The sequence below is a fragment of the Lutispora saccharofermentans genome (assembly GCF_024363565.1).
In the GTDB taxonomy this organism is placed as follows: domain Bacteria; phylum Bacillota; class Clostridia; order Lutisporales; family Lutisporaceae; genus Lutispora; species Lutispora saccharofermentans.
Window position 1 is genome coordinate 1 of the sequence record NZ_JAJEKE010000009.1, and the last position, 115,343, is coordinate 115,343.

The 115,343-nt window shown below is 45.5% G+C and carries 110 protein-coding genes, 2 pseudogenes and 1 riboswitch; of the genes and pseudogenes, 35 read left to right on the forward strand and 77 right to left on the reverse strand.

Features of this window, described 5'->3' with window-relative positions; genetic code table 11:
- Nucleotides 1-18: 18 nt before the first annotated feature.
- The 3 genes from LJD61_RS10980 to ribH are packed head-to-tail and all read left to right on the forward strand — an operon-like array spanning nt 19 to nt 2,360.
- A complete protein-coding gene (locus tag LJD61_RS10980) occupies nt 19-657 on the forward strand; it encodes a riboflavin synthase (protein WP_255227730.1) in 639 nt (212 codons plus the stop codon).
- Nucleotides 658-668: 11 nt separating this feature from the next.
- Nucleotides 669-1,868 (forward strand): bifunctional 3,4-dihydroxy-2-butanone-4-phosphate synthase/GTP cyclohydrolase II, encoded by a 1,200-nt coding sequence (locus tag LJD61_RS10985; RefSeq protein ID WP_255227588.1) that lies wholly within the window; start codon nt 669-671, stop codon nt 1,866-1,868.
- 24 nt (nt 1,869-1,892) lie between these two features.
- Entirely contained in the window at nt 1,893-2,360 is a 468-nt protein-coding gene (gene ribH / locus LJD61_RS10990; RefSeq protein WP_255227589.1) for a 6,7-dimethyl-8-ribityllumazine synthase, read from the forward strand.
- A gap of 679 nt (nt 2,361-3,039) precedes the next feature.
- On the opposite strand, the gene LJD61_RS10995 is transcribed toward ribH, so the two are convergent.
- Genes LJD61_RS10995 through LJD61_RS11010 form a run of 4 tightly spaced genes read right to left on the reverse strand, consistent with a single transcriptional unit; the run spans nt 3,040 to nt 7,702 of the window.
- A complete protein-coding gene (locus LJD61_RS10995) occupies nt 3,040-4,563 on the reverse strand; it encodes a caspase family protein (protein WP_255227590.1) in 1,524 nt (507 codons plus the stop codon).
- 44 nt (nt 4,564-4,607) lie between these two features.
- Nucleotides 4,608-5,084, reverse strand: coding sequence for a hypothetical protein (locus LJD61_RS11000; protein WP_408615281.1), 477 nt, complete (start codon nt 5,082-5,084; stop codon nt 4,608-4,610).
- Nucleotides 5,085-5,096: 12 nt separating this feature from the next.
- Nucleotides 5,097-6,329 (reverse strand): hypothetical protein, encoded by a 1,233-nt coding sequence (locus LJD61_RS11005; RefSeq protein WP_255227592.1) that lies wholly within the window; start codon nt 6,327-6,329, stop codon nt 5,097-5,099.
- Between the two features lie 53 nt (nt 6,330-6,382).
- Nucleotides 6,383-7,702, reverse strand: coding sequence for a phospholipase D-like domain-containing protein (locus tag LJD61_RS11010; RefSeq protein WP_255227593.1), 1,320 nt, complete (start codon nt 7,700-7,702; stop codon nt 6,383-6,385).
- A 322-nt stretch (nt 7,703-8,024) separates the two neighbouring features.
- Here LJD61_RS11010 and LJD61_RS20770 point away from each other — a divergent pair, with 322 nt between their 5' ends.
- The 8 genes from LJD61_RS20770 to LJD61_RS11050 all read left to right on the forward strand — a co-directional run bounded on the left by LJD61_RS20770 (nt 8,025) and on the right by LJD61_RS11050 (nt 20,144).
- A complete protein-coding gene (locus LJD61_RS20770; RefSeq protein WP_303740744.1) occupies nt 8,025-8,198 on the forward strand; it encodes a helix-turn-helix domain-containing protein in 174 nt (57 codons plus the stop codon).
- Nucleotides 8,199-8,251: 53 nt separating this feature from the next.
- Nucleotides 8,252-10,240 (forward strand): Druantia anti-phage system protein DruA, encoded by a 1,989-nt coding sequence (locus LJD61_RS11020; RefSeq protein ID WP_255227595.1) that lies wholly within the window; start codon nt 8,252-8,254, stop codon nt 10,238-10,240.
- A gap of 4 nt (nt 10,241-10,244) precedes the next feature.
- Complete coding sequence (locus tag LJD61_RS11025; protein WP_255227596.1) at nt 10,245-11,810, forward strand: adenylate kinase family protein; 1,566 nt, start codon at nt 10,245-10,247, stop codon at nt 11,808-11,810.
- Nucleotides 11,810-13,291, forward strand: coding sequence for a hypothetical protein (locus tag LJD61_RS11030; RefSeq protein ID WP_255227597.1), 1,482 nt, complete (start codon nt 11,810-11,812; stop codon nt 13,289-13,291). Before LJD61_RS11025 ends, LJD61_RS11030 begins: the two co-directional genes overlap by 1 nt.
- 94 nt (nt 13,292-13,385) lie before the next feature.
- Nucleotides 13,386-17,888, forward strand: a complete 4,503-nt coding sequence (locus LJD61_RS11035) for an FtsK/SpoIIIE domain-containing protein (protein WP_255227598.1) — start codon at nt 13,386-13,388, stop codon at nt 17,886-17,888.
- A 14-nt stretch (nt 17,889-17,902) separates the two neighbouring features.
- On the forward strand, nt 17,903-18,583 hold the full coding sequence (locus LJD61_RS11040) for a DNA/RNA nuclease SfsA (RefSeq protein WP_255227599.1): 681 nt from the start codon (nt 17,903-17,905) through the stop codon (nt 18,581-18,583).
- A gap of 134 nt (nt 18,584-18,717) precedes the next feature.
- On the forward strand, nt 18,718-19,755 hold the full coding sequence (locus LJD61_RS11045; protein WP_255227600.1) for a hypothetical protein: 1,038 nt from the start codon (nt 18,718-18,720) through the stop codon (nt 19,753-19,755).
- A gap of 2 nt (nt 19,756-19,757) precedes the next feature.
- Nucleotides 19,758-20,144 (forward strand): YunG family protein, encoded by a 387-nt coding sequence (locus tag LJD61_RS11050; protein ID WP_255227601.1) that lies wholly within the window; start codon nt 19,758-19,760, stop codon nt 20,142-20,144.
- Nucleotides 20,145-20,311: 167 nt separating this feature from the next.
- On the opposite strand, the gene LJD61_RS11055 is transcribed toward LJD61_RS11050, so the two are convergent.
- The 8 genes from LJD61_RS11055 to LJD61_RS11090 form a co-directional block, all read right to left on the reverse strand.
- Nucleotides 20,312-20,779, reverse strand: a complete 468-nt coding sequence (locus LJD61_RS11055; protein WP_255227602.1) for a hypothetical protein — start codon at nt 20,777-20,779, stop codon at nt 20,312-20,314.
- Between the two features lie 63 nt (nt 20,780-20,842).
- Nucleotides 20,843-21,331: a DUF4314 domain-containing protein gene (locus LJD61_RS11060; RefSeq protein ID WP_255227603.1), complete on the reverse strand. Its 489-nt coding sequence runs from the start codon at nt 21,329-21,331 to the stop codon at nt 20,843-20,845.
- A 70-nt stretch (nt 21,332-21,401) separates the two neighbouring features.
- Nucleotides 21,402-23,051, reverse strand: a complete 1,650-nt coding sequence (locus tag LJD61_RS11065) for a recombinase family protein (RefSeq protein ID WP_255227604.1) — start codon at nt 23,049-23,051, stop codon at nt 21,402-21,404.
- A gap of 22 nt (nt 23,052-23,073) precedes the next feature.
- The gene (locus LJD61_RS11070) at nt 23,074-23,973 is read right to left on the reverse strand and encodes a recombinase family protein (RefSeq protein ID WP_255227605.1); all 900 of its coding nucleotides are present in this window, start codon (nt 23,971-23,973) and stop codon (nt 23,074-23,076) included.
- On the reverse strand, nt 23,942-25,573 hold the full coding sequence (locus tag LJD61_RS11075; RefSeq protein ID WP_255227606.1) for a recombinase family protein: 1,632 nt from the start codon (nt 25,571-25,573) through the stop codon (nt 23,942-23,944). Before LJD61_RS11075 ends, LJD61_RS11070 begins: the two co-directional genes overlap by 32 nt.
- Nucleotides 25,574-25,653: 80 nt before the next feature.
- Complete coding sequence (locus tag LJD61_RS11080) at nt 25,654-25,815, reverse strand: SHOCT domain-containing protein (protein ID WP_006520235.1); 162 nt, start codon at nt 25,813-25,815, stop codon at nt 25,654-25,656.
- Nucleotides 25,816-25,828: 13 nt separating this feature from the next.
- Nucleotides 25,829-26,533 carry a recombinase family protein gene (locus LJD61_RS11085; protein ID WP_255227607.1) on the reverse strand — a complete coding sequence of 235 codons (705 nt, stop codon included), beginning with the start codon at nt 26,531-26,533 and terminating at the stop codon, nt 25,829-25,831.
- A gap of 562 nt (nt 26,534-27,095) precedes the next feature.
- Nucleotides 27,096-27,506, reverse strand: a complete 411-nt coding sequence (locus tag LJD61_RS11090) for a sigma factor-like helix-turn-helix DNA-binding protein (protein ID WP_255227608.1) — start codon at nt 27,504-27,506, stop codon at nt 27,096-27,098.
- Nucleotides 27,507-27,993: 487 nt separating this feature from the next.
- Nucleotides 27,994-28,080, reverse strand: a riboswitch (cyclic di-GMP riboswitch).
- Nucleotides 28,081-28,603: 523 nt separating this feature from the next.
- Between LJD61_RS11090 and LJD61_RS11095 the strand changes: the two genes are divergently transcribed.
- Nucleotides 28,604-29,455 carry a GNAT family N-acetyltransferase gene (locus tag LJD61_RS11095; protein ID WP_255227609.1) on the forward strand — a complete coding sequence of 284 codons (852 nt, stop codon included), beginning with the start codon at nt 28,604-28,606 and terminating at the stop codon, nt 29,453-29,455.
- A complete protein-coding gene (locus tag LJD61_RS11100) occupies nt 29,448-31,562 on the forward strand; it encodes a HelD family protein (RefSeq protein WP_255227610.1) in 2,115 nt (704 codons plus the stop codon). The genes LJD61_RS11095 and LJD61_RS11100 overlap by 8 nt, the downstream gene beginning before the upstream one ends.
- A gap of 580 nt (nt 31,563-32,142) precedes the next feature.
- Here LJD61_RS11100 and LJD61_RS11105 read toward each other — a convergent pair.
- From LJD61_RS11105 to LJD61_RS11125, 5 genes are all read right to left on the reverse strand, one after another.
- Nucleotides 32,143-33,234: an EFR1 family ferrodoxin gene (locus tag LJD61_RS11105; RefSeq protein ID WP_255227611.1), complete on the reverse strand. Its 1,092-nt coding sequence runs from the start codon at nt 33,232-33,234 to the stop codon at nt 32,143-32,145.
- 233 nt (nt 33,235-33,467) lie between these two features.
- A complete protein-coding gene (locus LJD61_RS11110) occupies nt 33,468-34,307 on the reverse strand; it encodes a class I SAM-dependent methyltransferase (RefSeq protein WP_255227612.1) in 840 nt (279 codons plus the stop codon).
- Between the two features lie 62 nt (nt 34,308-34,369).
- Nucleotides 34,370-35,011, reverse strand: coding sequence for a hypothetical protein (locus LJD61_RS11115; protein ID WP_255227613.1), 642 nt, complete (start codon nt 35,009-35,011; stop codon nt 34,370-34,372).
- 119 nt (nt 35,012-35,130) lie between these two features.
- Nucleotides 35,131-36,363, reverse strand: a complete 1,233-nt coding sequence (locus tag LJD61_RS11120; RefSeq protein WP_255227614.1) for an MFS transporter — start codon at nt 36,361-36,363, stop codon at nt 35,131-35,133.
- Nucleotides 36,344-36,601 (reverse strand): hypothetical protein, encoded by a 258-nt coding sequence (locus LJD61_RS11125; protein WP_255227615.1) that lies wholly within the window; start codon nt 36,599-36,601, stop codon nt 36,344-36,346. Before LJD61_RS11125 ends, LJD61_RS11120 begins: the two co-directional genes overlap by 20 nt.
- 435 nt (nt 36,602-37,036) lie before the next feature.
- Here LJD61_RS11125 and LJD61_RS11130 point away from each other — a divergent pair, with 435 nt between their 5' ends.
- Nucleotides 37,037-37,360: a helix-turn-helix transcriptional regulator gene (locus LJD61_RS11130; protein ID WP_255227616.1), complete on the forward strand. Its 324-nt coding sequence runs from the start codon at nt 37,037-37,039 to the stop codon at nt 37,358-37,360.
- 176 nt (nt 37,361-37,536) lie between these two features.
- On the opposite strand, the gene LJD61_RS11135 is transcribed toward LJD61_RS11130, so the two are convergent.
- From LJD61_RS11135 to LJD61_RS11390, 52 genes and pseudogenes are all read right to left on the reverse strand, one after another.
- Nucleotides 37,537-37,803 (reverse strand): helix-turn-helix domain-containing protein, encoded by a 267-nt coding sequence (locus LJD61_RS11135; RefSeq protein ID WP_255227617.1) that lies wholly within the window; start codon nt 37,801-37,803, stop codon nt 37,537-37,539.
- An 11-nt stretch (nt 37,804-37,814) separates the two neighbouring features.
- Nucleotides 37,815-39,629, reverse strand: a complete 1,815-nt coding sequence (locus LJD61_RS11140) for a VirD4-like conjugal transfer protein, CD1115 family (protein ID WP_255227618.1) — start codon at nt 39,627-39,629, stop codon at nt 37,815-37,817.
- Nucleotides 39,630-39,642: 13 nt separating this feature from the next.
- Nucleotides 39,643-41,073: a DUF3991 domain-containing protein gene (locus LJD61_RS11145; RefSeq protein WP_255227619.1), complete on the reverse strand. Its 1,431-nt coding sequence runs from the start codon at nt 41,071-41,073 to the stop codon at nt 39,643-39,645.
- 163 nt (nt 41,074-41,236) lie between these two features.
- Nucleotides 41,237-43,831: a MobP3 family relaxase gene (gene mobP3, locus LJD61_RS11150; RefSeq protein WP_255227620.1), complete on the reverse strand. Its 2,595-nt coding sequence runs from the start codon at nt 43,829-43,831 to the stop codon at nt 41,237-41,239.
- Between the two features lie 2 nt (nt 43,832-43,833).
- Nucleotides 43,834-44,241: a hypothetical protein gene (locus LJD61_RS11155; RefSeq protein ID WP_255227621.1), complete on the reverse strand. Its 408-nt coding sequence runs from the start codon at nt 44,239-44,241 to the stop codon at nt 43,834-43,836.
- 420 nt (nt 44,242-44,661) lie between these two features.
- The gene (locus tag LJD61_RS11160; protein ID WP_255227622.1) at nt 44,662-44,916 is read right to left on the reverse strand and encodes a DUF6103 family protein; all 255 of its coding nucleotides are present in this window, start codon (nt 44,914-44,916) and stop codon (nt 44,662-44,664) included.
- Between the two features lie 15 nt (nt 44,917-44,931).
- Nucleotides 44,932-45,303 carry a DUF3846 domain-containing protein gene (locus LJD61_RS11165; protein ID WP_255227623.1) on the reverse strand — a complete coding sequence of 124 codons (372 nt, stop codon included), beginning with the start codon at nt 45,301-45,303 and terminating at the stop codon, nt 44,932-44,934.
- A gap of 154 nt (nt 45,304-45,457) precedes the next feature.
- Complete coding sequence (locus tag LJD61_RS11170; protein ID WP_255227624.1) at nt 45,458-45,751, reverse strand: plasmid segregation centromere-binding protein ParR; 294 nt, start codon at nt 45,749-45,751, stop codon at nt 45,458-45,460.
- Nucleotides 45,752-45,755: 4 nt separating this feature from the next.
- A complete protein-coding gene (locus LJD61_RS11175) occupies nt 45,756-46,637 on the reverse strand; it encodes a ParM/StbA family protein (protein WP_255227625.1) in 882 nt (293 codons plus the stop codon).
- Between the two features lie 28 nt (nt 46,638-46,665).
- Complete coding sequence (locus LJD61_RS11180; protein ID WP_255227626.1) at nt 46,666-47,025, reverse strand: DUF6103 family protein; 360 nt, start codon at nt 47,023-47,025, stop codon at nt 46,666-46,668.
- Nucleotides 47,026-47,039: 14 nt separating this feature from the next.
- Nucleotides 47,040-47,624 carry a DUF6329 domain-containing protein gene (locus tag LJD61_RS11185; protein WP_255227627.1) on the reverse strand — a complete coding sequence of 195 codons (585 nt, stop codon included), beginning with the start codon at nt 47,622-47,624 and terminating at the stop codon, nt 47,040-47,042.
- Between the two features lie 5 nt (nt 47,625-47,629).
- On the reverse strand, nt 47,630-48,775 hold the full coding sequence (locus LJD61_RS11190; RefSeq protein WP_255227628.1) for a hypothetical protein: 1,146 nt from the start codon (nt 48,773-48,775) through the stop codon (nt 47,630-47,632).
- 6 nt (nt 48,776-48,781) lie between these two features.
- Nucleotides 48,782-49,285 (reverse strand): gamma-glutamylcyclotransferase family protein, encoded by a 504-nt coding sequence (locus LJD61_RS11195; protein ID WP_255227629.1) that lies wholly within the window; start codon nt 49,283-49,285, stop codon nt 48,782-48,784.
- 19 nt (nt 49,286-49,304) lie between these two features.
- Complete coding sequence (locus tag LJD61_RS11200; RefSeq protein WP_255227630.1) at nt 49,305-50,354, reverse strand: amidoligase family protein; 1,050 nt, start codon at nt 50,352-50,354, stop codon at nt 49,305-49,307.
- Nucleotides 50,355-50,372: 18 nt separating this feature from the next.
- Nucleotides 50,373-52,202 (reverse strand): VirB4 family type IV secretion system protein, encoded by a 1,830-nt coding sequence (locus LJD61_RS11205; RefSeq protein WP_255227631.1) that lies wholly within the window; start codon nt 52,200-52,202, stop codon nt 50,373-50,375.
- A 24-nt stretch (nt 52,203-52,226) separates the two neighbouring features.
- Entirely contained in the window at nt 52,227-52,817 is a 591-nt protein-coding gene (locus LJD61_RS11210) for a hypothetical protein (RefSeq protein WP_255227632.1), read from the reverse strand.
- A complete protein-coding gene (locus LJD61_RS11215) occupies nt 52,814-53,080 on the reverse strand; it encodes a hypothetical protein (RefSeq protein ID WP_255227633.1) in 267 nt (88 codons plus the stop codon). The genes LJD61_RS11210 and LJD61_RS11215 overlap by 4 nt, the downstream gene beginning before the upstream one ends.
- The gene (locus tag LJD61_RS11220) at nt 53,056-54,894 is read right to left on the reverse strand and encodes a DNA cytosine methyltransferase (RefSeq protein ID WP_255227634.1); all 1,839 of its coding nucleotides are present in this window, start codon (nt 54,892-54,894) and stop codon (nt 53,056-53,058) included. The genes LJD61_RS11215 and LJD61_RS11220 overlap by 25 nt, the downstream gene beginning before the upstream one ends.
- Nucleotides 54,891-55,295 carry a DUF7768 domain-containing protein gene (locus tag LJD61_RS11225; protein ID WP_255227635.1) on the reverse strand — a complete coding sequence of 135 codons (405 nt, stop codon included), beginning with the start codon at nt 55,293-55,295 and terminating at the stop codon, nt 54,891-54,893. The genes LJD61_RS11220 and LJD61_RS11225 overlap by 4 nt, the downstream gene beginning before the upstream one ends.
- Nucleotides 55,292-56,188 carry a conjugal transfer protein TrbL family protein gene (locus LJD61_RS11230; RefSeq protein WP_255227636.1) on the reverse strand — a complete coding sequence of 299 codons (897 nt, stop codon included), beginning with the start codon at nt 56,186-56,188 and terminating at the stop codon, nt 55,292-55,294. The genes LJD61_RS11225 and LJD61_RS11230 overlap by 4 nt, the downstream gene beginning before the upstream one ends.
- A gap of 69 nt (nt 56,189-56,257) precedes the next feature.
- Nucleotides 56,258-56,710 (reverse strand): hypothetical protein, encoded by a 453-nt coding sequence (locus tag LJD61_RS11235; protein WP_255227637.1) that lies wholly within the window; start codon nt 56,708-56,710, stop codon nt 56,258-56,260.
- Nucleotides 56,711-56,723: 13 nt separating this feature from the next.
- Nucleotides 56,724-57,062, reverse strand: a complete 339-nt coding sequence (locus tag LJD61_RS11240; RefSeq protein WP_255227638.1) for a DUF3852 domain-containing protein — start codon at nt 57,060-57,062, stop codon at nt 56,724-56,726.
- A gap of 87 nt (nt 57,063-57,149) precedes the next feature.
- Nucleotides 57,150-58,841 (reverse strand): hypothetical protein, encoded by a 1,692-nt coding sequence (locus LJD61_RS11245; protein ID WP_255227639.1) that lies wholly within the window; start codon nt 58,839-58,841, stop codon nt 57,150-57,152.
- Nucleotides 58,842-58,907: 66 nt separating this feature from the next.
- Nucleotides 58,908-59,462, reverse strand: a complete 555-nt coding sequence (locus LJD61_RS11250; protein ID WP_255227640.1) for a DUF6550 family protein — start codon at nt 59,460-59,462, stop codon at nt 58,908-58,910.
- Between the two features lie 95 nt (nt 59,463-59,557).
- A complete protein-coding gene (locus tag LJD61_RS11255) occupies nt 59,558-60,109 on the reverse strand; it encodes a hypothetical protein (protein ID WP_255227641.1) in 552 nt (183 codons plus the stop codon).
- Nucleotides 60,106-60,501: a DUF4320 family protein gene (locus LJD61_RS11260; protein WP_227020628.1), complete on the reverse strand. Its 396-nt coding sequence runs from the start codon at nt 60,499-60,501 to the stop codon at nt 60,106-60,108. Before LJD61_RS11260 ends, LJD61_RS11255 begins: the two co-directional genes overlap by 4 nt.
- Nucleotides 60,495-60,869: a DUF3848 domain-containing protein gene (locus tag LJD61_RS11265; RefSeq protein ID WP_255227642.1), complete on the reverse strand. Its 375-nt coding sequence runs from the start codon at nt 60,867-60,869 to the stop codon at nt 60,495-60,497. The genes LJD61_RS11260 and LJD61_RS11265 overlap by 7 nt, the downstream gene beginning before the upstream one ends.
- A gap of 19 nt (nt 60,870-60,888) precedes the next feature.
- Entirely contained in the window at nt 60,889-61,758 is an 870-nt protein-coding gene (locus LJD61_RS11270) for a secretion protein F (protein WP_255227643.1), read from the reverse strand.
- An 8-nt stretch (nt 61,759-61,766) separates the two neighbouring features.
- Entirely contained in the window at nt 61,767-62,696 is a 930-nt protein-coding gene (locus tag LJD61_RS11275) for a type II secretion system F family protein (RefSeq protein WP_255227644.1), read from the reverse strand.
- Entirely contained in the window at nt 62,696-64,120 is a 1,425-nt protein-coding gene (locus LJD61_RS11280) for a type II/IV secretion system ATPase subunit (RefSeq protein ID WP_255227645.1), read from the reverse strand. Before LJD61_RS11280 ends, LJD61_RS11275 begins: the two co-directional genes overlap by 1 nt.
- Nucleotides 64,117-64,929: an AAA family ATPase gene (locus LJD61_RS11285; protein ID WP_255227646.1), complete on the reverse strand. Its 813-nt coding sequence runs from the start codon at nt 64,927-64,929 to the stop codon at nt 64,117-64,119. Before LJD61_RS11285 ends, LJD61_RS11280 begins: the two co-directional genes overlap by 4 nt.
- Nucleotide 64,930: 1 nt before the next feature.
- A complete protein-coding gene (gene cpaB / locus LJD61_RS11290; RefSeq protein WP_255227647.1) occupies nt 64,931-65,773 on the reverse strand; it encodes a Flp pilus assembly protein CpaB in 843 nt (280 codons plus the stop codon).
- A 13-nt stretch (nt 65,774-65,786) separates the two neighbouring features.
- A complete protein-coding gene (locus LJD61_RS11295) occupies nt 65,787-66,230 on the reverse strand; it encodes a prepilin peptidase (protein WP_255227648.1) in 444 nt (147 codons plus the stop codon).
- Nucleotides 66,220-66,429, reverse strand: coding sequence for a DUF6133 family protein (locus LJD61_RS11300; protein WP_255227731.1), 210 nt, complete (start codon nt 66,427-66,429; stop codon nt 66,220-66,222). The genes LJD61_RS11295 and LJD61_RS11300 overlap by 11 nt, the downstream gene beginning before the upstream one ends.
- Nucleotides 66,430-66,561: 132 nt before the next feature.
- On the reverse strand, nt 66,562-66,969 hold the full coding sequence (locus LJD61_RS11305) for a SpoVG family protein (protein WP_255227649.1): 408 nt from the start codon (nt 66,967-66,969) through the stop codon (nt 66,562-66,564).
- A 68-nt stretch (nt 66,970-67,037) separates the two neighbouring features.
- The gene (locus LJD61_RS11310) at nt 67,038-67,598 is read right to left on the reverse strand and encodes a YodL domain-containing protein (RefSeq protein ID WP_255227650.1); all 561 of its coding nucleotides are present in this window, start codon (nt 67,596-67,598) and stop codon (nt 67,038-67,040) included.
- Nucleotides 67,599-67,631: 33 nt separating this feature from the next.
- The gene (locus tag LJD61_RS11315; protein ID WP_255227651.1) at nt 67,632-72,230 is read right to left on the reverse strand and encodes an S-layer homology domain-containing protein; all 4,599 of its coding nucleotides are present in this window, start codon (nt 72,228-72,230) and stop codon (nt 67,632-67,634) included.
- A gap of 86 nt (nt 72,231-72,316) precedes the next feature.
- Nucleotides 72,317-72,895, reverse strand: a complete 579-nt coding sequence (locus tag LJD61_RS11320; protein WP_255227652.1) for a hypothetical protein — start codon at nt 72,893-72,895, stop codon at nt 72,317-72,319.
- Nucleotide 72,896: 1 nt separating this feature from the next.
- Nucleotides 72,897-73,184: a division/cell wall cluster transcriptional repressor MraZ gene (locus tag LJD61_RS11325; RefSeq protein ID WP_227020430.1), complete on the reverse strand. Its 288-nt coding sequence runs from the start codon at nt 73,182-73,184 to the stop codon at nt 72,897-72,899.
- A complete protein-coding gene (locus LJD61_RS11330) occupies nt 73,181-73,615 on the reverse strand; it encodes an AbrB/MazE/SpoVT family DNA-binding domain-containing protein (protein ID WP_255227653.1) in 435 nt (144 codons plus the stop codon). The genes LJD61_RS11325 and LJD61_RS11330 overlap by 4 nt, the downstream gene beginning before the upstream one ends.
- A 36-nt stretch (nt 73,616-73,651) precedes the next feature.
- Nucleotides 73,652-74,584: a DNA adenine methylase gene (locus LJD61_RS11335; RefSeq protein WP_255227654.1), complete on the reverse strand. Its 933-nt coding sequence runs from the start codon at nt 74,582-74,584 to the stop codon at nt 73,652-73,654.
- 4 nt (nt 74,585-74,588) lie between these two features.
- On the reverse strand, nt 74,589-74,792 hold the full coding sequence (locus LJD61_RS11340; protein ID WP_255227655.1) for a hypothetical protein: 204 nt from the start codon (nt 74,790-74,792) through the stop codon (nt 74,589-74,591).
- A 143-nt stretch (nt 74,793-74,935) separates the two neighbouring features.
- Nucleotides 74,936-75,262, reverse strand: a complete 327-nt coding sequence (locus LJD61_RS11345) for a hypothetical protein (protein ID WP_255227656.1) — start codon at nt 75,260-75,262, stop codon at nt 74,936-74,938.
- A gap of 1 nt (nt 75,263) precedes the next feature.
- Entirely contained in the window at nt 75,264-75,773 is a 510-nt protein-coding gene (locus LJD61_RS11350) for a hypothetical protein (RefSeq protein ID WP_255227657.1), read from the reverse strand.
- Nucleotides 75,774-75,960: 187 nt separating this feature from the next.
- The gene (locus tag LJD61_RS11355) at nt 75,961-76,461 is read right to left on the reverse strand and encodes a nucleotidyltransferase domain-containing protein (protein ID WP_255227658.1); all 501 of its coding nucleotides are present in this window, start codon (nt 76,459-76,461) and stop codon (nt 75,961-75,963) included.
- 89 nt (nt 76,462-76,550) lie between these two features.
- Complete coding sequence (locus tag LJD61_RS11360) at nt 76,551-76,847, reverse strand: hypothetical protein (protein ID WP_255227659.1); 297 nt, start codon at nt 76,845-76,847, stop codon at nt 76,551-76,553.
- 120 nt (nt 76,848-76,967) lie between these two features.
- Nucleotides 76,968-77,036 (reverse strand): annotated as a pseudogene (locus LJD61_RS20775) (type II toxin-antitoxin system RelE/ParE family toxin); the annotation flags it as partial.
- Nucleotides 77,034-77,422, reverse strand: a pseudogene (locus LJD61_RS11370) (GNAT family N-acetyltransferase); the annotation flags it as partial. The pseudogenes LJD61_RS11370 and LJD61_RS20775, both read right to left, overlap by 3 nt.
- 467 nt (nt 77,423-77,889) lie before the next feature.
- Nucleotides 77,890-78,744 carry an AraC family transcriptional regulator gene (locus LJD61_RS11375; protein ID WP_255227660.1) on the reverse strand — a complete coding sequence of 285 codons (855 nt, stop codon included), beginning with the start codon at nt 78,742-78,744 and terminating at the stop codon, nt 77,890-77,892.
- Nucleotides 78,745-78,925: 181 nt separating this feature from the next.
- Nucleotides 78,926-79,627, reverse strand: coding sequence for a (Fe-S)-binding protein (locus LJD61_RS11380; protein WP_255227661.1), 702 nt, complete (start codon nt 79,625-79,627; stop codon nt 78,926-78,928).
- Nucleotides 79,628-80,104 (reverse strand): methylated-DNA--[protein]-cysteine S-methyltransferase, encoded by a 477-nt coding sequence (locus LJD61_RS11385; RefSeq protein ID WP_255227662.1) that lies wholly within the window; start codon nt 80,102-80,104, stop codon nt 79,628-79,630.
- On the reverse strand, nt 80,101-80,649 hold the full coding sequence (locus LJD61_RS11390) for a bifunctional transcriptional activator/DNA repair enzyme AdaA (protein WP_255227663.1): 549 nt from the start codon (nt 80,647-80,649) through the stop codon (nt 80,101-80,103). Before LJD61_RS11390 ends, LJD61_RS11385 begins: the two co-directional genes overlap by 4 nt.
- A gap of 362 nt (nt 80,650-81,011) precedes the next feature.
- Between LJD61_RS11390 and LJD61_RS11395 the strand changes: the two genes are divergently transcribed.
- From LJD61_RS11395 to LJD61_RS11425, 7 genes are all read left to right on the forward strand, one after another.
- Nucleotides 81,012-81,968, forward strand: coding sequence for a GTP pyrophosphokinase (locus LJD61_RS11395; protein WP_255227664.1), 957 nt, complete (start codon nt 81,012-81,014; stop codon nt 81,966-81,968).
- A gap of 1 nt (nt 81,969) precedes the next feature.
- Nucleotides 81,970-83,211, forward strand: coding sequence for a glycosyltransferase family 4 protein (locus LJD61_RS11400; RefSeq protein WP_255227665.1), 1,242 nt, complete (start codon nt 81,970-81,972; stop codon nt 83,209-83,211).
- 383 nt (nt 83,212-83,594) lie between these two features.
- The gene (locus LJD61_RS11405; RefSeq protein WP_255227666.1) at nt 83,595-84,239 is read left to right on the forward strand and encodes a PHP-associated domain-containing protein; all 645 of its coding nucleotides are present in this window, start codon (nt 83,595-83,597) and stop codon (nt 84,237-84,239) included.
- A gap of 192 nt (nt 84,240-84,431) precedes the next feature.
- On the forward strand, nt 84,432-85,682 hold the full coding sequence (locus LJD61_RS11410) for a BaiN/RdsA family NAD(P)/FAD-dependent oxidoreductase (RefSeq protein ID WP_255227667.1): 1,251 nt from the start codon (nt 84,432-84,434) through the stop codon (nt 85,680-85,682).
- A gap of 49 nt (nt 85,683-85,731) precedes the next feature.
- Nucleotides 85,732-86,334 (forward strand): TetR/AcrR family transcriptional regulator, encoded by a 603-nt coding sequence (locus LJD61_RS11415; RefSeq protein WP_255227668.1) that lies wholly within the window; start codon nt 85,732-85,734, stop codon nt 86,332-86,334.
- A gap of 162 nt (nt 86,335-86,496) precedes the next feature.
- Nucleotides 86,497-87,699 (forward strand): efflux RND transporter periplasmic adaptor subunit, encoded by a 1,203-nt coding sequence (locus tag LJD61_RS11420; protein WP_255227669.1) that lies wholly within the window; start codon nt 86,497-86,499, stop codon nt 87,697-87,699.
- Between the two features lie 17 nt (nt 87,700-87,716).
- Complete coding sequence (locus LJD61_RS11425; protein WP_255227670.1) at nt 87,717-90,737, forward strand: efflux RND transporter permease subunit; 3,021 nt, start codon at nt 87,717-87,719, stop codon at nt 90,735-90,737.
- A gap of 11 nt (nt 90,738-90,748) precedes the next feature.
- Here LJD61_RS11425 and LJD61_RS11430 read toward each other — a convergent pair whose 3' ends face one another.
- From LJD61_RS11430 to LJD61_RS20325, 5 genes are all read right to left on the reverse strand, one after another.
- A complete protein-coding gene (locus tag LJD61_RS11430; protein ID WP_255227671.1) occupies nt 90,749-91,846 on the reverse strand; it encodes a GerAB/ArcD/ProY family transporter in 1,098 nt (365 codons plus the stop codon).
- 17 nt (nt 91,847-91,863) lie between these two features.
- Complete coding sequence (locus LJD61_RS11435) at nt 91,864-92,064, reverse strand: hypothetical protein (protein ID WP_255227672.1); 201 nt, start codon at nt 92,062-92,064, stop codon at nt 91,864-91,866.
- Nucleotides 92,061-93,263: a Ger(x)C family spore germination protein gene (locus LJD61_RS11440; protein WP_255227673.1), complete on the reverse strand. Its 1,203-nt coding sequence runs from the start codon at nt 93,261-93,263 to the stop codon at nt 92,061-92,063. Before LJD61_RS11440 ends, LJD61_RS11435 begins: the two co-directional genes overlap by 4 nt.
- Before the next feature lie 14 nt (nt 93,264-93,277).
- The gene (locus tag LJD61_RS11445) at nt 93,278-94,744 is read right to left on the reverse strand and encodes a spore germination protein (RefSeq protein WP_255227674.1); all 1,467 of its coding nucleotides are present in this window, start codon (nt 94,742-94,744) and stop codon (nt 93,278-93,280) included.
- A gap of 134 nt (nt 94,745-94,878) precedes the next feature.
- Complete coding sequence (locus LJD61_RS20325; RefSeq protein WP_303740742.1) at nt 94,879-95,673, reverse strand: methyl-accepting chemotaxis protein; 795 nt, start codon at nt 95,671-95,673, stop codon at nt 94,879-94,881.
- A gap of 230 nt (nt 95,674-95,903) precedes the next feature.
- On the opposite strand from LJD61_RS20325, the gene LJD61_RS11455 reads away from it, so the two are divergent.
- From LJD61_RS11455 to LJD61_RS11500, 10 genes are all read left to right on the forward strand, one after another.
- A complete protein-coding gene (locus LJD61_RS11455) occupies nt 95,904-97,850 on the forward strand; it encodes a sensor histidine kinase (protein WP_255227675.1) in 1,947 nt (648 codons plus the stop codon).
- A 126-nt stretch (nt 97,851-97,976) separates the two neighbouring features.
- Nucleotides 97,977-98,351 (forward strand): GntR family transcriptional regulator, encoded by a 375-nt coding sequence (locus LJD61_RS11460; RefSeq protein ID WP_255227676.1) that lies wholly within the window; start codon nt 97,977-97,979, stop codon nt 98,349-98,351.
- Nucleotides 98,348-99,253: an ABC transporter ATP-binding protein gene (locus tag LJD61_RS11465; protein WP_255227677.1), complete on the forward strand. Its 906-nt coding sequence runs from the start codon at nt 98,348-98,350 to the stop codon at nt 99,251-99,253. The genes LJD61_RS11460 and LJD61_RS11465 overlap by 4 nt, the downstream gene beginning before the upstream one ends.
- Nucleotides 99,240-99,944, forward strand: a complete 705-nt coding sequence (locus LJD61_RS11470; RefSeq protein ID WP_255227678.1) for a hypothetical protein — start codon at nt 99,240-99,242, stop codon at nt 99,942-99,944. The genes LJD61_RS11465 and LJD61_RS11470 overlap by 14 nt, the downstream gene beginning before the upstream one ends.
- A gap of 439 nt (nt 99,945-100,383) precedes the next feature.
- Nucleotides 100,384-101,331, forward strand: a complete 948-nt coding sequence (locus tag LJD61_RS11475; protein ID WP_255227679.1) for an ABC transporter ATP-binding protein — start codon at nt 100,384-100,386, stop codon at nt 101,329-101,331.
- Complete coding sequence (locus tag LJD61_RS11480; protein ID WP_255227680.1) at nt 101,328-102,443, forward strand: ABC transporter permease; 1,116 nt, start codon at nt 101,328-101,330, stop codon at nt 102,441-102,443. The genes LJD61_RS11475 and LJD61_RS11480 overlap by 4 nt, the downstream gene beginning before the upstream one ends.
- A complete protein-coding gene (locus LJD61_RS11485; RefSeq protein ID WP_255227681.1) occupies nt 102,440-103,543 on the forward strand; it encodes an ABC transporter permease in 1,104 nt (367 codons plus the stop codon). Before LJD61_RS11480 ends, LJD61_RS11485 begins: the two co-directional genes overlap by 4 nt.
- 161 nt (nt 103,544-103,704) lie before the next feature.
- Nucleotides 103,705-104,802, forward strand: coding sequence for a sensor histidine kinase (locus tag LJD61_RS11490; protein WP_255227682.1), 1,098 nt, complete (start codon nt 103,705-103,707; stop codon nt 104,800-104,802).
- Nucleotides 104,780-105,415 (forward strand): response regulator transcription factor, encoded by a 636-nt coding sequence (locus tag LJD61_RS11495; RefSeq protein WP_255227683.1) that lies wholly within the window; start codon nt 104,780-104,782, stop codon nt 105,413-105,415. Before LJD61_RS11490 ends, LJD61_RS11495 begins: the two co-directional genes overlap by 23 nt.
- Nucleotides 105,416-106,597 (forward strand): cation diffusion facilitator family transporter, encoded by a 1,182-nt coding sequence (locus tag LJD61_RS11500; protein WP_255227684.1) that lies wholly within the window; start codon nt 105,416-105,418, stop codon nt 106,595-106,597.
- A 29-nt stretch (nt 106,598-106,626) separates the two neighbouring features.
- On the opposite strand, the gene LJD61_RS11505 is transcribed toward LJD61_RS11500, so the two are convergent.
- The 3 genes from LJD61_RS11505 to LJD61_RS11515 all read right to left on the reverse strand — a co-directional run bounded on the left by LJD61_RS11505 (nt 106,627) and on the right by LJD61_RS11515 (nt 112,518).
- Nucleotides 106,627-108,825: an ABC transporter substrate-binding protein gene (locus tag LJD61_RS11505; protein ID WP_255227685.1), complete on the reverse strand. Its 2,199-nt coding sequence runs from the start codon at nt 108,823-108,825 to the stop codon at nt 106,627-106,629.
- 162 nt (nt 108,826-108,987) lie between these two features.
- On the reverse strand, nt 108,988-110,754 hold the full coding sequence (locus LJD61_RS11510; protein ID WP_255227686.1) for an ABC transporter ATP-binding protein: 1,767 nt from the start codon (nt 110,752-110,754) through the stop codon (nt 108,988-108,990).
- A gap of 12 nt (nt 110,755-110,766) precedes the next feature.
- Nucleotides 110,767-112,518: an ABC transporter ATP-binding protein gene (locus tag LJD61_RS11515; RefSeq protein ID WP_255227687.1), complete on the reverse strand. Its 1,752-nt coding sequence runs from the start codon at nt 112,516-112,518 to the stop codon at nt 110,767-110,769.
- Nucleotides 112,519-112,735: 217 nt separating this feature from the next.
- Between LJD61_RS11515 and LJD61_RS11520 the strand changes: the two genes are divergently transcribed.
- The 4 genes from LJD61_RS11520 (at nt 112,736) to LJD61_RS11535 (ending at nt 115,327) form a co-directional block, all read left to right on the forward strand.
- Nucleotides 112,736-113,443 carry a DUF975 family protein gene (locus tag LJD61_RS11520; RefSeq protein WP_255227688.1) on the forward strand — a complete coding sequence of 236 codons (708 nt, stop codon included), beginning with the start codon at nt 112,736-112,738 and terminating at the stop codon, nt 113,441-113,443.
- A 66-nt stretch (nt 113,444-113,509) separates the two neighbouring features.
- On the forward strand, nt 113,510-113,998 hold the full coding sequence (locus LJD61_RS11525) for a prolyl-tRNA synthetase associated domain-containing protein (protein ID WP_255227689.1): 489 nt from the start codon (nt 113,510-113,512) through the stop codon (nt 113,996-113,998).
- A 202-nt stretch (nt 113,999-114,200) separates the two neighbouring features.
- Nucleotides 114,201-115,022 carry a GNAT family N-acetyltransferase gene (locus LJD61_RS11530; protein WP_255227690.1) on the forward strand — a complete coding sequence of 274 codons (822 nt, stop codon included), beginning with the start codon at nt 114,201-114,203 and terminating at the stop codon, nt 115,020-115,022.
- Between the two features lie 26 nt (nt 115,023-115,048).
- Nucleotides 115,049-115,327, forward strand: a complete 279-nt coding sequence (locus LJD61_RS11535; RefSeq protein ID WP_255227691.1) for a hypothetical protein — start codon at nt 115,049-115,051, stop codon at nt 115,325-115,327.
- Nucleotides 115,328-115,343 lie beyond the last annotated feature (16 nt).

The following is a 115,343-nucleotide window of genomic DNA, read 5'->3' on the forward strand; positions in this document are numbered from 1 at the left end:
AGAAAGCGAGGTGATTGGATGTTCACAGGAATCATAGAGGAAATCGGCAGAATACAAAGCATTCGCAAGGGCGCGGAATCCGTTGCTATCTCTGTGCAGGCAAAGAATATTATGCAGGATATCCGCATTGGCGACAGTATCGCAGTCAACGGCATCTGCCTAACAGTTACATCCTTTTCTCAAAGCAGCTTTACAGCCGATGTGATGCACGAAACTCTGAACCGTTCTGCTCTTGGAGGTTTGCGAATAGGAAGCCCGGTAAATCTGGAACGTGCCATGCCTGCCAATGGCAGATTCGGCGGGCATATTGTCTCTGGTCATATAGATGGCACCGGGACGGTTACCTCAATTCGGAAAGACGATAACGCCATTTGGTACACCATAAAAACTACCCGGGAAATCTTGAGGTATATCATTGAAAAAGGCTCAATTGCACTTGATGGAATCAGCCTGACGGTGGCAGAAGTTCATAAGGATGGCTTTAGTGTTTCCATCATACCACATACAGCGGTAATGACAATTCTATCAAGCAAAAACGTTGACGATAAGGTCAATTTGGAAAACGACTGTATCGGCAAATATGTGGAGCGACTAATAGGAATACAGCCGTCAAAAACAAATATTACATCCGACTTTCTTGCGAAATACGGATTTTAGGAGGAATCAATATGTTTCAATTCAATACCATTGAAGAGGCTCTAAAAGAACTGCAGCAAGGGAAAATCATCTTGGTTACAGACGATGAAAACCGGGAAAACGAAGGTGATTTTATTTGTGCCGCCCAGTTCGCCACTACTGAAAACGTGAATTTTATGGCGGTACATGGAAAAGGGCTTATTTGCATGCCTATGAGTGAAGAACTTTGTAAAAAGCTGAAGTTCCCTCAGATGGTCAGTGACAACAAGGATAACCACGAAACGGCGTTTACAGTTTCTGTTGATCATGTGGATACTTCCACCGGCATTTCGGCTGCAGAGCGCAGTATCACTGCTATGAAATGCGTGGAGGATAATTCGGAACCGGAGGATTTCCGACGTCCCGGTCATATGTTCCCACTATTGGCAAGGAAAAACGGCGTACTGGAACGAAACGGACATACCGAAGCCACAGTAGATCTGATGCGGTTGGCCGGTTTGAAGAAATGCGGTCTGTGCTGTGAGATCATGCGTGAGGACGGAACCATGATGCGTACACCGGAGTTGATGGAACTGGCGAAAAAATGGGAGTTAAAAATAATTACAATCAAGGCCTTACAGGAATACCGAAAGAGAAATGACAAGCTTGTTGAGCAGATTACCTCTACCGCTCTTCCCACAAAATACGGTGACTTTAAAGTTTACGGATACATCAGCAAGCTCAACGGTGAGCATCATGTGGCGTTAGTCAAGGGAGAGATTGGCAATGGTCAAAACCTTCTATGCCGTGTCCACTCAGAGTGCCTTACCGGCGATGCTTTCGGTTCCATGCGCTGTGACTGCGGCCAACAGTTTGCGATGGCAATGACGCAAATAGAGAAGGAAGGCCGCGGCATTCTGCTTTATATGCGTCAGGAAGGGCGTGGTATTGGACTCATAAATAAACTACGTGCCTATGCACTCCAGGATCAGGGTATGGATACTTTGGAAGCCAATCTCGCTCTCGGTTTTGAGGGGGATATGCGAGAATATTTCATCGGCGCGCAGATTCTCCGCGACCTTGGAGCAAAGACATTACGTCTGCTTACCAACAACCCCGACAAAGTCTATCAGCTTTCCGGTTTTGGTATGGAGATTTTAGAACGCATTCCCATTCAGATGAATGCTACCCCACATGACCTGTTCTACCTGAAAACTAAACAGGTGAAAATGGGTCACATTTTGAACTATTAATATATAAACAGAGGAGTGTTAAGAATGAGAACATTTGAAGGAAAACTCGTATCTAAAGACATTAAAATCGGCATCGTTGCCGCACGTTTCAATGAATTTATAACAAGCAAGCTGCTGAGCGGTGCGTTGGATGGACTAAAACGCCATGATGTCAGTGATGACAATATCGACGTCGCATGGGTTCCCGGAGCATTTGAGATCCCGCTGATTGCATCCAAAATGGCGAAAAGCGGCGAATACGATGCGGTGATCTGCCTTGGTGCGGTTATCCGTGGCAGTACAACGCACTACGACTATGTTTGCAGTGAGGTATCCAAAGGCATTGCATACGTATCTCTCAACAGCGATATTCCCGTCATGTTTGGTGTACTGACTACGGAAAATATCGAACAAGCCATTGAACGTGCAGGTACCAAAGCAGGCAACAAGGGCTTTGACTGTGCCACCGGAGCAATTGAAATGGTCAACCTGATTGGTGAAATCGAAGTATAGCATGATGAATCTAGTTTTCGATTTTGACGGTACTTTACACGAAAGCATCCATATCTACGCACCTGCATTCCGCCTCTCTTATGAGCGCCTTATAAAAAAAGGGCTTTGCACCGCGCAGGGAATGGACAAATACTGAAATCAGCCGCTGGTTAGGATTTTATTCCAGGGGTATGTAGGCAAGGTTTATGCCTGAACTTCCTCAGCTGGAAAAAGATTTATACGGCGGGATAATGGGTGCGAAGATGGTGCGTTTAATCCACGCGGGAAAGGCAAAGGGGTACAAGCTAATCTTTCTCAGCAACTGTAAGCATAGCTATATGCAGGCACAGCGTGAATATTGGGGGTTGGATAAATATTTTTCAGCGTTTTATTGTACAGAAGATTTCGGCTTCGCACCCAAATGGAAGATTGTTAACACTATTCGTCATCATTATTACGCACTCCACGTGCCTTGAGGATACAAAAAAGATGTCGTACTAATCTGGTATCCCCTTGGCGGGGATGCATATTTCTAAAACAGTCGCCTGAATAAGCCATTTTTTTAGTCGATTTGGTGCCTGCTTTTGCTAACAATTCTAGCAAATTGTAAGCAATAAAACCTTCAAAAAGCATGTTAATCTCTTGAAGGCTTTATTCGATACAATTATCTTATCTAAATCTCTTTTATACATAGTATTGTTTATATCATAATTTTCTTAAGTGTTTCTAAATCATCATAATATCTACTTACCGTCATATTCATACATGCAATTCTATTATCAGGCGTCTTGGTTGACAAATATCTCTTGTTATAAAACAAGGTAAAATCATGTATTGTGGCAGATAAATTAGAGCAACACTGACTCCACTCTTGAAGCTCAATTGGAGGAATAGCGAGATCAGTTTCTTCAAAATAATACTTATCAATTGAAGGAATTATCGTTCCCAAATCATCCATAAGGGTTTCTTCTGACTTGGTTCCATTTAGGAACTCATTATATAGTCCAATCACTTTTTCAGCTAGTGTAATAAGGTGAGACATTATCGACTTTGTCTTTTCAATTAATATATCCTTATCCCCAATATTTTCTTCTGTGAAAATTTTTAAGTTCTCATAATACGAATGAATATTGAAATGAATATCATTTATAATGATACTGTTATTATCTATCCTATACCACCACTTTTTATCTTGATGTTCATCCACCCATGTTGTATGACAAAGGTAATTGCTATTTACGATATCAGATTCATCACGTCCGAAATAGCAAAACACTAGATTCGCGCTTTTCCCTTGCCAGCGCTTTTGTGAAATATCATTCTTATAAACATCAGCTTTTTTTACTTTGTTAACAATTTCATGATTTGCAATAGAGATTTCTTCAAAGGAAAATGGGCTTTTCAATATTACTTTAACGGCATATCGTTTTAGAGAGCCTGTGTGCAGAGGCTCGACCGCATAAATTATGTAATCTTCAGTTTCTTCATATATTCTCGCAGTAAGGTATGGGTGGTACTCCTGTACTTCAAAGAATATAGTCCCACCCATATTTGCTCTAAAAATTGGAGTTTGTTGTTTATGAGGGTTCTTTTTATTCCAGATATCTAGATAAAGAAATAACAGCTTACTTATATCATATAGAGATTTCTTCCCTTGCCTGATTATATGAACATCATTTAAAGCCTCGCATAAAAAACTTGTGAATAAGCTAATAGGCTTATCCGGATGCCCAAATGATAGCTGTGTAGCATTACTTGAAGCCAACACTGCGTACCCTCTTCCCGCAAATTCTTCAACAGCTTCATCGATATTGAAAGTAGCAGTCTGGTCAATAGTGAAGTTGCCGGACATGCAACAATCCAAAATTACAATTTTGTTTTTAGCAGGTGCTTTTTCGAGGTTCTCGATAATATCCTTTGTTTTAATGGCCGCATCACTAAGAAAGAGATGATGACCATCAGGTAAAGAACCACCATGACCAGAGAAATAAAAAATCACGGTATCGCCGGTTCCGGTACTTAAAATCAGATTGTTAAGGGCACATAGAAATTCAGCCCCTGTTACAATCCCAGTTTCACCGCAAGTATTAACATTTGACTTATCAGTCTTCAGCCCTGACACTAATGAATCGCGGACAACATGAATATCATTTTTACAAAACGGTAGGTTCTGTTGTTTTATTGAAGTATAATCACTCACTCCTATAACCAATGCCTTTAACAATAGTGTCAACCTCCTTGACAAGATTTACTGTTTCAAATATCCCTTCAATTATAAAACCTTGAGAAATCATTTGCACGATATTGCTCATATTGCGGTTTTGCATATTCTTTAGGTTCACCTGTTATAGGATCTTTTTTCTTTCCATTAAACCATATACTACGCTTCCCGGCATTTTTGCCAGTCTTGTTTGTTACACATTCTTTTAAAAATTCTTCCGAAGACATAATCCACATTATCTCTAGGCGTTCTGAATAGAAAATGAAAAAATAATTAGCCCTATATTCATGAGTCATTGCGGCGAATAATGCCGCATCGCCCTCTATAACATCCTTTGATCTTGCTTTAATCTGAACCTCAATAAAGCTTCCGTCCTGTTTTCTGATAATAACATCAATCCCATCATCATCGACCAACGGGACATAACAATCTATGCCTTCCTTTAACATTAAGCCTATTATGTAATACTCCATCCTTTTACCGAATCCCGCACTATGCCTGAATGAAATTGCCAAACAATTCACCACCTAAATATTCTAATCGCTCTCATCTTCTATTAGCTCAAATATATGTTTACTTTTACCTAAAAGCTCGTCATCCTTTTCTGTAAGAGGATCAAGCCAATCCGCCTTATCACGAGCCCATTTCAGCCATTTAGAGAGCATCACTCTTTTTTCCGCATAGGAAACGTCGTTTATTTGTCTTTCCATACAGTCAACAAATCTTCTTATTTTTTCGGCCTTATCCCAATCTGAAGCAGCCTGTTCTAGAAGCTTTATCTCTTCTAATTCGCCCTTCCTCATTTGTTCAAGACGCCGTTGTCTTTCTCGTTCATCCCGCTCTCTTTTTTCTTCTCGTTCCTTCAGCTCGTCTATAGATAAATGCTTATTTGCGACAACAAACATATCATAAATAATTTTACCCACTTGGGTTTCCAAAGGTCCGTTATCATTATCTTTATAATTCATACTGCACTGGCCACTATTTGTAAACCAGCTCTTCGCAGACATGGATAGCACCAAGTATGTCTGGGCTTCAGAGTTACTTTGAGAACCGCGTTTTTTTCTTAATTCTTCTTTTACCTCGAAATAAAAGGAGGAACGCATTATAACGAAATAGGCTTTGTCCTTGCCTGCTTCTATGCTAACACGAGTATATCCTTCCATCTCTTCAAGCGTACTTATAATTGCATCCAGAATTCTGTACACTCTGTTTAAGTTAGATTCGGAAACATTTATTGGAAGGATGGGATTGTTTTCTCTGTATTTGCTTTTTACATTAGCATAGTAGGTTGAATTGAAATTGGCCTGTTTTAGTGCCTTATCCCTCTTTTTTCTATAAATAACTTCTTCCTTATGCTCAGTAATTAAGTGATGAGGGCTTCTAAGCTGGCCTTTTACCTGAACTTGAGAGCATATATCCTTTATAAGTTTTTTTGTCTCATCTTTGAGTAAACATAGTTCTTCATCAGCCATTAACTCTGCATCAGTTAATTGTTCAATGCCTGTCCTATACTTTATAGCATAATTACGGACATGCTTCTTAAGTTCGCCTGTTACTTTTGGCAAAGCGGGCTTTGGCACTTTTTGCCCTGCTTTAACTCTCGCCCAATAACCACTAGGTGGCAGCGGAATTCCGAGCCTTTTGCAATGCTTACGTAGCCCGTTATCGGACATTCCATACCTTTTCGCAACAGTAATTACAGGCTCAGACCATATCTCATTATATAATTCTTCTCTTTCATCTGCAGTTATATATTTAAAATCCACAAAACCACCTTCAGCATAAGTGTAATCAATATATTTCAAGTAATCGAGTGACGTTAAATAGCCGGCCTCCATACCATTGTGTTATATAAGGGCAGAAGGATTTTCATTACCCTCAGTATCTCGGCGCAGATGGTATCCTTCTTCTTAAGGATTTCATCATCAGGCTCATAAAATTTCCTTAGATACGATTCTCGACCGTCCTGGTCATTCTTTTTGAAATAATCACAAAATGTTTCAGGATTCTCATTATCAATATCAAAAGTGAACCCGCTATCCTGTGCGCTGTCCCAGATAACCCATTCCATTCCCTGGCCTTGAAGCTTCCGCAACTTCGACTCTATTTTAGGTTTTAGTTTTGTCAAATGCTCATGAAGATAGGCCCGGTCAATGGCATCATGTCTTACCGCTAAAAAGAGGTTAATATCGATGCCGTCAGATCCGATGCTATATTGCAAACATCCGTGTTTTTGAAACCCGTAAATATCGTCGTCTTTTTCTTTCCCCATATTTAGGACATCTACTTCGGGCGGTGTTTTGCCATAACGTACACCAAGCCAGCCGACAGAGTACTGGTTTATCGGGTGAGGCACTATCAGAGAGGTTATATTCTCTTTCCGCTTGTGATGAGCGATTCCTAATGGTTTAATGCTCGGATATATCTGCTGATGTATGCTGAGCATTTTTGTCTGTACTCTTTTACGTTTATCTGCAATAGCAGAACCTGCCTCTTTTTGGTTTCGTGGAAAAAACGTTTCATAATTCTCATAATTAAAATAATAATCATCAAGATCATAATCATCCGGCGAGAACGGATCATCCTTATGAGTAAAGCCCGTCAGCTTAGCCGACAGCTTTCTCTGGACTTTATGAAGCTCCTCTATTTCGCCTTGAATATCTTTATAATATTTAATAACTTCAGTATTCACTGTTTGGGCAATGCGTTCGCAAGTATCGAAAAAGGAAGTGACAGATTTAATATCATCAGACGACGGAGTGCCGATAAAATCGAACTCTATGTTGTCGGCCATTCCTCCCTCTGTAAAATTGGATGAGCCATATATCAATTTGTCAGGTTTCCCGCGGAAAAGATATACCTTGGCATGAAAGTTATGATCAAAGAGAATTTTCGTATTGCAGAGTTCAGATAATTGCTCAAGAATTTTGTATGGCTTATCTGATGAGAACTGCGCTGAAAGATATACGGTAATGCTTTCCTTTTTCAACGAGTATGTATCCTTGATCTGCCGGAGTATTCTGACACCGTCCGTAGATAAAAATGCTGAAGCTATTATCACATTAGACACTGATTTACACGACAGGAGCTCGCTTTCCAGTGTTGTACCAGCTTCAGTTTTATGTTTCCAGTAATACACTATATCTCACCTCAATATATAAGATCATTCACCTTAAACTATAGAAACAAGCCCTTCGGCTTGTTTCTTCTTCGTTGGGTGCTTAAGCCCTACAGTCTTTTCACCGAAACTAATAATCTGAGAATCTATACGAAGCATACCATAATTTTCAATTTACGACAATGCTTTAATTAAAAACACCTTGGCAGAAGTGCCAATAGATTACGAGAAATCATAATTTTAATGGAGTTTTGCCACTTTCTGTAGTATAATAGATAATAGTAAAATAAACCGTCGTATGCTTGAGGTGAAAATAATGGGAGTCAGCTATAAAAGGCTATGGATGCTAATTATTGAGAAGGATCTAAAAAAAGCACAGGTACGGCAGATGGCTAATGTAAGTGCAAGCACCTTTTCAAAAATGAGTAAAAACGAATATGTAGCTCTAGATGTCTTGGTTCGCTTATGTATTGCCCTTGATTGTGAATTAAGCGACATCGTCGAGATTGTTCGATAATTAATTCTAACATGATATGCAATTTTATTTTTTAATCCTGGAGGTCGCTTTTTATGGCAATAGAGGCAAATGAAATATCAGAAATATTTTCTCCTGCACTGAATGAGGAATACACAAGTAGATTTCAGTGCTTGGTTAAGAAAATCGGAGATGTCTTCCCCAATTATAGGGAATTATTAATAAAGCAAGAGATATCAACTACCGAAAGCTGTACCCCTGAAAATGATTTCGAGGGGTTAAAATACATAGCAGCCCTTAGAGTACTATATGATTTAGCTCAGCAGGGATGGAGCCTTGAGGTGCAAAACAATACAGAGCTTTACTTAACAATGCTTACTGAAAATTCTAACAGCAAGGACTATATCCGGAATCGCTTAAGCACCGAAAGAAAAGCACAATTTAAGGTCGACTCCACGTTACGCTTTATTAACTATATGGAGCGCGTAAAGGTGTATCATAACCGTGAGATATCCATTAAAAACCTAATCGGTAGCAAGGAGGCTCTAATCGAAGCAATTAACAATAACCAGCGTGTTGTCGATCCCTATATTCAGTTGGTTACTCATTCGATTGATGAGCATACAGGCTACCGGGATATAGACATATGGAGATATTTCAGGTATACCTGGTCTATCCCCTATAAGACAATGCCTGGACGAAATCTGTTCTACCTCGTTAGGGACCGCGCACAGGAATTTCATCCAGTCATTGGCATCTTTGCATTAGGAAATGCTGTGTTAAATCTGACGGTACGTGATAATGAAATTGGCTGGACAGTGGATGCCATTCGCTCCACCTTAGAGCGCAAATCTTCTAAGGAAATTAGCACACAGGAGGTAAGTCAAACCAACGGTAAGAAAGTAACCTCTAAGAGGACTCGGTATTTAGAAACCGAAGAGGCGCATATAGCTAGAACTACCGCCTATTCTCAAAAAACCATGGAGGTGCTGCTTGGAAACCTTAAAAATGCGATCAATGATATATATGTAAGGGATCTAGGCTACCATAGGGGCACCAAATATCCCTCAGAGGAGAAAATTAATGAGCTGAAACGCCTATATGAGGAATTACGCGAGCAAGCAATAGATAATAAAAAAACAGCTAAGGTTACCGATTGGGAGGATGAAACAAAGGAGATTCTTTTCAAAAAAAAGCGTACCTTCGAACTGGCAAAGCTGCTTGACGCAATGCGTTGGTTCAATCATTTTAAGTGCGACAGCTATACAAAATGGCTTGACAGCATGGTGAAAAATGAACAAGGTAGAAAAGCCATTAATGTCGCTCTTGTTGCAAATAGAAAGACGAAAATCGGCTCGAATATGATGGAAATCATCGTATGTGGAGCAATACCGCCCTACAATGAATTGCTTGGTGGCAAGCTAGTAAGCATTTTGGCCTGTAGCCCTGTTGTAATCCGTGATTATACTGAAAAATATAAAAATCAGGTTAGTGAAATTGCTTCGCGCATGAAGGGCAAAAGGGTAATACGCGACAGTCGGCTCGCCTTTTTAGGCACAACCAGCCTTTATTCTATCGGAAGCAGTCAATATAACCGAATCAAGGTTCCGATAAATGACGAGTTTACTCTCCAGTTTAAGAAGATGGGAATTACCGAGGGCTATGGGACCGTATATTTCTCTAAGGAAACCACCGATGCAATGATGCGTATTTTGGAGCTACAGGATGGTGGACGCAGAATAAATAATGTTTTTGGCGAGGGGACAAGTCCCCGCTTTCGCTTAATAAGCAGAGGTCTAAGCACATTAGGAATTAAGGCTGACGCTTTTCTTAAGCACTATTCTCCAAGGGTCGTATACTCTATAGAGTTGGCAACTAACACGAATGAATTTCTCCTTGGTTATACAGATGAGCTTAATTATTCCTTTGACATCACCAGTAATGAGGATGTTAATAAAAAGACACAAGGCTTGATCGAATATTGGTATGAGCGATGGATGAGTAAAAGGCTTCACACTGTTGATATTATTCAACGTCTACAGGCCTTTACTCCCGAAAGCATCATGCTGAACTATACGAGGTGAGGTTATGAACAGCTTACAGTTTATTAAAAAGCTCTATAATGGGAAGAATTGCTATTCAGACTCCCTAACAGAGGATGAAATAGCCCTACTACATATTCCCTCCGGCGTTGAGCGAATTGTTGAGGAAATGGTGGATACCAATCGCATCATCTTCCTCACTGGTAACCCAGGGGACGGTAAAACATATATTATTCGTGCCTTAGAAGCAAAGCTAGTACAAAAGGATGTTTATATCGAAAAGGATATGAACAGTGTTACAGATGATAAAATAAGCGATGTCATCAACAAAATCGTTGAATGCTACCATCACAACAAAAGCTGTATAATTGCTGCAAATGAATTTCCCTTCTTTAAGCTTATAAGAGCCTCAAAAGCACTTGCTCCTGAACTGCATAATGAGCTTATAAATGTGAAGAAAAACATTATTGTTTACGGCTATTCAACCCTCCAATTGCGTCGGATTTGTATTATAGACCTTAACGAAAGAAATCTGCTTGATAAGGATCGTAGCGTGATTCCTCCAATTGTAGGCAAGTTTGTAGAGCTTTTAAAGGACAGCACCGGAGTTAATTCTGTGCTTGACTATAATGTTGAAGCACTACAGAGCAAACTCGTAATCGATCAGCTAATGCGACTTTTTAACCTTGTTGCAATGAGCGGTGAGCATTTTGCCATTCGAGATATTCTTGGCACGCTTGCCTATGCCATAACTGCTTGTACAGTGGATGACGAGGATATTAATGGCTATTACTATGATGCATTGTTTTCTGGGGACAATGAGCTAATGTCCTTCATAGCTCAGTTTGATCCGATTCTGCTTTCTAAGCCAAGCTTGGATGAGCAGCTATGGAACGGTGAAAAAACAGATGGCTGGCTTATGGGTGCTCCTAATAAATGGCCAAGGGAGCTTACTGATGAAAGCGTTGAGGAGGCAACCGAGCTATTTAAATCAATAAAGCGTAAATTTTATTTTGAAAACATATTTGCAAAAGAGTTAAGCGAGCTTCAGCCTGTTGATTATACTGACTGTGAGCGCATTTTTGTAAGCTTGGGTAGCTCAAGCAATAAAAGAGGAATCCTCAATATGCTTATCAATTCAATGAATCGCTTGTTTCTGTCAACTGACGAGGAAAAGGAGCGACTACGAATTTGGACCTCTCACAGCTTTGATCTTAGCCGCGAAGCTGGTGCTGCTGTTTCAACAAAATATATTGACGCTGCTGACCTTGATCTTGTATATCCTGAACCCATCTCCTGGCTGAAGGAGATGGAATTTACACCAGATCACCTTGTTATGAAGCTAAAAAGGGACAATAACTCGCCTAGGCTCGAAATTGACGTTACGCTATTGCGTGGGCTTATAAGCATTAAAAATGGATATCCTGCCAGCCTGCTTTCGGGGCAATATGAGCAAGCTATCTCTCAATTTACTCAGGCCTTAGCCGCAACCTCCGCTGCTAGAGATTATGGCGATGGAGAGCTATTGATAGCCAATCGACGAGAGGGCTCAAGGAAAAAGATCTACATTGAGGATAATAAGTATAGTTTTCATGACGGGGGTGATTTTTAATGGCACATGAAGTAGATTTTTTAGATGGATACGGCGATGAAATATGTACTGCTCTTGGCTTTAATCCAACCTCTAATTCAACAAAGCCCCTTTCAATTGCAAACGCCTTATTTCGTTCCTGCTTGGGTACAGTCTGCGATATTAAGGATATACATGAATGGATTACAAGCGAACGCAGAAACAACCAGCGTATAATATCCTCTGCTGAAATACGTGATAAATATCGGGACATCCTTGTGCACGGTACTAATGAATCGGTAGACGATATTAAGGAGGCTCGGTTTGTCCTTGAGCAAATTTTCAATCCTGATTCAACGGTTTACCCAAGCTATCAGAACTCGGTTTTAAATATTTCCTCTCGCTGGCTAATACGCTCCTCCCTTCCAGCCGAAGCAAGGCTTGGTGATTTTATTTTTGAGATCCTTTGCCACCCCATCGAAGGAAAGACCTCCCCAGCAATTGAGCTTATTTGCAATGCTCTTAAGGATGACGACGATGATATATCTCGACTCATAAAACCAATATTAACGAGCTCGTATAAGGAGCGTATATCAGATATCGAGGTCAACCCTAATAGCATTAGCTTAAATAGCAGCAAGCAAGCTATAAGAAGAGGCTTTGATAATCTAGCTGCAAACCTGTGTTATACCGGTCAAGCACGAAATTCATTACTAGTACTTAAGCGAATGGCAAATTTCGCCGTTTTTGCTTCCTATTATTATTTAGTTGATGTAAATAACGCGGAATACCGCGGAAATAGAATTCCGCTTCTGCTTGACTCCTTTTCTGATTTAGATGCCATTGAGCGTGCAAGCGAGCTATGCTACATTGCCTGTAAAAAATCTGTTGAGGCGTATATAGTAAACCTGCTTGAGGATATTATACGTAAGGAGAAGCTTGTGGTGGACACTAAAAGCGCTAATGCATGTAGAGATTTTATTATAGGCATGCCGTTAAAGGCTGCTAAGGAGAAAAAGAATGCTCGTGAAGCTCTAATGCAATACTTCGAAACCTTTTGTGCTGGTGGGGATGACCCCTTAAGAGCCTTATCACGGGCACTTCAATTTGCTATCTATACATTTACATACCCGAATAATACTCCATCTGATTTCTGCCGTGTATTAGGCACGAGAGCAGGGTTGGTAGGACCCGGTGGCGGAGCTAAGTTTAAGCGGCTGCTTATTAATCGCTTTTTGCTTGAAACCCTTGTCCTAAGCACTATAAATCTTGAAGGTATGCCGGATGGTATTGAACTGCGTGAGCTTGGAGAGCTTTTAAGATCGCAATACTACATACTCATTGGCACCGATACTGATAAGGATTATTCCCTATTAGATCAAGCTAAAATTGCACAGGATGCACCAGAGGATTTGCGTGGCGAATTAGCAAGCAATGCTCGGAATATTGCCGATATGCTTATTACCATGGGCTTGGCAAAAAGATATGCCGATGGTGTTACTATAATAGGATGGGGGTTGTAAAATGCAAACGCTTTTAACCAAGGTAATCATAAAAGCAGTTATAGCCAAGGAAAATGCTGACGGCTTTGGCGTATCCATAATAAATCTACCCGAGTTGGATTATAGCCTGCTGGTTCAAGGTATTAAGCAGCGCAAGCGCTTGGAGATATATTTCCTCGGCTTTCAAGGGGAGCAGGTTAAGCATTTACAAAGCAGCCTTCCCAAAGTAAATGGTGTTAACTATTTCTTTACTGTTGAGGAGGCTGAGGACTCAAGAAACAGCGGCTCCGAGGATGTATTTCGAGTGCATATTGTAAAAAACCAGGAGCTAGAAAAAATATCCTCGCTGCGTTGGTATGATACTATAGGAATGGATCTGGTGTATAAAAAAAGCTGTGAGTATGTGAGGAAAACACTTTCTCCTTCAAACGATACCATTACAAATCTGCTTAAGGCCTTAGGACGTCAGGATATTAGAGGTATACTAAATTTTGAACGAGTGCTGTGCTACCTTGAGGCATTGCTTAATACCCCTTCAGAGCAATTGCCGCAGGCTATTTCAGAAAATTTATATATGCTGGGCTTGCTTGCACATAAGAGCTTTGGAATTGGAGCACCGACAATAGATGATTTCCGCTCTAAGATTAAGCGTAATCATGAGTTGACTCGCAGAATCAGTAGCCTTGAGCAAAAGGAGCGTCAGAATATCACAAGCTTCGCTTCTGTTAATCCTGACAATGAGCTAACTAGGCTAATCCTGAACTATTATCGAACAAAGGATATTGAGCTACTAAAGCAAATGGATGTGGACGAGGTTGAAAAATGCTTGAAAAGTGCTGCAACATCGAAAGGCACTACTACAAAGCCAAGCAATAGGGCTACCACAGTAAACGGAACAACTGCTGCTGCACAATTGGTATTTGATAATGAGCTTGAGCAAATAGATGAGCTTATTGAGCGAGTACAGCAGACTGTTGATGAGCGCCCAGATGGCGACCGGGCTGACAAGGTTGAAATATCCATAGGCAATACAAAAATGAAAATTAATGTTGAGCCTGCAACTGAAGCCATTTCACAAACTGTCTCAACAGAAGAGTATTGGGGTGGCATAATTTATGCTGAGGTAAAAAACCCCAAGGATGCTCTTGACGCCTTGAATAAGTACGAGCTTACGCCATTTGATGCCAGCTATATTAACAAACGTATCAGAGAGTATTTAGACAGAGCAAAACGATACATAACTGATTCTGAGGCTGCAGAGGAAATTTCCTCATCCTTTGAGGCCTTCGCCTCAAGCAGACAGAAGCTCCTACCTTATAGCAAGCGTCTACAGGACATCCCTATGCTTCAGGTGATCAACAAATATAAGGACTTTGCAGAATATCTTTCCTCCTACGAGCGTTTGCTAACCTCAATTAAAAATAATTTCGCGGTTCTTTGGAGCGTGGACTCTGTGGGGGCAAAGGATATTGTTAGCACTATTATTTCCCTAGACTTTTTATATGTGCTTGGAACAGAAAGCAGTCATGTGATTCCTACGCCACTCAACCCCCTTTATCTTTGGAAATACATCAAGCTGGCACAGGAGATGCTGGAGACAGGAAGCCTTGAGGAAGGTCAGGACTGCTATCTCTCAGAGGATGATAAAGCCTTTATTATTCGTAAGGCTGAGGACATTCCAGATCCCCTAACGCTTGTCCTTGTACCAAATAGCATAGCTGAAAGCTCTGAGTGCTTACCAATAGCAGGTAGAATTGGCTGCTTACCAGTATATTCGACCAAGCCTCAAATCAATGAAGGTGAAACAGGCATGGAGGCTGTGCAGCAGGGCATTATCCGGTATATGTGTCTTTATCCGCATTCAGGCATGATGCTTCGCATTACCCTTATAAATCCTCCAACTGTAGAGGCCGTTGTCGATATGCTCAAAAGACTTGATAAGGATAAGGAATTTTCAGCCTTTGGCTCGGTCGGTATTGATCTATCTATATATCGAACGAAGGAGGCATCCTCTGATTGGGTGGAGATTCAGGACAAGTCCCTTAATGATGGGATGCTCGGTAAGATAAAGGGTAAAAAAACCGGACGCTTTAATCTCTCGATTGTAAATAAAAAGCTTACTTACCCTGAAATCATTGGCAGACTTAATCGTGAGCAACATCTACTGATTGTATTTGATCCAAATGAGAAGCAAATCGATTTGGCTCGTAATAACAGACAAATTCATATTCATCCCTTATGTGTGCCAAAGGTATATGAATACAACCGTATTCAAGGTAGCGTAAGAATTCGGCCCGCTAATGAAGGCGGGATATTTGCTGATTATGCAGGGATCATGGAAAAGCTTCGTGAGCAGCCCTCGTCCTTCGGGCATAGGAGTGTATTTGTGAATTCTCCTTTACAGGAGGAAACCTATAAGCAGCTACTTAACCTTGCAGACTGGCTTATGATTCTTGACCAGAATCTAAAGAGTTGGGACATATCCCTCAGATCAGCAAGTGAAAAGCTGTTTTATAAGGGCTATGACTGCCGCTCCATAGGGATATATTCAAAAAACAGTGGAAAATTTGTCCTCGGTTATAATCAGCTTATTGCGTCCTTGGGTAACTATATTCCAAATGAGGATGGCGTTAAAAGTGTTATAAAGGCAATAAGAGAGATTAATGATGATGGACTACTTAGCATAGCCTCTCACTCCACTAATAGTATCTTTGATCAAAAGCATGGCAAGGGCAGCCTTGGACTTGCACTTGCCGCAATATATTATAAGCAAAGGCATCCATCATCCCTGTTGGTAGGTCTTGATACCCAGCTTGCACGCGAATGGTTGTCGGATCGTGAGGACGGAAAACTTCCTGATTTGATTGGACTTCGATTTTCTTCTCAGGACACTGCGCCACAGATTGATATTATTGAGGTCAAAACCTATGCAGATTACACGATCTCACAGGGAGCTATCTCTGGACATGCTGTGGAGCAAACCTTAATCCTTGAGGGCTTATTGCGTGAAATGTTTGGACATAGCGAGAAAATCACCACAGTATCGCGAAAGGAAATCCTCCGTGAGCAGGTCTTTGAGTGCCTGTTCCATTCTGAGCTATCCTCTGATGAAAAATATGAGCAAACTCAATGGCTTAATGGTATTTTTGCTGGTGAGTATGCCTTCGGTCTTACAAAAACCATCTGCCATGTCGATTTTGAATGCGCAGAAACCTCTGAGAAGGTATATCCTTGTGAGGATGATGCATCGCCTAATAAAATTAGGCTGCTAAGGCTTGGTAGCTCGGACATACAGGCTTTACTAATTGATGCTGAGGCTACTCGTCTTGAAAACGCCCATGTTACGATATTCTCTGATGTACTGGAGACGCAGGAAGACCAGGCTACTCATGCTGCTCAGGAGATATCTTCTGTTGAACAGCAAAAAAATCAATCTGCTACTACAGAGCCTCTCTCACAAAATGCTGTTGATATCAACTCGAAGCTTAAAGCAAAAGCAAATGACGAACAGACTCCTTCAGTACCTGCAATTAGCCTCGAGATAAAGGAAAAGTGTATTCGCCTGAATATTATCCTCAAGGGATATGGAATTAAGGCTAATCCTGTAGATGAAAGCCTCGTACAGCAGGCAGCACGCTTTACACGCTTCAAAATCGAGTTGAAACCTGGAGAAACTATAAAGAAACTGATGGATAAGAGCCAGGATATTGCACGTGAGCTTGAAGCCTATGGCGAAATTTTTATTGATAATATTAAGGGTACCCGGTTCGTTGGTATGGACGTTCCCTTTGCTGATATGGGAAAGCCCCTAATGCTGATTGAAAACCTGCATAGGCTTGATAATAGTACAGGCTCACTTGATGTCTTAGCAGGACAGACACCGGATGGCTCATATGAGCTTGTTGATTTAGCCAGAGCTCCGCATATGCTTATTGCTGGAACCACAGGTTCTGGCAAAACAGTATTTTTATACTCGATCATTGTTAGCCTTTTACAAAAGCTCGGTCCTGAGGATTTGGAGCTTCTTATTGTAGATCCAAAGCAAACAGATTTTCATTTCTTCGAAGGTATTCCGCATCTTCGTGGGCAAAGGGTTTTAATTGATGCCAATGAAGCCCTGGATGCATTAGAGCTCATTAATAGTGAAGAAAAGGAGCTACGCACTCAACTCATTCGATCAGTCAATAGCCGTGATATTGACTCCTATAACAGTAAGAATCCGGCAAAGCGAATGAAGCGATTGGTTGTTATTATTGATGAGTATGCAGATCTGGTGCAGGCAGCAGAGCTACAGGGTAAGGATGTACGAAAAAGCTTTGAAACCAATCTCTGCATGCTTGCACAGCGTGTCCGTAATTTGGGTATCCATTTAGTCATTGCGACTCAGCAGCCTAGGGCAACAATTGTAACCTCTTCGTTAAAGGCTGTGCTGCCATATCGTTTATCCTTCAGGCTGCCCTCTCATGTGGATTCTCAGACAATTCTTGATCGTGCTGGCGCTGAGGATTTGCTCGGCAAGGGTGATATGCTGCTTATGACTGATAGCGACATTATTAGAATGCAGGGCTTTTTTATTTCAGAGGAGCAGCTATTAAACTTCATCGAGTCCAAAAAATAAGGAGCATAAAACGTGTGATTTCATTGGAAAAGCCCATAGAGGGCATATTTATAAGGGAGCAAAAAAATCGCTTTATCTGCGAGGTTATGGTAGATGATGAGGTAATAGAATGTTATGTCCCATCCTCCTGCCGTCTTGATAATTTTATCGATCTACATGGAAAGCGGGTGCTTCTGCTTCCAACAATGGCACCAAGCGCAAGAACAAGGTATTCCCTGTTTGCCGTTCCATATAAGCGTAATCACATCCTGCTGAACCTTGGAAGGGTCAATAGTGTAATTGAGCGAGATATAAAAAAAAGATGCTTTTCCACACTCGGCAAACGGTCAGCGGTATATCGAGAATATAAAGTCGGCTCTTATAAAAGCGATTTATTTATCGCAAATAGTAGCACTCTTTTGGAGATCAAGAGTGTACTTTCTTTAGAGAAGAGTGCGGTGTTTCCAACCGTTTTTTCTCAACGAACGCTAAATCAGTTTAAGGAGATATCCTCATTGATGGACAGAGGTTATAACGCAGCCCTTGTTATTGCCTCCATAAATCCATATGTTGAAGAAATCCAGATAGATACCTCTTCACCATTTTATGAATCCTTGGCACCCTGTATTGAAAAAGGTATGCAGCTATTTGCTGTATCCTTACATATTTATCAAGGTGAAGCGCGAATTAAACAAAAAATAAAGATAAAAACATGATCTTATAAGAGGGAATCCCCAGATAAAAATCGTTGATATACTCGTAAACATAGGCTATGTTATAATTAATTATGCTTATTACACAGCAGAAAACTACCTAGTTCATTGTAACGCTTAATATAAGGAGATTGGATATGTTAGATAATACAATTACATTGTTTTCTTCTGATAGCAGGCCTCAATATACGAAAGATATTTTTAATGTCTTAGCTCTTCCGCATGGTAGCATGTACCGATTTAGGTATAAAGAAAAGTACATACATTGTGATATAATCGGAGACCTAGACAATAGCAAAATAAAAGGCACAACCGCCTTAATAGCATTTAGGACAAACTTGGGTGTTGCTGAAAATAAGCATTTTTTTATCCCGGTACGCTGGGCTTTGATTGAAAACGTTCAGAAAAGTGCTGATTTTTATTTAATTGATTTTGTTGTTAAGGGTTTTGCTGTGTTCAATAAAGAATTTGATGATAATCGTAATAATTTTGATGACATCAATTCTCTGGCAAAAAAATATTTTACTACAAATGATAAGATTGAAGCCTTCGTTGTAAAGAATACGCCCAATATTGTTATCACATATAATAAATCCAATAAAACAAACGATAATGAAGAGAAAGATCGCTGGCTGAAGGTCATTGAAACTCTCCATATCTATCCGAGGTTTGAAAAATGCTATTTTTTCAAGGCATCGATAATAAGAAACGGACTCGCAAAGATTTTTAAACCTGGTATCATACGAGAGGGTGGCAGAACGAATATCAATATTGAATATAATAACTTTTGTGATATTTCAGATTCTGAAATTAACATTGAGTACGATGAATGCTTATTAATACCATCTGGAGACAAGAAAACTAAAATTGAATGCAGATACGATTCTGCCATGTTTGCATTTCAAGCTAAAGGCGTGTTATCAAAAACCCCCACCCAAATAATACTAAACTGCCGCAGTTCACAAGACATTGAAACTAAGATTAAGATTCCGTTGGAAATAAAAAGGAATTATTTCTTTTTGGTCGCTCGTGTTATTTTATCACTCGCTGGCGCAATATTGATTGGTTTGCCAGGAATTCTACCAGATACGACACCCACAGAAACTACAGTCCCTATGTTTATTGCAGGTTCATTATTAATTGCATTTAACTGGTTAATACCTTACAAGGAGTAGCTATGATATATAGATTTCTTAAATTGCTAAAGGCTATAAAGTCATCTTGGGGAGTTGATACCGCATATAAGGATGATATTCCCAAATGGTCAACCGACAATCCATCAGCTGGTCAGTGTGCTGTTACAGCTTTAATAATTCATGACTATTTCGGCGGAAAAATATATAGTGGCGTTTCCCAAGATGGTGTGGTTCATTACTGGAATAAAATACATGGCATAAAAATTGACTTAACCCGAAGTCAATTTAAAGATACAAAAACATTCTCAAATATTACTAAATGGAAAGCGGATGAATTATTACAAACGGGTAATGTCAGGGAACGTTATGAGATACTCAGGAGTAGAGTAGAGTCGTATTTGCTTGAAAATAGACTAAGAAAACGTTGATATTCTCCTTCAATATAACGAAGGTCGGTCCTTATCTATCTGAATGTTCCAGCCCATATGATGAGAAACTACAAGGTTTTGTGCCTTTAGCTTCTCGTTTTAATCAATATAAGAATATAGCGAAATTGTTACCCTTAAATATATTTTTGTAGTAATATCGGTCTACGCTATTCTAATTCTAAAATCATGCACTTTTGCTCCATGCTTAGCTGCTGGTGACTCCTGCTATAAGCATATATGTTAAAGTGATAATCTCCCGGATAAGGGAAGCATCGGATGTAAAACTGATATTCCGCTGTCTCTGCTATGAAGCCATATGAGGGGCAGTTATCCTCGTTGATTTTTGACTCCGGATGCTGTAGGCAATATGCTCTCATTGCAGCTATATTTTTCAGAAGGCCATCCTTGCGAAGCAAATCCACAACCTCCTGCAGAATATCATTAAATTGCTGTGTTTGTAATTCCTCAACGTGTGAAAACCATGTATGCCAGAACTCCCCTCCATTGCGACCAAAGTCGCCACGCAACCGCCCAATCCATGCATCCTGTGATTTCGTATTGCTGTCAGAATACAAAAGCTTTGCTTCATCGTCTATTATTGGTCGCAAGCTGATATTTTTATCCTTATTCTGCATAGCATCACCCCCCTCGTTAAAAATTTAAGTATAAAACCCTATGACTCATCATCTACTCACCCCTCATTCCATTTTCATGCCGAATTGCTCGTCCACGTCATTTGATTGCTTTGACTGATCTGCCTCAGTGAAATTGACGTATTCACCGATGATATTCAGTGCTTCCTCGTAGCTAACGGAATCTGTGATCCTCTGATACATTTGGTTAGCCTGCTCCCGCATACCTGCCGCTTTTAATGTACGTGAGGCAATCCCCGCCAAATTGAAGATGTTTCCGTTGGCGCCGATGAGCGGAGCATCTGGTTTCTCCGTCCGTGTCTGTATCGGCTCCGGCTGTGAGACAGCTGAGAAGCTATCCTCACCGGGAACAAGAGCAAGGGTTCTGCCATTGTCCCAGGTCATTTGAAGCTGACCGATGTCATCTACAAAATCCACTGTCCCCATCAATCCTGGAAGCATATCCAATTCTCCGGACATTGCAGCTAATCGAATTCGTGTTCCTTTAGGATACATATTCTTAAGCCGTTCAACCTTATTTGGCTCATTTAGCATGTTCCATTCCCTCCTGTGTTTTTTTAATAAAAGAACAGGGATGACCCTTTTTAACCGTCCCTGCCTTGTGTTAATCAAAGTATGAAACCCGCTGATTCATCACGATTCCGGATTTGAATTGGACCTCAATTAGGTCATCCTTGACGGCCTTGATGCTTTGCAGGAGCCTCCTTACCAAGTCATTGTCAAACTCCCCGACCTCGCAGGTAGTTTTCTTTAGGCAGGCATCCATGTCCTCAACTCTTTGCTGAAAATTCGCCGCCATTTTCTGCTCCCGCACCAGCTCCAGCTTTTTCTGCTTCAGATCGTTGATCCGCTCCGCGATCCTATGATACTGCTCGTCAAAATCCTCTGTTATAGAACCCTGCTTAGCGTTTTCCTCTATCAAGGCCAGCATCTCAGCCTGCAGCTTTTCAATCTGTCCGTCATATTCGGTGGGTACATTTTTGGTAGAGTAGTTACCGATAACCCGGATTACATTTTCTCGGAAGGCACCGACAAACTCGCCGCGATTCTCCACAACACTGTTTATAGCAGTCATTATTGCTTCATACAGGACATCCTCTTTAAATGTAGGCGAGTGTTTACAGTTCTTTGTTCCGTTCTTCAGGCGGTTATCACATCGCCACACAGCAGTTTTCTGTCCGTATTTAGACCATATCTGCCTGCGATATGGCTGACCACATTCCTTGCAGACCATAATATCGGTTAAGGCGAATTTGGAGCTGTATTTGCTTTTCTCCTTCTTATCCTTTCTGGCGACTGAGGGTTTATGGAGGCTTGCCCGCCTCGCTTTTTCCTCCTGTACCTGATAATAAAGCTCCTTAGGGATAATGGCTTCATGATCATCCTCTATGTAATATTGGGGGACGATGCCTTTGTTCAGTACCCGCTTTTTGGTAAGGAAATCGATGGTATAGGTTTTCTGCTGGAGGACATCGCCCATGTATTTTTCGTTACTCAGCATTTTATTGATAGTGCCTGGGCACCACTTGTCCAAACCTGTGACAGTGGTGATACCTTCCGACTCTAATATCTTGGTGATCTGCACGATACTGCTTCCTTCGAGGTAAAGCCGGAAAATCCGTCTGACCAGCTCCGCTTCCTCCGGTACAATGACCAGCTCGTTGTTCTTATCCTTGGTGTAGCCTAAAAACTTATTGTGGTTGACCGAGACGATGCCATTCTCAAATCGTCTGACTAAGCCCCACCGGGTATTCTCACTGAGGTTCCGGCTTTCCTCCTGCGCCTGACTGCTCAGGATGGTTATCAAGAGCTCGCCGGTACCATCCAGCGTATTTACTCCCTCTTTCTCGAAAAATACGGCTACGTTCTTTTCTTTGAGCTTGCGGATGTTCTGGAGGCTGTCCACTGTGTTTCTGGCGAAGCGGCTGACCGACTTGGTGATTACCATGTCGATTTTTCCGGCCATGCAGTCCTCGATCATGGCGTTGAAGTCATCGCGCTTTTTGGTGTTAGTTGCGCTTTTGCCGTCATCGGCATAAATTCCGGCGAGCTTCCAGTTGGGATTACTCTTTATTTTTTCGGTATAGTAGGAAACCTGGGCTTCGTAGCTGGTTTCCTGCTGCTCCAGCGTGGTGCTGACGCGGCAGTATGCCGCCACCCGCAGGGCTTTAAACTGAGGCTTTATGCTCCTGTCATACTCCGGTCGGGATGGTATAAGGGATATGCTTTTCTTTTTAGCTGTCGCTGTCTGCATCATGGCTTCTCCTTCCCTTGGTTTAATATCCGGCTTCCATAGTTAATCCATTTATAAATTCAAACACCAGCCGATGCTCAGCGTAGACCGTGATTTGCTTTATCACCGTCAAAAACATTTCCTCATCAAATTCTGCGAGGGGCTGTCTGTCTGAAAACGCCTGCTTCATCTTCCCGGTGTTATATTCCGCGTCATCGATTACTGCCGTTTTGTAAAGGGCTTGCGCCCGCTTAAAAATAAGAGCCGGAAGCTCTTTGGACGAATATCGCCCTTCTGCTTCCAGCTCTTTAATTTTCTGATCCAATTTTTGAAATTCGAGGTTATAGGAGATTGGCTCTTTCGGGAGCCTCCGGTCGAGGATTTGCAGTCGTGCCAGAATCCGGTTGGCTGCCTCAAGGAAGGCTTTTTCGATTTGCTCGTCTGTAAGGAAGGCGCATTTACAGCATACTCGGTTCTTATAAATATACCTCTTACACTTCCAGAAGGTTTTTTCCGCTGCCTTACCGCAATGCTCGATGTATTTGCGGTATACCTCGCCGCATTCCCCACATCGGAGCCTGCCGGTGAATGGGTGCTGATGCTTTGCGCTGTTAGGCTGAATACTTCGCCCCAGCTGTTCACAGCGTTCCTGACGGCGCTTCTGCACCTGCTCAAATACCTCGGCGTCAATCATCCCTGGGTAGAATTCATCTCCAAGGTATTTGACATTCTCCAGTATCTTGCCGATGGAGCCATGATTCCACGAAGCTTTGTTGTTGGCATTCGGGAAGCCTATTTCGGCGAGCTGCTTTGCAAGGGCAAAGGTGGATGAGCCGGACAGGTAATCAGAAAATATCCTTTTCACTACCGCTGCCTTTGCTTCGTCAAATTGTATTTTGCCGTCCACCAGCTTATATCCGATTGGCATATGCCTTTGCATCATCTTTTATTTCCTCCTTCCTGCAGGGTTCGGACAGCTCCAGCAGGTTTATAAGCTGGAAGGTGATTTGTCCGTTTTTCTGTACGATGACCTTGTCTATTGCCTGTAAAAATAAATCCTCACGGTATTCTTCAATGACGTGAGGATTGTTTCTGATTAGCTCTATTAGCTGTTCTGTTCCAGCTATCTCCCGGTCGAAGCCATTATTGTCCAATAGCTGGCTTCGTTTCTTTTTTGCGGCGACAAGCTCTATAGCCAGGGCGTTTTGCCGCTCTATAAAAACTGCATGGTCTATATACCCCTTCGATACCAGTCTGCTGAGTATATGACCCTGCTCTGTCAGCTCCATAATCCGGTTACTGCATTCCCCGATTTCCTGTTCCTGCTGTTCGTCTATCCGAAGCTTTTTGAGCAGCTCCAGAAGGGGAGTGAGGATTTCGGTATAATTACTTACGAGCTTGTTCCACATCAAAGTGAAAGTCCATTGAACGTCATCCTCTCGGACTGCCTTTTGGCTGCATTTGGTGCTGTCGAAAATGTGCTGACGGCAGCACCATTGGATTTTCTCATATGGCTTGCCGATGTAAATTTTCTGCCTCCGGAACAGACTGCCGCATTCACCGCAGAGGATTTTACTACTGAAGGCATACCGGCTTTGGTATTTCTCCAAATCGTCCACCCCCATCTGTTTTCTGCGGTATTCAAAGATTTCTTTTACTGCCTCCGCCTGTTCGTATGAGATAATGGCTTCATGGTTGTCCTCAATCAGATATTGGGGAAGCTGGCCTTTGTTTCTCTGCCTCTTAAAGGGCAGCACTTCTGTGGTTATGGTTTTCTGATGAAGCAGCCTGCCAGTATAAATGGGATTTAGTAGCATTTCCTTTATCACACCGTCATTCCATTTCTCAGCCGAGCGTATCGTGGGGAGTCCTTCCTCTGATAAATCCTTGGCGATGGCATATGTACCTTTGCCGTTCAGGTATTCACGGAAGATGCGGCGAACCACTTCGGCTTCTTCCTCCTGTATGACCAGTTCTCCGGTTTCATCCTTGGTATAGCCGTATGCGGGAGTGCCGAGGATGAAGGTTCCATCCTGAAAGCGCTTTACTGCCGCCCATTTGTTGTTGGTGGAGACGCTTTCCGCTTCTCCCTGTGCCAGAGAGCTTAAGATGGTCAGCATCTGTTCGCTTTTCTCCGACAGGCTGTTGATGCTTTCCTTCTCGAAAAAAACAGCGACGCCAAGCTCCTTTAATCTCCGGATTGCCTGAATGCTGTCTACTGTGTTTCTTGCGAAGCGGGTCACGGATTTCGTGATGATCATATCGATTTTGCCATCTTCGCAGTCCTTCATCATCCGCAGGAAGTCATCTCTTTTTTGGAGCTTCGTCCCGCTTCGGGCTTCGTCGGCATAAATACCTGCGAACTGCCACTCCTCGTGATTTTCAATCAGGCTTTTATAATATGCCAGTTGTACAGAAAAAGAATTCTGCTGTTCACGGGAGTCGGTGCTTACCCGACAGTAGGCGCAAACCCGCTTCTGGGGCTGCAGCTGTTTTGCAATCTGTTGCTTAACAGGATCGATTCTTACTATTTTCTTTGCCATGGTATTTCTCCTTTCTCGTGTATTTGGCCTCCTGTTAGCAACACACAATACCACAGAAAAAATCATATATCCAGGTGTTTTTACGCATATACCTTAGAAAGTTCGGGCGTGAAGGTTTCTCTGTTCAATTCGTCTATTTTCTTGTACTCAGCGGGGGAGATTAGGCCGTTACGGAGCATTATATCCAACAGCTTTAACGCCACCTTGTATTTCACCTCATTGGCTGACTGATCCTTTGACATCGCGCACCCTCCCTTACTGCATGGAAAGGTAAGGGCTTTGCTCCAGCTGAATTTCGCCCTCCAGCGGTGAATAAAGCCCGACGCCCAGCTGTTCCAAGCCTCGGATGAATTCCAGAGTCTTGGCGGTATCCCGTCCTAAACGGTCAAGCTTCTTAACCAGTAAAACATCCATTTTGCCTTCTCCGGCGGCCTTCGTAACCTCGGCGAGACCGGCGCGGTCAAACTCCATACCGCTGCCGAGATCCTCGGAGCACCCAACAACTTCAAAGCCCATTTGCTCGGCATAATCCATAAGCTCCTTTTTCTGTCCTTTTAAGGCTCCGTGGGCATCCTCCGGTGCATCAATACGGCAGTAAACCCAGGCTTTCTTCTGCTCCTGATGATTCCAGAAGGCTTGGGCTTCCTCCATGCTGACAATCGCTATATCATCAGGCTTCTTATCGCCCTTCTGCATGGGTACCAGCTCTTTTGTGATTTCCCGAAGAAGCTTCTGATCATGGCAGCGGTTGATAAATTCGCCAAAGGTATTCAATATCAGCCTATCCATCGTATCCGTCAGGACAATTTTGTCTGCATGCTCCTTTTTCAACATGATAAAGCTGGCGATGTTGGACGGAGACTTCTCAAAGTAGTATTCCTGCCTCTCACCATCAAGCCCGTACACATATCCGACGACGAGATCCTTTTTTAGCAGTTCTGGTAATACTTCCTTTTGCATATCTATTTCCTCCTTGATATTTTTGTTTTAATCTCAGAAGGATACGGCAGGACGGAAAAAGCCCGCCCTGCCGCATAGTTTCCAAGATCAAAAAATGATCTGCTTGTTCTTCATTGCGAATTGACGCTTCTATTCGACACTACTTCCCGAAGCGAAAAGAGCCTTACGGCTCTCAGGGCGACAGCATAAACGGCTTGTGGTCAATAAGCCTCATAGGAATCTTACCTCTCCCAGGATCTCTGCGAGCCGCCCCCATTGCTTGAGTCTGTGGCTGGACGGAAGTAGCATTATCACTGCCCATTTCATTGCGAAACAGTCCACCACAGACTGTTTTATGACCGGGCGTTCCCGCTCGTCACCTTCGATGCCATCGGTTCGACGGATGTCTTACAATCCGCAGGCAGTCTCCGCGCGCCCGTCAATGTCGCTGCCGCTTTTCACACGGCTGGACAGCTCATGTATTTATGCTGTCGGATATGAAATTTTCAAAGAGCAACAGGGGAATAAAAAAATCCCCTCACTTCTTTAAGGAAAAAAGTGAGGGGCTGGACCAAAAAACTTTTTATTTTTCTAAAATTTTTTTGAGCTGACTCAGTATTCGTTTTTTACGATTGTGTATAGTCATGCGCGGAATGCCAGTCTCCGCAGCCAATTGATGCTCGCTTTTTTCGAGGTAAAACAGCGCTATAATCAGCTGGCGTTCAGCTTCGTTTAGCAGAAGCAGGCATTGCCGGAGCCTTTCAAGCATATCCCGCTGAGTAATTTCATCCTCCACAGAATTCTGTCTTGAGGCTATTATGTATTCCAGTGAAATACCTTTTTCCTCAGCTTCCTCCAGAGAGATGGTATTGTTTGAGTAAAGTTCACCCTCATAAATCTCATGCTCCCTGTGCTGGTAATAAGCCTTATAGACTTCTTTGGTCACAGGGATGCGTTTTTTGTTGACTACCAATGTATATTTTTTCTGCTCCATGAGCTTGTCCTCCATTTCGTGAATTTGAAAATCCGGAAATGAAGAACAAACGGAGGAGAGCGGCATCTTAGGGCAATTCTGTGCAACAAAAAAAGAGCGTACTTACAGACACAACTGTCTATTTGTACACTCTTAGTATTTATTTCATTTTTGATATGCTCTGATGGTTCGTGTTGATGACCGTACTGCCCTAATAAACAGTACAGGCTTTTTTTAACCGTTTACCGATTAAAACAACGCATTCAATGATGTCCGCTTCATCACGCCAGGCCGCTGATCGGCAGCGGCCGTTCGTTTCTTACGACATACTGCGAAAGCATAAAAACGCCCTCCAATCCCGCAAGTCGGAGGGTTTCGTTTCTGGTCATTTAGGCATGTAGACAGACCCGCCAAACTCACGTTTTTTTTATTTGGCGGGTGTCGCCTGATGTTGACCTGTCATATGAAAAAACCTGCCGCAAAAGGGCAGGCTTAGCAAGTAATCCTTTACGGCAGCCAGGCTATCGTAATGCGCTCGCATTTTAGACCCTTGGCTTTGCGTCCTTGTCTTTCGGCAAGTTTGCCCTTACTCTCTTATGGATCTTCCTTGCAAAATTATAACAATATATGATTGTATAGATTTAATAAATATTGCTTTTGTTTTATTTTCTTGCTCAAGCGCCGTAAAGCAGGTAAACGGTTATTACTGTGCAGCCTGCAGTCCCCGGCAGCAAAGTATACTGTGAAATCGTCATCAAGCGGGTTACCGCATGTTTCAATTAAATCGCAATTAAAATTAAAAATAGCATCCTTAATTTTGATATAATTAGCTCGGTCATTTTATCGTGCATGTGTAATATAAGGAAATTATTTAGCGGTTCATGGCAATTAATTTTGATGGATGAAGTTCACTTAAACCTATGATTGGCTCCTTATATTCCTGCTTGCCAGGTGTTACATAATCGCCTCACCTATATGTTATTTACTTATTAGAAATTACTTGCAATTTCTATATTATTGAGCAATAAATGTATATACTAACATGCGCAATTTTAATTAAAGGTTAGCAATTTCGTATTGTTATAATCAGAAAACGATTATAACGGAAAGGAGACACTATGAAAAATCTTGAAATAGTGATAGCCGCTATCCAATATATTGAAGCACATTTGACAAGCGAAAAGATCAACCTGGATATTGTTGCCGAGGCAGTACACTATTCGAAATACCACCTCCACCGCATTTTCACCGATACGGTAGGGCTTTCTATACATGACTATACGCAGCGCAGGCAGCTGACTGAAGCTGCGAAACTGCTGGTTTTTTCAGACAAACCCATTATTGATATAGCAATTTTAGCCGGCTACGACAGTCAGCAAGCTTTCAGTAATGTATTCAAGGTTATGTATAAGCAGTCTCCTAACCAATATCGAAGAAATGAGGTGTTTTATCCATTGCATCTTGAATACAACTTCAAGGACCAACACGAATCGCTTGAGAGCACGCGAAAAAGCTCTGTGAGGAAAATCCGCTTTGCCAAAGAAGAGGATATTCCGTTATGGATGGATTTAGTGCTCCTTGTTATTGACGGGTTCCCCTATCTGGAAGAGGATGAGCATTTAACGACTCTAAAACGCTATATCGCAAACAAAGGCGCAATTCTTATGACCGATAATAGCATTTCTATTGGAGGTATGATGATCAACTACGAAACAGGCAGCATCGATTTTTTAGCGGTACATCCGCTTTACAGGAACCAGGGTATTTCTCAAGATCTCTTGAATGTGGCGCTCACCGAGCTGCTGGAGAATAAGGAAATCAGCATAACCACATTCCGAGAGGGCGACAAAGCAGATACAGGATATCGAAAGGCTCTTAAGGAGCTGGGCTTCGCCGAGGCGGAGCTTTTAACAGAATTCGGATATCCGACGCAAAAAATGATTTTACCCAGGGAGGATTCAAATGACTAATGCACAGCAGCTAGACAAGGGCGCATTGCGTACGTCTGTCCGTATAAATGAAAGTAAAAAGCAACCACCAAATGATACTTCAGCTTTTCCCGATGAAATCGCGCATCTTGAGGATACCAGGTTCAAATTGGATGATGCCATAAAGCAGGCGAATGCTTCAGTCGAGCAAATTGACAAAGAATATATGGCTTCCAAGCATTACATGGTGCAGTATCGAGGTGAAATCGATCCACACGAGATGTTCCAAAGTGAGCTTGCATTAAAGCAAATTGACAACCGCGGAGCCTTTGCGGTAAAGATTCGAGATAAACTTTTGAAACTCCTTGATTCACCTTACTTTGCCCGGATTGACTTTCAAGAAGCATCCCAGGAGACACCTGCCGCCTTTTACATTGGCAGGTTTGCTTTCAGCCATGATAACGAGCTTTTGATTTCGGATTGGCGCTCCCCGGTCGCAAGCATGTTTTATGATTGCGAAGTTGGCCCGGCGGGATACGATGCCCCTATTGGAAGAATCAGCGGCAAGCTGACACGTAAGCGGCAATTTAAAATCAAGAATGGCAATATGGAATACGCGCTGGAGAGCTCGGTTAATATCCGGGATGATATTTTGCAGCGCGAATTGAGCCATACTTCTGACGAAAAGATGAAATCCATCATCGCTACCATTCAAAAGGAGCAAAACTTGATCATCCGAAACGAAAAGGCGGGAACCCTTATTATTCAGGGAGTTGCTGGTTCAGGAAAGACATCCATCGCACTGCATCGGATTGCTTACTTACTATACCGCTTCAAAGACAGGTTATCGGCAAAAAACGTAGCAATTCTGTCCCCAAACAAGGTGTTTGGAGATTATATTTCCAACGTACTGCCGGAACTCGGCGAGGAACCTATTTATGAGATGAGCTTTGAAGATATTGCCAGGATACAGCTTGATGGCGTCATCCGTTTTGAGCGGGACAAGGATCCTTTTGAAACAAGCGACCCCAAATGGACAGAACGAGTACGGTTCAAATCCACGCTGGATTTTGTAAAGCTTATGGACGAGTATTTATCCCGGATGCCTGATGCTGTCTTTAATCCATCAGATTACACTTTCGGCAGATTCTCTGCCGAAAGCGAATGGATACAAAGCCGTTTTGCCGCTTACCATAAATATCCGGTTAAACGGCGGCTTCAAATAATCGCGGAGGATATTCATAACCGTTTTGAAACCGATAACTTCATGGATGAACCTTTGCCAAAGCCCAGGGCTATCTTAAAAAGCCTGACCACGATGTTGAAGGTTAAGAATACTCTGGCGCTCTATAAAGACTTTTATAAGCAGATGAATATAACCGATAAATTTGTGATGCCTGCAAAAGAAATCCTCGAATGGTCTGATATATACCCATTTATCTATTTTTACGCCGCTTTTGAGGGCTTGCAGGAGAGCCGGGCTATTCGCCATCTGGTTATCGACGAAATGCAGGACTACACACCGGTTCAATATGCGGTGATAAATATCCTGTTTCAATGTCATAAAACAATTCTCGGTGACTTTGGACAGTTTATTAATCCAAATTATTTGCACACGCTGGGAGACCTGCGTGTGCTATATGAAGGCTCGGAATTTATTGAGCTTAACAAGAGCTACCGCTCAACCTATGAGATTATTACATTCGCCAAACGGATTAAAAATATTGCAGCCCTTGAAGCGGTCGAGCGTCATGGAGATGATCCCAGCCTCATATATTGCAGTAATGAGCAGGAAGAGCTGGCGCAAATAATGGAGAATATGGACTCATTTCAGAATAGCGAGAATGTGACCCTTGGAATAATCCTGAAAACGAACGGCGAAGCTAAAGCCCTTTATGATTCGCTGTCTAAAAACTACGAGGTTCACTTAATTTCACCGGAAAGCTTGAACTTCAAGAACGGCATAACAATTACCTCAGTCCAAATGTCAAAAGGCCTTGAATTTGATGAGGTCATTATTCCTGCGGCTAATGACCGTACTTACTTCAGCGAATACGACCGAAGCCTTCTTTATATTGCTTGCACAAGGGCAATGCACAGATTATCTCTAATATATGCCGGTGAATTGACCCATTTAATTGGTCCATAAGACAGAAAACCAGTTTTTCTACTCTGGTCCCTATATTAAGAGTCCTGAAAAATCAGCCAAAGGCCAAAAACTCAAGCCCGACCCTTTAGGTATCGGGCTAGCCACCTTTTTTCACAAAAGGCAGCAGCTTCTCGCCAAGATATTTGGGGTTAAGCCCGAAAAAGTTACAGGGCCATTCATAGCATAAAAGTGACTGTCAAAAACCCGAGTACACACATCATAATATTGATTGAAACAAATCATATCATACATAAAATTGACTTGGAAATAAAAGTATCTTAGCTATAATATAAAAGATAGGCGGGATGTACTATAAGCGATTTGCATTGTTACAAGAGCAATCCGGCATTTATGAAATTAAGAATATTGTTACTGTTCCTGAATATCAATGGAAAGCCTGTTGAGAATATAATTCTTTCAAGGCATAAAAGACCGCTATAACTGTATCAATTATAATAAGAGCTATCCATTTAAATGCTTCATAAACACGTCCCTCAAAAAATCTTTATAAATTCTAACATGTTAACCGATATTACATTTTTCTACAAGCGTCTAGACTGCAGATTTCATCCGCATGCTCTCACAATTCGTTTTCTGACAGGCTTTTTTTATCCTCCACAATATTTATTAGTGTTGTGTCAGGCTCATGATACCTGCGATAAAAGTGTGTAAAAGTTGTGTATGTAAAAAATTTATTAACTAAAGGAATTTTAATAAGCCAATAAAGAATGAAGTATGCTGCAAAAAATGAAATCAACATGTAAATATAACTAAGCAGTATCAGAAAGAAGAAAAAATAACTTTCAATTGATATTACTTTACTCAATCCATTTAATACATTGGAAGGAACTTGCAGAGTTGCCACAAAATATAAACCTATTGCAAACGAATGACTTGCTTCAACTGCCTTATTAGGACAATAGCCCATACATCTCATACAGCTTTCACATGCAAATGTCCAATAAGGACGTAATTTCTTACTCCCTACCATTCTTATTGCCTGAACTGGACAACTCCTAGCGCAAAAACCACAACCTGTACAATTTCCTGAAGCGAAGAACAATTTCGATAGGAAAAATCGACCTATGACTAAATAACCTAGAGAAACAGGACTTAGTATAAGACCTAGAATCAAAAATATAATTCCCCTGTAGGTTTTTTTCCCTTCAAAAATCCTTTTCATAAAAGAATCTGTCTTAACCTTTGCTCTACCAATAATAAATCTGGAGTTTTCAAGATTTATACCCCAGTGTAAAGACATCCAGTTTGATGGCATGTCAAGACCCATGATTCCACGAACAATGTAACCCTTTAAAAGTAGTATGAGTGCAATAAGATAACCTGCTGTACCTTCGAGACCTGGAAAAGGAATCGATGCAATTATGCTCCCAGCTCTAGTCGCCACTACAAAAGCATGTTTTCCATTTCCATGTGGCAAGTGTAAAACATACCGAATTACCTGCCAAGGCGCTGTAAAGCCATGTGTTGGGAAAACTACCCCGACCAAGTTTTTGGCTTCATCTCCCAACTCTGATTCTTTATAGTATTTTGATATCTGATGTATCTTTGAGGTTATGCCTTTTTTGCTGGCTATTTCCTCCATCCATGTAGCCGCCCGATAAGAATATCCTGTTCCACTCATGAAGTGTATTACCATTGAACTATACTGCATACTTTGCCCCCCAACCAAATAAAGGACCCAGCCATCGTCTTGCGTACCCGGGACTCCCGACGTGTTTGTCCCGCCAGGGCTGGAATACCCCAACAGTTTTCCTATCCGCACCCTCGCGGGGAATCCTCGTGTTATATGACGTTTCCTGCCCGCGAAGCCAGAGCAACATGGACGGCGCACTCTATAATAGACAGATCCTAATCAACTATATAGTTGCAGCGTGAGGGCAGTGTTTAGAAGGAGTACTCCTTAAGCACTTTCTTCTTTTTAGCTTCTATGAACATGACATCATTACTTGTAAACTCGTTTTCAGCTATTAATTTATTATTAATTGATAGTAAAATAAACCCATTATTATTTAATACCTCTTTAATACTATCTTCTGTATAGTAATGATCCCAGGTAATATACTCCCTAGGGCTTTCCCCTTCTTGAATTATTATTGTCCGTGACCCCCAAGCCTTTTGATCTCTAAAATGCTTGACTTCTTCTAATATAAAATGAGGTTTATCACACCAGAACCCACCTTCATCTGAATAATGCCAATTTCTAGTTTCATGCATATTTTCACATAAGCCAGTTTTGAAGACATCGAATATAAAAATACCTTCATCCGATAGCGCACAATTGACTTTTTTGAGAAAAATATACTGTTCTAAAGGTGTTAGTGCACCAAAATCACAATAGATACATAAAACAGCATCGTATCCTATGCCAATATCATCTTTAATATAATCTGCACAATGATAATCTATCTGAAGATTATCTTCTATTGCTTTCTTTCTGGCGTAGGATAATGATCGTTGTGATATATCTATTCCGGTAACTAAATATCCCATTTTTGCTAACAATGAAGCATACAGACCGGGACCACAGCCAAGATCTAAAACTTTTCCTCCTTTAGGAATCTTTTTTATTATCCAATCAATAGTCTTCCCTATTGTTTTAATATTTCTACTTGCAGCATCATTACCAAAGTCAAGGTGAGCATCTAGCATATTATTTGAAATATATTCATCTGTCCAAATAAAGTGACCACTTCTGTGATATAGCTTTAATTCATTAAGAATCAATTAATATCTCTCCTTTCCAACAGTTTGAGCCAGTACTCCACTAATGCATTGTAGATAGGAATCTACAACATTCTCCAGAATAAATTAGTTTCAGCGATAAGAAAACTAAGGATGAATCCTATGGTAACCACCTTAATTATTTGCTTTGGAGACTGGTATAAAATAAAAATCATCGCTATCCAGAGTAACAATTCCAGTTTATATTTAATGTAAAAATACCAAACTCCAAGCCCGAAAGCCGGTCTTGAAACAAGCATAAATATTAAAGATGAAATGGAAATAGCAATTGTTCCTTTTCCTTTTGCATACCAACATATGAAAGCCAAAAATGGCGAAACAACAGTCATGATAACCCAAATCATCATATATGATTTAGGAAAAAAACCAGCTATCCTAATAGTATAAAGATAATAACTACCTACCATGCCTACGAAAAACAAAAAAACATTTATGGCAGACCTAACAGGTGATTTGCTATACACAGATATTAGCACAGCAAGAAAAATCCAAACTCCTATACGGGAAAGAAAATTTCTTAAATCCAACACTTCAAGAAAATGTGGTAATAAATTACTGGCGGTTTCATCAAGCGCCTTGGAAATTACGCCTAATATAACCCCCATTACAAATATTGATGCTGTATATAAAAGTTTTTTTGATAGTGGCAAATTTATTGGTCTCCGGATTTCATTCAAAATTTTCATAAAGTCAATCTCCTAAAATATTATTTTATAATCAAGTCGCATAACCGAATAAACCTGTTTTTTTCATTTATGTGATTCCACTACCTATTCACACACCCACAGACCATTTTGTCTTATCATCAAACATTATTGATAAAGCGGTCGGACCTACCGTCTGCAGTCTTATCCGCTCGTATAAATGCTGCGATTAGGATAAGAGCGATACCAGATCCGATCATAATCCATTGTAACGGGATTGCATCTGCCATCGGTCCGAAAATTATCATTCCGATAGGGAGAAATCCCGAATACATTGATCCCATCAATCCAAAGACACGCCCTTGCATTGAGCTTTCTGCCTTTTCTTGAATCAATGTGGTTATTGATGTCTGTATCAATGTAAGAGCAACGCCGTATAATACCATCATCACAAGGTAGAGGATAAAATTACGGGCTATCCCCATACCGATTGCCATTGCTCCAAAACCGCAAAGGCCAACCATAAGGGTTTTTATACGGCTCTTAAAACCTCCCCAAGTTCCCATTAACATTCCGCCGACAGCCATTCCTGCAAAGCCTACAAGTTCTACGGCCGTCAGATACCAATAAGTATCGCCATAAACACGGCTCACCAATAGTCCTGCCATAAAGCCAGCAGGTACGCATAAAAGTACAAACAAGCCGTAAATGATCAGAAGTTTAGCTAATAACTTATCTGAAAAGGCATAGCCAATTCCGATTTTCATATCTGCAAAAATAGATAGCTTCTCTTTAGGAGCTTCTTGCTTCGGTATCAACACATAGGATAAAATACCTATGCCAAACACAGCAGTCACTATATCGACAAGAAGTGTTGAATGGAGCGTCCCAATGGTTAAAATAGCTCCTGCAGCGGCAGGGGCCGCAAACTGCACAATAGATTGCATCGTTGCATTTATTCCGTTGTAACGTATCAAATGTTCTTCGGGAACAATCTGCGGAATAACCGCATTGACCGAAGGCGTCTGGATGCCTGCTCCTAGTGAACGAATAACCGACATAATAAGCAATGCGCTAAGCATCAACGGCCCAGAGGAAATAAACGGCATAGTGCAAAACATCACGAGTGTAATCGCCGCTATCATTGCATCTGAGAGAATAATCAGTTTTTTTCGGTTGTATCTGTCAGCCCATACACCGCCAACAAATGAAATCAAAAACTGCGGCATATATGAGCAGACAGAAAATGCGGCCACCCAAGCGCCGCTCAAGGTTTCCAGAGTAACATACCAGACGATTGCCATCTGGACGAGTGTTGAGCCAAACAATGTAGTGCATTGACTGATTAGAAAAAGAATTGCCCATTTTTGCCAACTATTCTTTGGCTTTATCATTTTGTGCATCCTCCTTGTGTTTCGAAGGATGCACAAATCGCTTCGTTTGGATAACCGCACATGCTACAAGCAATTCTCTTTCTGCAAAACCATGTCGGTTATATTCGTCACGATAGTCTGTATCTGCTTTATCGCCTGTGTCGGCTGAAAAGCCCTTAATACTGATTGCCATACCCTCGTCCCGCAAAATCAAGGCTTTTGGGGCATGTGAGGCGATGTGCGTTGTCTGACCTTGCATTTTGCTTCCTCCTTTCCGATGTAATATTGTAACACGAAGAGACTTCTATCTTTTCATCATTCTTGCGGAGTTTATCTCTTTCGGAGATGAACTTTTTTACTCCACTCAGAGTGTATTGACGGTCTCTCTTTGCTACTCGTTGCTCTCGGCTTTGTGGTTTCCGTTCAAGTTTATTTTTTTCGAGAAAATGTTCCAGGCAATTTTAACAATAATATTTGTATAAATACTTATAAACCCTTATCTATGCTGACCATTAGCGATAAGAATATTACTCTCAAGTAAATATTAATAGCAAATCCATCCTTAGCTATTTTGGTCTCCAAGTTATTATTCATTTGTTTTATTTGAATTGTATTATTTCGTGTTATCAAACACTGTCAGTACGTTCTCATTTTTATTCCTCCACTGTAATATTTGATTGGAGGTGAACTGACAGTGGATGAATTACTGAAAACATTTGGCCAGAAAATAAAGGTCGCCCGACAGGATGCCGGACTGACACAGGAAGAACTCGCCGAGCAAGTCGGAATCACAACAAGGTACATAATGGCCATTGAAAATGAAAACAAGCAGCCAAGCATGAAGGTGCTCATTAAGATTGTCCGAGCCTTGAAGATATCTTCAGATAAAATCTTTTTCCCAGAAATCCAACACACAAACACCAAAAAAGAACACCTCATCCACATGATTAATCTTTGCGATGAACGTGATTTACAAGTAGCTGAGGCCACGATCAAGGCATTACTAGATACTAAATAAGTAAGAGCCATCTTCACAGAGGATGGTTCTTTATTATAATTCAAAATATTTCTTCTCTGTTGTTAAAGCTCTGTTTTAAAGTGAGATGTTCACCTTCATGGTTCATCCTGAACCCTTCCATAGTCCATAAGCATGGTAGACCTTCCCCTTGGCGGGGAAGGTCCTTTTTAGCTGTTTCAGGAATCCGGTTGCTTGATGTAGTACAGATTACTGCTCTTGCCGCCGTTCTCTCTCCAGCGCTGCTCCTTACGGAGACGGCCGCTTTGTTCAAGATCTGTTATGGCACGTTTGACTGTGCTGCGGGACAGCTTCAGCTCTCTGGCAATGGTACCAATCGCCGGGTAGCATTTGCCATCCTTGTCGGCACGGTCATGCAGGTACATATAGACGGCTCTCGCCCGGTGCGACAGCTCTGAGGTATAAACGGATGTAAAGTAAGCCACAGCTTCACCTCCTACTCAATCCGAACAGGTGCTTTTGCCCTGGACGGCATATCCAGCTCCATAGCCTGCGAATGCAGAAGCCCGCCCGTCGCAGCCGCTTCTGTATCTTCTTCCGGCACATCCACATATGCGGAATGACGGCGTATTATTTCTTCCTCTACCTTTCGCCTGTCAGCATATTTAACCACTCTGGCAGATTGCTCGGCAATATCATAAGGCTTGCCGAAGGTGATCCCCCATTCCGTAAACAGCTTCAAGCGAGTACGCATGGGGTAAGCTCCGGTCTTTGTGACGATAAAATGCCCCTTGGGCATTGACTTTAACTCATCCGGCGTCATCAGCGGTCGCTCAATCATCTGCAGACTCTGCGACGGATCATTTTTCCCCCGGCTGACCGAGCCGCTCATAACAGTCTTGCTTCCCATGGCTTTTGATAAAATTTGCGCTGATTCGCTATTGGGAGCAAAGCCGCCGAACACCGTGTCCTGGCAGTTGTCGATGATGATGGAGGAGCCTTCTCTGCCATAGTTTTTCTCCAGCTGCGCGAAGCTCTGTATGATGGCGACGATGGACACCCGGCGTGAGCGGCTGGCGCTGAACATCATCTCGGCAGACTCTATTTTTGGTATAGTTCCGATTTCATCGAGGAACATCATCACGCGGTTGGGAAGCTTTCCACCATGCTCGTCGGCCACCGATAGAATCTCACGGTAGAGCTGCTGGACGATCAGGCTGATAATGAAATACTTTGTGTTATCTTCCTCCGGCATTACCAGGAATATTGCACTTTTGTTTGTACAAAACTTCTCCGCATCAATTGCCGTGTCAAAGCACAGAATTTGTTCCAGCTCAGAATCCAGAAACGAATTGAGCCTTGACAGCGCCGTAGAAAGAACACTCTGCATGGCTTGCTCCGCAGTATTGAGTGCCGCCCCAGCGAACCACTTGGTCTTGTGCTCATCCGGCAGATGGGCAAGGAGCAACTGAAACAAAGTCCTGCCCTTGACGCCGCTGGGAGCCAGCAGATCCTGAATGAGCTTGAACACGGATACAATGTGCCTCTGGTTCGGTTCACAATATTCCGCTATAAGCAGGATCACGGAGGTCAGCAGACCTTCCGCCGCGTCATAGAAGAAAGCGTTTTGTCCAGCCATAGCAGAATCAAAGCCTCCGGAGGATATGATGGTCTTGGCGGTGATCTTGGCATACTTCTCCGCTCTGGCCTTGTACGCAAGGTTCTCCGGATTTTTCAGGTAAGCGTCCATATAGCGGTTGACCAAATGGAGCAGATTGTTTCCGTCCGAGCGGGTGGGGTTTCTCAGGTCTATGACGGCTACATCATAGCCGTAATGCTCTTTTGCGATACCGGCGTAGTTTCTGTAGAGGTCGCCCTTGGTGTCTGTAGTCACGAAGCTCATACCGCAGGCGCAGGCGTATTCAAGATTGGGATAGAGAAAGTTGGCGGTCTTACCGACGCCAGCCGCTCCGATCATCAGACAGTGGATATCATTATCATCCACCAGCGCGTATCCGTGAGGCGCGGCATCGTCAAACAGCGACGCTTTCCTCCAGCCGACTATGAGTCCCTGCTCCTTCGGCAGCCTTTCTCCCTTGCGCCATTTCTCTGGCTCATACGGCACTTCGGTATATGTCTTTTTTATCTCCTGCTTTGTCGACCAACGGGCCGTACCGTGCTGACCATCGCCTACTGTTCTGCTTTTAATGCCGTTTAAAGTGTAGTAATGCGCTATGAGCGATAACAGCCCGATAACGCCGAACATGGTCAGTCCCGCAGCAATCAGGATGATAATTTGTGATGCATGCAATTAGATTCCCCCTTTACATGGCTATAATAAAATTTGCCTGCTCCTGTGCCGGAAGCATCTTCGGCATTTCCAGCTCGACAAAGAGCAGCGCTTTGACACAGTCCAGCGCAAGGCGCTGATAGGAGGACAGGAGCTTTTCCTTATCCTCCAATGTACGGATGCCCGATGCCTGGAGCTGGTGGCCGATGTCCGAAACATCTTGGCTTATATGTTCTGTCTTAGTCCTGAGCCAGCCTCTATCCTCATGGGGATGGTAGCTTTCCCGCAGCTTTTGGATGAGCTGCTCCATTGTCACAGGCCGTTCCATCTGATGAAGCTGCCTGTGCATGAGAACCAAAGAACCCACCGCCATACACTGCAGGCATTCCCGAACAGCCTCCGCGTTCTCCGTCGCTGACTTGCCGGATGCCAAAAACGGCTCCGCCGTTTCATAACACTCCGACAGGAAGGAATGCAGGTCTTTTTGTGCTGAAAGGACTTTGCACAAATCGTGCAGCACGGCAATAACCGCTGGCAACAGCACTAGCTTGGGATGCTCCTGTGCCGGAATTGGACTGACGCCATTTCTGGCTTTCAAATCCTCGTTCCAGTCCTTATTCTGCGACTGCATTACAGAAATTCCCGCGTAACCCTTGCCCGACAGAATATCCTTCAGGCGGCCAGTGGCTTCGATGCCAGCTTCGTCATGGTCCATGCACAGCACGACATTTTTCAGATGAGAATTCAGCTCCAGCTGACGAAGCATGGCGTGTTCCGAGACACCGTCCAGTGTTACATAGCTGTGCCGCTGCCAGCCGTTCTTGTTCAGCGTGATGAAGGACAGCATATCTACCGGCGCCTCGAACACATGGAGGACGCCGCTCTCTCCAATCCAGTGAAAGCTATATTTCGGATCGCTGCCCTCCACGTTACCTTTATAGGGTTCTCCCTGCGTATAGGTACCGCGCTTATGAGCGTGGCGAGCGACGCCCTTTTCATCCAGCCCCACAAATACTGCGTTGTGGTATTCCTTATCCTCATATACCAGCTTTTCATGAGCGAAATGAGACAACACATCTCTATCAATAAAACGCTGCTTGATAAGGTAAGCAAACACACGGCGCATATCCGGATTGGCCTCAGGCAGTGCGAAGTCCTTTCGGGGAGCAGGAGCACTTTTGGAGGTCTGGTTCCACTCTGCGCCGGACTCGCCGCCTAAGAGGAGTGTCACCGCTTCAGGAAAGCTCAGGTCAAAAAATTGCTGAACGAAATCGATGGCACGACCGCCCTCCTTACGGCTGTGGCGGAACCACTCATTGCCTCGCACAGTCACGCTGTCGAAGCGCTTCCAGCGCCACTCCCGTCCGGAGCGAATGAGCTGCTCACCCTGCCGCTGGAGGAAATCCACCAGGTCGACAGAGTTCGCTCGCTGCTTTTGTTCGTCTGTAAAATGAATATATGCCATACTGCAGATCCTCCTTAGTCAGCGTTTGCGCTTACTGCACCGGCGAAAAAAAGCCACCCGCCGATGAGCGGATGGCTTGAATGACGCCGGTTTTATTTTTTCAGGGATTGGTTCTTTTTTCCGTGGATATTTTAAATGTTGCCTCTGCATGGGAGCCCTCCTTTTAATATGTTGTTTGTCTGAGCTCGTGATCGTCCGGCGCATGCCCCTGGGCGATCTTCTTCTCTCGTATTTTTCTGCGGAGCTTGCTGTCTGTCTGCATGCCGGGACCGCTGGAGAGCCTTTTCTGCTCGTCACGGAATATCCGGCTTAAATGATGCAGAAGCCTCGTTGCCGCCAGAAAGAGGGAAGGATCACGGAAGGAGTCCGGATGATCAAGGAAAAACCGAGCATAAATGTTGCCCTGTTCAGCCGAGAGGGTGAGCCAGCGCACTGCGGCATCACGGTCACGGGGGACATCTCTGCCTATGAGATATAGCTTCCCAAGAGCATACTGCGCGTACTGGTTACCCAACTCTGCGGATTTGGTCAGCCATTTGACAGCCGCCTCCACATCCTTGGGAATATCCTCTCCGAGCAGATAGAGCTTTCCAAGCTGATACATAGCGAACGAATTGTTCTGTTCCGCCGCTTTCGTGAACAGCTCCACTGCTTTTCCGATATCCTTCGCCACATGAGTACCGTCACGATAGAGCTTGCCAAGGGCATACTGTGCCATGCTGCTGCCGCTATCCGCAGCCTTTGTCAGCCATTCCACAGCCTTCTCCATATTCACATGACCGCTGTCCGTGTCGGAATAAATCCTGCCCAACATATACTGAGCATGGACGTTGCCGAGCCGTGCTGCCTTTTCAAGGTATTCGATGGCTGCCGGTATATCCTTTTCCGTGCCTGTTCCGGTATAAAGCATCTGACCGAGGCGGTATTGGAGCTTATCGTCATGGCTTTGTTCCTCCAGACGCTTGAAACCATAATCGGCATTCTTCTCAGTGCCGATACCATCACGGTACATCTTCGCCAGCTCGTAACAGGCATAGGGAACACGCTGGACGGCAGCTTTACCGTAAAGCTGGAACGCCATTTCGTAGTCCTGGCTCACACCCTGCCCTCGGTAGTACAGACCGGCAAGAGAATATTGGGCATACTTGTGATTTCGGGAAGCTGCCATTTCAAACCAGCCTGCCGCTTCTGCATAATCCTGTTCTGTTCCGAGACCGGCCGCATGCATTTTCCCGATGCGGTATTCCACATACCGGCTTTTCCTGTTCGCTTCGATATCCATAAATGCGGAAAAAGCTTTTTCATACCACATAAATGCGATATCCGTATCCATACTGACGCCAAGACCGTCAGCATACATCCTGCCGAGGTCATGCATGGCAAGAGCATTTCCAGCTTCGGCTTCCTCCAAAAACAAACGTAGAGCCTGTATAAAGTCAGGCTCCGTATCGTTGCCGCCATAAAGGAAAGTACGGGCCTCTTTGTAGCGGTCGCTCCATTTGATATGGGGATTTCCGGCATCAGCTTCATCATCCTCCGGAGCCTCATCAATAGCCTCTTGGTATTCATCTGCCGGCAAAGGAGAATCGGATTCCACTGAGGCTTGAAGCTCGTCCGCCGACTCGTCACCCTCGAAGGTGAAATGGTGACCGCCGATGTTCATCGCCTCGGTAATCACCATGTTTTTAATGTGCTTGAATTCCTTTTGCTGTGAAAGCGAAACGGAACCGGGAAGCTTATCCATGTATGTGCTCAGGACTTCATTGCGAAGCTCCTGCCATTTTGCGTAAGCTTCGGCGACACGAGCGTCCTTCGCCAACTCATCGACAATTTTATCCACGGCGGTTTTCAGAGGCGCTTTGAGATAGCCGTATTGCTTTTTGCCGGAGGTATGCTTCAGCCTCTCTGCCAGATATGAGAGCAGAGCCTCCATGGTTTCACTTTCGCATAAGCTTCCGCTCATCCTGCCGATGATTTCTTTTAAGACTTCGCGGCTTTTCTCAGCAAGCTCATTCCTCTGAGTGGTCTGCTCGGAATATATCTGAATCAAATCCTGCTGAAAAATCTCCCTTGCCATACTGCTTCGCATTTTATCAATAGCTGACTTTGTGACATATCCCTCACGAGGATTGATAGAATACACCAGCATGTGACAGTGAGGATGATGCCCCTCGTTATGAAAGGCTGCGTACCAGCGCAGGTTCTCCGGAGCAATCTTCATCTGCTCGGCAAACATATTCCGCTGCTTGCGGATGAGAGCCATCCACGCGGCGGCATTATCATATCCCAGCCGCGCGGCGTCCTTCCGCCGCAGAGAAATGATAGGTGTCCACACATTACCTGCATGCTCAGCAATCTCCGACATCACTCTTGACAGTACCAGCGGAGTACCTGCGTCACTAAACAGTCCGTGATTCCCCAGCTTCTCCGCGCGGGGACGGGTGGCGATGTAATTGACGTAGACTTCTTGATGGGACAACTGATCCAGATTCTGGTCCAGCACCGCACTAATGAATTCTGATGCAGTTTCCATAGTCGGCTGTTTCATGTAATCCTCATATTCGAACAAGTCAACCGAGTCGGGGAACTGCGAGAGGATATCCGTAATGAACTGCTCCTGTTTTTGTGTTGCAGGCAGCATCCGTATGTCCGGTGAGATTTTTTCCACTCCTTCCCTCGTAGCAATGTACTCTACCACGTTTTCCAGATGCACCGCAGAGTTTTTTATATATCGGCATTTGAAAATAATCCTTGGCATGGCTATTCACCCTTTTGGAATTTAGCCACATCCTCAAAGTTCACAGCGCCGATGGATTTTTTCACATCGGAAACGCATTTTCCGCGCAAGCGCCGCAGGGTATTTTCATCCACGTCTGCGGTGGATGCCAGGATATTCATCATCATGGACATCTCTACAGCCAGCTTGAACATCACGCGGGCGATGCGGTTTTCTGTCGTACTGACGATACCGGACATCGCCGAAGTGATAGCGGTCGGTAAAAACATTGCGCCTTTCTCACCCGCAATGTACCCGCTGTAAAGACGGACAGCTTTTTCAATGAATTCGCTCCTGCTTTTGCAGTTGTCCATTTCTAAAAGCGCATCCATACATTCAATCGTGCTGGGGTAAAGCCAGACCGGAATGCGGTCTTTGGTTTCTTCCGTCATATGAAGTCCTCCTTTTCTGAAAATGCTCCGGAACCACCCATCGGGTGTACCCCGGAAAAGCCTTAATTTTTCTGCGTTTAGGTCGATTCATAAGAGTTCCCAACCACCTGAAAGGTGACCAAAACCTATATCAGGTGTACCTTAGTGAACGTCCCCGACCCGCGTTGCGGGGCGGTGTGAGGGGGCAGGAGGTCGCATAGCGACCACCTACCTTTAACCCGCATGGAATTCAACCCCTCGGTTCACCCCTCAAAGCGGCTTTTATGAGGCTCTGTCCGGAGGATGGTTTTTGTCCTCTCAAGCTCCGTAACAAAGCCTCAACAAAAGGCGTTGTCCTGCCCACAAGTGTTACGATGCCACCCCTGCTGTCAAAACGCGACACAGGGGCACACAGGCGGCAACACGCGCGTTTGCAAGTTGTTATTTCTCACTGTCCGTATCTGGACTACTCTGTCCTGAAGAAGCTGTTGGGCGGGTGCTGCGCATAGGGGCGTCCGTCACGCTTTTATCCCGGCTTTCGATGTACTCCCGGACAGGAGCGGGAACGTGCTTTTCATACAGTGTTTGCAGCAAAGTGTCTAGTTCGGCCTGCAGTTCTGTTTCATCCTTCATGTACTGGTGGATAGCACGAAGCTTTTCAGCTTCAAAGCTGATCTGTACATTAGTTTTTTTCATGAAGCTTTACTCCTTTCATACGCTAAAATCTAATGAAAATATAGTGGAAGCATCCTCCACCTGTTCCTGGGTGAAGGCTTCCGGCTTTTGAAATCGATCACTGTACTGCCGGATTTTGTCCTCAGTCAGCGACACAAAATCCCCATCATCATTGCTGCCAGCTACAAAAAATGTACCAGCAATGATGTCGTTTCCAAGAGAACGGTTGCCGGGAAGCCCGAGCAGCTTTCCCTCTTCATTGCAGACCAGCACAACATAATCCTCCAGATATACCGTTTCAATATATCCTCCAACCGCCTTCTGCAATCCTTCCAAGGTGTTTTCAACATCAGCAGGATAGGGTTCCTTCATCGGTTCCACCATTATCACCTTTATCGTTTTCTCCATGTTCGCCTCCTAAATACTTATTGTCATGCTCCGGGTTTCCTCCGGATCTTCTGGTTGCTCCTGATGCACAGGTGTTGTTTGCAGAAAAGTGAGCCATGATGGTGTACTTTTCAGCCATCTGGTATAAGGGCGGCAGGAAAGTGAGCCAACATGGTTACAATTCCTCCAGGGCATGTATAAGACTGCCGGGAAGATCGGACAGCTGAACACTGGCATCCGTTTCCTCCGGCAGTGTGGTTTGCTGCTGCAGTTTGACATTTTGCAGCACATCCCTGACCGCTTTCCGTACAATCTGCTCCAGAATTTCAGACTGATGTGCCGTCAGGATGCTATTGACCACGTACTCGGTGCGCTGCCTGCTGGCCTGCTGTGCAAAGAGCGCCTCGGCCTCCCGATGCCTTGGGTTGTCCATATCGAAGGATAAATAATATCGTTTTCGCTCGGACATAAGCTCACCCCATCAGGAGCTTGTAGCCGTCCGCGTTGGCGAACCGGTTCAGCACCGCCACCGTATTGAGGCTGTTTTCGTACAGCCTGGGTTCCAGCAGCTCTGCACCGCCCCCCGCGAACACCATAGGCAGCCGCAGATCCAGACCTCGCTCACGGAGCGCATTGAACAGCTCCTTGCAATAGGCGGTCACGGTCTGCTCCACAACAGCTCCAATCAACTTACTTTCGGTATGCTGGATCTCCCCGCGGATAGCATCCGTGACGAGTCCATCCGACAGGAGAATGTCACTGCGCTGGAGCGCATCCTGAATCCGGCTGTACAGGGTGATGGTACCCATGCGGAGACTGGCACAGCTTGATCTGTCAAGCCGGAAATCATGAAGTGTGAGAATATCCACCGTGTACCCGCCGATGTCCACCAGCGTGATGCTTCGGTAATCCTTTAGCTGCGAATAATACCTGCACAGCGCCGCATGCCCCTGTGCGAACACCTTGCATTCGGCAATACGGCAGCGATAGAATGCCCCCTCGAACCGGAACGAGATGTTGTCACGCAGGAAATATCGCCTGAAGGCTTCCTTCTGTGTGCCATAGCTGTCAATGGGCAGCCCCACGCCAAGAGCGATTTCTGCATTGGTTATCCCTGCTTTTTTCATGGCTTCCGCAATTGCCGGGAGCGTCAGAATAAACGTATCCGGCTCCCTGGTCTTGTCCTGCTGAAAACGCAGACGACGCTCACCGATGGCGTAATACTTGCCCTCGAAAAAGAGCTGCATCTCCGGCATAATGAATTCTTTGTCACTTGCGGCATACCCGGAGGCATAAATCATCCCCTCCGAGGATTTGGTGTTGTAGTTTCCGTTGTCCACACCAAGCTTTATCATAATCATCACCTTCTTTCTTTTCTGCAGTTTACATGCTCATGGTCATGCCCTGCGCTTCTTCCTCGGCAGGGGCTTCAGTCTCTGACTGAGCCTCCGAAGAGGGAGGTGCTTCTGCTGCAGCCTGTTCCCGCTGGCGACGGGAAGCACGAGGCTGACGCTCCCTCGGAGCAGGAGTCGATTGGGTTTCCGCTGTCTGTTCCTGAGTCGTTTCCAGCTCCAAACGGCTTTCCACATACTCGCGGACATTGAGGGGAACCAGCCGTTCATAGGTCTTGTTGAGGTAATCCTTCAGCTCCTGTTCGATGGTTTGATCCTTCTTCTCCATGAAAAAACGGAGGGCATCCAGCCTCTCCGAAGGGAAGGGAATCTTTAATTCGGTTGTACTCATTTTCGTTTCCTCCTTTATAAATTCATTTGCATCTCAGATGAGAGCTTTTCGCTTTCATCGAGGTTGGGGCAATAGTCAAGATAGAACACCATATCAAAGCCATCCTCCATCGGTTCGATCTCCGCCATCTCCGGCCTTGCTTCGAGGATTTTCAGGAGCATGGAGCCGACGCCGTTGTTAGGCGAAACGGGAACATGATACCGCTCCTGTAGCTCGTCAAAGTAAATTGACCACGTTCCGTTAGAGGTGCTTTGCGTACCCTCCTTAATGATTTGATCAGCCAGATTGTTAAGGCGTGCAGCCACGAATTCACGAGCCCCCGGCATATAGCTGGAGTATCTGGCATAGTTATATCCCTCCGCTTCGATCAGGACACCGTCAGAGGAACCATCGCCCAGCACCAGTAGACAGTGGAACACTCCATTTTCGTCCCGGTGCATGAGGTCGGTATTCTCAGCAATAAAGGGCATATCCCGGAGCGGAGCGGATTTGAAATACTTGTATTCGGCTTCCGGAAGCTCGACGATTTTTTCGATTACGCAGTCCGAGGCGGGGTAATCGCTCGCCTTGCGTTCTAAGATTGCTTGCAGCTTCAGCATGATTTTCACTCTCCTATGTTGTAGTTGATGTAGGGAATTTCGAGCCACGCCGACCATGAACGGTCGGCGAGCTTGGTTTTTACGACGCCGTATTTGGTTCCCATGGCTTCGATGACCTTGCCGTTTCCGACATAGATTCCGATATGTCCCGGCTTCCAAACAGCAAGTCCGGGGATATCAGGCATGGTGTTCATCGAACCGGAAACCGCTGCGTTTCTATACATACTATCCGCACCGATATCCGGCATACCGTTGGTTCCATAATCGATTGCCATCGTGTCAGGGTCGAGCCAGCCATAGCCTTTGATCAGTCCGACGCAGTCCGTTGTCCTGCCTCCGAGCCAATTGCTTCGGATGAATTCCTTGTAGTTACCCACGCCGTCAGGGTACTGCTCCAGCTTGGAACTGAACAGCGAATCCGTGAGGACGTCGCCGTATGTACCCCAGACATAACCCCATCCGGCTTCAAAGGCTTGCTCGGCATAGGCAGCCAGATCCAGATTGTTCTTGGTCGACGGGTCTGTGAACGAGGAAATATCCAGCACGGTACTCCCTGTACCGCCGCGTTCAATCTCGCCGGTAAACAGCCCCGCGCCGCCGAATGCAATCCTTTCATAAATTTTCTGAGCGTTGGCTTTGACCTCGGAGGTCACCGCGAATCCCAGCCGGAACGACCTTTGATATGCGGTTTCCAGGCTGGCGGGAACAGCAGAGCCATCCTCGGCGGTAACGAAGCAATCGACAAAGTTGCGGGCTTCGGCTGCGGATAAGAACAGATTTTCAGCGCCGAAATTCAGAGAATAAAAAAGGGACTTGATGCGGATATTGTCCAAAGCGCCACCCTCCATACGGGCTTCAGCCTCGGATATGGCTTTGTCCAGAACAGTGAAGCATCCGTTCATTTCGCTGATGTGCGAGGTGTAATCGGCAGGCATGGCCGCAGGAATGTTGCCGCCGTTAAAAGACAGATCGATAGCGGCTTTGTTGTGGTCGGAGCCTGCTGAGAGGATGCTGGCTATCATTACGACAATCAGGATGATGGGCGTCAGGATGGAAGCGATGACCACGCCGATTGTTTTCCACGTCCGCTTGTCGGTGGCAAGAGCAACGGCGGCTTTGACCGCCATGGCAATGGTTGCGGGATCTGCCATTGCTGATCACCACCATTTCATGTCGAACAGCGTGCCCTGATCCGGCTCCCGTTCCTGCTGCTCTTTCGCCAGACGGATGGACTTCTCCACGGCCTGCTCCAGAAATTCCGTGTCAAAGCCTGCCGCCTTATACCCATCCATGATGGTGTCGAGGTAATAATCCGAAGGTGAACCGAAGGGATGCCCGTCGTTCATGATGTAGACCATGGTAGGGATCGTCTTGCCCTTCAGCTCTACGGGCAGTATTTCCTTGCGGTAAAAGGACGGAAATCCCTCATAGCGGTCGAGAGCCTGCAGGTCGCGCTCCTTCAGCTTCCACAGGAGAACAGGGACGCTGGAGCCTTTAAGCGGTTCCACAGTAGCGACTGAGCTTTTCCGTCCGCCCCTGAACAGCAGCTCATAATCCTTGATTTCGCTGGCGCCGACCACTTTGGCTGTCGGGCAGCGGAACGCCATCTGCGGCAGATTCAGGTTGCTACCGTAGGCGATATACAGGGTTTCGGGTTTCATATTTCTTCATTCCTCCTTGCTACATTGACATGGAAAGGCCGGGGCTTTCGTCTGCCACCCCGGCCTGTTCCTGTTCGTTTTCAGTTGTCTGCTCCTGCTGTTCCGCCGCTTGAGCCGCTTCCGCCAGCTCTTTTTCTTTTTTCTGCCTTAATCGTTCCTTTTGCTGGAGCGCCTGCGCCGGGTCCTTCCAGGCAATGCATCCGTCGAGATGCTCCAGCAGATGAAGCCGGGCGGTCTTGAATTCATCGCCGATAAGTCCCAGCCGCAGGAGCCAGGTGCGGAAGGTATATTTCTCGTTGGTGCTGTGTGTTTTCTGGCGGCTGGCGCACCGCTGGTTCAGAGCCTGGGCTGAGATGGCGAGGCAGAGCTGGATGTACGCCTTGATTTTTCCTGCGTGAGTGGTGGAATTAAAGAGCCGGAACTCAACAGTACCCTTCTGGAACACGCTGTGAAGGTTCAGGCAGTGATAGCGGCTGTCATGATAATGCTCATGGCGCCCATCGTTACCGTTGTACCAGATGCGGCTGACCGCATCCAGCGTCCGGGGCTTTTTGCGGTTCAGTTCTTCGAGAAAGCTCTGCTCAACCTTTTTACAATACTGCCGCTCTCTCGCCACCTCCACCTGCATTGCCTTGTAAATCAGATCCTCTTTGGATGCCATGATGTTGGTGATGTTTCGCAGGGTGTTGGCATTAAAGGGAGAGGCGTCTATATGAACATGGATACCGCACTTGTTATTCACAATCGCCCCAGCGCCGCGGAGTTTTCTCACAAGCTCCTGTATGGTTTCAATATCTTCGTAGCGGCAGATGGGAGTGACCATCTCGGTTTTATACTCATCAGAGGCTTCTACTATTGTTCTTCCGACCTTCTGCTGGGCAGTGATGCTGCTATCGTAGGTAAAGCTCCACTTGCGGTTTTGTCCATCCAGCGCGGAATATGTTTTGTAAAAACTGCCGTCATAATGGGAAGCTGTACCGAAGTGAGAAGCCGCTATTTCAGACGCTTTTTGCCTTGTTATGCCTGTCATTTCAATTTCTACTCCGAAGCGCTGTTCCTTCATCTCCATGCTTTCTCACCCCTTTCGTCATCGTCCGCCTGCCTTTCCGAAGAGCGCCGCCTTATGTTCAGGAGCCTGAACCACAAGGTTATACCGCTCGTTTCCGCACTTATATAGGCATACGCCCCGCTGGGGATACCGGATAAGGTTGTATTCCGATTCCTCCAGCTGCAGGGAATCCATATAGAAATGCTTGTCGATGTTGCCAGCGTTAAACAGAAAGGCATGAGCCGGAATGGAGAACAGCGGCTTGGTATACTCCCTGATTCCCTCGATATTGAAGTCCTCCAGATTCTGCGAGGAGAGGATTACGGCGCTGTCTTTCTTCCTGACACGTTTCATAAAATTGCGGACATATTCCACGGCAGTCAGGTTGGAGAGGAACAGATAGAACTCGTCGATGCTGGCAGCGGTATTGCCGGTGGTGAGAAGCTCATTGCTCATGTAGGACAGCACATTAAACAGCAGGGCGTTTCTCAGATTTTTGCTGGCCTGCAGAAGCCCCTTGACGCCGAAGGTCACGAACTCGCTGTTCTTTATATTGGTGTACCCGTTAAAGAATTTTGACTCCGCACCTTTGCACAGAGAATGGAGTCCAAGGCAGATTTCCCGCAGGGTATCCGCCGTATAAAGCTGACGGCGGCTTTCGTCAAAGGTCTTGTATTCTTCCTCAATCAGCCCATACAGGTCAGACAGGATGGGGTAATCGTCAGGCTTCAGGCGGTCGAAGTTACTGTGGTCGGTGATGCCCCATTTGTCATAGAGCTTGCTCAGCATGATCTCTATGGTGTCAATCTGACGGTCATCAAAATCCTTATAAGTCCTGAAAAAGTCTTTAAGGAAGCTGATATGCTGACTGAGCTTGGAGGTCTGCCGGAACGCCTGGGGCGCTTCAGCGTCTTTCGGGTCGCCGGTTTCATCCCAGGTCTTTAGCTCCAGGACATTTATGATGTACTCTCCGGTCATCAGGTCGATGAAGCAGCCGCCCAGGTTATTGGTGAGATCCTCGAACTCCATTTCGGGGTCAAGGCAGATGATTCGCATGCCGGATTCCCTGAGATTGCAGAGAATGAGCTTTAGCAGATAGCTCTTGCCCTGACCGGAGTTACCAAGGATGAGGATGTTGGCGTTGGTTTTATCGTCTGCTCGGCGGTTGAAGTCCACGAGGATATTGCTGCCGAATTTGTCCCTGCCGAGGCAGAAGCCGTTGGGGTCTGTCTTACCGCTGTAGTTGAAGGGATAAAGATTGGCGACCGAGCTTGCGGGCAGCACCCGTTCAAATTGATCGCCGAACACGTTCCAGCCGGAGGGCATGACAGAAATAAAGCCCTGCTGCTGTCTGAGGAGGAGCCTGTCCACGTTGAGCTTGCTCCGCACCAACTCGGTCAGCACCTCGGTCTGCAGGAGCTTCAGTTGGTCCGGATCGTGAGAGAACAGCTCAATGTAAACAGCCGCGTGAAGGAGGGGCTCCTTGCTCCGATGCATCTGTGCGACGATGGTTGCCACGTCCTGCAGATTGCTTTCCGCCGTGACCGTCTGCTGTAAATCCTGGGTACTGCTTCGCTGCATCCGGTTTTTGTTGGCGGCGTTTGAAATGATTTTCTTTTCCTCCACGGGAGTCACATGCCGTGTGTATATGTGCAGGGTCACTCCGTCTTTCTCTCCCAGATTTCGGAGGATGGCCTGTTCCTCCGTGGCGGTCGGATACTCCCGTAGTGCCCATACGGAGCGGTAGGTATTGCCGCAAATAAAATAGTCCGTGAAAAATTTAATCACAGACGGGGCGATCATATCGAGGAATTCCTGAATACGGACGTCATCTGTCTGAGGCGTCCGCACCTTGCTTTGATGTGCCATAGGGTTCTCTCCTTTTCATATATTTCATTCATTCAGAACAATCCAGCGCTCTCCGTCGAAGTCCTCAAAGCGCTCCGTCGTGACGTTTTGCTCAAAGTAAATCGCCAGCATGCGTTTGACGTCCTCCCGTTCCGCACGCTTGGAGGAGAAGCCCTGCTCCCGCAGGGTTTTTTCGATACGGTTCAGATAGGGAAACACCTCGGATTCCTTTTCGCCCTTCAGCCGGATGACTACGAGGAATTCTCTGGCCGTCGCCATCTGCACCTGTATCCGGTCAAGGTGGTGGAGGTCATGCTCCAATAGCCTGCGGACGGCGGGATTGTTCTCCTGCTCCATTCGCTTTTTCAGGAACTGCTTGTTGTCCTCGAAGTTTTCACGGCTGTTCAGGCACAGGAATTCCAGCTCCGCCATCCCCTTGAGGACAGTCATCAAGGCATAGATTCGCGCCGATACGCTTTCCTCTGACAGGACGGAGATGTTGGTGGGTTTGACGATAAAGTACACCAGCTCATCGCCGCGGGCGGTCAAAAGGCTGTAATCGGTAATGCCCTTGGTGTTGATGAGCTGCCGGGTGTATTGCCTTTGCTTTGCCGTCTTTTTTTCTTTTCTGCTCATTGTTTTCCGTACCCCCATTCGTAGGTCTGCTGCTTCGTTATGAAGAAAGCGCAGGCGTATTTTATAAAGTCGAGGATGCTGGTATCCTCAAACCGGATTGTCAGAAAGGCATAGAGGGCTGTGATGACGATGGACGGCAGGAATTTAAGCTGCGCGAGTGCAAACACAGAAAGCAAAAGACCGACGCCGATGACGCCGATATCTCTGAGCTGCCACAGCCACAGCACCGCCTTGGATTTCAGGTTATCGGGGTAGATGTACATTCAGATTCCTCCTGTTCTTTGTTGAATTTTCGTATAAAAAAAGCGATTCCCCGGAGAACATTCTCCACACAGGGAATCGCCACACTGTTACCAAGGGCTTTATACCGTGAGCTGTCCGAGGCGCCGGGGATGCCTGTCCAGTAATCGGGGAAGCCCTGGAGCCTTTCGCATTCCAGAGGCGTGAGCCGCCTAATGAGCTTTCCGATGCGGACGGGATGCACGTTGTTCAGCGAATATCCGCCATCCGTTTTGGACTGGAGCGTTCCGCTTAAATCGCCGTTTTCCGCACCGTTCCGGCAGTCAAGTCCGGCGACGTCCATCTCACACACGAGGTCGGTTGAGTCCTTATATTGCCTTGCGCTCTGCGTGCTGACCACATCGTTGGAGACATATTCGTCACTCCGCTGCTGGGAGAAGACGCAATGCCGGTCTGCGGTATTGAGCGTATAGCTGATGTCCGGCTGGAAGCCTATGCCGTTGCCGCCGTTGTGATCCTGGCGGTCGATGATGTTTCCGGCGATGCAATAGGTTTCTGAATGTGGCATATCGCCACATTCATCCTCGGAATGAACAGCATCTTGTGAGACAAGCGGCACGTTGTTTCCGCCTGTTCCGTACCGTGCGGACATGGTCGGAGCCACTGCATGGGGGCCGGTATATCTGGAATCGATGCCGTGGTTTTCAAACAGAACCGGCTGGTTGTTTCCGCTGGTTCCCGCCGCCGACGTGATGGTCGGACACAGGTTTTCACAGATTTCCGCGCCGCCCTGCTGGCTGCCCAGCACGAGCGGAGGGTGTCCATCCATCTGAGCGCGCAATGTTGCCGTTATATTTTCCGTCACGTCCATGCGGTTGCCGCCTTGATCGTTCAGGCACAGAATACTTGGCACCATGTTGGAGCAGCTCTCGGACGCTTCAGTTTCATTGGGCAGTTGGGCGATGAAGGTTTGCTGCTTCATGCCCGGCTGCGCCTGGATTGCTCCGGACACATCGTGTAGATTCCGCACCTCGTCCCGCTGGTTGCAGGCGAAGGCAACGGGACCGCTATCCGTCATTCTGTCGATCGGATTCCCGCCTGTATCTCCAGTGCCTGCTTCAGAACAGGCGGCAGTTCTTTGCCGCGCTTCTTCGCCCGGCGCAGAATCCCCAAGCAGGCTGTCTTGCTTAAATAATATTTGTGGTGCGGTGTGGCCTCCAAAATCTGTGACAAGATAGATTCTTTTGCGCCTTTGTGGGACGGACCAGTATTGAGCGTCGTATACCCTCCAAGCAAGTGAGAATTGATTTCCCAATATGGCCCCAGCAGACTTCCATACCCCTCCCGGAGGTCGAGGTACAGAAACGGAACTGTCAACAATTCGGCAGGTTTCCTCAAGTACCGCGCGGAAGTCCTCTCCGCCCGCGGAGGAGAAAGCTCCGGGGACATTTTCCCAGACCATATATCTGGGTCTAAGTCGAACAGGGTCAACTGTCCGCTTTCTTCTTGCGTCATGCTCTCTCAACTCCTTTATGACACGAATCTGCTCCATGAACAGGCCGGAGCGCTCGCCCTGAAGTCCGGCACGTTTCCCCGCGACCGATAAATCTTGACATGGCGAACCCCCGCAGACAATGTCCACGGGGGCGAGCTCAGAGCCTTTTAGTTGTGTGATGTCGCCGACATGGAGCATCTCCGGAAACCGTATTTTCGTAACTTCAATGGGAAACGGCTCGATCTCGCTGGCCCATACAGGGGTGAGACCCTGCCGGACGCCTGCCAGCGGAAATCCGCCGATCCCGTCAAACAGGCTTCCGAGGGACAGCGATATGGTCACAATAGCAGCTTCATGTCAGGGGAAGGCGTTTCCTCCGGCATGACTGTTCTTTCTTTAGGATCGTTGTATTTCATGTAACATCTTCCTTGTATCTGTTCTGCGGATATCCTTCTGATGAGAACGTCTAGCCGCTCTGCTTCCGCGATTTCACAGCTCATGCCATGGCTGATACGCGAACCGCATATCCATAGCTCGTCGCATGAAGCCAACACCCGCAGCCCCATTTGAATACCAATCACCCGCTGGGCGGGTATGCTGTCATCCAGTATTTGCGGATATATCAAGTGGACGGCGACAGGCGCACAGCCACGCTCCGCAGCATGAAGGCAGGCATCCTTGGCAAACCTGATGTTGGTTTCAATGTCCCCCGCGTAAGGGGAGCAGATATATACCAGCTTCATTTCGCAGCCACCGCCTTCACCACGGTTCTCGTCATGTTGACGGCGGTCTGCGCCGTATAAACCGCGCTCATCAGATTGCCTTTGGTGCTGGTATCCAGACCGAAGGCTCCGGCGATTCTCGGCACCTCTCCGGCTGCCAGCATCAGCCCAAGCCCAAGCAGGGCGTGATCTTTGACCACCATAAGCCCTGCGATGAGGATTGTGGACTGCAGGAAGGCTGTCAGGCAAAGACCGATAATCTGCTTGCTCCAGCTGACGAAGCCGTCAAGATACCCGCGTGGAACAGAGAACATATACAGGCTGCCGACTGCGATCTGAATGAGCAGGATGCCGCCCCTTTTCAAGTTGGCGAAAAACACCTTGATCACGGCATAGCCCATAAGGATGACGATAAAAAGCATCATGATCGGGCTGGTGACGGAGCCGAAGCCGAAAACGCTTCCCGCGTTTTCAAGGCTTCCGGCCGCACTCAGTTCACTGATGATGTTGCTTGCGATGGTGTCTATTCCAGTGCCGAACCCTGTGATTCCAGCCGTGAGACTGCTCTGCAGGGAGATGGACAGCTTATATAGCTCCACCGGCACGATGGAGAACAAACTGACAGCCATAAAGCCTTTAATGGCATTCATGGCGGCGTCCTTGATGCTGCCCCTGCCGTTCTGGTACTCGATGCCGCACTCAAAGGCCGATACCACCAGACCGGTCCCATAGAGCGCCCAAGCCAGATAAACAAAAAACAGGACGATGGACTTCACCCAGGTCATATCGAACAGGTCAGCGCCCATGTTGTTCATCTCGGTAAAGAAATTACCGAGGAAGCCGATTATCTGACCGTAGAACCAATCGACAATCTGTCCCAGCACGGTGTCGGCGACAAAATCCCATATAAACATGGGTTGTCACCTCCTTTCCAGATAAAAAAATATAGGAGCCTGTTTACACAATCTCCCGAAAAAAGCTATTTACATGCCCCGCATTGTCAGGCCGTTTTCGCTCTGGCCGGACTGCTCCATCTCCAGCTTCGGTTCACGGTATACGTCAAGGTAATCGTTGATAGCCTCGGATATCCGATCATAGTCCGCCTTATTCGGCTTGTAAACATACCAGTCGATTTCCTCCCCATACTTCCATATGTACGGGGTAACGCCATTTTTGAAGTTCGGATTGGTGACTGCTTTTTTGCCGAGCAGGTCGGAGAATCGCAGCGTTACAGAGTCCACTGGTCCGTCGTTGCGGTTGATTATGGTTGCCTTGATAGCATCGTAATGGTCCGCCACACCCATTGTGACAAATTCGACTCTCACACGGAGGCTGTCGGTGAGCTTTCCGAAGAAAGCCCTGCCGACAAACCTTTTATCAGAGATAGCAGCGTCATTTCCGAACAGATTGCGCAGCTCCTGTTCAAAGTAGTTCATCTTTTCGCACCTCCTACATCCCGAGTATCTGCCAGATGTATAGCGGCGCGGTCAGGGTGAACACGAGGCAGGCGAATAGGATCGCCGGCGCCGCCCATTCAAACTGTCCGTGCTTACGGTAGTCGAAGTAGGCCGTTCCGAGCTTGGCGAAGAAAAACACCGCCAGAATCAGGTCGATTGCCGGAAATACCACCTTGTTGACCACGGTTTTGATCTGGCCGGATGCGTCGTTCCAGGTGTTTTCGATTGCTCCGGCCACATCTCCTGGAGGTGCGGCATAGGCAGTTGTGCAGAGCGCAAAGCCCAGCAGCAGCACCAAGAGGAGAACAGGCAGGATTCGTTTCAGTTTCATGAGGATAACCACCTTTCTTGTAATAATTTTGGGTATAAAAAAAGACCGCAAAGTTCTTGCCCTGCGGTCGTGTTTCTTTTCTGCTGGTTACGGTTTTACCGGAGCGATGTGCCAGTCATCCCAAAGGCTGCCTCTGATAGTCACCGAGTCGGTGAGGTTCATGGAGAGCATACCGGCCGGAGTCCAGCAGTCGATGAGCCATGTATACGGCGTGTAGCTCCCATCGTAGAACCATATGGGAGTGAAGTGTGTCCGGCGCTTGTAGGTCGAGTATTTGTTGGTCTTAAACTCGAATTTGGAGCTGTATCCGGCCTGTGTACGATCCAGCAGCCGCCAGTAGGTTTCGTATTTAAATTCGGGGAAATATGTGACGGCGTTCTGTGCGTTGGTCACCGCCGAGGATTGGTTGGTGCTGACATTGGTAGTAACGGTCTGGTTGATGCCGTATCCGCTTTTCATGGTTTTTCCGGATGCGGTCGGGGCTTTAGCGTCCGGCATGACATTCATGGAGGCTGAAAGACTGGCGGAGTATGAGAGCCAGTCGAACTCCCACCATCCGTGATCGCACCAATAACCGTCCTCATCCGTTCCATGCCATACCCAATAGGCATGCCACCATGGACGCCATACGCCCCAAGAGGCAGAGGTTTTCTGTGCCTTGCCGGGTACAGCAACTGCAGAATATGAGTCGTTCCGGTCGTCAGCGACCGGATTGGGCGGATCGTTCTTTGACAGATCCACTATTCTTGCCGTAATTGTCCCCTGACTTGCCGAGCCTCCGCCCGATACCAACACATGAATAGTCATGGTCTGCGGGCTGGACGGCGTCCTCCAGCGCACCCACGCAAACTGACTGTCGCCTGCCGGATAGTATATGGTACCGACAGAATAGGTCTGACCACCGATGGTGAAATACACGGTGACAGGATGGTCGGGATCTGATTGACCTCCCCGAACAGTCACCGATGTGATGACGTCGGTGTTAACCCTGTACTCATAATCGGTAGCCGTTACCTCTGGAGGCTCGGGCTCCGCCTCATTGAAGCGCACGATGCCAAGACCGAGGGATGAAATTATATCCGTATTTGAAGCGGCTGTGGTCGTGGAGCCATCCCATGCCGGGTAGCCGAGATCCGACGTTTCAAGGAACATCGCCAACGGCAGGTTCTTATGACTGAGGGATACCATTTTGCTCCGTAAGCCGCTGTTCAATTGCTGATCAAAAAGCGCGGCTTCCGTTGCGGTCATGGCGTACTTGATTCCGCCAAAGGTCATGTAGGCGATGGGTTCCAGCAGGAGCTTGTATTCTCCATTGGTTAAAATCTCGTAGTTCATACCTGTGACCTGAGCGACGGTCATGACCATATACTCGGAGCAGAAGTATTGTTTTATCTGCTCGATGCTTGCCTGCCCGCTGCTGGTGCTTATTATTCTCGGCATAACAATATCCGGCTTTTCACAAACATACGTTGTCGTAACAGGAGACAAGGTTCTGCCAGCTGTATATGATATTTTTGATACCTTTCCAAAATGTACGGCTATTGATGGTGTCCTATTTGAGAAATCAACAGGTGTGGTAACAGGTGATCTGTCGCTGGCTCGAACCACCGTAACCCTTACGCCTTCATCACCGCCATTCCAGTAATTTTCATTGGTTCCGCTGCCCATTCCACCGCCGCCGTTATCTATGTTGCCTTCACCATCGGCGTAGGCCGTAACAGGCAAAAGCATAGAAAGCAGCAGAACCAGCACAAGAAAAAAGCTGAGACGTCGTTTCATACAATACCTCCATTAACAGCAAAAAGCACCGATTACTCGGTGCTTTTTACCTTATATGAGTTGTTCTTAGTCCATGTTTCCGACTTGCTTATTAATATCACCATCGGAGCCAACATCGTTTTGCTGTACTCCGCCGCCGTTATCGTCTATCCAGCCGAAGCCGGGGACATATATTTTACCGTCCTTTTTATCTCCGGACTCGGGTGTACCAGATGGGGGATTCTCCGGCTTCGTCACCTTGTCATGCTCCACAGGGGTAACCTTATCTACTTCCTGGCCGTCCGGCGTTTTGGACGGGTCGGTCTTTACCTCCTGCGGTGGTTCGGTGGGCTTGGTGACCTCCGCCTGTATGCTCTGTTCGGTTCCGGTAGAATCTCCGGTATCCGCAGGCAGAGCCGAAGACTCAGTCGGATTGATGGACGGCACGGTTACCTCCGTTGACGGTGAAGGAATGACATCAGCGGGGTTTACCTCGTCAGATACTGTACTTGAGGGCTGGACGGATACTCCTTTGGGAGCTACCGGCTCAAACTGCGAGGCTATTGCTATCACAAGTACGACGCACACCACGCCGAGTCCGGCGATGGTCAGGCGTTTTTTTGTTTTGTCTGTCAGTTTCATTTATGATACCTCCTTGTGTAAAAGTCGATGTATCTTTTCAATGACACACCATACTACAAAAGTTTCCAGAAGTCTATTGCCAATCCGAAAACAGATCAAAATATTGGCATATATTTGGCCTGGGCCCTGAGATTTATCGTCATAGGCGGCAGGCTATTCCCGCCAAAGGACACCGGAACCTCCAGTCGTATGACCACATCAGCCAGCAGACCTTTTGAATTATCGGGACTTGCGGGAGCCAGCGGCATGTTATCAAGGTCGACAGAAAGTCCGGACAGCCTGAACTCCATCTCATCACCGGCATATTTCATATGGTAGCCGTTTTCCTGCCGAAGTCCCAGCAGCTGATCCAACCTACCATATATATCGCCATAATCCAGATTTTCTTGAAAGTCGGAGGCGCTCGGCTGATATGCTCCGCTGTAACCTTCCCGAACACCGTGGTACACATTGTCGTAGTTGTCGTTGATTGTCGAAATAACAGCGGACTGTACGGCATCCCGAACACCCTGGGCTACAATCATCAGCCGTATGGATTCGGAAATTCCGCAAAATACAATCACAAGCGAGAGGGTAACGGCAACGACAAGCGGAAAGGACGAGCCTCCTTTGCTTCTAAGTATATCATAAATTCTGCCAATTTTCATTTCCAGTACACCTCGCTCTTTCCGCTGGCCTCAGCCTTCAGGGTGACGGGAAAGCTCCCGAAGCCGCCGAATATGCCGATGTCGGTCTGAACGATGACGGTCACGGTGAATTCCTCATTGAGCTGAAGCCTTCCGGTTTTCGACCACGATACATTCGGGGCAAGTCCTGTTTTCTCGGTGAGAACCTGCGCACGAAGGGTAGTTTCGCTGCCGACGCGCCCGGCAATCTCCGCCTCACGGCAGAGTTCCGTGGCGTAGGTATCCAGCTTGTTTTTTGTTACGAACACCGGCAGGACACTCACCGCCAGGGCGATGACCAGCATCACGCACAGCACCAGCACCGCCACATCGATATACCCCTCGCCGCGTTTACTTTTGAGCAGCTTCAGCACATCCGCACCCCCTGTTCAGGTGAGAGATAGGCCTCATCCAGCTCATAGTCCTGCTCGGCATCCTGCGTATCGGCAATCGACCAGAGCGCATGTATCATATCCTCGTCATAGACCATTTCCGAGCCGTTTTCCTCACTCCACTTGTCTCGAACCACCTCCAGCGGATTTTTGAAGCGCAGCAGGTATGCCAGATGCTCCTGATCATACCCGCCGTTTTTCAGTTCCTCATACACCAGCTTGGTGGCGGCGATTTCCTCCGCTTTTTCAATAAGCTGGAGTGGCTCCAACTTCACCCACTCCTTCATGAAGGAGATATAGTTAGCTTCGAGCTTTTCCGAAAGCTCCTTTTCAATATCTTTTTTCTCCATTTCGCATTCACACCTCCCTCTAAAACATTGTGTCGAGCGAGCTTAAAATCTCCATGACGATGATTGCCATGTAGGTGAGTAGGAAGCACATCAGCATGACAAATGAGAAAATCCTGATCTTCGGCGGAATCTTCTGCGCCTGGCCTTTGAGCCGTTGAAGCTCCAGTGCCTTGAAGTCGTGAGCCAGCATCTGAAAATACACGGCGCTGTCATCGCCGCGCAGGACGCCGATGAGTCCTCTGACCACATCGGAGAGCATGGGTGAATTGAGCCTTGCCTCAAACCTTGTCAGCGCCGCCTCGTAGGAGGACGAGCGCATATCCGCTGTCAGCACGTCCAGCTCGCTGGCAAATGCGGGACCGGCGTTCTTTTTGTAGTTTTCCATCATCGCCAGCACATCACGGCTGGACTTCAGGGTCTGTTCAATGGTGGAAACAAACCTCGGCAGCTCGCCCTCAATCTGCTCCCGCTTTTCCTTGAGCTGCTCGTCAGCCTTACGGGTTTCCTTGAAATATGTCAGGACCGCAAGGATAATCAGCACCGGCGAGAGCAGCGGGAGGACGAACAGGCAGGGTATCACTCCCAGCAGGATGGCTCCGGCTTTCGTGATGGCGTAAGCCGAATAAACCTCCGGCGTCATGCTGATGCCGGCCGCTTTCAGGACGTTTGCCATGCGGCTGCGCTTGTACTCATCCATCCTGATGTATCTTGAGAGCTTGACCGCTCCCGTCATGAGCCATGCCTCCAGCGTTTTGGCCGCCTTTTTATTCTTCCTTCCCGCGTTCAGCATAGCTTTGGCCGCACCCATGGAGGGCAGCTTCAGAAGACTTGCCAAAATGAAATACAGGCCCGCGGCAAGGAGTATTCCGGTAAAAAACAGTTGTGTCATTCTTTCCGTCACCTCCTGTACTCGATGGGCTTGGTCAGTCTGATGACAAAAGCCGTAGAGATAAATATCGCCGCGGCGCAGACCGCGAGGATGATTTGCCCCACCGCCGTATGCATCAGGGTGTGATACCAGTCCTTGTTGAGAAAATACATGATGGGCACATTGCCTGCTACCAGCAGGGCCATGATGATGAATTCCTTGCGAGGTTCAAACACCAGATATTCCAGCTCGGCGTTCACAATGCGCATGTCTGAGAGCTTTGAAACAATCGGGGTCAGCGTAGTCTTGAGGCCGCGGTCGTGCTGGCAGGCGGCGATGGCATCGCACCACTCATGGAACACCTCGTTGTCGATTTTGGGCTTCATATCATGGAGCGCCTTGTCCAGATCGGGGTCGATGAGCTTCACCTGCGTTTGAAATCCCGCGAACACGCTCCGCACGGGAGGATTGAAATACTGGATGCTTTCCTCCACCGCAGTAAGGATATCCTCGCTTCGCAAGTATGCCGTGGTGATGATGGACAGCGCCGTTTCCAACTCCGCAGCGATGTTCTTTTTGTAATGCGTGGCTGTCAGCCTGATGTACCAAAAAGGGATGAACATCATACCGATTGCCGTCACCGGCACGAGGAATACGTTGCCTATAAGGATGGCAAGGCTGGCGCCTACCGCGAGGAACACCAGCGACGCCGCACAGATCATGGAGAAGCGGGAGCTTCGCCCGGTTATGGCGAGTATCTCCTGCACCTCGGTGATTTCCCTGCGAAGGAAGGACGGCTTTCTACGCCGGGCGGTTTCGTTGATCTCCGCCTTAATGCTCTTGTTTTTGCGTGTTAGAAACCCGAACAGCCCGTTGGTAAACTCCAGCGGGGAGAGTCTGAGCAAAAGAAAAGCGCCGGTGATAAAACCGGCACAGCCAATTAAAAGGATTGTCATCATCAGGCAACACCTCCCGCCGCAAGGATTTGTTTCAGGGTATCCTGAGGCATCCCGTTTTCCAGAAAACGCTTCTGAAGGCTTGGGGAGATTCCCTGCAGCACGCTGTGGCAGCCGTTTATGATGAATTTGCCGTCCTCCACGCGGTTCTCTGTGATTTGGAACTGGAACAGGCTGCGGAAGTTGCGTGTGCCGTCCGGCAGGATTTCGCACTCCATAATCTCCATCAGCTTTCTCTGCTTGTTCTCCAGCTGTTTGGAGAAGACCACGATGGGGAAAGCTTCCGTCACCAGATCCATGAGCGTGTTGTCCGCCATGTCATATTTCCTTTTGCACAGAGTGACCATGCGGCGCCAAGTGGCTTCGCAGCTGTTGGAGTGGATGGTGGTCAGTACCGTGTGTCCGGTTCTGGCCGACTCCTGGGCGGCATAGGCTTCCGGTCCGCGCATCTCGCCCACGCAGATGATTTCAGGGTTAAAGCGCAGGGCCATGTCCAGTAAAATGTCCTGATCAATGTTCTGTTTGTCGTTTTCGCTCATGCGGGTCAGGGTATGGATGACGCTGTTGCACACCTTTCCGTCCTTTTGGCGTACCAATGCTAGTTCGCGTGAGCCGTTTTCGATGGTGAATATTCTTTTGCTATTCGGTATGGTGGTCAGAAGCCATCCTGCCAGCGTGGTTTTGCCGGAGCTGGTGGCTCCTGCTACACAGACCGAAATGCCGTATCTGAGGCACTCAGCCAGAAAGTCCAGCATCGGTCCGGTAGCCGTGCCGCCTCGGATGAAATCCTCTCTTTGCATGGATTGAGGGTTCACGATACGGATGGAAGCGGATACCCCCACGTCCTCGTCCACCAGCGGGGTTTTCAGCACGGCGATACGGATGTTTTTGGAGAGATGCCCCAAAATGGCGGGGCTGGCGTTGTCCAGCACCATGCCGGACACATGAAGCATACGGCGCACTACGTTGATGGCGTGTTCGGGGCTGTCAAAGCGCTCATCCAGCTTTCTGGTGACTCCGCTGCTGTACTGCACCTCGATGTCGTTCCAGGCGTTGACGTCGATTTCCTCGATGCCTGCGCCGAAGATGTATTTTGTCAGAAATGAAAACTCAGCCATCTCTGTGTACAGGGCGTCCACCAGCTGCTCCTGTGTCATGCCCGCAACAGTAATTCGGTAATCCTGAACATATTTGGTGATGTACCGCTTGATCTGCGCCTTGACTTCCTCTGTGCCGCCATCAGTGATCAGCGCGGCATATTTGCTGGAAATGTACTCCTGCACCTCATGTAACACAGAGTTGAAATCCCTGGCAGCTTCATTGGATGAAAAAAACAGGCCCTGATTGCCTGTCATGGTGACGCTGTGCGGCCTGTCGTCTGTCAGCGGCGGGATAATCACAGCCTTCCTGCGATTCTTTCTGCTCATACGCCGAACACCTCCTTTGCGAGCCGGGCGATTCCCTTGCGGAAGCCCCTGCTGTCCTTGAGCGTCAGCTCTCCCAGCATGTTCCCCGCAAGAGCCAGATTATCCAGCTCGTCCGAATGTGGAAGCTTGAAGGCGACATTGCCCAAGACCGACTCTATATGCTCTCCCGCCTGATTGGATTTGATGTTGGAGGCTACCTTGTACTGCTTATCGGCGTCCCATTTCTGATCCTTCAGGAGCGGGAGCTGGCTGGACAGGTAGCTGACGGATTTCAGGTCGCAGTTTACCAGCCGAAGAACCGAATCAGCCTCCAGCAGGGAAACCGCCGACAGGATATCGTGGGCGATGGCACTTCCACAGTCGATGATGATGTACGGCGCAACGTCCCGCAGATGGTCGATCAGCTCGGCAGCAAGCTCCTGGGAATACGGCGGGTAGGTAAACACATTCTCGCCCTTGAGCATGCCGATAATGGTCAGGTAGTCCAGCTTCTTATGGGTGACGCAGTTCTGCTTGATGAGCAGGTCCGTCACATGGGTGGCGGCGAGGATGCTGCCGAGGGAACGCTCGCATTCCAGGTTGCTAGGCGGACAGATGCAGGGCAGCATGGGCGTGGTCATGTCACATAGTAGCAGGGCCACGTTCTTTTTCTGATCCGCCAGATACTTTGCGAGGCGAACACTCACCGTGGTCTTTCCGCTGCCGGGACTGCCCCATACCGCAAGCACCTGCACGTCCTGCGCCGGTTCCTCCGGCACGAGCTCAGCCTGCTTGCGGGAGAAGACGCTCCCTTTCATGAAATTGAGCATCTTACTCACCTCCGGCTTCCTGTACGGGATTTTCAGGCACAGCAGGCGCTTCCTGAATTGGCGGTTGTCCGGTCTGTGAGGACGTCTGCGCCGCAGGCTTCGGATAAAGGATTTTTATTACCTTGTCCTGAAGCTCTGTAAATTTTGCGGCAGCTTCTTTGGAGCCTCTGTAAACGAGGGACAGATGGAGTTTGGCGTCCGCCTCCAGCTCCGCGAGGATTTTGGCCTGCTCCGGCGAGACCAGCAGGGTGACGGTGGCGGGGAGCTGCTTCTCACTATTATCCTTTGCGGACGAATCTGTGTTGGCGTCCTGCTGATCCGTGTCATAGCCGGAGCTGGCGGTCACGCCGATGACCTCCACATAGGTCAGTTCCGGAGGGATTACGGTCAAGCCCTGCTTTTTATAATCCGGCGCGATAACCGATACAATGTCGCCGGAAATCAGCTTGCCGGACAAACCTCCGGCAAAGTTTTTTATGCTGACGGATATGGCCTGCTTATCGCCATTGAGGTTATACAGGTAAGCGTTCTCCGACGCCGGAGTATCCGACAGCTTGGCGGGGAGGATATAGTCGCCGGGTGCGAGATCTGCCACAGCATATTTGCCGAGTACAGCGTCCTGCTGCTTTATTACATCCTCCGGCAGGTTGTAGCCGCCGACCTCCACGCTCTGGAGCATATCCTTTGTGATTTCGGCACCGGCTTTTATGTCCTTAACCACACGGATGACAGTCGTTTTCTGAGATACGCTCTGATTAAAGAGCGGTGTCAGTCCAAAGCAAATAATTAATGCCAGCACGATGCAGATTACTCCCAGCACCGTGCGGTTTTTGAGAAAACTCATAGGGTGTTCCTCCTTAAAATATGAAATAGGCTGCGAGGCAGCCGAGGGAAAGAAAAGGCGCGAGAGGATATGCTTTTTGAACAGTCCTCCCGCGTAGCCTTTGGATTATGATCTTGCCTGCATGGAATACCAGCAGAGCGGTTAAGCCTATGACCGTGGCGGTCATGATTTTAGTGAAGCCCAGCACCAGCCCTGCCGCCGCCATGAGCTTGATATCCCCGCCGTCAATACCGCCGAAAAACAGGGCGATAATAAGGAAGAGTACAGCGGCGAGGATACCAGATAGCTTCATCGGTTCAAATGTGAGCAGGCCGGTCAGGGCAATTCCGAGGCTGATTTTGTCGGGGATTATTCGCTTTTGAATGTCGAAGACCGAGGCCGCAAGGAGCAGGGCAGCAAAAAGGCCGCCCTGCACAAGCGGCGTAATCTGGGACAATGCGTCCAGATCAGTTCCCATAGTTGAACATATCGACAATACGCTGCTTCAAGGTAGGCAGAACCGTTTCGCCGAACAGGGCATAGAGACCGCCGAGGACAAGGGCGCCGATAACAACAGCCATCAGGATTTTAATAGCGGTGTCCACGAACCCCTCCCCGCGCTGAGAGCAGAGAAGCACACGAGACCTGATGAACATTTCCGTGGCTTTTGCGACCATGTTGATGAAGATTGCGTTTGCCTTGTTGACGATTTTGCTGACAATCCTTTTTATGAGTTTTTTCATTATGATTTACCTCCAAAAATTTTATAGTTTGTGATTGACTGTGGTATCAAAAAGAAACAGCGGGGCTTAAAGTCCCGCCATCTGAATACCGGAGCCCTGCTCCGGCTGCTCAAAAAGGGGCGAATCCGTCGCCCTTTGCTGCTGGCTCTGGGTGAGCGCCTGCTTGTACGCATCGATAACCGCGTTGTTCAACTGCTCCCTGAATTCCTTGGTAACAGGGAAGCAGATGTCCTTGTACTCGCCGTTTCCCGCCTTGTAGCTGGGCATAGCGACGAACAGTCCCTTGGTACTGTCCATGACCTTCACGTTCCTGATTGCGAAGCAGTCATTGAGGTTGACTGACGCATAGGCGCGGACGCTGCCCTCCGGACGGATGGAGCCGATTTTGACATCCACCTTCATAGGGATAGGCTGCTCAGTGGAGGTCTGTGCGGCTTCCTGCGGGAGGTCGGCCGCTTTCTGTGTTTTAGGCATTTGTGTTTCCTCCTTCTTAATTATTTTTGTCGTATAAAAAAACAGCCTTCCGGCTGCGGGTGATGAGGTTACATACTAATTGTCGGGCCTTGGTACAGCTCCTGCTCCGGCGGCTGGAACGATACCTCCTTAAAGCCGAAGCGGTCTACATAGTGAAAGGTGCTGCCTGTATCGTCATATAATTCGATAACATCCGACATGGAGAGGCTATGCCCCTCATAGCCAGATGGGTGGGCGAGGTTAAATTTGGCGAATAGCTCGTCCAGATTATTGGTATTCACCTCGCCGTCATAGACTGTCCTATAATTGTCCGGGTCCGGCTCACCGAAACGTTCCAGAAGCTCGTCATATCCGATGAATTTCATCATGGGGTCAACGTCGGGTCTGAGTTGCCAGACACGGCACTTCTTCAGAAGCTGTGTATTGTCCTCCGGATCGAGCTTCCCCTCCGCCAGCCTTTCATAGGTGCCGGACGTCCACTCGATATCGAAGCCTCTGGTGTTTGAGAGATAGGACTTTAGCTCGTCATTCTCAAACATAGGGTCTACCACGGCCTTGCCCTTTTCGATATAGCCTGCTGTGTTGCCGTAGTAGAGGATTCGGTTGTTTTTAATTTGAATACCGCTCATGAAAACTCCTTTCCCGGCATTGAGATTGCCGTGTTACTCAAAATAGAAGTTAACGGAGTAAGTGATATTGCTCTTGTTGTACATGCAATCGTGGTTGGTGTAATAGTAAAACTCCAGCTGACTGTAGATGCCTGGCGACAAGCTGCGGCTGAAGGTGATGCCGTTGGTAGTTGTTGCGTAGTCAAGCTGATCCCACTGTCCGGTCAGTACGTTATAGCCGCGAACACGTCCAAAGTCGTTGCCGCTGTGACCTGAAACAGGAGGAACAGTGAAGGTGTAATTTGTAATGGTTGCGCCCGCGATGCCCTGCTCCAGAATGACGGATTCCGGTCCGCTCAGCGTCATGCCGCCGCCTCTGTTGGGGTCGGCAATAAAGAACACGATTGCAGCCCAAGGCGATTCAGCGCCGGTGGAGTCCACAGCCTTCACACGCACCACATTTTTGCCAAGCGGATAATTGGTGCTGGTCTGTGCCGGGCGGCCTTCCCATACATAGGTGATGGCGTCACCGTCAGCATCAGAGCTTGAGGCTGTGATGGTAATCGGTACGCCGGGAGCGATGCTGTTACCGTCAGGAGTGCGGGTAATCACCGGAGTTGTGGGAGCAGAGTTTGTTACTGTGAAGGTGATGGCCGTCCAATCGGAGTACAGCCCCCAGACGTCTCTTGCTCTGACATAAACGGTGCTTGTGCCAACAGGATAGTAGCTGTCCGCTGTATTTCCTGAATACTCAAGCGTTACAGCGTCGCCATCAGGATCGGTAGCCGAAGCTGAGATGTTCACCAACAGCTTGCCGTTTTGCGCCGTTCTGGTAACCGTTGCACTGCCAGTAGGTTTGTTCGGTGCAGTATTGGTAATGGTGATGCTCTGCGAATAGGTGAATACTCTGCCTGTGCTGTCGGTAGTGCTTGCGGCCAGAACATAACTGCCAGGTGCATTAATGGCAATGGTGCCGCCGCTGTTTGACAAAGATCCTGAATAGCTTGCAGGAGTGCCGTCCTTTGTCAGTGACCATGTGAGGGTTCTGCCCTCCAGTCCGGATGTGGATGGCAAGGATACATTGAAATTCCCGCCGATATGCACGGAGGACGGGATGGTGAACGGGAAGCTGGCAATCGGCTTGACCGTTGCGGTATTGGTCGTAAATGTGAATTTTCTGCCGTTTACGTCCGTTGCTTCCGCAATCAACTTCACAGCAATGGTTTTATCCGTGCTGATGGTAAGACTGCCCCCTCCTGTGCCGACAGAGCCTGTGGCATATTGGGTATAGGGCTTGGCCTGACCGCCATCCACAGAAATAAGCCAATCGATGCCTGTTCCGTTAAGCTCTGAGCCGGAGGCGGTGACAGCAATAGGGTCGCCGCTGTAGCTGAGTGCCGTGAGTCCGAGGGTGATCGACGGGATAGGATATACAGTGAAGCTTTGGCTCTTGGTGAAGGTGCGACCGGTGACGTCTGTCAGAGTGAGCGTCAGCTCATACTGACCTTTTGCCGGGAAGGTGATTGTACCGCCCACTTTAGACAGGGTTCCGTTGACATAGGTTGAATATGGCTTTACGTCGCCGCTGTCCTTACTAATCGTCCAGCTTGCGGTGAGGTTCTCCAAATCAGTGCCGCTGACACTGACCGTTCCTGCTTCCCAAACGTACCAGGGCTGTGTGCTGCTTAAAGAAACAGACGGAATGGGATAGACAGTAAAGCTGCGGCTTTCGGTGAAGGGACGGCCGTTAACATCTGTCATTGTAAGGATCAGCTGATACTGTCCTTTTGACGGGAAGGTAATTGTGCCGCCAGACTTGGCCAAGTCGCCGGAAGCGTAAGCATAATATGGCTTCGCTTCGCCAGCTCCCTGCCTGACTGTCCAGCTTGCAGTAAGGTTCTCCAAATCCGTACCGCTGACTCCGACTGTTCCGGCTTCTCCGGCGTGCCAGGTCTGCGGGATGCTCAGTGTCATCGAAGGAATCGGATAGACTGTAAAGCTCTGACTTCTGACGAAGGTGCGGCCGGTTGGGTCTGTCATGGTTAGGGTCAGCTTATACTGCCCCTTTGTAGGGAATGTAATTGTACCGCCCGCTTTTGTGAGCGTGCCGGATGCATAATTCGAATACGGCTCAGCGCCGCCGTCATCCTTTATAACAGTCCAGTCTTCAGTGAGGTTTTCCAGATCCGTGCCAATGACGCTGACCGTTCCGGCTTCCCCGGCGTACCAAATCTGCGGCGCGCTGAGTGAAATGGTCGGGATCGGATAAACCGAGGTAGAGGCACTGTAGGAGAACACTCTGCTCAGCGCGTCCGTCATGGATGCGGTGAGAGTGTAATCCCCGACCTGCGTAAAGCATATTTTGCCGCCGTAAGGGTTCAGGCTTCCCTCCATTATGCCGGAAGGCTCAACCTGCTCGCCGTCCTTGGTAAGTGTCCACTCAACTGGCAGCACATTGTTGTTGCCGCGTGTTCTCAAGTCGATGGTGCGGTCGGTGTGAGTCGCTTCAGGAAGCTCGAAGGAAATATTAAGCACAGGCAGGACTTCAATTTTGCCGCCGTTCTCAAACAGGAACACCCGCCCCGTTTCATCGGTGATGCGGGCAATCAGCTCATAGGTTCCGGCATGCTTGAAGCGGATAGCGCCGCCGGTGTTATCCAGCGTTCCGCTGACATAAGTCCCAAAATCCTGGAATCCGAAGCCGTTCTCCAACAGCCACTCGACCTTCAGGCTGCCAAGCTCAGAGCTTTCCGGAACCACGTTGACGACGGTGTCGGTATGGGCAGTTTCCGGCAGAGTATATGAAATGCTGGGAACGGGGTACACCTTGACCGGCGCTGTGTAGCTGTAGCTTCTGCCAGCCGGGTCGGTGAAAGAGGCTTTCAGGACATATTCGCCTTTATTTATAAAGCGGATGGAGCCGCCCGCATTTGTCAGCTCGCCCTGAACCGCATCGGCAAGGTCAACAGCTTCTCCGTCCCTGGTCAGCGACCACTGGATTGCGGCGGCGCCGAGGTTTTCAAAGCGGGCTTCCACATGGATTGCTTCGTCGGTATGGGTAATCTCCGGCGCATAAAATCCGATGGAGCCTACCGGATAGATGGTGATGGTCTGGGAGGCTTCAAAGGCTCTGCCGATTTCATCAGTGAGCGTTCCGGTGAGCATATACACGCCCTTATCCTTAAAGCGGAGCGTACCTCCCTCGTTGACCAGCGTACCTTCAACCGCATCCGCAAGGGCGATGGCCTCACCATTTTTGGTAAGGCTCCAGTCGACATTCAGACCGTCAGCCTCCTTCAGAGTCGTTACCACATTAAGAGTTGTATCAGTGTGGGATGCAGCTGGAAACGAAAAAGCGATTTCCGCTACAGAATAGACCTTTGAGTTTTCACTGTGAGTGAACGCCCTCCCTGTTTCATCGGTGATGGACGCTGTGAGCGTATATTCACCCTTGTTCCTGAACACAAAGGTACCGCCTTCGTTTCCAAGCTCGCCGTCCAGAATGTCAGTCGGCTGGACTGATTCGCCGTCCTTTGTCGCCGACCACACGATATCGTGACCGTAGAGCTTTTCCAAGGGGAAGGCAAGCGTTACCGATTTGTCGGTATGGGTGGTATCCGGCAGGTCAAAGCTCAGGTCGATGACTGGATATACTGTAATCTGTTTGGACAGCACCGTTTCTTTTCCTCTGGCGTTTTTAGCTGTGGCGGTCAGGGTATACTGTCCGTCCTCCTTGAACTGAATGGCGCCGCCCTCCAAGCCAAGGGAACCGTTAACAGCATACTCCAGCTCCACAGGCTGTTGGAAGCCGTCCACGGCGGTTTTGGTCAGCGACCAGGTATAGCTTTTCATGTATTTCCACACGGGCATGACCTTTATCTCGCTGTCAGTATGAGCCGTTTCGGGAAGCTCAAAGCGTACCTGCGCGTCCGGATAATAATATCCGCCGCCTCCCGAACCTCCTGAACCGCCGCTCGTATTTCCCGGTGTTGGTGTGGGAGTCGGAGTCGGCTGATTTTCATCCGGATTTGTCGGAGTGGGTGTGGGCTGCTCGGTGGTACCCGGCGTTGGACTCGGAGTAGTTGTGTCCGGCTCTGTCGGCTTCGGAGTGACCTTGTCAATCATATCCTCGGCGTCGCCCTTGGTAACAGGATCATTTGGACGGATTTTGTTGCCATCCGTATCCCCGATGATTCCGTCCTCACGGCCGGTGATGACATATCCCTTGTCATCATCCTTGATGTCCGACTGGTCATCATAACCGCTGTGCCCCTGTGTATTTTTAGCTTCCTCATCCTTATCCTCCGCTCTCACAAGCATCTTGACAATTTCCGCGCGGGTGATGGGATCGTCAGGATGGAAGCCGTCATGGTAATCGGCTGGATCAATGATTCCTGCGTCAATCAGCGCCTCAATGTACTTTTCCGACCAATGGCCGTCGATGTCTGAGAAGCTGGGCGGCTCTTTTTCCGTATTTGTGGTATCCAGTTGCATGTCCTTTGCCATAATGGCTGCGTACTCTCCGCGTGTGATGATGTCATCCTGCCCGATAAAGCTCTCCGGATGCATGCGATATGCCGTATAAATGCCGCCGCATATCAGAAGAAGCAGAGCAAGGGCAATAATGACAATGCGCTTTCCTTTCTTTTTCATGGGTTTTCTCAATCCTTTCTTTTAAATTTGACAATGAAAAAGCCGGAACCATTTTTTCTGATTCCGGCCTCAAGTCCTTATTTGTTTCATAGCTTCATCTCCATGCCGCCTTGCTCCGGCTGTTCCTTCTGCAAGGCTTCCGGCAATGAGTGGACAACCTTTCCGTCAAGCATTTCAAATACGCAGAAGTCATCCCTATCACAGATCATAACCCTGTGCTGGTAGTCCTTCTGCATTTCGATGTAGTCCTGCACCTCCTTGATGCTGCACAGCCACACGCCGGAGGTATATCTGCCGTCCGGCAAAAAACAATAGCCGCTGTACTGCGGCTCATGACTTTTCAGATCCAAGGCTTCAGTAGGACGGATTTGTGAAAGCTGTAGACGGACATGGTCGGTAAGGATTTCCGGCTTAGCGACGCCAAGTATGTCGCTCCGGTTCCACCGAACCTGCTCTCCGTCAGCAAGGGAAACGGCAAAGACAGATCTGCCACTGGGATTTGGATTGCTGCCGAAGCCTCCGGTGCAGAAGTACATCTGATGTTTGGCGCTGCGGAATCCCTCCGACAGCGTTGAGGGACTAAGGACAATGACCTTGCCGCCTATTGGCATACCGTATCCGGTTTGTATGCAGTCCTCCTGTGTAAATAATTCTTTCTCAGTCAACTCAGATCGGCTCCTTTCTTTTTTCGATGATATCCAGCAGCCTTGCCGCTATGGATATAAGCGTATCCTCCGGCATATCACGGATGGCGGCACGGACGAACGCCTCTACCGCCTCCGGCGACTGGTCGCCGATTTCAATGAGGTCAACCTTTTTAGCGGTGACGACGCCCTTCTGGACGCCAAGCCTCACAATGTCGCCATGCTCCATTTCAGCAGCGGCTCGGAGTGCCTTTGGAATCAGGACGCGGCCTTTTTCGTCAAGTATTTTGTAAATGGGCTTTGCTTTCATACGAAGTAACCCTCCTTTCTCATAACCTCCCGAACCGTGTCGGGGTTGATGCCGAGTGTAGCGAACAGCTCGTGAAGCTCATCCGGCAGATTATCCAGAATATCCGCTTCCAATATAACGATGGCTCCCGGCGCACAGACAATTTCTAGAGCGCTTGCTTCCGAAATCTCAGCCGCTTCCAGAAGCAAGTCGGGAAGGGTCAGGGAAATCTCCACGTCATCTTCTTTGCAATCACACAACGGCTCATCTGCTTCAGGCGCATTGGGGGTAAGGACAAGCTGCGGACAGGTATTTTCAGCAGCCTCATCATCTACAGCGAGAGTGACATTCACCTCATCGCCCGGCTTCAGCCCTGCGGCGTCGAGCGCCCCTGTTTGCAGGGTGATACGACCGTGCTTATCCACGGACGTAACCATTTTAAATAGCTTCATAATATTAATCCTCCTGAAAAATATGATTTGATTTTGTTATGGCATGCCGAAAAAACCGTCGACGTCGAATAAGCCCATTTGCAAAGGCATATCCCGCATGCGCTCGCCGGTATCGTAGTTGGAGATCAGCACCTCGGCATATTCACAGCCGTTGTCATAACGTTGCGCGAGGTTGTTGATTCGGCTGACCGCTTCGATATTGAAGTCTTTATACAACTCCCGAATGAATTCGCAGTCGTTGTAGCTGACCATCCATTTGCCCAGACAGGATGCCAAGGTATCTCTCAGACGGTAGTGATCCTCTTTTCTGAACACCACCTCGTAGTGTCCCTCCGTTTGATAATATGGGGGGTCGCAGTAAATGAAAGCGTGTTCTCGGTCGTACTGCTTTATCAGAGCTTCAAAGTCCTTGTTCTCAATGACTGTGTCCTTGAGCCTCCGGCTTGCCTGCCAAATGAGGTCAAAGGTTTTACGGATATCGAAGGGCTGACATCCATAACTGGTGCAGCCGCTTCCGTAGCTTAATCGGATGAGCTTGTAAAAGGCTGCGGCGCGTTTCACATCGTTCATCTGCGCTTTTTCTAAAAGGATGGGCTTAATTTCTTCAAACTGAAGCTCAGTGAGATGCTTCTGCGCTATCTCCAATTCCTCATGCAGATACTCGTTTGTGAATTCCTCCTTCTCCAGGAATTTTCTCAGGACATTGAATTCGTCCCGCCCATTAAGAGGAAGAAAGCCAAGCTCTTTTAGCAAAGCCAGGGGTCTGTCACGGATACAGGTGAACATATTGGCAAGGTCGGAGTTAAAATCGTTATATACCTCCATAACGGTGCTTGTCCTTCGACCGAATAACACCCAACCGCCTCCGCCAAATACCTCGATGTACCTGCCGAATTCCTTCGGCAGCCTCTGATAAATCAGATCCCGCAGAGACTTTTTACCGCCCACCCAGCTGATGGGACTGTTCATTGCATCACCTCCCTCGGCTGCGGGAGCTAATCCTTTCAACCTCGGTTCTCAGACAGGAGCCGTCAGGACTCCAGCAGATGAAGCCGACGCCGGGATATGGGCAGCCATCACACCGGGTGGTATCTTTGGGCGGGGGGACAGTAAACTTTTTAGGCAGACCGGTTTCTCCCGCATTTGCTTTTGCTTCTGTGCTTAAATCATTGTTCATGGTTCAGCTCCTTTCTCGGAAAAACAAAAAAGGCGCTGCCTTTTTTGTAAAGACGGCGCCCTCTCGTTCATTTATTTAGTTGTTTGGCTCACAGTTTGGAAATAAAAATAGCGCCCTTCAGCTTCAAGAGAAACTAAAGAGCGCTACATATTCATCTGCATTCCCTGGTCGGGGTATAGGATAGCGAAGCTTTTCGTCTGCAGATGCGTGACCGCCTCGCTCAATAAAAATTCGTGATTGGCCTTAAGCCAATTGAGATCCTCGGCTGTGGCGTCCTCCGGCTTACCTTCACCATAATAGTAAGATTTGACCGTCGCCGTTATATATTCTGATTCACCGAAGTCCTCGACTAGCTCTTTATATAACTGGGACTTTTGAATGTCCTCCGCTTCGGGGATACCACTCATGAGGCCGACTGCACTGATGCCGGTGTTGGTTTCCAGACCAATGATGGAGAACACCTTGCTCATTTTACATTCCTCCCATCACCGGACCGCCGTATCCAGCATCAGGCGAGCTGTTTTTCATCTCCTGCTCCTGCTTCATGGAGTAATTTTCGCTGTCCCAAAAGCTGACATAGATTTCTCCATCCGGCGTTTTGATGGGACGCTGCTCAAATCCTTCCCCATAACCATCAGAGTTCTGACCGCACACATAGTCCATAAGCGCAGCGGTTTCTTCTCCGGTGAGAGTCTCCTTCAGTCCTGCAGTCATGACTCCCCACAGCTCGCCATCAACAACCTCCACTGTCGGGTAGAGACTATGCACCTTTTCTTTAAGAGCTTCGTCGTGAATGTACTCGGCAAGACCTCGGTCATTTTCAAAGTGCCGGTTCTCCTTTGCTATGGCAGCGAGGATTTGATCCTCATATGCCACCGCATCCCTGGACGAGATATCCTCCCGCTCATCCTCCGAGCAGTCATACTGAGGGTAGCTGAAAATCTTCAGAGGGAAAAAGATACGCATTGTTTCGTTTGCCATTTTGATTTCCTCCATTCGTTTTAGTATGAGTCCCTAAAAAAGGGCATAAAAAAAGCGGGGGTATCTTCGTTAGAAAATACTCCCGCAAATTTTCAGGAATCTTATATTTAATTAAATAAAAATAAATTGGAATTTAGCAGCTTTTAGTTATGTCATAATTTCAACAACCTGGAATTTGATAATTTTTCTACTCTTTGCAATGGGATAATTTTTCTATGATATCCATATCATGTTTATCAACTTCACGCAGTTCATAACCAGTATGAAACAACTTTTGCCCCTTAGCTGATATGCATGGTACACTCCTTCCGTTAAAAACAGCACTTCCAAAAATGTCAGCTTCAAACTCATACCAGCCGCCTTCCAAATCGGCTTGTTTTGCTGTGCCATCATTATTAAGAACGAATGGATGGATATCTACATAACTTAACTGTGAATGATACAGTTCTACTCGAACAGGGCTCCAATCTAAAACTACTTCATATCCATTTTCTTTCAAAACACGTAGTAGTTCATCTGTATATTGAGAATCGAAATCTATATCTATATCACGGTGTTCTCTTGTTTGTTTACCAGCCAGTACATCAACGCCCCAACCACCGTCCAACCAGTAACGGATTCTCGTATTATCTAATAAATCTAAGACTTTTAACAAATCGTCTTGTGTTGCTATCTCTTTCTTTTTCATGATTACCTCGCTCTTTCAAGTTTCAGTTTAGTGACTTTGCAAAATATAAATAATCTTTGCTCAAAGGCTACTTGATAAATTCCTGTTTGTCAGCCTGGATATGCGGAATCAAAATAAACATTAAATGGCAACCAACGATAGTAGACACCAATGTTTCGTGTTTCGCCACTTGGATTTTCTTTCTTATAATAATACGCAAAATAGCAGTCATGGGCTGGTGAATATTCTACATCTTTGAGCTTATAATCGTTGCCATCTTCTTGCTTTGATATATAACTTCCTGTAACGATTTTGACAACCTGTTTTGGCAGAAAGTCGGAAAACCACGATAAAACAAATGCAACGACAGTTATAATGATGATTCGTCCTTTTAGATTAGATTTCATACACTATCCCCTTTCAAATTTCTGTTAATCTACATGTTAGTATTAATAATTTTACTTCACCAGCTATCCATGAACCTGTCTGCAATCTACGATATAGTCAACATACACCGTCTGATCCTAGATCTGATACAGAATTAAATACCATTTCTCAACAAACATCTTATGATACTTGTTCAGCGGTATAAATTTAAATATCGGATGGTCATAGTTGTCAGTAAAAAGTTTATCATTCATGACTCTCTAAAACCGCACTTCTGATAAAAATCAAGAGCGGAAAGACTGTCACCAATTCCGACAAGCATAGCTTTACAATCAGTGTAATAGGAGAACAGAAGTTCTATCAAGCTTTTTCCATAGCCTTTTCGCTGACAATCAGGCTTAACTGCAATATTTTTAAGCTCATAAATGCCGTCTGTCTCTTTAGTAACCACGCATTCAGCTTTTACCTCATTGTCATCCAAAATATGCATTTTGCCACGTTCGAGGTATTTATCTATCATATTTTCCTGTTCATCTGCCAGGAACAGCAGGTCGATATATTCTTTTTTTGTTCCTGAAACTTTTATGATAGCCATAAACATATACCTCTAAATTCCTGTTTGTTTATATGTTCTATATTTAACATTTTATTGTCAAGCTATGGGAAATTCAAGCATGAACTCTGAAATACCGAATGTCATCTATGAAACGCCCCAAAAAGCAGGGTCAAAAAATGCAGTTTTTGACCCTGTTTTTTGCTCATTTTTAGCTCCAAAACCACTACATGTAGTGGTATACCTGCCTCATTTTCCCTTAGAACCACTATTCGTCATCATTATTACGCACTCAACGTGTGCCATTCTAGGGAGCATGTCAACAACAATGATGAAGGTTGAAACTAACAAGCATGGGTTAGCTGGCATTCTTTTGTTATAACACAAAAAAACCATACATTTCTATACAGGCCTTTTGCTCAATTAAATTTTATATCAAGTGTCCGATCTATTAATATTGTAAGGTATAATAAAACCACAAGGTTTTGGGGCAACACCCCTATTTTTCTTTATTCCCCCTTTTTGACAATGGGAATCCATACTTCGTACTTGGTGTTCTCTGGGTTAGGGTCAAGGTAAACCTCAACATCCGGGCCGTTGGCATATTCGTAACCGGAGGTTGGCAGCCATTCGGTAACAATGCGCCGCTCCAATTCCTGAATGGAAACCCCGGTGCCCTGCCCGCTGAAAATAGCCCATGTAAACGCAGGGACGGTGTATTCTTCGAACTCTCCAGCTTCGGCTGTGCTGGCAGCAGCTATGTAATACCGCCAGTTTTCAGCTGTATCACTGCAGGCACTGACTCCCAGAATGCCCATAGGCTGGCTGTTCATTTTTTCACACAGCTTCGGGATAGTGCCGTCCTGTGCAGCCTTTCCCCAAAACAGGGGCACCGTTTCAAAGTTCTTTTCAATCTCAGCTTCCAGAGGGGTGCTGATACCCACAATGCGAAATGCATCCTTTTTCTCGATCCTGTAATCCATTTGTACCGCTCCTTTGATCATAATCTGAAAGCTGATGGGCGGGAAGGATTTGAGGGTTCGGCCCTCTTCCTTGGCCTGCGACGGCGGAAAGCCATGCACGCTTTGAAACGCACGATTGAACGCAGTGGGCGAGTCATAGCCGTACTTTGCTGCGATATTGATGATCTTTTCCTCGCCGCTTTGTAAATCCACAGCAGCGCGGCTCATCTTTCTGCGGCGGATATACTCGGACAGGGGCATCCCCGCCATGTAGCCGAACATCCGCTGAAAGTGATAGGAAGAACAGCAAGCCAGCCGGCCCAGCTGCTCGTAGTCAATATCATTAGTGAGATTTTCCTCAATATACCCAATGGCGGTGTTCAGTCTTGTAATCCATTCCATTTACATCAGCTCCTTAAATTATGATAGTGGTTTTAGATATGATTGTCCTCTCAATGACTGCACCAAAAAGAGAGCTTGGCGTACAGGCGCCGTTCTCCAAAAGAAGAATTGCGTTTCCGCCGGCTAAATGTGGTGTCACTGAAAGCAGCGGTTTGACTGCCGCTATAATTAATCAATCTGATTAGTGCTCATCGATGTACTTATTCAGCGTGTCGTGGTACACATCGATTCTCGTTTCCTGTGGTTCAGTTTCTTCATTTAAGACAAGATCAGCCATGTGATGGGGCACTTTCCCACCGATAGCCATGGATTTAATGCAGGATACACAATAGACCACAACATCCTGGCAAGGCATCTGGGCAGCACGCTTTTTTTGCAGCTCTGTAACTTTTCCGATCGAAAGCTGCGGATAGAAATTATCGCCACAGCAGATGGACCTTGTTCCGCTGTATTTGGACTCGATGATTTCCATATTCATTTTCCGCAAAATCCTTCTGACTGCAGCATGTACCTGGGGCTTTGGCCGGTATGAGCAAGAGTCTTGCACCGAGACCGTCAGTCCGGTATGATCCGGCAGAGGTAGATTTTCGATGCTGTCCAATACTTCCCATAGTGAGATAGTCTTTATTCCTTCATATAAGGAACGGAATCTTCTGTCGCAGCCTGCGCAGTTATTTATGATGGTAGAGCCATGGGGCAGCTTAGGATCGTGATGACAGCAAATGCTGTGCAGCTGCACCGGCCCGAAGTGTTTGTTCAGCATATTCAGTAACTTTTGCCCGGATTCAGGTTTGTAGATACTTAGTGCGCAGCCGGGGTTAAAATAGCATGTCCCCATATCAATGTCAGAAATTTTAATACTTGGAATCCTAATACCGCTCATTTACTGCCCCTCCTTGTATGCCGCTTGGCTCCGCTCAAGCTCCAGCAGGGCTTTTTTCATATCAAGGCCGCCTGCGTAACCGGTGAGAGCGCCGTTTGTTCCGATTACCCGATGGCATGGAACGGCGAGCATCATCGGGTTTTTATTGTTCGCCATGCCCACTGCGCGGCTTGCTTTAGGATTGCCGACCTCTGCCGCTATTTGTTTATATGTGCGGGTTTCACCATAAGGAATCTTACAAAGCTCATTCCACACTTTTTTCTGAAACTCCGTGCCATGAAGCTCGTATGGGAAGTCGAATATCTTGCGCGTGCCTTTGAGATATGCGCGTATCTGTTCAAAAGCCAGATCGGAAAGCGCAGAAGGCTCGTTGTCGGCATCGATTTGCTCCGCTTGCTTCAACAAAACGATTGCCCTATCGGTGTATCCGATCTTCAAAATTCCAAATTCAAAATCATAGAAAGCGTGCTTGCTCATTCTCTGTGCTCCTTTCTGTATGCAGCAGGGGATAACCCTGTACTGTTTTTGAAAAAGCGATAAAACGATGATAGACCGCCAAATCCTATGGAATATGCGATGTCAATGATCTCGTCATTGGTATCTGAAAGCAGCCGTTTTGCTTCCGCCAAACGGAGATTGCCCACATATTCAGACAGCGTAACGCCGTATTCGTCCTTAAAGATTTCAACCATGCGGCGCTGGGACACCCCCAGATGCCGCAGCTCCTGATTCAGTCCACATCTCTTGCGAAAGGAGTCCTCCAGCAGCCGTTTTGCCCTTTCTGCAATTTCTTTGATTGGCTGATAATCTAAAAGGTCGCTTCTGCATCGCTTGCAGGGACGAAAGCCGGCGGCTCTCGCTTGCTCCGCAGTATCAAAAAAACAAATATTTTCACGTCTCGGTATTTTTGATTTGCAGGAGGGACGGCAATAAATTCCGGTGGACCTGACCGCATAGAAAAAGATACCGTCATAGGATGCATCATTTTCGGATACTGCTTTCCACATTTCTTCCTGTGTCATTTTTTTGCCGCCTCCTTTTTCTTTTTTGGTTCATAGTCCTGTATTTCCGGAACCGCACCTCCCGCTAAGCCTTTGCCATAGGATCATTTGTGCACTGGTGGGGATCTGCTGCCCGATACTGCAATTATAGCATAGGCATAGGCGACTTTCTTCTCAATTTTGGATATTCAATTTGGGAGGTAAATATGGCATCATCTTTATGCCAAAGCTTGAGTTTTAGAGGAAGGCTCCTTCATTTACCTTCTTTCTATTTTGTCTTGCTCTTTTAAATTTTCGCATAAAATATCAACTTGATTACAATAATGCTATAATGATATTAGGGTAAAACCTATAACAGGGCAATTATTTAGTGAGGTGTATATATGGAAGTTTTAAGCCGGTTTCTTAATCAATATATAAGGGATATTGATTATTATGAAGGTGCTTCAAAGCTTTGCGCTCAAGTATGCGAGAACGAGCTGGAAACGGCCGGTATCAGAGCTATCGTAACCTATAGAGCAAAAAGGCCGGATAAGCTCAAGGATAAGCTGATCAAAAGAAACGAGAAGAACAAATATAAAAATATTGAAGAGATTTATGAGGATATAGTTGATCTGGCGGGGGTGAGAATCGCTTTATATTTCCCGGGAGATAAGGAAGAGGTAGAGAAGTTTGTTAAGAGCAGTTTTGATGTCGTTGAGATCAAAGAGTTCCCCCAGGATTTAGAACCCAATGGAGGTTCAGGCATATACAAAAAGGTTTTTTCCGGCTATCACGCCACCCACTATAGAGTTAAGCTGAAGCCGCAGCATTATAAAGAGGACAATAGCTATTCGGATGCTTTGATCGAGATTCAGATAGCTACCGTACTCATGCACGCCTGGGCTGAGGTAGAGCATGATCTGGTATATAAACCTCTGAGCGGAAAGCTCTCAAGAGATGAATATGAAATCCTGGATGAACTGAACGGCATGATACTTTCCGGAGAAATCGCCTTAAAGAGACTTCAAAAGGCTTTCAACGAAAGGGTAAGCAGGCAAGCCGTGCCATTTTCCAATCATTATGAACTGGCATCCTTTCTTTACAATAGGGTGCAGGAGCTCATGGGTGCAGAAGAGGAAGAAATAGTCATGGGCAGGGCCGATATATTGTTCAATTTCTTGAAACAGGCAGGTATGGACAGACCCGAGGATATAAATAAATATATAGAGAACATGCCTCATAATTTTAAAAGTACAAATATAGTGCAGCAATTGGTAGAGCAGATTTTGAGTGAAAAGCCTACCTTACTGGACGATTATCAGAAGGGCAAGGATTTAACGGGCCGGATGAGGGTTTGATATGAGAATACTTCATATAATTTCACAAAAACCCGGCGAGACGGGAAGCGGAATATTTGCTGAAAGCTTGCTGAGGATAGGCGGTATGAAAGGCTATGAACAAGCATTGATTGCCGGTGTATCTTTAAAGGATAAGAAACGGGATATTGCCGGTCTTTCGGATGAAGCTTTTTATAAGGTGGTATTTGAAACCGAAGAGCTTCCTTTTCCCGTGCCGGGAATGAGCGATGTGATGCCTTATGAAAGCACCAAATATTGCGATATGGATGCGGAGATGCTAAGGAAATGGAAAGCAGCTTTCGGCTCTGTTATTGTTGAAGCTGCCCGCAGCTTCAAGCCTGATATGATCATAGCCCATCATCTATGGATGCTTACCGCTTATGCCAAAGAGCTCCTGCCTGATATTCCTGTCATAGTAATATGCCATGGGACTGATTTGAGGCAATTGGATTGCGCTTCAAAGCATAGGGATTATGTTATCCGTGGGGCGAGAAAGCTGGAAGGAATAATAGCATTGAGCAGCCATCAGCAGGATGTCATTGCCGAAAGGTATGGAGTTCAAAGGGACAGGATAATAGTTGCAGGCGGAGGCTATGACGAAAGCATTTTTTATCCTCCAAAGGTCAAGCCGGCCGCAAAGCCTATAAAGCTCATATATGCCGGCAAGCTCAGCTTTGCCAAAGGGGTGAACTCGCTCATTGAGGCCATGTCTTTGCTGCCTTATGAAGGGGATGAAATAAGCCTCGCACTTGCAGGCTCGGGTGCAGGAGCCCAGGAAAAGGCCATAATGGCTCTGGCGAAAAGCAGCCCTTATCCTGTTGAATTTCTGGGCAAAATAAGCCAGCCTGCATTGGGACAGGCCTATAGGGAATCCCATATATTTGTCCTTCCCTCTTACTATGAAGGGTTGTCTTTGGTGACCATAGAAGCTCTTGCCTCAGGCTTGAGAGTGGTTGCCAACGATTTGCCGGGCATGCAGCAGTGGATGGGTGAGGATATAGTTGGGTCAGGAGCTGTAAGCTTTGTGAAATTGCCCGCTTTGGAAAGCATTGATAAGCCTCTGGAAAGCGAGATGCCCGGTTATGAAAGAAGGTTGGCCTCGGCTTTAAGGCGGCAGATAGATGAGGTGAAAGCCGGGAAGCCCGTACATATAGACATACCGGAGATCATAAAGAGCAGATTTTCATGGGAGGCAGTGTTCAATAAAATTGAAGAAGCTATACGAGTAACATCAGCAAATTAGCTCATGTATATTGCATATAAGATATGTGCTGAGGATATTTCGTTTGCTTTGCCAACAGTTCTCAGCGAAGAGCGAACATAAAAAGCCGTATGGGCGGCATGGACGCCGCCCAAGGCATCCAGGACAGGAGGTCCTTTGGGTGCCGTTAGGCTTTTTATGAGATCAAGCTCTAGAACTGCCAAAGCGAACATCGATATACGAACACATATCATAATGCCAAATAGCAGTAATGCATGCTATAAATAGCTATGAAGCTTATCATAATTTTGGCGCCTATAGATAATCTCTATAGGCGCTTATGTTCTTATAGATATTATCCATTTCATGCCCTTGCTCCATAAAGGCTATAATAGACATAGATAAATTATGCAAGGAGAATGGAAATGCTTATTGACACTCATTTGCACGAAAGCAAATATTCTGGAGACAGCTTTATCACTCTGGAGGAAATAGTATACAGATCAATGGAGATGGGACTTCATGGGGTATGCATTACAGACCATGAGAGCAATAAAATAAAGAAAGAAGCCGAAGTTTTGATGAAAGAAACAGGCTTTCTGATAATCACCGGAGCTGAGATATTAACCTTTGAAGGGGACATGACCGTATTCGGACTGGAGAGGCTTCCGGGAAAAAAGATCCATGCACAGGAATTGACTGATATAGTTGACAAGGCGGGGGGCGTGGCCGTATGCTCTCATCCATACAGGCAGAACAACAGAGGGATGGGAGATCATATAAGGCAGTTGAATCTACTGTGGGGTATAGAAGCCCTAAACGGAAGCACACCGTGGCACCACAACAACAAGGCCTTTGAGCTGGCTATAGAGCTTGGAGTCTCAGCCTTAGGAGGCAGCGATGCCCACCATATGCAGCAGATAGGCAAGTTCGCCACCAAGATGCCGGACTGGGTTAAGGACGAAAGAAGCTTCATCAAAGCAGTAAAGGAAGGTTATACCATACCTGTGGAATATAAAGAGGGAATCTATGAAGTCGTAGACTGCTGCCGCAGCAGGAAGGCAGTTTGAGATTCATATATTACTGCATGAAAGGATAGTATTTCATGCAGTAATATTTTTTTTGCCTGAAAAGCATCATCACATGGCTTTCCTCCAATCTATGCCGGTGCACAGGATATGAGGAGATCGGAAAAGCGGTAAAAAGGGCTCAAAATATCAAAACCGTGATATAATAATATGGATAATATAGACTGACGGGTGATGAATAAATTGAGAATAGTTGTAGTAGGCGGCGGAGCATCGGGAATGCTGGCGGCTATCGTGGCCGCGAGAAACGGAGCTCATGTTTCGGTGGCAGAGCAGCTTCCCAGAGTGGGGAAGAAGTTATTGGCTACGGGGAACGGGAGATGCAATCTGACCAATACTTATATGGATATAGAGAGCTTCCACGGCAGCAAGAGGGCTTTTGCCCATGCTGCCTTAGCTCAGTTTGACCAAAGGGCGGCCATGAACTTTTTTGAGGATCTGGGGATACATTGTGTAGAGGAAGATGGGGGAAAGGTATTCCCGGCTTCAGGCCAGGCTTCCTCCGTGCTGGATGTGCTGAGATATGAGATGGAAAGCCTGGGGGTCCAAGAAATCTGCGATGCCAGGGCAGAGGCTATAAGCCATGGTAAAAAAGGCTTTAATTTAAAATTAAAGGATAAAGATGCAATCAGGGCCGATAAAGTGATCCTGGCTGCCGGGGGCAAGGCCAATCCGGGCTTGGGTTCCAACGGAAGCGGCTATGCTTTGGCCAAGACCTTCGGTCATAGGATAGTTGAGCCGTTTCCCGCATTGGTGAAGCTTAAATTGGAGGCCCCATACCTTAAGGCTTTATCCGGTGCAAAGATTACCGGTGAAGCGGCTGTCGAATCTGAGGGCAGGATACTTAGGCGTGAAAGAGGAGAAATCCTCTTCACGGATTATGGGGTATCCGGGCCTCCGGTGATCCAGCTGAGCCGGTGCACAGGAGAACAGCTCAGAAACGGCAAAAAAGTCAATATCATACTGGATCTGTTTCCCCATATGGCTCTCGATGCCCTTGAATCATTGCTGGAAAGAAGGACATCCCTCAGGCAGGCGAAGCCCTTTGATTTCAGCTTTATAGGCTTGATCAATAAAAGATTTATAAATGTACTTCTTAAGGAAGCGGGAGTGGCCGCTCTTTCGATGCCTTGCGGGGATATATCCAGGGAGCAGGTGAAAGCAGCAGCTCATAAGCTGAAGAGATGGGTCATACCTATTTCCGGCACCCAATCCTGGAGTGAAGCCCAGGTGACTGCAGGAGGGATAGATGTCTCTGACATCGATCCTAAGACTATGGAGTCCAGGCTCCAGCCCGGCCTCTATTTTTCCGGGGAAATAATGGACATCGACGGGGATTGCGGAGGTTTTAACCTGCAGTGGGCCTGGTCATCGGGGTATGCAGCGGGATATAATGCGTCAAAAGACACCGTTTTACAATATTAAAAAGCAATGGTAGAATAAAACTAAAAGATATATCAAAAGAGGTTTTATTATGAGCAATATGGAGTCGGATACAAGAAGCAAAATATTAGAGTCTGCCATAGATATGGTCGGATTGAAAGGCGATGTCACGATAAGGGAGCTTACGGAGATAGCAGGGGTCAATGTGGCCTCTATAAATTATTACTTCGGAAATAAAAATAATCTTCTGAAGGAAGTAGAATATCATTACTCTACCTCTCTATATAATATCCAATATAACATACTGACCTCCCAGGAGCTATCACCCTATGACAAGATATTGGACTGGGCCAAAAGCATGGCAGGCTTTATAGCTCAATACCCTGCTCTCATTGGCTTGATAGTGAATCTTGCGACAGAGGATAGGAGCTATAAACCGGCGTTGATCCAGAAGATATATCTCAACAAAGAGCTGCAGGCCATGATAAGAGGAATTATCGGAGCCATCATAAAATCAGATGATGAAAAGCTGCTGAACCTCAAATATCTTCAGATCTTCTCGGGAATTTTAGGCCCCGTTATAAACAGGCTGGTGGAAGATAGCTTCTCTCACGAGCATTCCGTGATATGTCTCCGGAGCAAGGAGGATCTGGAGGATTATATGAAGCTTCTTATCGATACTGTCCTGGCATAATCTTTTCTCATATCAGCATCGGGAAGAATAATTTTTCAGCTTATCACAATATTTTTGCAACTTTCCATAAATTTTATTGATTAGCATCTTCATCAATGCTAAAATTAAAACATATATTTAAAACAAGCGTTTAAATACTGCTAATAATCGGGGGTCATGCGGATGAAAAATAAAATGTTACTGCTGGGAGCGGTCATACTGGTCTTGACGCTTACAGGATGCAAGGGGACAGCTCCTAAAAATGCTGAGGAAGATATAAAGAAACCTGTTAGAGCTATTGAGGTAAAGGAAACAGCAAGTACGAAGGAGCTCCACTATATAGGAACTGTAAAGCCCGAGACAGTAAAAAAGCTTAGCTTCAAAGCTTCCGGAAAAATAGCGGCCATCAAGGCAGAGCAAGGACAAAAAGTAAAAAAAGGAGAAACTATAGCTCTTTTGGACACTAAGGATCTTAGCTTTGCCGTGGAAGCTGCACGGGCTGCTAAGGCGGGTGCAGAGGCCCAATATTCAAAGGCTTTGAATGGAGCTACTGCGGAGGATATTGATTTGGCTTCCGCAAATGTAGTAAAGGCGCAAAAAGCCTATGAATTTGCCCGGGACAGCCTTGAGAAAGCTCGAAAGGTATACGAAGGGGGAGGCATGTCAAAGCAGGATTTAGATAAGGCGGAGCTGGAGCTCAGCATCAGGGAGCAGGAATACATAGGTGCAAAGACCATGCTCCAGCAGGCTGAGAAGGGTGCCAGGGAGGAAGATAAGCAAGCTCTCAAATCCCAGCTGGACCAGGCTGATACTGACCTTAGATACAAACAAAGCGCATTAGCGGATGCTGATTTGAAAGCCGACATGGATGGCTATGTCATGGAAGTGCTGTCGGAGCAAGGCGAACTGATAGCTGCCGGCTATCCAGTTGTGATACTGGGCAGCGCCGACAGTATAGTGAGCTTCGGATTGACGCAAGAGGATGCTGCAGAGGTGAAACTGGGAGATAGGATCACTATTGAGTCAAAAGGGACCCTATATGACGGGAAAATAAAGAACATATCAAAAATAATGGATATGGAAACCCAGACCTATAATGCGGAAGCAGTGTTGGAAAACGCAGACCTGCCTGCAGGATCAGTGGTAAAGGTCTCTGTCCCCGCAGGAGAGTATAATGCGGTTATGATACCTCTAAACAGCGTATTGAGGGGGGACTACGATTATGTATATTTATCGGATAATGGAATAGCCCAAAAAAAGGAGATCAAGATAGGCAAGGTACAGGGGGACATGGTGGAAGTCACAGGGCTCAATAAGGGAGAAATGTTGATACTTGAAGGGATCAAGAGCATAAGTCACGGGGATAAGATAGAAATCATCCGATGACTAAGGGGGATGGAACGATGATGAAAGCTATTGCTGCTGCCATACGCAATAAGAAGATAACCTTCGTTATGGCAGCCGCTGTAATGATATTTGGCCTCTACAACTATTTCATGATACCAAAGCAGGAAGATCCGGACATCACGCCTCCTTTTGCCATGATGACAGCCATATACCCGGGGGCTTCCCCTGAAATAGTAGAAAAGCTGGTGACCAAAACGATAGAAGATAAATTGGTTGAGATAGAGGGCTATGATTATTCCCAATCATACTCCCGCAATAGTGCCAGCATTGTAATAATGAGGCTGAGAAATGGTGCGGATATTGACAAAGCCTGGGCAGCCCTGAGGGAGAAGATGGACGATCTGCAAAATGAGCTTCCCAAGGATTGCGGCAAGATCGATATCGAGACTGACCTGGCAGATACCGCAGGAATGATAATAAGCCTGTCGGGGGAAAAGTACAGCTACGAAGAGCTGGAGTTTTTCGCAGAGGGCTTGAAAAGCGAACTGATGAAGATAGAAGGAGTATCCAGATTTGATATAGATGGGGTGCAGAAGAAAGAAGTAAAGGTGGTTGCAGACATATCGAAGCTCAACCAATATATGCTTTCGCTGCAGGACCTTGTCAATATAATAAAAGCTTCTAATGTTGAAATACCTTCTGGTGCCATAGAGGGGAGCAGCACAATAAATGTCATGGTTTCAAGCCGGTATGAGGATATAGAGGATATAAAAAATACCGTAGTATATGTCTCACCCGAAAGCGGGATATCCGTCAGACTCAAGGACATAGCCCGGGTTGAAATGGGGTTGGAGGATTCCAACTATAAAGTAAAATATAATGGCAAAAACTCAGTGCTTCTGACCGGATACTTTGTAAAAAACAAAAATATAGTTGAAGTGGGCAAAAAGGTTGAAAAAACTATGACAAAGCTTATGGAAAAGCTTCCTGAGGATTTGGTTTTGGATAAGATCCTCTTTCAACCTGAGGATGTGGCAAAGGCTACCAATGACTTTATACTGAATCTGATCGAGGGCATGATCTTTGTAATAATTGTGGTGTTTGCGGGAATGGGACTTAAAAACGCCATAGTTGTATCCACAGCCATACCGCTATCTATCATGGCAACCTTTGTTATCATGAGCCTCCTGGGAATAAAGATCCACCAGATATCCATATCTGCTCTCATAATCGCTTTGGGGATGCTGGTGGATAATGCCATAGTCACCAGCGACGCAATCCAGGTCAGGCTGGACAGGGGCGATGACAGGATGGATGCTTGTGTAGGCGGTGTGAGAGAGGTGGCAGTGCCTGTTTTTACCTCCACCTTGACCACAGTTGCTGCATTTATACCTTTGCTGATGCTGAACTCGGTAGCCGGGGAGTATGTTATAAGCGTACCTTTGATAGTGATAATATCTTTGAGCGCTTCCTATATAACTGCTCTTTTTGTCACCCCTTCCCTGGCATATATTTTTTTCAAGCCCAGCAAAGATAGAAAGCATAACTATTCCGCAAGAAAGTTTTTTATGAGCTTGCTGGATAAGGCTCTCAAGCGGAGAGGCCGGGCAGTTGCTTTATCCGTGGCAGCGTTTGCCCTATCCATATTTATGGCTTTGCAGCTGGGGCTCCAATTTTTCCCCTATGCCGATAAGGATATGATGTATATCAATATAACCAGCGAAAGAAGCAATGATCTGGCAAAAACGGAAGAGATAACTGAAGATGTGTTTAGCATACTGGAAGATCAAAAGGAAATAAAGTTTTATACCGCCGCTATCGGTGACGGACTTCCAAAGTTTTACAATGCGGTACCTATAAGCACACCCTCAAAGGATTTTTCTCAGATCTTGCTGAGAGTTGACTTGAAGAAGGGCGGGAGATTCAAAACCAACTCAGAATTTTCCGATTACCTTCAATCCGAGATCGATAGAAAGATTGCCGGGGGCAAGGTGGTTGTAAAGCTGCTGGAGCTGGCTGAACCTACAGGAGCACCTGTGGTTGTGAGAGTCTCCGGCAAGGATATGGATGCGCTGGTGCAAACGGCCGGCCTTATAAAGTCCTTACTGAAGGAAATACCGGGCACCATGAATATAGAAGATGATCATGCAGACAGAATATATCAATATGATGTGGCTTTGGCCCCTGATTTGGCAGCTTATTACGGGCTCAGCTCCTATGATGTGCAGAATGAGATAAACATAGCCTTGATGGGAAGGGTGCCCAGCAAGCTCCGTCAGCAAGGAAGTGAATATAATATAAAGGTTGAGGGGGATATAAGGTCCAAAGAGGAACTGGAAAATCTGGCTGTCAAATCTTCCGTAACCGGCAATAAAGCATTGCTGAAATCCGTTGCACCGATAAGCGTCGCCCATCAGTACCCTCAGATAAAAAAATACAACCGAGAGATGGCCGTAATGGTTTTAAGCGATGTTAAAACCGGATATAATCCTGTGGATATTGAAAGAAGCCTGGGGGAAAAGCTGAAAGGTGCGGATGTGGGCAATGTATCAATAATCTTTGACGGTGAAAGAGAAAAGATAGTCCAGTATTTTGGGGATTTGGGAGTATCTGCAATATTTGCGGTGATGCTTGTTTATATCATACTGCTGTTCCAGTTCGGATCGTTCCTGCAGCCTCTTATAATACTCATAACCATACCCCTATCTGTAATAGGATCAATTTTGGGCCTGGCATTGTTCAGACAGCCCTTGTCCTTTACTGCGCTTTTAGGAATTGTAAGTCTTGCGGGCATAGTGGTAAACAACGCCATACTGCTTGTAGACTTTATAAATGCAGAAAGAAGCGAGAGTAAGGATGTAAACACAGCCTGCATAGATGCGGTGAATAAGAGATTCCGGCCCATCATGCTGACCACCATTACTACCGTAATAGGGCTGATCCCTTTGGCATTGGGCGGCAGCAGCCTCATGGTGCCCATGGCTGTGTCGCTTATGAGCGGTTTGATGATATCCACATTGCTGACATTGGTGGTGATACCGGTAGTATACAGCATATTTGAAAAAAAGGCAGCTTAGGCTGATGTAGCTTAGGCCGCCTTTTTCTTTTTTTTCATTAAGCCGATAAGCAAAATAATGGGAGGTATGATCAATGTAAGGGCAATATCCCCTATATTTGCTACAGTGTAGGAAAAACGCTCCAGGTCAAATTTGCGTACAGTGATCAATAAGGCTAAAAGATATAATACCAATATGAAAATATTTAAAAGAGGCTTTTCATCCTTTAGATTAAAGATGGTTCCGATAAGCCTTAGAGTTATGTAAGAAAGAGTAGCAATAAGAACAAAGTCACTCAGAACCCATACTATTACTGCAAAGGATTCAATTTTTTCCAATATGTCAAACACAGATATCAGCTTTACTGCAGACATAAATGGCAAGGGAGACTTTTCAGTGACGGAGGATCCGAGAGAACCTATTACTACTATTAAAAGCACTATAGTATAGAATGCGAGGTACAACGATGCATATAAACTTTGCTTCATTAAATTTTCCTTATGGCTTATTTCATCACTTATCAAAAAAATAAAAAATATATATCCCCATAGAGAGATTGTGCCTGGGCTTGATTTAAGGACCGGCAATATGTCTATGTAGCTTATGGGCATCAAATTCTTTAATTTTACTTGAGGCAATAAAAAGATAACCAGAAGGAAAAATACTATACCTATGATTGGGTTGATTATTTCATTCATTCTTGCCAATATAGTCAGTCCTGATTTTAATGTAATAAGCACAATAATAAGCATGATGGCTATAAATATGCTTATGTTTGTATCAGAAAATATTGAAGTTACAAGTCTTTCGGCGTAATATCTGGTGAAAAGGGCTGTCATGATCAAAATCCACAAAGCATACACTGTCAATAATATTTTACCGGCGGTCTTTCCTATGATTAGAGTGATAATAGTAGTCATAGGCTTATCGTTATATTTCTTAATAGTTTTATCCAGCAATAAAAACATGATATATAGAGAAAATAATGCTATTATAGGCATTAGATAAGAGGCTTGTTTCGCTATATGAGCGGTGTATGTGGAGACAAAGCGTATTGAGGGGGAGAATATCAATGTCAGATATAAAAGGAGGGTCTGCCTTAAAGAAATCTTGCCTTTATTTTCCAGCATATGATAATAAACCTCCCTCATTGTTTATATCGGAATAGCTTAAGAGCAAATTCCGCTATGCTTATGCTGTAAGGATTCCTTGTGTACAAATAAGCCATAGCGGCGGCTGATAAGGCAAACAATAGAAATACGGCCATTTCCTTATACAGCTTTCTGCTGCTCATATAATTGATGTCATACAGAGATATGACAGCTATCAAAATCAGCCAAAAAATCATTTTTCCACCCCGTACCCGCTTCTTATAGGTTCTTCGATATCATAGGTTCTGTTTATAACCGAATCGATATTCACAGATATTTTAAGATCCGGGAATATTTTATTCCAATCATTTTTTATGCTCTCCCATAGAACCGGATATTTTCGATATACTTCATAGCTTATGGGGAATATATCCATATTATTTTCTTTTGCAAAGGATAATATGTCCTCCGCTTCTTTTTTTACTGTTTCTTCCTGCTGATTCTCAAGATAATCCAGTATATCTTTTTTGAAAATATTTTTAGTGCCCTTTATGCTTATCACATTGGTGGATAATCGAATATTTATTGCAATGCTTAATTTACCGCCTGTAAGCTTTGGTATGATTTTCGTCTTGCTTTCCGTTATTTCGAGAGAAACGGATTGGCCCCCGGGCTCCTTTACTACAATTATTCCTGATCTTATTTTTCCTCTCACCCAATTAAAGCCTCTTGCCATTCTATCCGTTATATATCCGAAAAGCTTTTCGCCTTTGAATAATGCAAAGCCGGACAGCTTGAGCCTGTCTATGTTGCTTTGTTCGCCGGAATCTTCATAGTTGCCGCTTACAATTTCTATGCAGGGGATATAAGGGGACATATATGGGTAATCGAACATATTCATTGTGTCAACTATATGTATTTCATCGGATATGGATAATTTATCCTTGTTGCTCAAGAGACTCTCCAACAAATCTCCCACGAATATGTCTTCATTCCCTATTTCTCTTAGGGCACACAGAGCGGTGTTGCCCTTGACGATTAAAACTTTGGAATTCAATCTTATTTCGTGATCTCTGTTGAAGAGATCGATATACTTCAGCATGTCGTCTTTGGCCGCATTCTCTCCCACCAGTATATATTCCGCATGGCCGTAAAAGACTCTTTTATCCGAAAAAGCGGAAAGGTTCCTGATGGCTTCGGCATTTGTAGCCCCCCTTGACGTCAGTATATTGGCCTTTGTTTTGGAATCGCTGCTTTCTCCTATTGATCCGGAGGCCGGCTTAATATTTTTTGTGGCTGACGAAACGATGATATCATCACTGCCGTCCTCTGCCTTATCTATGCCGACAGCATTGACGAAAAGTATCTTATTTATTTCGGTCCTTCCAAAGTTATATTTAGTACAGCCGGCAGTGAGAAAAAGGGATATAAATATTAATACTGTTAATTTCTTCATGGCTTAAAGCACCTCTAATTCCGCCTTTTCTTATTTTTGGTCTTCAGATTGACAGGCCTGTTTTTCATAAAGGATAAAGGCAATCTGAAAAAAGTATCCTGGAACTGCATCGAATCCGTGGAGACAAAGGGTGACAGGTAGGGCACGCTGTAGTTATCTATGGTGCATAGATGATATATCAGCAAAATACCTGCAATGGTCATGCCGAATAATCCCGCAATGCTGCTGGATATAGCGATTATGAAGCGCCACAGTCTGATAGCATTTGAAAAGTCCTGATTTGGCATGACATAGCTGGATATGGCGGTTGAGGCTATCATCACGACTACAGCGGGGGATACCAGCTTAGCATCCACCGCCGCTTGCCCTACTACGACAGCCCCCACTATGGATAAGGCTTGACCTACGGTTTTAGGAAGCCTGATCCCTGCCTCTACCAGTATTTCAAAAGCTATCAGAAGCCCCAGGGTTTCTATAAAGGTGGGGAAAGGCACTCCTTCTTTGGAAATCTGTATCGATAAGGCAAGCTGGGTAGGTATCATTTCCTGGTGAAAGGAGGTTACGGCTATATAAAAGCCGGGCAGGAAAAGGGTCAGTATAGTGAGTATAAAACGCAGCAGCCTTATGGAAGAGCTATAGATGAAGTTCTGGGAATAATCCTCGGGTGCCTGCATAAATTGTACAAAGGTGGCAGGTGCGATAAGCGTCACAGGAAGGCCGTCTATCAATATGCCCACTCTGCCTTCAAGCAGATTTGAGCAAAATTTATCCGGCCTTTCGGTATACAGCAGCTGAGGAAAGGGAGAGAGCTTATTGCTCCTCAAGCGCTCTTCTATGACAGAAGTGGTCAACACCCCATCCACATCTATAGATTGGATTTTTTTTGTTATCTCATCGACCATGCTTTCATTGGCAAGATTTCTGATATACAATATCCCTACGGGAGTCTTTGTCTGCTTGCCTATTATCACTTCTTTAATGATCAAATCTATGGTCCTTATTTTTCTCCTTATGGTAGCGATATTGGTGGAGAAGGTTTCCACGAAGGAATCCTTAGGACCCTTGATCACGTTTTCGTTGGAAGGTTCTGTTATGTTTCTTGTATCAAAGCCTTGAACATTGAAGGAAAAGGCTGCGGCGCTTTTATTGAATATCAGGAGGGCATTGCCGCTTAGTATATCGGAAGCTGCAGAATCTATATCTAAAAGTTTTTTTTGTTCAGGGAAATACAAGCCTCCTGATTCGATCAAATCTATTATTTCATCCTCATTCTTCGCACAGCGAAAATAAGGGCTTTCTAAAAGGGGTTTCAGTATAAAATTGCTGAGATGATCCTTTTGAACAAGCCCTTCAATAAAAATAAGGGTGACTTTTATAGCTTTTTCTGCACCGGCATAGATATCTTTAATGGATATATCGCTGCTGTGGCCGATCAGAGCTGTCAAATTTCCGATATTCAATTCCATATTCTCATTGCCCATATATTTCTCTCCTTTCAAAAAATTATCTGCCAAAGCACCGGCTTTTATGCGTCACATATGCATAAGAAGATGAAATAAAAAAACAGCCGTGAAAATCACGACTGTTGCTTTTGCATAGCTTCTGACAGCTTATATCATGCTCCTGTTTCAGCTAAAAGCTTTTCCACCGCTTGGGTGACTTTTTTCGAAGCCTCCACCTGGACATCGGAATAATTCTTAAGTCCATCCAATTGCTGGCCGATCTTTGAAACTTCACCGGACAGCATGTCTAAAATCTTATTTATTTCTTTTGCATTGTTCTCACTGTTATCGGCTAAATCCTGGACTTCTTTGGCCACGACGGAAAACCCCCTGCCTTGCTCTCCCGCTCTGGCGGCTTCTATGTTTGCATTTATGCCCAGTATTTTTATCTGCCGGGTGATTTTATTGACATATTGTAATATTTTATCGCTTTCTATGATATGCTTATTGGAATTATCAGCTATCTCTAAAAGCTTGCTGCTGACATTATGTACATTGCTTATGCTGTTGTTTATTTCACCAAGATGAGTTTGAACCTTGGATGAGGCTTCATTTACGGCAGTTATCTGAGAGTTCAGCTTGTCGAGGGTGTCTGAATTCTTTTCAACTAAGGCCATAAACAAGCGAGAACCTGTCGAATTGATTATTTCGCATTTACTGCCGTAGGCTTCCGTCAAAGCCTCAGCTACCGAAGCTTTACCCGTCACTTCCAGGATTAGATCCGCAGAGACTTCTTCTATAGCTTTTATCGAAGGCCCGTGCTTGATGCCCAATTCTTTTGCCAAAGAAATACCGGGAGCATCAGCATTTTGGTCAACAACCATGACGATCCTTACATCTGATATATTGGCGAGGGTCTTTATGATCTTGGTACCTCCTGTCCCGGCGCCAACTACTGCAATATTCAATGAAATTCCCCCTTGCTATATTACATCTTATAACCTCAAATATATATTAACATATATATTATAAAAAAAAAGTATGTACACCAAATAAAATTTAGGGGAAAAATGGCAGATAAACTTGCGTATATCGTCGGAATTTGCGATAAATAAATGAAGGATAATGCAAAAATATGTAGAATTAGTTATAATATTACAAATATTTACAGGAATGTTTGTAGAGGTGAAGGAAGGCTATGACAAATAAAATTAACAGATTTATGGGCATAGTAGCCACGATTTTAGCTATAATGTTCTTGGAGTCAACGGAGATTTCATATAGATTATCTACTATTTTTGGGATCTTTGCAATGCTTATCATATTTTCCATATATAAAGGCGGGATATTGTCGGGAGTCGGGAGCATGGTCATCACCATATTATATATGTACAACTTGAGGAAGGGCCAGACTCAAGGCTCAAGCCTTTATGATATTTCACATTATGAATTTTTGCTGGATATACTGTCTATGCTATGCATAGGAGTGCTTGCAGGCATCATGCACTACCGGTATATAAGCTATTATGAAAGGTTCAAGGAGAGCCGCTTGTTTGCATCCCGGGCCGAGGAAATATCGGATATCATGATTTGCAACACATCTCCGGAAGGAAAGTATATAGATGTGCCTCAAAATCTATGCTCACTATTGGGCTATACGAAAAATGAGCTTTTGAATAAGCATTACTGGGATGTCATTCATCCGGAGGATGCCGCATTGGAGGAAGAATTGTTTCATAGCCTTATAAGCGGGCATAAGGAAACATACAGCATAGAAAAAAGGGCTTACAAGAAGAGCGGGGAAATGATCTGGTTATTCTGCAATGTTTCTGCTGTAAAAAATAACGATGGAGAGATAATATACCTGCTCAGGTATCTGGTGGATATAACTGAGCAGAAAATAATGAGAGAAGAGTTAAAAAATAAAGAGAAAGAGCTCAGAAGAAGCGAGAATAAGTACCGGAACCTGGTGGAGCTGAGCCCGGATGCAGTTATAATTCATGAGGGAGATACCATCACCTTTATCAATAACACAGGCGTAAAGCTGCTGGGAGGGTCTACGGCGGAGGAGGTGACAGGGAAGAGTCTGTATGAATTTATACATCCGGACTATGTATACAATGTAAAGAGCCAGATCGGAAGGGCCTGCGTGAATCTTAACCAGGCCGGCATGCCCTTTGATGTGAAAATAATATCTCATAACCGGATTGAAACGGATGTGGAGATGATAAACATTGGGTTCAGCAATGGCAATGATGTGCAGGTAATGGCCATGATACGCGATATTACGGAGAGAAAGAGATCCGAAGAGCTCAAAATGGCCATGAAAGAAAACGAGAGGCTTCTGGTGGAAGCAAAAGAATATGACAGGATCAAAAATGAATTTTTCGCAAATATTTCTCACGAGCTGAGGACACCTTTGAATGTAATATTGGGTACGCTGCAGCTCCTTGACATACATAATCAAAACGGAAGCAATAATGATTTAAATCTGGATAAATATATAGGTCTTATGAAGCAGAATTGCTATAGGCTTCTGAGGCTTGTGACCAATATCATTGATATAACTAAAATTGATGCGGGATATTTTGATGTAAATCTGGAAAGCTACAATATTGTAAGCATTATAGAAGATATAACGCTTTCTGTATCCGGTTATATAGAGGATAAAGGCCTCAGCCTGGAATTTGATACGGATACAGAGGAAAAAATAATAAAATGCGATCCGGATCAGATGGAGCGTATAATGCTGAACCTGATCTCCAATGCAGTCAAATTTACCAAACCCGGTGGTAAAATAAGCGTAAAGCTTAACGACAAGGGCAGCAGCATATCCATAAGCATTAAGGATACGGGGATCGGAATACCTGAGGACAAGCAGGGAATGATATTTGAGCGTTTTAGGCAGGTGAACAAATCCCTTACCAGAGACCATGAAGGCAGCGGCATAGGACTCTCGCTGGTGAAGTCTCTGGTGGAGATCCATGGCGGTACGATATATTTGGTAAGCGAGCCGGGCTGCGGCAGTGAATTCATAATAGAGCTGCCCACAAATGAAAGCTATGAATCCCACAGAGAGGAGCAGGCGGCAAAGGTAAGACATATCGAGAGGATACAAGTAGAGTTTTCGGATATATATTCTTGAGGAAGCCGGTTTGGCTCCTTTTTTATTTTTTGATAGAAAATTAAGATACAGCTATTGACAATTAAAATCATGAGGCATATACTTAGTTACATAACTAATTAACCAAATGAGTGAGGAGGTGCTTTCATGAAGATGCCTTTGGATGAGGGCAAGTTAATATATATGCAGATTGCTGATTCCATAGAAGACGAAGTGATAAGCGGTGCACTAAACGAAAAAGAGCAGGTATATTCCACAAATCAGTTTGCAAAGCTTTATGGTATAAATCCGGCCACTGCAGCGAAGGGAATAAATCTTCTTGTAGAAGAAGGAATATTGTTTAAGAAAAGAGGGATTGGGATGTTTGTGGCAGAAGGTGCCAAAGACCGTATAGTTGATAAAAGAAAGAGGATATTTGTTGAGGAGTATATCACCAGGTTGATTCATGAAGCAAGGAAGCTCAATATTACTAAGGAAGAGCTTTTAGATATAATCAGAAGCTATGAAGGGGGAGATAAATGATGGCATATGCTGTTGAATGCACGAACATTTCAAAGGCTTACGGCAAATCAAAAGCATTATCCGATATAAGCCTGAGGATAGAAGAAGACAAGATATATGGGCTGCTAGGAAGAAACGGTGCCGGCAAGAGCACTCTGCTAAATATAATCAGCGCTCAGATATTTCCCAATGGCGGAGAAGTAAAAATATTCGGAGAAGCTCCCTATGAGAATGAAAAAGCGCTGAAAAATTTGTGCGTAGTCAAAGAGAGCGGAATGTTTCTTAATGATATCAAAGTCATGGATGCCTTGAGCATTGCCTCTTACTTCTACCCGAATTGGGATAAAAACCTTGCCGAAAGGCTTGCCGGCCAGTTCGAGCTGGACGAAAAGAAAATCTATAAAAATCTTTCCCTGGGCATGAAATCTCAGCTGGGGATAATCGTGGGATTATCAAGCAGAGCCCCTATAACCATCTTTGATGAACCTTACATCGGCTTGGATGCTGCAGGCAGACAGCTGTTTTATGATGTATTGATAGAGGATTATATGGAAAATCCAAGGACTATAATACTGTCCACCCACCTTATAGATGAGGTGAGCAACCTTCTGGAAGAAGTGATAATCCTTCACAAAGGAAGCGTGAAGCTGGAGGGGAATTCAGATGATATAAAGAAAAAAGCCTTCTATGTAAGCGGTATCAAGGAGCAGGTGGAGAAGCATGTTTCCGGCAAAACGGTCCTAAGCATCGATGAATTTGGCAAGAATATAGCAGCGGCGGTATTCGATGATATTTCAGAAAAGGAAATAAAGGCTATGGAAGCAGACGACCTGAGCATAAGCTCTATTTCGCTGCAGCAGCTGTTCATACACCTTACCGGCGGAAAAATGATTAAAAGAGGTGACATAGATGAGCAATATTAAAACTCAACTGAAGATGCATTATATAAACTCTAAAAAATCATTCTTCATATTCTGGTCCATAATACTTGCTATAACTGTTTTCGGATTTGTTATTGCATTATATCTCAGAAGTCAAGGATATACGGATAAGTTTACGACCAATAATATTGTTGCAGTGGTTATCTTCGGTGCCGTGAGCAGTATGGTGGCCTATAATGAAACACTGCCCTATATCTTGAACATGGGGAGCACGAGGAGAAGCTTTGTTTTTAGCTTTGCAGCATATAACATGCTCTTGTCTCTTGTCTTATCCGTTATATTCAGCATTTTATCCATATTGGAGCGGTTGGTGTATAAGATGCTGGGATTTACGGAAAGCTTCATAGGCAATATGTCAGTGACCTCCAGCTTGAGCAATATTTTGTCGAACCTGCTGCTATGCTTTGCCGTTACTCTTGCAGCGGCGGCTATATTCGCTCTCATTGCAGGGATATACTACTTGAAGGGCATGATGTTCCTGTTTGGTATGGGTGCGGTGATGATGCTGCTCATGTTTATACCAGGGGTTAGGATAGCAGTTTTTCACGCTTTGAAATTCATTGTATTGAATTTTATAGGCAGCATCAACATACTGCTGCTTTCCCTGGCCGTTTTCCTGGCATGCTACATCATAATATATCTCCTGGCCAGGATCAGCCAGGTCAAGAGATGATATGACATTTGTCATATCATCTCATTATTTTTGTCATTGGAAGTGGGCGCTGCTTTGGCTTAATATTATGGTATATATAACGTGAAAAAGATTTTACAGCAATAATGTTATCCTGACTGATATAAGAGTGCATTGTGAAGGAGCTTAGAGTTTGTTAGCGAAGTCAAGGTGAATTGCGACACAGGAGCAAGAGAAGGTGCCCTGGGGCAATAGGATAAGTTGCGTCAACTGTTTGAGCCTATATGCCAGCAAATTAGAAAAATGTATACCTTACTTGAAGCTTAACAGTAATGACAAACGCTGTATGCGAGTTTTGACGCAACCCTATGCAAGCTTACAAACTCTTAGCTCTGAAGCTCTGCAATCGTTATCAGTCAGGATAACAGCTACGTAGAATATCTAATGCGTTATATGTAGAAAGCATTAGGAGGGTTTTGAAATGATTTTGGAAGTAAAAAACCTGATAAAAAGATATGGCGAGACCCTTGCTGTGGATAATATAAGCTTCAGTGTAAGAGAAGGAGAAATATTCGGGCTTTTGGGACCCAACGGAGCAGGCAAGACCACTGCCATAAATACCATAATAGGAATAAATACTGCGGATAAAGGCGATATAACCATATTCGGCAAGGACATGAAGAAAAGCGCCTCTGAGATCAAAAGCGATATAGGCATCGTGCCTCAGGATATTGCCATATATCCGGATCTGACGGCCTATGAGAATGTAGAATTTTTCGGCAGGCTCTATGATTTAAAGGGCGCTCTGCTCAAGGAGCGGGTGGAAGAGGTCTTAAAGTTCACCGGGCTTATAGAACGGCGAAAGCAGCAGGCCAGGAAATTCTCGGGAGGCATGAAAAGAAGGCTCAACATTGCCTGTGCCTTAGTGCACAATCCAAAGCTTATAATCATGGATGAGCCTACGGTAGGAATAGACCCTCAGTCGCGGAATCATATCCTGGAATCTGTAAAAAAAATGAGAAAAGACGGTTCTACCATAATATACACCTCTCATTATATGGAGGAGGTGGAAGAGCTCTGTACCGATATAGCCATCATGGATCACGGTAAAATAATCGCCAGGGGCAGCAAGGAAGAGCTGAAGGCTTTTGTGGCGGTGGAAGAGAGAACGGTCATAGAATTGGATGCCATAAATTATACGGTGGCGGAGCGGATCAAAAAGGTAGAAAACGTTGTAGATTGCAGCATAGCAGGGAATACGATCACCATAATATCCAAAAAAGGCAGCAATAATTTAAGCGATCTGATACAGAGCATCCTAAGCTCAGATTCCCAAATAATATCCTTAGCTTCGGAAAAGCCGGATTTGGAGACCGTATTTCTCACATTGACGGGCAGAACCTTGAGGGATGAGGTGGCTGCAGTATGAAGGCCTTGTATATAGCTTATTATACGGCGCTGAGGAACATAAGGGATTATAGGAACCTGAGCACCATGCTGGCCTTGCCCATAGTGACCATATTCATACTGGGCTCTGCCCTTTCAGGCTCCTTTAAAATAGAAAACATAGACCCTGTGAAAGCGGTGCTGGTAGATGAGAGTAGCGGTGAACTATCGGCAGGGCTGGAGAGCTTTTTGCTCAGCCCTGATATCAAAGAGATAATGGAGATAGACAGAGCCGATGACTTTAATGAAGGCATGAATAGGGTAAAGCAAGGTAAAGCCGTATCGCTTATTCATGTGGAAAAGGGATCTGCAGGAGAAATAAAGGTTTATAAAAGCAATTCAAACCCATTTAAAGACTCTGTGGTACAGAATGTTTTAGACAGCTTCGTTCAATCTGCCAATGCGGAGTATGCTTATGCAAAGCTGGGGAGCAAAGCATCTGATGCCCATTTTTCCCAGAGTATAAAGGAAGAAGCCGTCAACACTGACGGTAAGCTGCCGAGTGCTCTGGATTATTACGCTGTGTCCATGCTTATCATGACCATGATGTATGGCACTACCTATGGGTGTGCAGCTATGTCCGAGGAGCGGTTTTATAAAACAGAGATAAGGCTGAAATCAGCTCCCGTAGCTTCCTATGAAATATATGCAGGGAAGGTTGCGGGAACAATACTGACGCTGATGCTGGATGGAGCAGTGATAATACTATTTACAAAATATGCTTATAATGTAAACTGGGGAAGCCGCATACCGGTCATACTATTCGCATGCCTTTCTCTGTCGGTGTTGGCAGCAGGCTTGGGGATAGCCGGCTTTATGCTGATAGGGGATGCAAACAAAACCCAGGCTCTTTTAAGCATCATGGTGCCTATATTCACATTCTTGGGCGGAGGATATATACCTGTTCAATATATGTCGCCTGAAATGGAAAAGCTGAGCTTTTTATCGCCGAATCATATAGGCCAGAGGATCATACTCAATAGTATATTTGAGGGAAATGCGGTGCAGACAAGGAATTATTTGCTGATATTGTGGGCGGCTTCTTTGCTCATGTTTGCTCTGAGTGCTTTTAAGGGAAGGAGGGATCTGGATTGAGCATATTGAGGAATAACTTGAAAAGACTGCTGAGGGACAAATTTAATTTTATCGTGATGGTCATTTTGCCGGTGACATTCATCGCATTATCCATATTTGCAGGAAACGGGAACCTTCCTGTAAGAGTAGGAGTGGTTGATAATGACGGCACCTTCCTTACCGGACATCTGATGGAAGGTCTGGGAAAAAATTGCATGGTGGTCATGCTGAAAGAGGATGAGATAAAGGATAAGCTTTTAAATAGCAAGGTGGAATATGTCATAAAGATCGATAAAGGATTTACCGATGAGATAATAGCAGGAGAGGATGCCCGGATAGAAGGATACGGCATAAAGGATTATAATGCCTCTATCCCTGCAAAGCTTTACATCAACAGCTTTGTGAGCTCGGCCAAAGCCATCGCCGGGGTGTCTGGGGGAGGCCGTGACAGCTTTGAAAGAGGGATGGGATACTATCTGGAAGGAAATGTTGCGGCATCCTATAAAGATATTTCCAGCACCTCCTCTAAATCCGGCCAGGAGCTGCAAAGCCTGGGATATATGGTGATGTTTATGATGTATTTATCCGTAAATGCTGCATCGTTGATCACAGAGGATAAAAAATTTAAAACCTATGAAAGGATCTTGATGTCCCGGTTAAGCCTGAAGAGGTACGCCCTTGAAAATGTGCTCAGCTTCTTCGCCGTGATATGGATTCAGATTTTGGCGTTATTTGCTATAATGTTATTAATATTTAAAATGGATTTCGGGGCTTCGATCATCAGCCTCGTCGCTTTTACTCTCATATATTCTGTTGTATCGGTATCTATGGGGATGGCCATAGTGAATTTATCAAAAACATTGAAGCAGGTGTCTTCTGTAACACCGTTGATCGTAATACCCATGTCCATGCTGGGGGGATGCTTCTGGCCTAAATGGATCATGCCTGAGGTACTCCAGAGGGCAAGCAGTTTTGTGCCGGTCAGCTGGGCTTTGCAGGGAATGGAAAAGATACTTGCAGGCGGGAGTATAGCATCCGTAGGCAGTGAAATAGGGATATTGCTGCTGTTTTCACTGGTATTTTTCCTTTTAGGCTCAGCCAAAACCAACAGCTTTGCATAATATATTGAAGATCAACCTGTTATGGTGTATTATGCAATTAGTAACTATGATTTTGCTGTAATAAGTTCAAATCTGTTATGATAGCTGATATAAGAGTGCATAGTGAAGTAGCCTTTCAGCTGACACAACAGATGCTATCAGCAAGCCTTTGAGGTTTTGGTATGAACTATGTGATTAAAATATTGCTTTTCTTGTATGTGATAGTGATGGAGATAATCGGAGGCAAGGCCGGGTATGCAGAAGTGGCCCTTATGCTTTTGCTGATTGCTTCCAATATATTCAGAGAAAAATATAGAAACAGTCCTATGCTTATGATCGGAGAGGCTGTATGCATATTGCTGCTGGCTGTCAAAGAAACCTCATGCATTTATCTCTATTCAATAATCGCCTATGATCTTGTGCAGTCCGGATATTACTATATATCCGGACTATTAATAATTCCCGGGATAGTTATTCTAAGCCCCTTTGGCTTTACAAGCTACTCAATGCTTCTGGTCCTGTGCGGATACTTTGCCTATATAAGCCGAAGGATGAAGGAAAGGGAAGTATTATACCGGGAGGCTTATGACAGGGAGAGGCAGCTGCGATATGAGCTGGAGAGAGCAAAAGCTGAAGCATTGAATGCCTCCAGGGAGATTGAGCATCTGACGGAGTTAAGGGAAAGGAACAGGATAGCCAGAGAAATACATGACAGCGTAGGTCACAGCCTGGCCGGCATCATGATGCAGCTTCAGGCTTCAGTGAAGCTGAAGGATAAGGATGCCGGGAAATCTGACCAGCTGTTAAGGGATTCTGTCCGGGGTCTATCCGATGCCATAGTGACCTTGAGAGAAACCGTGCATAATATCAAACCCAAAGAGGCTTTGGGCCTGGATTATATAGAAAGAACGGTGTATAATTTTAAATATTGCCCCGTAGAGTTTTACAAGAAGGGTGACATGTCGCTGTTAAAGCCTCATCACATTGAAATTTTCAGCCACAATATCAAGGAAGCTCTGACAAATATATCGAAGCATTCCGGCGCCACAAAGGTAAATATAAGCATAGAGTCCAACGAGAGCTATGCAAGGCTGTATATCAAGGATAACGGAAAGGGATGCAAGAACATCAAAGAAGGGCTTGGCCTGAGCGGGATGAGGGAACGGCTGAATTATGCGGGAGGAGTCATATCCGTAAGCGGTGAGGACGGCTTTATAATAGTATGTATTATACCTTTTGATAGTGGAGGTGCTGTCATTGAAAGTGCTGATTGCCGATGATGATGCTTTGATACGGGAAAGCTTGAAGCTTCTTTTGGATATGGAAGAGGACATTGAGGTCTCAGGCGTTGCTTCCAATGGGCAGGAAGCCTTTGATATCTGCCGGAAGGAAATGCCTGATGTGGTGCTGATGGATATCAGGATGCCCATAATGGACGGCGTGCTGGGGACCAAGCTGATCAAAAACAGCTTCAGGGATGTGAAGGTCGTCATCCTCACAACCTTCAAGGATGATGAATATATCAGGGAGGCAATAAAAAACGGTGCAGAAGGCTACATACTTAAAAACCAATCCTCCGACAGCATAGTGGACTGCTTGCGGGCAGTATATAAGGGCAATGCGGTATTTCAAAAAGACATAGCCAGCGCTCTGGCATCCATGATGGAAAAGGAAAGGCGAAGCAAGCCTCATGCAGACCTGACCGAAAGGGAAAGGTCAGTCATGAGACTTATATCGGAAGGCTTATCAAATAAGGAAATATCGGCAAAGCTATATTTGAGCGAGGGCACCGTAAGAAATTATGTCACAGCGCTTTTGGAAAAGCTGGAGCTGAGGGATAGGACCCAATTAGCCATTTATTATCTGAAGAATTATGACTGGAGAGATGTTTGATTGTTTACGGATTTTTTGATAAAAACCTTTATTAAGGATTATAGAAATACAAAGAACAGAGGAGTAAGGCAGAGATACGGCTATTTGACCGGCTTTACTGGCGTAGTGGCCAATATCTTGCTTTTCTCTATGAAGCTTGCCATCGGGCTCTACCTGAACAGCATAGCCGTCATGGCAGACGCCTTCAATAATCTGTCGGATGTGGCATCCTCGGTGGTGACGATTTTTGGCTTTATGATGAGCGGGAAGCCCGCAGATAAGGAGCACCCTTTCGGCCATGGGAGATTTGAGTATATCGCGGCTTTGGTGGTCTCCTTTATGGTCATGCTGGTAGGCTTTGAATTTGTAAAAAGCTCAATAAGCAGGATAATGAATCCTGAAGCCTTGAGCTTTGATGTATATACCTTTGCAATTTTAGTAGCTTCAATTCTAGTAAAGGTGTGGCTCAGCTTTTTCAATAAGAGCATCGGGAAAGCCATAGGGTCAAAGGTTATGGAAGCTACTGCCTTTGACAGTCTCAGCGACGTAATTGCTACTTCTGTAGTAGCATTGTCCCTTGCAGCATCCATATGGATAAGCTTCCCTATTGACGGCTATGTAGGCCTGGTTGTATCCGTTTTTATACTCTATAACGGCTTCAACCTCATAAAGGATACGCTCAATCCTCTCTTAGGGGATGCTCCTGATGAAGAACTCGTCAAGGCAATAATGGATAAGACTCTTTCCTATAAGGCTATTATCGGAATACATGACCTGATCGTCCATAACTATGGCCCCGGAAGGGTCGTGGCATCCATCCATGCTGAGATACCCTACAATATGGACATCATGGAGGCCCACGATATTATAGACCTGGCGGAAAAGGAAATATCCGAGGAATTGGATATACATCTGGTCATACATATGGACCCTATAAACACAGACGACAGGCTGGTGCAAAAAGCCCAGCTTCAGGTGGTGGAGATATTGGAAGACTTTCCTCAGGAATTGACCATTCATGACTTCCGCATAGTTGGGGGAGAAAAGCATATGAATCTTGTATTTGACATGGTAGTGCCCTATGACTTTGTGGAAAAGGATGAGAAAAATCTGGTGGAGGAAGTCAAGGCGGCAATAAAAAAGAGGCATCCCAATTATGATGCCATCATAACCGTTGACCGGCAATATTCGCTGCTCAAATGAGCAACCGGGGACGGCTAGTCCCCAGTGGTTTACTCCTGCAAATAAAGCATAACTTTGTTCTGCACGGCTTTAGCAGTATCTTGGGCACTTTTTTCATTTTTCATATATTGCTCCACTTCATTCTGTACTATTTCTTTCAACTCAATATCAAAGGGTTCAAATTTGTTTATTTCCGCCATAAAGCTTTTAAGATCATCCATGTCCTCATCTGTAGGCCGGTAGTATTCATCATAAGGATATTTGTCCAGATACCTAAACATATCTGCTTCGCTTCTTTCGTTTGCTTTATTATTGACAGGTAAATTATTGCTCTCGCTAAGTTTAAGCTGCATTTCTTCAGATAAAAGCAGCTTTATGAATTCCCATGCCTCTTCCTTATATTGCGAATTGCTGTTGATTGCTATATTGCGGGCACGCACTTCTCTTATATCAGTGCTCAATTCTCTGATAGCAGGTATGATGTCAAAGCTATTATAATATTTGCCATATCCATATATTTGCTTATATGAAGTAAACATAATAGGGATAAATAATATATCCTCCGGGGCAAATTCCCCATCTGAATGTATAATTTTCTTTCCGTCTATATCAGGGTGAAATAAATGTTCATCATCGATGCGCTTCATAAGCTCCAGTGCCTGTATAAATTCTTGGCTGTCAAATCTGGCAAGCTTATTTTCTTTGTCAACATAGTAGTCTATATCTCCGTAAATTATATAATGGAATAAAGCTTGAGGCCCCATTTCAGGAAGCATATAAATCTTCGTATCGGGCTTTCTGTTAGCCTCTCTAACCACGGTGTACAGCTCTTCCCAGGTCATATCCTTCTTTAAGGGAATCTCCTTTTGTCCCAACAGCTTGGTGTTGACCAAAAAACAGTTTATATAGTAATCAACAGGCAAACTGTAAAGCCCATAATCCGCTTTTGATGCATTTATTAAATTTTCATCATAGTCTTTTATATTAAAGCTTTTATCCCTATCGATAAATTCACCAAGGTTTGCAATCAAGCCTTTATCTTTATAATCAGCTATAGGAAAATCACCAAATATAATATCCGGCCCTTTTCCTGCCATCAGCTCTGCATTCAGCTTCTGTATCATTTCATCAAATGATATTTCACGGATATCATTGATTTTTATGTCAACATCAGGATGTTCTTTCTCATACTGTATAATAGCATTTGAGATAGCATTACCAAAATCATAGCTCATGTGTATAATCAGTCTCTTTTTATTTCCCTCTGCAGCACGCTGCTCGCTTTTATCCTGCTTTACAAAACAGATGATATTTGATTTTTCATCATCATAGCTTTGGACATATATCTCCTCCTCATCATCTACCAGGAATCCAGTTATATAATCAAAAGCTGACAATTCTTTGATATCCAGCAGTCTTCGATCAATATCCCCCTTGGAATCATAATTGAAAATGACTCCATCTTGCAGGCCGTAAAGCTTGCCTGAGTTTCTGTTGCAATATATATAATCCGGCGCATCCAGAACTTTAAATTCTTTTTCCCAAATAGCCTTATCATTTTTGATGTCAAATTTTTGTATATAGCTTTTCCCGCCTGTATTTCTTTGCAATAATATCAGATTGTCCTTCTCATCTACAGCGAAGTCTGAATATTTAACTCTATCCCAGGCTTTTATGCTGTTCAGGCTTTTGTCCAGCACTTCAACCGTTCCATCACTTTTACGCACATAAAGGTTTCCTTTTTTATCCGGCATCATCTTAGTTATGAACTTTCCTTTGAAGGACTCTGGATTTCCCCTTGCTTCCTTTTCAATCTTGTCACCGGATTTCTGTCCCTGTTCATCGTAGATTACCAGCTCCGTGATCATTCCGGTTATTTCACTGCCCTTTCTTTTATAGTATTGTAAAAGGGCGTACAGCTTGTCCCCGGTGTCGTATGCGAGAGACATGCCTCCCTTAAAGGTATCGGGTATTTCCCGCAGCAATGCTCCTTTTTTATCAAGGATTAGTATTTGCTCCTTTTCTTCGTCAAATACTGCAATCTCTCCTTTGCTGTTGATACATGGGCTGGAAATGCTTTGCAGCGCCATAGCAGTGCTTAAGTCTGAAGCCTCATAGCTATATGCGCTTTCTTCAATGGCATCCTTAGGATTTGATGTGTCAACCGCTTTACAGCCTGCCATGGAAAACAGCATCACAAATATACATGCAATGCTGATGATGAAACCGGCCGGTTTTTTGCACTTCATACCTATCCCCCTACCTTTTATTTATCCATACTATTTAGGCAATTGAATATCAGAAATTTCCTTGTTTTATTTATTGTACCGCTAAATACGAAATAAGGGAATAAACCAATGGGGACGGTTCTTCATGGCTCATTTGAGCCAAATAGAACCGTCCCCGCTGGTTTATTCCTTATATTGCAGCAAATACAAATCGTAATACATGCCTTTTTTGTCCAGAAGCTCCTGATGCTTGCCCATTTCTCTCAGCCTGCCCTTGTGCATGACGATGATCTTATCCGCATGCTGTATGGTGGAAAGCCTGTGGGCTATTATGATATTGGTCCTATCTTTTATTAGCTTCTTTATTGCATCCTGTATCAGCATTTCAGTCTCAGTATCGATATTCGAGGTAGCCTCGTCAAGCACCAATACAGAAGGATTGAAAGCTAGAGCTCTCGCAAAGGCCAGCAGCTGCCTCTGTCCCGAGGAGAGAGTAGCTCCTCTTTCCATTACCGTTTCTTCATACTTCCTGGGCAGCTTATCGATGAAGGTTCCGGCATTTACGAAGCTTGCCACCTCTTTTACCTTTTCATCGGTTATATCCTCATTGTTCAATCTTATATTCCCTTTTATATCTCCGGTGAAGAGGAAGACATCCTGAAGCACTACGCCGATTTGAGAACGAAGCTCGTATTTGTCTATTTCCTTGATATTCTTGCCGTCTATAAGTATTTCGCCTTTCTGTACATCATAAAGCCTGGTGATAAGGCTTATTATTGAAGTTTTCCCTGCTCCTGTGGCACCTACAAAGGCCGCTGTTTCACCGGGATTGATGGTGAAGCTTACATCCTTTAAGACCCAATTCTCCCCTTCATAAGCGAACCAAACGTTTTTAAACTCTATTTTGCCTGTGACCTTATCAAGGGGCAGAGGGTCACTGGAGTTCTTGATGGTCTCCTCCTGGTCTAAAAGCAGGAAGATTCGCTCTGCCGAAGCCATCGCAGACTGCAGGATATTGAATTTTTCGGTCAAGTCGTTTATGGGCTTGAAAAACTGGTCGATATAGTTCACAAAGGCAAAGAGGACTCCAAAGGGCACCTCGCCCTGAAGAACCTTTCCTCCCCCATACCATATGAGAAGGGCTAAAGACAGCGAGTATATGAGATCCATGGAAGGCCTGAACACTGCAAATACGAAGAGCTCCCTCATGCTCGCCTTCCTGTGCTCATCATTTATGCCCACGAATTCATCGTATTTATAATTTTCCCTGTTAAAGATCTGGATGATCTTCATGCCTGAGATATTCTCGCTCAAGGTTGAATTTATCTTTGCCAGCTTTACTCTGACCAGCCTGTATGCTTTTCTGGACTCCACACGAAAAATGGCCGCAGACAAAAATATAAGAGGTATGGCAATAAAGCTCACCAAAGCAACCTTTGCATTCATCCTGAGCATGACAATTACGATTCCTATAAGAGTAAATATATCCTTAAAAAGATTCACGAGGACCGCAGTATACATTTCGTTGAGGTTTTCCATATCGTTGCTGACCCTTGTAACGAGCCTCCCTACGGGATTTCTGTCATAGAAGGAGAGGGAGAGCCTCAGCAAGTGTGAGAAAAGCTCCTGCCTCATATTGTATATGATCTTCTGCCCCGTATAATTCAGCAGATAGACCTGGATATAGTTAAATACGAAACCTCCGGTTATGACAGCAAGAAAGAGCAGAGATATTTTCTCCAGTCCTGCCTTATTGCCTGCTGCTATGTAATCATCTATTGCCACTTTCATGAGATAGGGCCTGGCTAAATCAGTGAGAGTGATCAAAAGCAGCAGCACGAAGCAAATGGAAATAAGTCCGGCAAAGGGTTTCGCATACTTTAACAGTCTTTTCATCAGCCGGGCGTCAAAGGCTTTTCCTAAGGCTTCTTCTTCATGAAAATTGTTCATATATTCTACCCCCTATTCCTCACCGGCTATTTTTTCTTCCAGCAGCTGCTTATGGTATATGCTGCTGTAGTATCCGTTTATGGATACCAGATGGTCATGATTTCCTCTTTCGATTATCCTGCCTTCGTCTAAAACGATGATCTCATCAGCATCCTTTACAGTAGATATCCTGTGGGCTATTATGATGCTTGTCCTGTCCTTGGTTACTTCCTTCAAATTTTTAAGTATTTTTTCTTCGGTCTTTGTATCCACGGCGGATAAGCAGTCGTCAAATATCATTATGCCGGGATTCTTGGCAATGGCCCGGGCTATGGATATCCTCTGCTTCTGGCCCCCCGATAGGGTTATGCCCCTTTCTCCCAGCTGGGTTTCAAACTTCTGGGGAAAGTCCATGATATCATCGTAGACGCTGGTTATTTTAGCAGCCTCCTCTATTTTTTCAAAGGGCAGGCTTTCGTCCGCGAAGGCTATATTTTCCTTTATAGTGCAGGAAAAAAGAAAATTATCCTGGGGCACATAGCCGATCTTGCTTCTGAGAAGGTGGAAGGGCATCTGGTTTATATCATAGCCTCCCAATAAAAGTTTGCCTTTTTCTACATTATATAGCCTCAGTATCAAATTGGCCAAAGTCGTTTTGCCGCTGCCCGTCTTGCCTATTATGGCGAGGGTCTTGCCTTTTTCCAGAGTTATATCTATATCTGTGAGCGCAGGGACCTCCGCCTCCGGATAGGTAAAGGACAGATCCTTGAATTCTATGGTTTCTTCGCAATCATCAAGCTCCAGGGTATTCTCATCATCAAATATTTCCGGCTCGGTATCCAATATTTCATTGAGCCTCAGTATGGACGCCGTACCTCTTTGCAGTACGTTTATAACGTAGCCTACAGCCATCATAGGCCAGGTCAGCAGGCCCAGATAGGATATAAAGGTTACAAACTGTCCCAGGCTTATGGTCTTGTCTATTACAAGCACCCCGCCGTAATAGAGGGTGATGACGAAGCTCAAGGAGGCCATAAAGATTACCAAAGGGAACATGGCGCCCCATATTTTGATGAGATTCATGTTCTCATCAAGATTGTTTTTATTGGCATCTGCGAAGTTATTGATTTCCTTATCCTCCTGGACAAAGGATTTTATTACCCTTATGCCCGAAAAGCTCTCCTGAGCCTTATCCGTTAAGTTGGAAAAAGCCTCCTGGACCATTTTGAACTTTCTCTGGATTATTTTGCCGAAAAAGGTGACGGTAAGGGCGACAAAGGGGAGAGGTATTAAGGCTACCAGTGTAAATTTCATATCAACGGATATCATCATTATTATAATAGTGGAGATGGTCAGGAATATGGCATCCGTAGCCATGACAATGCCCATTCCGAAGGCCATCCTGACGGCATTTATGTCATTGGTGGCATGGGCCATCAAATCTCCGGTTTTTTTATGGTGAAAATAATTAATAGAGAGTTTTTCCAAATGGGAGAACAATTTATTGCGCAGCCAGAATTCCAGGTCCCTGGACGCTCCTATTATGAGCATCCTCCATATGTATCGAAAAACCGCTATAAAAACTGCAATCAATATTATTAAAAATACATAAAAATATATCTGCTTCATGGATAGGGTGTGGGAACTAAGGGAATCCGTGATATGACCAAGAAGCTTTGGGGTCACAAGCTGAAGACCGTCGACAAATAGGAGGACAAATACACCAAGCATGTATCTCCACTTGTTTGCCCGGAAGAATTCCTCCATATGTCTGAATTTGTTCATGCTATCCCTCCTGTCAATAAAACTCATAATCATAGACTATCACAAAAATGATTAGATTTACAGTGAATTTTATAGACATGAAACTATATGGGATGTATAGAAAAAGAGGGAGGGTTATGATAACATTTGATATATGGCAGGGAAATAAAGCATGGAAAAGCATTTTAATATGCTGATATAAATATTATAGATATAGAATAGAAAGTGAGGTATGGATATGTGGACAAGAAAAGAGCTTAAGGATAGAGCAAAGGCAGTGCTCAGAGGAAACTATTGGAAAGCATTTTTGATCAGCCTGGTCATCTCTCTTGCCGGAGGCGAAGACGGCGGAGGGGGAGGAAGCTCAGGCAGAAGCAGCTATAATAACTACAGAAACTCGGGAGGCCCTATGCCCTTTGATTTACCGACTATTTTCGCAATGTTTGGCGTCATGGTGATCTTGATCATATTATCCTTGCTTATCCTGCGCATTTTTTTAGGATATCCGCTGGAAGTCGGAGGCAGGAAATATTTCATCAAATCCGCCCAATACGAAGACAGCAGCGGCTGCTTTAAATATGCCTTTGACAGGGAAAATTATATGGGTATAATAAAGGCAATGCTGTTAAGGGGTGTTCAGAATTTTTTGTGGTATCTGCTGTTGATAATACCGGGCATAGTCAAATCCTATGCGTATTCGATGGTACCCTATATACTGGCTGAAAACCCTAATATGGGAGCCTCGGAGGCAATAGAACTCAGCTGCGATATGACCGAAGGCCATAAATTAGATATGTTTGTACTGGATCTGTCCTTCATCGGATGGTATTTGCTGGGGGCATTGCTTTTTGGCATAGGGGTGATTTTTGTAATGCCCTATGAAAATGCTACAAAGGCTGAGCTTTATATGGTCCTTCGACAAGGACCGATGGAAGAAGCAGCCTAGCACTGAATAAAGCCTCCTTCAAGGGAAGGTACGGTTAATACAAAAGAAAGGGAGTTGAATCCAAAAATGGAAGCACAGCAAAAAGTCTATGAAAAATTGACTGCTATGGGTATCAAATATGAGGTCATCAACCATCCTGCGGTCTATACCATTGAAGAGATGGAAAATCTGGGCATAACCGATAAGGTTGAAGTATGCAAAAATCTTTTTGTCAGAGATGCAAAGGGGAAAAAGCATTATCTCATTATCCTACGCAATGATAAGAGAGCAGACCTTAGCAATATTGCGGCACAAATAGGGAGCACAAAGCTGAGCTTTGCATCAGAGGAAAGGCTTGAGAGATATCTCAGACTGAAAAAGGGTGCAGTTTCACCTTTGGGAATAATCAATGATGCTGCTCATGAGGTAGAGGTTGTTTTTGACAAGGATTTGGTAGGCAAAGCAAATCTGGGAGTGCATCCTAACGATAATACTGCTACAGTGGTGCTATCCTATGAGGACCTTAAACGGGTCGTCTTTGAAAACGGAAATGAGATTACATTTGTCAATATATAGCAGGAGCGGCTTATAACCGTTCCTGTATATATTGACGGTATGGAAAATATATGCAATAATACATAAAAAGTGAGTATGCTTGAGCACAAGCTTGCGAGCAGCATAGGGATTGAGGCAATCCTACACGAAAGGAATAAACCCTTCGGAGTCACTCATTCGAGTGATTTTGCGGGGTTTTTTTAACATTCAGGAGGTGGTTTTGATGATCAGATTACTGGCACAGCCGGATAAGCAAATGATTATGGAGTACCTTGGAAGAAATGAAATCAGCACATCGTTTTTATACGCCAATATAATTGAGTTCGGTGTAGAGAATAAGCCGGATATGAGAAGATGCGCAGACTATTATGGGTTTTTTGAAGGTGAAGAACTGAAAGGCATCCTGCCCTTTTATAATCTTGGAAGCTGCATACCTCATTATGAGGCGGAAGCTGCAGTGCCTTTATTTGCGGGAATAATGAAAAAGAGAAGCTTTGAATTTCTGCTGGGCATGCGTGAGATTGTAAAGCCTTTATATGACGAAATTAAGGCTCATAAAGAGATCCTGGCATATGATGAAAGTGCTTATTTTACAAATAAGAGCTTTAAGCCTTATGTATTGGATGGGATAAACTTTATTGATGCGAGAGGAGCAGGCAATGATGCGGTAGTCGATTTCGTTATAAATGCCCGCGAAAAGGGATTCAATGAGATCATGACAAGAGAGGATGCCATAAAATCTTTGGTGCAAAGGAGCGAGGAAGAGGATTTTATCATCGCAGAAAAGGACGGCAAAATAGTCGCTCAAGCTTGCATTCAGACTTATACTCCGGGCATAAACCAGATTGGAAGCGTCTATACTCCTGAAGGAGAGAGAGGAAAAGGATACTGCAAAGCAGTCGTATCTGAAATATGCAGGAGAATAATAGATAAAGGCAAGATGCCCACTCTTTCCGTCAAAAAGAATAATACACCTGCTGTCAGAGCATATAATGCATTAGGATTTGAACATTACGATGATTATCTGATCGTCAGGTGCAAATAGGCAACGGCCTTTGGGGCGTTGCTATAATGGAGGTGATAGATATAGAAGCGTTTATTATGGTGGTATTGCTTATAGTGAATATACCTCTGTATAAAATTATTTTTAAGGCCATGTTCAGAGATTCCGACGATTTCAAAGAGTCGGTCAGATACTCGTTTACTCCGGACCTTTTTTCGCTGTTCAGAGGGCAGTATTGGAAGGATCAGATTGGAGAAGCAAAGCTGTCTTTCTTTATTATTGCATGTATCTCAGCCATTGCCTTCGAGTATTTCATTATCAAGGCTGTTATTGGCATATTCGTTTAGCAGAAGTTTTCATATG

Coding starts and splice junctions, on each gene's coding strand:
- LJD61_RS10980 (WP_255227730.1), top strand. CDS start 19: ATGTTCACAGGAATCATAGAGGAAATCGGCAGAATACAAAGCATTCGC.
- LJD61_RS10985 (WP_255227588.1), top strand. CDS start 669: ATGTTTCAATTCAATACCATTGAAGAGGCTCTAAAAGAACTGCAGCAA.
- ribH (WP_255227589.1), top strand. CDS start 1,893: ATGAGAACATTTGAAGGAAAACTCGTATCTAAAGACATTAAAATCGGC.
- LJD61_RS20770 (WP_303740744.1), top strand. CDS start 8,025: ATGCTAATTATTGAGAAGGATCTAAAAAAAGCACAGGTACGGCAGATG.
- LJD61_RS11020 (WP_255227595.1), top strand. CDS start 8,252: ATGGCAATAGAGGCAAATGAAATATCAGAAATATTTTCTCCTGCACTG.
- LJD61_RS11025 (WP_255227596.1), top strand. CDS start 10,245: ATGAACAGCTTACAGTTTATTAAAAAGCTCTATAATGGGAAGAATTGC.
- LJD61_RS11030 (WP_255227597.1), top strand. CDS start 11,810: ATGGCACATGAAGTAGATTTTTTAGATGGATACGGCGATGAAATATGT.
- LJD61_RS11045 (WP_255227600.1), top strand. CDS start 18,718: ATGTTAGATAATACAATTACATTGTTTTCTTCTGATAGCAGGCCTCAA.
- LJD61_RS11050 (WP_255227601.1), top strand. CDS start 19,758: ATGATATATAGATTTCTTAAATTGCTAAAGGCTATAAAGTCATCTTGG.
- LJD61_RS11055 (WP_255227602.1), bottom strand. CDS start 20,779: ATGCAGAATAAGGATAAAAATATCAGCTTGCGACCAATAATAGACGAT.
- LJD61_RS11060 (WP_255227603.1), bottom strand. CDS start 21,331: ATGCTAAATGAGCCAAATAAGGTTGAACGGCTTAAGAATATGTATCCT.
- LJD61_RS11065 (WP_255227604.1), bottom strand. CDS start 23,051: ATGCAGACAGCGACAGCTAAAAAGAAAAGCATATCCCTTATACCATCC.
- LJD61_RS11070 (WP_255227605.1), bottom strand. CDS start 23,973: ATGATGCAAAGGCATATGCCAATCGGATATAAGCTGGTGGACGGCAAA.
- LJD61_RS11075 (WP_255227606.1), bottom strand. CDS start 25,573: ATGGCAAAGAAAATAGTAAGAATCGATCCTGTTAAGCAACAGATTGCA.
- LJD61_RS11080 (WP_006520235.1), bottom strand. CDS start 25,815: ATGTCAAAGGATCAGTCAGCCAATGAGGTGAAATACAAGGTGGCGTTA.
- LJD61_RS11085 (WP_255227607.1), bottom strand. CDS start 26,533: ATGCAAAAGGAAGTATTACCAGAACTGCTAAAAAAGGATCTCGTCGTC.
- LJD61_RS11090 (WP_255227608.1), bottom strand. CDS start 27,506: ATGGAGCAGAAAAAATATACATTGGTAGTCAACAAAAAACGCATCCCT.
- LJD61_RS11095 (WP_255227609.1), top strand. CDS start 28,604: ATGAAAAATCTTGAAATAGTGATAGCCGCTATCCAATATATTGAAGCA.
- LJD61_RS11100 (WP_255227610.1), top strand. CDS start 29,448: ATGACTAATGCACAGCAGCTAGACAAGGGCGCATTGCGTACGTCTGTC.
- LJD61_RS11105 (WP_255227611.1), bottom strand. CDS start 33,234: ATGCAGTATAGTTCAATGGTAATACACTTCATGAGTGGAACAGGATAT.
- LJD61_RS11115 (WP_255227613.1), bottom strand. CDS start 35,011: ATGAAAATTTTGAATGAAATCCGGAGACCAATAAATTTGCCACTATCA.
- LJD61_RS11120 (WP_255227614.1), bottom strand. CDS start 36,363: ATGATAAAGCCAAAGAATAGTTGGCAAAAATGGGCAATTCTTTTTCTA.
- LJD61_RS11125 (WP_255227615.1), bottom strand. CDS start 36,601: ATGCAAGGTCAGACAACGCACATCGCCTCACATGCCCCAAAAGCCTTG.
- LJD61_RS11145 (WP_255227619.1), bottom strand. CDS start 41,073: ATGGCATATATTCATTTTACAGACGAACAAAAGCAGCGAGCGAACTCT.
- mobP3 (WP_255227620.1), bottom strand. CDS start 43,831: ATGCCAAGGATTATTTTCAAATGCCGATATATAAAAAACTCTGCGGTG.
- LJD61_RS11155 (WP_255227621.1), bottom strand. CDS start 44,241: ATGACGGAAGAAACCAAAGACCGCATTCCGGTCTGGCTTTACCCCAGC.
- LJD61_RS11160 (WP_255227622.1), bottom strand. CDS start 44,916: ATGAAAAAAACTAATGTACAGATCAGCTTTGAAGCTGAAAAGCTTCGT.
- LJD61_RS11165 (WP_255227623.1), bottom strand. CDS start 45,303: ATGGAGAAAACGATAAAGGTGATAATGGTGGAACCGATGAAGGAACCC.
- LJD61_RS11170 (WP_255227624.1), bottom strand. CDS start 45,751: ATGTCCGAGCGAAAACGATATTATTTATCCTTCGATATGGACAACCCA.
- LJD61_RS11175 (WP_255227625.1), bottom strand. CDS start 46,637: ATGATAAAGCTTGGTGTGGACAACGGAAACTACAACACCAAATCCTCG.
- LJD61_RS11180 (WP_255227626.1), bottom strand. CDS start 47,025: ATGAGTACAACCGAATTAAAGATTCCCTTCCCTTCGGAGAGGCTGGAT.
- LJD61_RS11185 (WP_255227627.1), bottom strand. CDS start 47,624: ATGCTGAAGCTGCAAGCAATCTTAGAACGCAAGGCGAGCGATTACCCC.
- LJD61_RS11190 (WP_255227628.1), bottom strand. CDS start 48,775: ATGGCAGATCCCGCAACCATTGCCATGGCGGTCAAAGCCGCCGTTGCT.
- LJD61_RS11195 (WP_255227629.1), bottom strand. CDS start 49,285: ATGAAACCCGAAACCCTGTATATCGCCTACGGTAGCAACCTGAATCTG.
- LJD61_RS11200 (WP_255227630.1), bottom strand. CDS start 50,354: ATGGAGATGAAGGAACAGCGCTTCGGAGTAGAAATTGAAATGACAGGC.
- LJD61_RS11205 (WP_255227631.1), bottom strand. CDS start 52,202: ATGGCACATCAAAGCAAGGTGCGGACGCCTCAGACAGATGACGTCCGT.
- LJD61_RS11210 (WP_255227632.1), bottom strand. CDS start 52,817: ATGAGCAGAAAAGAAAAAAAGACGGCAAAGCAAAGGCAATACACCCGG.
- LJD61_RS11215 (WP_255227633.1), bottom strand. CDS start 53,080: ATGTACATCTACCCCGATAACCTGAAATCCAAGGCGGTGCTGTGGCTG.
- LJD61_RS11225 (WP_255227635.1), bottom strand. CDS start 55,295: ATGAAGCTGGTATATATCTGCTCCCCTTACGCGGGGGACATTGAAACC.
- LJD61_RS11230 (WP_255227636.1), bottom strand. CDS start 56,188: ATGTTTATATGGGATTTTGTCGCCGACACCGTGCTGGGACAGATTGTC.
- LJD61_RS11235 (WP_255227637.1), bottom strand. CDS start 56,710: ATGAACTACTTTGAACAGGAGCTGCGCAATCTGTTCGGAAATGACGCT.
- LJD61_RS11240 (WP_255227638.1), bottom strand. CDS start 57,062: ATGAAACTGAAACGAATCCTGCCTGTTCTCCTCTTGGTGCTGCTGCTG.
- LJD61_RS11245 (WP_255227639.1), bottom strand. CDS start 58,841: ATGAAACGACGTCTCAGCTTTTTTCTTGTGCTGGTTCTGCTGCTTTCT.
- LJD61_RS11250 (WP_255227640.1), bottom strand. CDS start 59,462: ATGAAACTGACAGACAAAACAAAAAAACGCCTGACCATCGCCGGACTC.
- LJD61_RS11255 (WP_255227641.1), bottom strand. CDS start 60,109: ATGAAAATTGGCAGAATTTATGATATACTTAGAAGCAAAGGAGGCTCG.
- LJD61_RS11265 (WP_255227642.1), bottom strand. CDS start 60,869: ATGGAGAAAAAAGATATTGAAAAGGAGCTTTCGGAAAAGCTCGAAGCT.
- LJD61_RS11270 (WP_255227643.1), bottom strand. CDS start 61,758: ATGACACAACTGTTTTTTACCGGAATACTCCTTGCCGCGGGCCTGTAT.
- LJD61_RS11275 (WP_255227644.1), bottom strand. CDS start 62,696: ATGATGACAATCCTTTTAATTGGCTGTGCCGGTTTTATCACCGGCGCT.
- LJD61_RS11280 (WP_255227645.1), bottom strand. CDS start 64,120: ATGAGCAGAAAGAATCGCAGGAAGGCTGTGATTATCCCGCCGCTGACA.
- LJD61_RS11285 (WP_255227646.1), bottom strand. CDS start 64,929: ATGCTCAATTTCATGAAAGGGAGCGTCTTCTCCCGCAAGCAGGCTGAG.
- cpaB (WP_255227647.1), bottom strand. CDS start 65,773: ATGAGTTTTCTCAAAAACCGCACGGTGCTGGGAGTAATCTGCATCGTG.
- LJD61_RS11295 (WP_255227648.1), bottom strand. CDS start 66,230: ATGGGAACTGATCTGGACGCATTGTCCCAGATTACGCCGCTTGTGCAG.
- LJD61_RS11300 (WP_255227731.1), bottom strand. CDS start 66,429: ATGGTCGCAAAAGCCACGGAAATGTTCATCAGGTCTCGTGTGCTTCTC.
- LJD61_RS11305 (WP_255227649.1), bottom strand. CDS start 66,969: ATGCCTAAAACACAGAAAGCGGCCGACCTCCCGCAGGAAGCCGCACAG.
- LJD61_RS11310 (WP_255227650.1), bottom strand. CDS start 67,598: ATGAGCGGTATTCAAATTAAAAACAACCGAATCCTCTACTACGGCAAC.
- LJD61_RS11315 (WP_255227651.1), bottom strand. CDS start 72,230: ATGAAAAAGAAAGGAAAGCGCATTGTCATTATTGCCCTTGCTCTGCTT.
- LJD61_RS11325 (WP_227020430.1), bottom strand. CDS start 73,184: ATGAAAGCAAAGCCCATTTACAAAATACTTGACGAAAAAGGCCGCGTC.
- LJD61_RS11330 (WP_255227653.1), bottom strand. CDS start 73,615: ATGAAGCTATTTAAAATGGTTACGTCCGTGGATAAGCACGGTCGTATC.
- LJD61_RS11335 (WP_255227654.1), bottom strand. CDS start 74,584: ATGAACAGTCCCATCAGCTGGGTGGGCGGTAAAAAGTCTCTGCGGGAT.
- LJD61_RS11340 (WP_255227655.1), bottom strand. CDS start 74,792: ATGAACAATGATTTAAGCACAGAAGCAAAAGCAAATGCGGGAGAAACC.
- LJD61_RS11345 (WP_255227656.1), bottom strand. CDS start 75,262: ATGAGCAAGGTGTTCTCCATCATTGGTCTGGAAACCAACACCGGCATC.
- LJD61_RS11350 (WP_255227657.1), bottom strand. CDS start 75,773: ATGGCAAACGAAACAATGCGTATCTTTTTCCCTCTGAAGATTTTCAGC.
- LJD61_RS11355 (WP_255227658.1), bottom strand. CDS start 76,461: ATGAAAAAGAAAGAGATAGCAACACAAGACGATTTGTTAAAAGTCTTA.
- LJD61_RS11360 (WP_255227659.1), bottom strand. CDS start 76,847: ATGAAATCTAATCTAAAAGGACGAATCATCATTATAACTGTCGTTGCA.
- LJD61_RS11375 (WP_255227660.1), bottom strand. CDS start 78,744: ATGGAATGGATTACAAGACTGAACACCGCCATTGGGTATATTGAGGAA.
- LJD61_RS11380 (WP_255227661.1), bottom strand. CDS start 79,627: ATGAGCGGTATTAGGATTCCAAGTATTAAAATTTCTGACATTGATATG.
- LJD61_RS11385 (WP_255227662.1), bottom strand. CDS start 80,104: ATGAGCAAGCACGCTTTCTATGATTTTGAATTTGGAATTTTGAAGATC.
- LJD61_RS11390 (WP_255227663.1), bottom strand. CDS start 80,649: ATGACACAGGAAGAAATGTGGAAAGCAGTATCCGAAAATGATGCATCC.
- LJD61_RS11395 (WP_255227664.1), top strand. CDS start 81,012: ATGGAAGTTTTAAGCCGGTTTCTTAATCAATATATAAGGGATATTGAT.
- LJD61_RS11400 (WP_255227665.1), top strand. CDS start 81,970: ATGAGAATACTTCATATAATTTCACAAAAACCCGGCGAGACGGGAAGC.
- LJD61_RS11405 (WP_255227666.1), top strand. CDS start 83,595: ATGCTTATTGACACTCATTTGCACGAAAGCAAATATTCTGGAGACAGC.
- LJD61_RS11410 (WP_255227667.1), top strand. CDS start 84,432: ATGAATAAATTGAGAATAGTTGTAGTAGGCGGCGGAGCATCGGGAATG.
- LJD61_RS11415 (WP_255227668.1), top strand. CDS start 85,732: ATGAGCAATATGGAGTCGGATACAAGAAGCAAAATATTAGAGTCTGCC.
- LJD61_RS11420 (WP_255227669.1), top strand. CDS start 86,497: ATGAAAAATAAAATGTTACTGCTGGGAGCGGTCATACTGGTCTTGACG.
- LJD61_RS11425 (WP_255227670.1), top strand. CDS start 87,717: ATGATGAAAGCTATTGCTGCTGCCATACGCAATAAGAAGATAACCTTC.
- LJD61_RS11430 (WP_255227671.1), bottom strand. CDS start 91,846: ATGCTGGAAAATAAAGGCAAGATTTCTTTAAGGCAGACCCTCCTTTTA.
- LJD61_RS11435 (WP_255227672.1), bottom strand. CDS start 92,064: ATGATTTTTTGGCTGATTTTGATAGCTGTCATATCTCTGTATGACATC.
- LJD61_RS11440 (WP_255227673.1), bottom strand. CDS start 93,263: ATGAAGAAATTAACAGTATTAATATTTATATCCCTTTTTCTCACTGCC.
- LJD61_RS11445 (WP_255227674.1), bottom strand. CDS start 94,744: ATGGGCAATGAGAATATGGAATTGAATATCGGAAATTTGACAGCTCTG.
- LJD61_RS11455 (WP_255227675.1), top strand. CDS start 95,904: ATGACAAATAAAATTAACAGATTTATGGGCATAGTAGCCACGATTTTA.
- LJD61_RS11460 (WP_255227676.1), top strand. CDS start 97,977: ATGAAGATGCCTTTGGATGAGGGCAAGTTAATATATATGCAGATTGCT.
- LJD61_RS11465 (WP_255227677.1), top strand. CDS start 98,348: ATGATGGCATATGCTGTTGAATGCACGAACATTTCAAAGGCTTACGGC.
- LJD61_RS11470 (WP_255227678.1), top strand. CDS start 99,240: ATGAGCAATATTAAAACTCAACTGAAGATGCATTATATAAACTCTAAA.
- LJD61_RS11475 (WP_255227679.1), top strand. CDS start 100,384: ATGATTTTGGAAGTAAAAAACCTGATAAAAAGATATGGCGAGACCCTT.
- LJD61_RS11480 (WP_255227680.1), top strand. CDS start 101,328: ATGAAGGCCTTGTATATAGCTTATTATACGGCGCTGAGGAACATAAGG.
- LJD61_RS11490 (WP_255227682.1), top strand. CDS start 103,705: ATGAACTATGTGATTAAAATATTGCTTTTCTTGTATGTGATAGTGATG.
- LJD61_RS11505 (WP_255227685.1), bottom strand. CDS start 108,825: ATGAAGTGCAAAAAACCGGCCGGTTTCATCATCAGCATTGCATGTATA.
- LJD61_RS11510 (WP_255227686.1), bottom strand. CDS start 110,754: ATGAACAATTTTCATGAAGAAGAAGCCTTAGGAAAAGCCTTTGACGCC.
- LJD61_RS11515 (WP_255227687.1), bottom strand. CDS start 112,518: ATGAACAAATTCAGACATATGGAGGAATTCTTCCGGGCAAACAAGTGG.
- LJD61_RS11520 (WP_255227688.1), top strand. CDS start 112,736: ATGTGGACAAGAAAAGAGCTTAAGGATAGAGCAAAGGCAGTGCTCAGA.
- LJD61_RS11525 (WP_255227689.1), top strand. CDS start 113,510: ATGGAAGCACAGCAAAAAGTCTATGAAAAATTGACTGCTATGGGTATC.
- LJD61_RS11530 (WP_255227690.1), top strand. CDS start 114,201: ATGATCAGATTACTGGCACAGCCGGATAAGCAAATGATTATGGAGTAC.
- LJD61_RS11535 (WP_255227691.1), top strand. CDS start 115,049: ATGGAGGTGATAGATATAGAAGCGTTTATTATGGTGGTATTGCTTATA.